The 115343-nt window shown below is 55.9% G+C and carries 87 protein-coding genes and 1 pseudogene (1 of these 88 running past the window's edge); 43 read left to right on the forward strand and 45 right to left on the reverse strand.

Going from position 1 to position 115343, the window contains the following annotated elements:
* The first annotated feature begins 186 nt into the window (after positions 1–186).
* Both A3850_RS17070 and A3850_RS17075 read left to right on the forward strand, forming a co-directional pair.
* The gene (locus tag A3850_RS17070; protein WP_068219941.1) at positions 187–636 is read left to right on the forward strand and encodes a hypothetical protein; all 450 of its coding nucleotides are present in this window, start codon (positions 187–189) and stop codon (positions 634–636) included.
* Between the two features lie 56 nt (positions 637–692).
* Positions 693–3785 (forward strand): M4 family metallopeptidase, encoded by a 3093-nt coding sequence (locus A3850_RS17075; RefSeq protein ID WP_068219944.1) that lies wholly within the window; start codon positions 693–695, stop codon positions 3783–3785.
* 277 nt (positions 3786–4062) lie between these two features.
* On the opposite strand, the gene aspS is transcribed toward A3850_RS17075, so the two are convergent.
* The 3 genes from aspS to A3850_RS17090 all read right to left on the reverse strand — a co-directional run bounded on the left by aspS (position 4063) and on the right by A3850_RS17090 (position 8548).
* Positions 4063–5829: an aspartate--tRNA ligase gene (gene aspS, locus A3850_RS17080; protein WP_068219947.1), complete on the reverse strand. Its 1767-nt coding sequence runs from the start codon at positions 5827–5829 to the stop codon at positions 4063–4065.
* Positions 5830–6254: 425 nt separating this feature from the next.
* Complete coding sequence (locus A3850_RS17085; RefSeq protein ID WP_068219950.1) at positions 6255–6872, reverse strand: hypothetical protein; 618 nt, start codon at positions 6870–6872, stop codon at positions 6255–6257.
* An 803-nt stretch (positions 6873–7675) separates the two neighbouring features.
* On the reverse strand, positions 7676–8548 hold the full coding sequence (locus A3850_RS17090) for a carboxypeptidase-like regulatory domain-containing protein (protein WP_068219952.1): 873 nt from the start codon (positions 8546–8548) through the stop codon (positions 7676–7678).
* Positions 8549–9129: 581 nt separating this feature from the next.
* Here A3850_RS17090 and A3850_RS17095 point away from each other — a divergent pair.
* Together A3850_RS17095 and A3850_RS17100 are read left to right on the forward strand one after the other, a co-directional pair.
* Positions 9130–12618, forward strand: coding sequence for a hypothetical protein (locus A3850_RS17095; RefSeq protein ID WP_068219955.1), 3489 nt, complete (start codon positions 9130–9132; stop codon positions 12616–12618).
* A gap of 549 nt (positions 12619–13167) precedes the next feature.
* Positions 13168–13665, forward strand: a complete 498-nt coding sequence (locus A3850_RS17100) for an O-methyltransferase (RefSeq protein ID WP_082921935.1) — start codon at positions 13168–13170, stop codon at positions 13663–13665.
* Positions 13666–14033: 368 nt separating this feature from the next.
* Here the strand turns inward: A3850_RS17100 and A3850_RS17105 are convergent, their stop codons facing one another.
* The 5 genes from A3850_RS17105 to A3850_RS17125 form a co-directional block, all read right to left on the reverse strand.
* Positions 14034–14789, reverse strand: a complete 756-nt coding sequence (locus A3850_RS17105) for a LytTR family DNA-binding domain-containing protein (protein WP_068219958.1) — start codon at positions 14787–14789, stop codon at positions 14034–14036.
* Complete coding sequence (locus A3850_RS17110) at positions 14786–15976, reverse strand: sensor histidine kinase (RefSeq protein WP_068219961.1); 1191 nt, start codon at positions 15974–15976, stop codon at positions 14786–14788. The genes A3850_RS17105 and A3850_RS17110 overlap by 4 nt, the downstream gene beginning before the upstream one ends.
* 5 nt (positions 15977–15981) lie before the next feature.
* Complete coding sequence (locus A3850_RS17115; RefSeq protein ID WP_068219964.1) at positions 15982–18402, reverse strand: TonB-dependent receptor; 2421 nt, start codon at positions 18400–18402, stop codon at positions 15982–15984.
* Positions 18403–18961: 559 nt separating this feature from the next.
* On the reverse strand, positions 18962–20800 hold the full coding sequence (locus A3850_RS17120) for a bifunctional isocitrate dehydrogenase kinase/phosphatase (protein ID WP_068219968.1): 1839 nt from the start codon (positions 20798–20800) through the stop codon (positions 18962–18964).
* 105 nt (positions 20801–20905) lie between these two features.
* Entirely contained in the window at positions 20906–21715 is an 810-nt protein-coding gene (locus tag A3850_RS17125) for a mechanosensitive ion channel family protein (protein ID WP_068219971.1), read from the reverse strand.
* Positions 21716–22022: 307 nt separating this feature from the next.
* On the opposite strand from A3850_RS17125, the gene A3850_RS17130 reads away from it, so the two are divergent.
* Positions 22023–22517, forward strand: a complete 495-nt coding sequence (locus tag A3850_RS17130; protein WP_068219975.1) for a regulatory protein RecX — start codon at positions 22023–22025, stop codon at positions 22515–22517.
* 74 nt (positions 22518–22591) lie between these two features.
* Here the strand turns inward: A3850_RS17130 and A3850_RS17135 are convergent, their stop codons facing one another.
* Positions 22592–23635 (reverse strand): isoaspartyl peptidase/L-asparaginase family protein, encoded by a 1044-nt coding sequence (locus A3850_RS17135; RefSeq protein WP_068219978.1) that lies wholly within the window; start codon positions 23633–23635, stop codon positions 22592–22594.
* 187 nt (positions 23636–23822) lie between these two features.
* Here A3850_RS17135 and A3850_RS20635 point away from each other — a divergent pair.
* The 3 genes and pseudogenes from A3850_RS20635 (at position 23823) to A3850_RS17150 (ending at position 25923) form a co-directional block, all read left to right on the forward strand.
* Positions 23823–24761: pseudogene (locus A3850_RS20635) on the forward strand (DnaJ C-terminal domain-containing protein).
* A gap of 5 nt (positions 24762–24766) precedes the next feature.
* Entirely contained in the window at positions 24767–25036 is a 270-nt protein-coding gene (locus tag A3850_RS17145) for a chaperone modulator CbpM (protein WP_068219982.1), read from the forward strand.
* Between the two features lie 71 nt (positions 25037–25107).
* Entirely contained in the window at positions 25108–25923 is an 816-nt protein-coding gene (locus A3850_RS17150; RefSeq protein ID WP_068219984.1) for a DUF3667 domain-containing protein, read from the forward strand.
* Here A3850_RS17150 and A3850_RS17155 read toward each other — a convergent pair whose 3' ends face one another.
* A complete protein-coding gene (locus A3850_RS17155) occupies positions 25924–26733 on the reverse strand; it encodes a PIG-L deacetylase family protein (RefSeq protein ID WP_068219987.1) in 810 nt (269 codons plus the stop codon).
* A 670-nt stretch (positions 26734–27403) separates the two neighbouring features.
* On the opposite strand from A3850_RS17155, the gene A3850_RS17160 reads away from it, so the two are divergent.
* Genes A3850_RS17160 through A3850_RS17175 form a run of 4 tightly spaced genes read left to right on the forward strand, consistent with a single transcriptional unit; the run spans position 27404 to position 32389 of the window.
* Positions 27404–28594, forward strand: coding sequence for an efflux RND transporter periplasmic adaptor subunit (locus tag A3850_RS17160; protein WP_068219990.1), 1191 nt, complete (start codon positions 27404–27406; stop codon positions 28592–28594).
* Between the two features lie 5 nt (positions 28595–28599).
* A complete protein-coding gene (locus A3850_RS17165) occupies positions 28600–29301 on the forward strand; it encodes an ABC transporter ATP-binding protein (RefSeq protein WP_068219992.1) in 702 nt (233 codons plus the stop codon).
* Positions 29302–29358: 57 nt separating this feature from the next.
* The gene (locus A3850_RS17170) at positions 29359–29709 is read left to right on the forward strand and encodes a PadR family transcriptional regulator (protein WP_068219995.1); all 351 of its coding nucleotides are present in this window, start codon (positions 29359–29361) and stop codon (positions 29707–29709) included.
* Between the two features lie 10 nt (positions 29710–29719).
* Positions 29720–32389, forward strand: a complete 2670-nt coding sequence (locus tag A3850_RS17175) for an ABC transporter permease (protein WP_068219998.1) — start codon at positions 29720–29722, stop codon at positions 32387–32389.
* A 448-nt stretch (positions 32390–32837) separates the two neighbouring features.
* Here A3850_RS17175 and A3850_RS17180 read toward each other — a convergent pair whose 3' ends face one another.
* The 3 genes from A3850_RS17180 to A3850_RS17190 all read right to left on the reverse strand — a co-directional run bounded on the left by A3850_RS17180 (position 32838) and on the right by A3850_RS17190 (position 37194).
* Positions 32838–33575 carry an STAS/SEC14 domain-containing protein gene (locus A3850_RS17180; RefSeq protein ID WP_068220002.1) on the reverse strand — a complete coding sequence of 246 codons (738 nt, stop codon included), beginning with the start codon at positions 33573–33575 and terminating at the stop codon, positions 32838–32840.
* 137 nt (positions 33576–33712) lie between these two features.
* Positions 33713–35062, reverse strand: coding sequence for an NAD(P)/FAD-dependent oxidoreductase (locus tag A3850_RS17185; RefSeq protein ID WP_068220005.1), 1350 nt, complete (start codon positions 35060–35062; stop codon positions 33713–33715).
* Between the two features lie 251 nt (positions 35063–35313).
* Complete coding sequence (locus A3850_RS17190; RefSeq protein WP_157501412.1) at positions 35314–37194, reverse strand: PPC domain-containing protein; 1881 nt, start codon at positions 37192–37194, stop codon at positions 35314–35316.
* A 532-nt stretch (positions 37195–37726) separates the two neighbouring features.
* Between A3850_RS17190 and A3850_RS17195 the strand changes: the two genes are divergently transcribed.
* Complete coding sequence (locus tag A3850_RS17195; RefSeq protein WP_068220010.1) at positions 37727–39178, forward strand: Gfo/Idh/MocA family protein; 1452 nt, start codon at positions 37727–37729, stop codon at positions 39176–39178.
* Positions 39179–39341: 163 nt separating this feature from the next.
* Positions 39342–41606: a TonB-dependent receptor domain-containing protein gene (locus A3850_RS17200; RefSeq protein ID WP_197494103.1), complete on the forward strand. Its 2265-nt coding sequence runs from the start codon at positions 39342–39344 to the stop codon at positions 41604–41606.
* Between the two features lie 54 nt (positions 41607–41660).
* Here the strand turns inward: A3850_RS17200 and A3850_RS17205 are convergent, their stop codons facing one another.
* The gene (locus A3850_RS17205; RefSeq protein ID WP_068220016.1) at positions 41661–42248 is read right to left on the reverse strand and encodes a hypothetical protein; all 588 of its coding nucleotides are present in this window, start codon (positions 42246–42248) and stop codon (positions 41661–41663) included.
* Positions 42249–42398: 150 nt separating this feature from the next.
* On the opposite strand from A3850_RS17205, the gene A3850_RS17210 reads away from it, so the two are divergent.
* Complete coding sequence (locus A3850_RS17210) at positions 42399–43154, forward strand: hypothetical protein (RefSeq protein WP_068220018.1); 756 nt, start codon at positions 42399–42401, stop codon at positions 43152–43154.
* A 6-nt stretch (positions 43155–43160) separates the two neighbouring features.
* Here the strand turns inward: A3850_RS17210 and A3850_RS17215 are convergent, their stop codons facing one another.
* The 5 genes from A3850_RS17215 to A3850_RS17235 form a co-directional block, all read right to left on the reverse strand.
* Positions 43161–43685, reverse strand: a complete 525-nt coding sequence (locus tag A3850_RS17215) for a TlpA disulfide reductase family protein (protein ID WP_068220025.1) — start codon at positions 43683–43685, stop codon at positions 43161–43163.
* 164 nt (positions 43686–43849) lie between these two features.
* Positions 43850–46282 carry a discoidin domain-containing protein gene (locus A3850_RS17220; protein WP_082921938.1) on the reverse strand — a complete coding sequence of 811 codons (2433 nt, stop codon included), beginning with the start codon at positions 46280–46282 and terminating at the stop codon, positions 43850–43852.
* A 95-nt stretch (positions 46283–46377) separates the two neighbouring features.
* Positions 46378–46947 carry a Crp/Fnr family transcriptional regulator gene (locus A3850_RS17225; RefSeq protein ID WP_068220032.1) on the reverse strand — a complete coding sequence of 190 codons (570 nt, stop codon included), beginning with the start codon at positions 46945–46947 and terminating at the stop codon, positions 46378–46380.
* Between the two features lie 244 nt (positions 46948–47191).
* Positions 47192–47977 carry an O-methyltransferase gene (locus A3850_RS17230; protein WP_197494104.1) on the reverse strand — a complete coding sequence of 262 codons (786 nt, stop codon included), beginning with the start codon at positions 47975–47977 and terminating at the stop codon, positions 47192–47194.
* Positions 47978–48124: 147 nt separating this feature from the next.
* Entirely contained in the window at positions 48125–49705 is a 1581-nt protein-coding gene (locus tag A3850_RS17235) for a cryptochrome/deoxyribodipyrimidine photo-lyase family protein (protein WP_068220040.1), read from the reverse strand.
* 264 nt (positions 49706–49969) lie between these two features.
* On the opposite strand from A3850_RS17235, the gene dnaE reads away from it, so the two are divergent.
* The gene (gene dnaE, locus A3850_RS17240; protein WP_068220045.1) at positions 49970–53551 is read left to right on the forward strand and encodes a DNA polymerase III subunit alpha; all 3582 of its coding nucleotides are present in this window, start codon (positions 49970–49972) and stop codon (positions 53549–53551) included.
* Positions 53552–53874: 323 nt separating this feature from the next.
* Here dnaE and A3850_RS17245 read toward each other — a convergent pair whose 3' ends face one another.
* The 4 genes from A3850_RS17245 to A3850_RS17260 all read right to left on the reverse strand — a co-directional run bounded on the left by A3850_RS17245 (position 53875) and on the right by A3850_RS17260 (position 57682).
* Positions 53875–54249, reverse strand: coding sequence for a hypothetical protein (locus A3850_RS17245; RefSeq protein WP_157501418.1), 375 nt, complete (start codon positions 54247–54249; stop codon positions 53875–53877).
* 228 nt (positions 54250–54477) lie between these two features.
* Entirely contained in the window at positions 54478–55563 is a 1086-nt protein-coding gene (locus A3850_RS17250; RefSeq protein WP_068220050.1) for a DUF4837 family protein, read from the reverse strand.
* Positions 55564–55689: 126 nt separating this feature from the next.
* Positions 55690–56661: a MoxR family ATPase gene (locus A3850_RS17255; protein ID WP_068220054.1), complete on the reverse strand. Its 972-nt coding sequence runs from the start codon at positions 56659–56661 to the stop codon at positions 55690–55692.
* A gap of 361 nt (positions 56662–57022) precedes the next feature.
* Positions 57023–57682, reverse strand: a complete 660-nt coding sequence (locus tag A3850_RS17260) for a hypothetical protein (protein WP_068220058.1) — start codon at positions 57680–57682, stop codon at positions 57023–57025.
* A 100-nt stretch (positions 57683–57782) separates the two neighbouring features.
* Between A3850_RS17260 and porQ the strand changes: the two genes are divergently transcribed.
* Positions 57783–58838: a type IX secretion system protein PorQ gene (gene porQ / locus A3850_RS17265; RefSeq protein ID WP_068220061.1), complete on the forward strand. Its 1056-nt coding sequence runs from the start codon at positions 57783–57785 to the stop codon at positions 58836–58838.
* Between the two features lie 242 nt (positions 58839–59080).
* On the opposite strand, the gene A3850_RS17270 is transcribed toward porQ, so the two are convergent.
* On the reverse strand, positions 59081–62083 hold the full coding sequence (locus A3850_RS17270; RefSeq protein WP_231915358.1) for an FAD-binding and (Fe-S)-binding domain-containing protein: 3003 nt from the start codon (positions 62081–62083) through the stop codon (positions 59081–59083).
* A gap of 99 nt (positions 62084–62182) precedes the next feature.
* Between A3850_RS17270 and A3850_RS17275 the strand changes: the two genes are divergently transcribed.
* Positions 62183–62761: a DUF3109 family protein gene (locus tag A3850_RS17275; protein ID WP_068220067.1), complete on the forward strand. Its 579-nt coding sequence runs from the start codon at positions 62183–62185 to the stop codon at positions 62759–62761.
* Between the two features lie 35 nt (positions 62762–62796).
* On the opposite strand, the gene A3850_RS17280 is transcribed toward A3850_RS17275, so the two are convergent.
* On the reverse strand, positions 62797–63333 hold the full coding sequence (locus tag A3850_RS17280; protein ID WP_068220069.1) for a hypothetical protein: 537 nt from the start codon (positions 63331–63333) through the stop codon (positions 62797–62799).
* 101 nt (positions 63334–63434) lie between these two features.
* Complete coding sequence (gene hppD, locus A3850_RS17285; protein ID WP_068220072.1) at positions 63435–64574, reverse strand: 4-hydroxyphenylpyruvate dioxygenase; 1140 nt, start codon at positions 64572–64574, stop codon at positions 63435–63437.
* A gap of 145 nt (positions 64575–64719) precedes the next feature.
* On the opposite strand from hppD, the gene A3850_RS17290 reads away from it, so the two are divergent.
* On the forward strand, positions 64720–65757 hold the full coding sequence (locus A3850_RS17290; protein WP_068220075.1) for a Gfo/Idh/MocA family protein: 1038 nt from the start codon (positions 64720–64722) through the stop codon (positions 65755–65757).
* A gap of 1 nt (position 65758) precedes the next feature.
* On the opposite strand, the gene A3850_RS17295 is transcribed toward A3850_RS17290, so the two are convergent.
* The 3 genes from A3850_RS17295 to A3850_RS17305 are packed head-to-tail and all read right to left on the reverse strand — an operon-like array spanning position 65759 to position 67549.
* Entirely contained in the window at positions 65759–66214 is a 456-nt protein-coding gene (locus A3850_RS17295; RefSeq protein ID WP_068220077.1) for a DUF3368 domain-containing protein, read from the reverse strand.
* A complete protein-coding gene (locus A3850_RS17300) occupies positions 66215–66439 on the reverse strand; it encodes a UPF0175 family protein (RefSeq protein WP_068220081.1) in 225 nt (74 codons plus the stop codon).
* 42 nt (positions 66440–66481) lie between these two features.
* Positions 66482–67549: a branched-chain amino acid aminotransferase gene (locus tag A3850_RS17305; protein ID WP_068220085.1), complete on the reverse strand. Its 1068-nt coding sequence runs from the start codon at positions 67547–67549 to the stop codon at positions 66482–66484.
* Between the two features lie 131 nt (positions 67550–67680).
* Between A3850_RS17305 and A3850_RS17310 the strand changes: the two genes are divergently transcribed.
* From A3850_RS17310 to A3850_RS17325, 4 genes are all read left to right on the forward strand, one after another.
* Positions 67681–68127 (forward strand): hypothetical protein, encoded by a 447-nt coding sequence (locus A3850_RS17310; RefSeq protein ID WP_068220087.1) that lies wholly within the window; start codon positions 67681–67683, stop codon positions 68125–68127.
* An 80-nt stretch (positions 68128–68207) separates the two neighbouring features.
* Complete coding sequence (locus A3850_RS17315; RefSeq protein WP_068220090.1) at positions 68208–68945, forward strand: SDR family NAD(P)-dependent oxidoreductase; 738 nt, start codon at positions 68208–68210, stop codon at positions 68943–68945.
* Between the two features lie 202 nt (positions 68946–69147).
* Positions 69148–69549, forward strand: coding sequence for a transposase (locus tag A3850_RS17320; protein WP_068214175.1), 402 nt, complete (start codon positions 69148–69150; stop codon positions 69547–69549).
* Entirely contained in the window at positions 69546–70532 is a 987-nt protein-coding gene (locus A3850_RS17325; protein ID WP_068220093.1) for an IS3 family transposase, read from the forward strand. Before A3850_RS17320 ends, A3850_RS17325 begins: the two co-directional genes overlap by 4 nt.
* Before the next feature lie 90 nt (positions 70533–70622).
* On the opposite strand, the gene A3850_RS17330 is transcribed toward A3850_RS17325, so the two are convergent.
* Positions 70623–71090, reverse strand: coding sequence for an Lrp/AsnC family transcriptional regulator (locus tag A3850_RS17330; protein ID WP_068220096.1), 468 nt, complete (start codon positions 71088–71090; stop codon positions 70623–70625).
* A 175-nt stretch (positions 71091–71265) separates the two neighbouring features.
* On the opposite strand from A3850_RS17330, the gene A3850_RS17335 reads away from it, so the two are divergent.
* From A3850_RS17335 to A3850_RS17355, 5 genes are all read left to right on the forward strand, one after another.
* Entirely contained in the window at positions 71266–72264 is a 999-nt protein-coding gene (locus A3850_RS17335; RefSeq protein ID WP_068220099.1) for an NAD-dependent epimerase/dehydratase family protein, read from the forward strand.
* Between the two features lie 23 nt (positions 72265–72287).
* Entirely contained in the window at positions 72288–73475 is a 1188-nt protein-coding gene (kbl, locus tag A3850_RS17340) for a glycine C-acetyltransferase (RefSeq protein WP_068220102.1), read from the forward strand.
* 440 nt (positions 73476–73915) lie between these two features.
* On the forward strand, positions 73916–74488 hold the full coding sequence (gene rdgB, locus A3850_RS17345) for an RdgB/HAM1 family non-canonical purine NTP pyrophosphatase (RefSeq protein ID WP_068220105.1): 573 nt from the start codon (positions 73916–73918) through the stop codon (positions 74486–74488).
* Positions 74489–74543: 55 nt separating this feature from the next.
* Positions 74544–75359, forward strand: a complete 816-nt coding sequence (locus A3850_RS17350) for a hypothetical protein (RefSeq protein ID WP_068220108.1) — start codon at positions 74544–74546, stop codon at positions 75357–75359.
* Positions 75360–75405: 46 nt separating this feature from the next.
* Positions 75406–76635: a metallophosphoesterase gene (locus A3850_RS17355; RefSeq protein WP_068220112.1), complete on the forward strand. Its 1230-nt coding sequence runs from the start codon at positions 75406–75408 to the stop codon at positions 76633–76635.
* Positions 76636–76823: 188 nt separating this feature from the next.
* On the opposite strand, the gene A3850_RS17360 is transcribed toward A3850_RS17355, so the two are convergent.
* Complete coding sequence (locus A3850_RS17360; protein ID WP_068220115.1) at positions 76824–77372, reverse strand: TraR/DksA C4-type zinc finger protein; 549 nt, start codon at positions 77370–77372, stop codon at positions 76824–76826.
* Between the two features lie 445 nt (positions 77373–77817).
* Between A3850_RS17360 and A3850_RS20525 the strand changes: the two genes are divergently transcribed.
* Entirely contained in the window at positions 77818–78165 is a 348-nt protein-coding gene (locus A3850_RS20525; RefSeq protein ID WP_068220118.1) for a 4Fe-4S dicluster domain-containing protein, read from the forward strand.
* A 33-nt stretch (positions 78166–78198) separates the two neighbouring features.
* Here the strand turns inward: A3850_RS20525 and A3850_RS17370 are convergent, their stop codons facing one another.
* The gene (locus tag A3850_RS17370) at positions 78199–78903 is read right to left on the reverse strand and encodes an outer membrane beta-barrel protein (protein WP_068220121.1); all 705 of its coding nucleotides are present in this window, start codon (positions 78901–78903) and stop codon (positions 78199–78201) included.
* A gap of 142 nt (positions 78904–79045) precedes the next feature.
* On the opposite strand from A3850_RS17370, the gene A3850_RS17375 reads away from it, so the two are divergent.
* Complete coding sequence (locus A3850_RS17375) at positions 79046–80824, forward strand: hypothetical protein (protein ID WP_068220124.1); 1779 nt, start codon at positions 79046–79048, stop codon at positions 80822–80824.
* An 8-nt stretch (positions 80825–80832) separates the two neighbouring features.
* Here A3850_RS17375 and A3850_RS17380 read toward each other — a convergent pair whose 3' ends face one another.
* The 4 genes from A3850_RS17380 to A3850_RS17395 form a co-directional block, all read right to left on the reverse strand.
* Entirely contained in the window at positions 80833–81759 is a 927-nt protein-coding gene (locus tag A3850_RS17380; RefSeq protein WP_068220127.1) for a lysophospholipid acyltransferase family protein, read from the reverse strand.
* Between the two features lie 116 nt (positions 81760–81875).
* On the reverse strand, positions 81876–82208 hold the full coding sequence (locus tag A3850_RS17385; protein WP_068220129.1) for a MerR family transcriptional regulator: 333 nt from the start codon (positions 82206–82208) through the stop codon (positions 81876–81878).
* A 44-nt stretch (positions 82209–82252) separates the two neighbouring features.
* Positions 82253–83188, reverse strand: coding sequence for a hypothetical protein (locus A3850_RS17390; protein ID WP_068220132.1), 936 nt, complete (start codon positions 83186–83188; stop codon positions 82253–82255).
* Between the two features lie 32 nt (positions 83189–83220).
* Entirely contained in the window at positions 83221–83766 is a 546-nt protein-coding gene (locus tag A3850_RS17395) for a hypothetical protein (protein ID WP_068220135.1), read from the reverse strand.
* A 267-nt stretch (positions 83767–84033) separates the two neighbouring features.
* Between A3850_RS17395 and A3850_RS17400 the strand changes: the two genes are divergently transcribed.
* Both A3850_RS17400 and A3850_RS17405 read left to right on the forward strand, forming a co-directional pair.
* On the forward strand, positions 84034–84870 hold the full coding sequence (locus A3850_RS17400; RefSeq protein ID WP_076639978.1) for a phosphatidate cytidylyltransferase: 837 nt from the start codon (positions 84034–84036) through the stop codon (positions 84868–84870).
* 53 nt (positions 84871–84923) lie between these two features.
* Entirely contained in the window at positions 84924–86204 is a 1281-nt protein-coding gene (locus A3850_RS17405; protein ID WP_068220141.1) for a hypothetical protein, read from the forward strand.
* A gap of 15 nt (positions 86205–86219) precedes the next feature.
* Here A3850_RS17405 and A3850_RS17410 read toward each other — a convergent pair whose 3' ends face one another.
* Positions 86220–86597, reverse strand: a complete 378-nt coding sequence (locus tag A3850_RS17410) for a VOC family protein (RefSeq protein WP_068220144.1) — start codon at positions 86595–86597, stop codon at positions 86220–86222.
* Positions 86598–86666: 69 nt separating this feature from the next.
* Positions 86667–89141: an Ig-like domain-containing protein gene (locus A3850_RS17415; protein WP_068220147.1), complete on the reverse strand. Its 2475-nt coding sequence runs from the start codon at positions 89139–89141 to the stop codon at positions 86667–86669.
* A gap of 229 nt (positions 89142–89370) precedes the next feature.
* Between A3850_RS17415 and A3850_RS17420 the strand changes: the two genes are divergently transcribed.
* Together A3850_RS17420 and A3850_RS17425 are read left to right on the forward strand one after the other, a co-directional pair.
* Positions 89371–90825, forward strand: a complete 1455-nt coding sequence (locus tag A3850_RS17420; protein WP_068220149.1) for a hypothetical protein — start codon at positions 89371–89373, stop codon at positions 90823–90825.
* 342 nt (positions 90826–91167) lie between these two features.
* Positions 91168–93078 carry a DNA topoisomerase IV subunit B gene (locus A3850_RS17425; protein WP_068220152.1) on the forward strand — a complete coding sequence of 637 codons (1911 nt, stop codon included), beginning with the start codon at positions 91168–91170 and terminating at the stop codon, positions 93076–93078.
* A 253-nt stretch (positions 93079–93331) separates the two neighbouring features.
* Here the strand turns inward: A3850_RS17425 and A3850_RS17430 are convergent, their stop codons facing one another.
* Positions 93332–94153: a universal stress protein gene (locus A3850_RS17430; RefSeq protein ID WP_068220155.1), complete on the reverse strand. Its 822-nt coding sequence runs from the start codon at positions 94151–94153 to the stop codon at positions 93332–93334.
* A 245-nt stretch (positions 94154–94398) separates the two neighbouring features.
* Here A3850_RS17430 and A3850_RS17435 point away from each other — a divergent pair, with 245 nt between their 5' ends.
* From A3850_RS17435 to rpsT, 5 genes are all read left to right on the forward strand, one after another.
* Positions 94399–95640, forward strand: coding sequence for a GNAT family N-acetyltransferase (locus A3850_RS17435; RefSeq protein WP_082921940.1), 1242 nt, complete (start codon positions 94399–94401; stop codon positions 95638–95640).
* Positions 95641–96028: 388 nt separating this feature from the next.
* Positions 96029–96310, forward strand: a complete 282-nt coding sequence (locus A3850_RS17440; protein WP_068220161.1) for a hypothetical protein — start codon at positions 96029–96031, stop codon at positions 96308–96310.
* A 220-nt stretch (positions 96311–96530) separates the two neighbouring features.
* Positions 96531–97274, forward strand: a complete 744-nt coding sequence (locus A3850_RS17445; protein ID WP_068220165.1) for an electron transfer flavoprotein subunit beta/FixA family protein — start codon at positions 96531–96533, stop codon at positions 97272–97274.
* Positions 97275–97336: 62 nt separating this feature from the next.
* Entirely contained in the window at positions 97337–98287 is a 951-nt protein-coding gene (locus A3850_RS17450; protein WP_068220168.1) for an electron transfer flavoprotein subunit alpha/FixB family protein, read from the forward strand.
* A gap of 140 nt (positions 98288–98427) precedes the next feature.
* A complete protein-coding gene (gene rpsT / locus A3850_RS17455; protein WP_068220171.1) occupies positions 98428–98682 on the forward strand; it encodes a 30S ribosomal protein S20 in 255 nt (84 codons plus the stop codon).
* Positions 98683–98848: 166 nt separating this feature from the next.
* Here the strand turns inward: rpsT and A3850_RS17460 are convergent, their stop codons facing one another.
* Positions 98849–99832, reverse strand: coding sequence for a YpdA family putative bacillithiol disulfide reductase (locus A3850_RS17460; protein ID WP_068220174.1), 984 nt, complete (start codon positions 99830–99832; stop codon positions 98849–98851).
* 134 nt (positions 99833–99966) lie between these two features.
* Here A3850_RS17460 and A3850_RS17465 point away from each other — a divergent pair, with 134 nt between their 5' ends.
* Positions 99967–100962 carry a polyprenyl synthetase family protein gene (locus A3850_RS17465; RefSeq protein ID WP_068220177.1) on the forward strand — a complete coding sequence of 332 codons (996 nt, stop codon included), beginning with the start codon at positions 99967–99969 and terminating at the stop codon, positions 100960–100962.
* Between the two features lie 80 nt (positions 100963–101042).
* Here the strand turns inward: A3850_RS17465 and A3850_RS17470 are convergent, their stop codons facing one another.
* Positions 101043–102200, reverse strand: coding sequence for a PQQ-dependent sugar dehydrogenase (locus A3850_RS17470; protein ID WP_068220181.1), 1158 nt, complete (start codon positions 102198–102200; stop codon positions 101043–101045).
* A 290-nt stretch (positions 102201–102490) separates the two neighbouring features.
* Positions 102491–103246 (reverse strand): T9SS type A sorting domain-containing protein, encoded by a 756-nt coding sequence (locus A3850_RS17475; protein WP_082921941.1) that lies wholly within the window; start codon positions 103244–103246, stop codon positions 102491–102493.
* Positions 103247–103490: 244 nt separating this feature from the next.
* Here A3850_RS17475 and A3850_RS17480 point away from each other — a divergent pair, with 244 nt between their 5' ends.
* The gene (locus A3850_RS17480) at positions 103491–104129 is read left to right on the forward strand and encodes a porin family protein (RefSeq protein ID WP_068220187.1); all 639 of its coding nucleotides are present in this window, start codon (positions 103491–103493) and stop codon (positions 104127–104129) included.
* A gap of 8 nt (positions 104130–104137) precedes the next feature.
* Here the strand turns inward: A3850_RS17480 and A3850_RS17485 are convergent, their stop codons facing one another.
* On the reverse strand, positions 104138–106507 hold the full coding sequence (locus tag A3850_RS17485; protein ID WP_068220190.1) for an amino acid permease: 2370 nt from the start codon (positions 106505–106507) through the stop codon (positions 104138–104140).
* A gap of 179 nt (positions 106508–106686) precedes the next feature.
* Here A3850_RS17485 and A3850_RS17490 point away from each other — a divergent pair, with 179 nt between their 5' ends.
* Together A3850_RS17490 and A3850_RS17495 are read left to right on the forward strand one after the other, a co-directional pair.
* Positions 106687–107922: an acyl-CoA dehydrogenase family protein gene (locus A3850_RS17490; protein ID WP_197494105.1), complete on the forward strand. Its 1236-nt coding sequence runs from the start codon at positions 106687–106689 to the stop codon at positions 107920–107922.
* Positions 107923–107969: 47 nt separating this feature from the next.
* Entirely contained in the window at positions 107970–108830 is an 861-nt protein-coding gene (locus A3850_RS17495; protein WP_068220193.1) for a bifunctional 2-polyprenyl-6-hydroxyphenol methylase/3-demethylubiquinol 3-O-methyltransferase UbiG, read from the forward strand.
* A gap of 56 nt (positions 108831–108886) precedes the next feature.
* Here A3850_RS17495 and A3850_RS17500 read toward each other — a convergent pair whose 3' ends face one another.
* Together A3850_RS17500 and A3850_RS17505 are read right to left on the reverse strand one after the other, a co-directional pair.
* Positions 108887–114514: a gliding motility-associated C-terminal domain-containing protein gene (locus A3850_RS17500; RefSeq protein ID WP_068220196.1), complete on the reverse strand. Its 5628-nt coding sequence runs from the start codon at positions 114512–114514 to the stop codon at positions 108887–108889.
* An 80-nt stretch (positions 114515–114594) separates the two neighbouring features.
* On the reverse strand, positions 114595–115343 hold the 3' end of the coding sequence (locus tag A3850_RS17505; protein WP_068220199.1) for a gliding motility-associated C-terminal domain-containing protein. 5107 nt of this gene lie beyond the right edge of the window; only the last 749 of its 5856 coding nucleotides appear in the window; the start codon falls outside the window, past its right edge — the gene reads right to left on this strand; it ends in the stop codon at positions 114595–114597.

Below are 115343 nucleotides of genomic sequence, written 5' to 3' on the forward strand. Positions count from 1 at the left end.
GCCCTCCTCAAAATCTTTGACGCGGGCTCGTTTGAAGCACTCGCCGTAGCGCTTGGTGGGACGGATCTTCCGATTTTTTGTTGACATTTCGATGCATTGGTGTCAACGTATTTGGTTTAGGACAGGCGCGCTCTAAAATCCAACTTCTAAAATCTAACGTCCCCGTCAAGAAGTAACTTTACCAACATGAAGCTCACGTCCCTAGCAAAGTACCCTTTGCTCCTTCTTGCCCTCTGGCTTTGCACCTGCGGCAGCGCCAAATCGTACACCAAGGCCTCGTTGCCCGCTGACTACCTGAGTTTCGGGAGCCAGGGTGGATTTACTGGTGGGGGGAAGACCTACCTGCTGCTACCCAACGAGGGTGGCCGGATTCTTTTCGACGACCCGGCCAGTGGTGAATTGCAGCCCCTCGGCAAATTGAAGGGGAAAGAACTGCGGGTCGTGCGCGCTGCGCTGGAGGAATTGGATTTCAGCAAGACCGGAGAACCGGGCAACCTGACGGCCAGCCTGACCCGCCACCGCAACGGTACCGCGGAGACCATCCAGTGGGCCGCCGGCGCCGACGGTGAGGCCAACCCGGCCCGGCAACTTTACCAGGAATTGATGGCGGCCGTACGCCGCTTGCGGGCCTCCTAAACCCTCTCCTACTCGCTTACTTCGCCGGAAATCGCCGGCAACAAAATTTTACTACCGTGTCCTTTCGTCTCTCCCACACCCTGACTTTTTGCTTACTCATCGTTTCCTTCGGACTGAGCGCCCAAACCGACGGCGACATCTTCAAAGAGCTCGGCGCCGCCAGCCATAATGGGCCAGTGCCGAGTCGCCTTGAACTCCGGGACGGAGAATGGCTACAACGACTCCGCGCTCAAACCGGGCAGGCCAAGTTCCGGTTCCAGACGGATCGTCTTCGGGCCGGCCAACTCCCCAAAACACCCGGACTGACCTTACTGACCGACCACGAAACCGGACGGGTGATCCGCGCCACCGGCCGACCACGTGCCCTGGCACCGAAAGCGCCGACGCGCAAGGATGCCCTCGACTACCTCGAACTGCTGGCCGAGGACCTCCAGCTCCGCGCCGGTGATGACGAGATCCGGCCGGGCGAACTACTCACCGACGAGCTCGGACAAACCCACGTGCGCCTGCAACAATTCTACCGCGGACTGCCCGTCAAACCCGCCGACGCCTACCTCCACGCTACGGATAGCCAAGGTTTTGACCTGTTTATGGGCCGCCTGCAACCCGCGCCGGAAGGCCTCCAGATAACACCCGGATTGTCCGTAGAAACCGTAATCACCGAAGCTAAGATCAGCTTCGGCAGTACGTGGCACCAGCTCAGTAGCCAGCAACTGGAATGGGTGGGCGAACCTCAAATCGAGGCGGAACTCGTGGTCTACTATCACGACGATATTGCAAGGCTTGCTTACGAACTGGAACTCCATCCCAACCTGGGTATCCACCTCACCCGCTATGTGGATGCGCACGACGGAACGACGATTCACGAACACTCCCACATTTGTGGGACGGCCGGACTGCACGCCGTGCTCCCGCCCACAACTGCCACCGCCCAGAACCTGTACGGACAAACGGTGACGCTAAACACCTTCAGCCAGGACGGTGGTTTCTTTCTTTTCGATCTGGCCCGCCCGATGGCCCGCACGGACGCCAATGGGGACGCCCAGGGCGTCATCCAAACCTTTGATGCCGCCGGCCAGAGCCCCCTGAACGACGGCTTTAACCCGGCCACCGGTTCGTCGGCGAACAACCGGGATTGGACGCGCAACGCCACCTCCGTGCACAGCAACGCCGGGATTGCCTATGAGTACTACCGGACGAATTTCAACCGTAACTCTATCGACGGCCAGGGAGGCTCCATTTACTCCTTTTACAATGTCAATGACGAGGACGGCGCCCAGCTCGACAACGCCTTTTGGGGTGGCCGGGCGATGTTCTACGGCAACGGCGACCAGGGTTTCCGCGACCTACCGAAGGCCCTCGACGTAGCCGGTCACGAGATGACGCACGGCGTGATCTCCGCTACGGCCAACCTCGTTTACGAGCTACAGCCGGGCGCCATCAACGAATCGCTCGCCGACGTTTTCGGTTACCTCATCGAGAACCGGACCAATGACTTCCGGCTCGGGGACGACGTCATCAACCCCGCCGTTTTCCCGTCCGGCGCCCTGCGTAACCTGCAGGACCCGAACAACGGTGGCAACCGATTTGGCGACCGGGGTTGGCAGCCGGCCCACACCGACGAGTACGTCAACCTGCCCAACGACCGGGATAATGACAACGGAGGTGTTCACGTCAACAGCGGCATTCCCAACCGGGCCTTTTACAACTTCGCTACTACGGCGGGCATCGGCGACGATCGCGCCGGCCAGGTCTACTACCGCGCCATGACGACCTACCTGACGCGGAGCAGCCGCTTCATAGATCTCCGCCTCGCCGTAGCCCGCGCCGCCCTCGACCTCTACGGGGCCGACGCGGAACTGGCCGCCAACACCGCCTTCGCCAACGTTGGCATCGGTGGGCCGGTAGATACCGGCGGCGGTGGCGGCACCACGCCGGAACAGGGTGGCGACTACGAAAATGACCTCAGCGTCAACCCCGGCGACCGCTTCATTTTACTGACGGATACGGACCGCAGCGCGCTCTACCTCGCCGACGAGGGCGGTAACATTCTGGCGAATCCACTCGCTACCGTCGCGCCCGGCAGCCGACCCAGTGTGACCGACGATGGTACGCTCGCGCTATTCATTGACGATGAGAACCAGATCCGTGGCTACGACTTCGTCAACGACGAGCTCTTCTTCCTGGAGGGCACCCCGGCTACCATTTGGCGCAATGTAGCCATCAGCAAGGACGGTCGTCTGATTGCGCTGACGACTACCGACCAGGACAACATCATTTACGTCGGCGCCCTCGCCAATGGCGATCTCGCTCCCATGGTGCTTACCAACCCCACCTTCGGGCAGGGCATCAGTACCGACAACGTGCTTTACCCCGACGCGATGGAGTGGGAGCCCGGCGGGGAGTTCCTCATGTACGACGCCCTCAGCCAACTCGACGACGGTCTGACCTTTTGGGACATCAACTTCCTCCGCGCCTGGGACGGAGATGCGGACACTTTTGGCGATGGTGACATCGTCAAACTCTACGACCAATTGGAGGAGGGGACGAGTATTGGCAACCCTACGTTCGCCAAGAATTCTCCTTACGTAATTGCTTTTGATCGCGTGAACGTCCCAGGCTCGAGTACGACCTACGCCGTCCTCGCCGCCAACATTGAGCAGGGAGAGACCGCGCTGGTCTGGAACAACGATGCCATCGGTTACCCCAACTACGGCGTTGCGGACGACTTCCTCCTCTTTGACGGTGAGACTGGCGACGGCACCGAGGTTCTGGCCGTCCAGCCCCTGATGGCCAATAAAATCACGGTGGACGGCAACCCCGGCGCCATCATCAACGGTGGCAGTTGGGGCACCAACTTCGCGACGGGCCAACGCGAACTCTCCGTTGCCCTTGATGCGCCCGTGGTGGAAAACACCGCGGTACGGCTGTACCCCACCGCTACTTCGGGGGCGGTTACGGTGGAGTTTCCGTTGCTCACGGGGCCCCGTCCCTTGCGGGTGTTGGATCTGAGCGGCCGCACGGTAACGACCTTCAACGTTGCGCATGACCGGGCCCAGCTCGACCTTTCCAACTTACCTGCGGGCCAGTATTATTTGGCGGTACCGGTGGTTGATGGGGTGGTGGTTAGAGCCGTTGTTAGACGGTGATTGAAGGGACTTTAGACGTTAGATTTTAGATCTTAGACGGGGGGCGGTCTAGGATCTTTCTTCAATATCTAAGGTGTGAAACGGCGCTAGATTTAGGGATTTTAGACGTTAGATTTTGGATCTTAGATGGGGGGCGGTCTAGGATCTTTCTTCTAAAATCTAAAGTCTCATACGGCGCTGTCGCGGGTACAGAGTAATTGGAGGAGGAACGGATTTTAGACGTTAGATTTTAGAGCGGTCGCGTCTAAAATCTAATTTCTAAAATCTAACGTCTGTCCTACTTCTCCTGAAGATTCAGCGCCAAACTCAACTCCTTCAATTGCTCCTCATCTACCCGCGCGGGGGCGTCGATCATCACGTCGCGGCCTTGGTTGTTTTTAGGGAAGGCGATGAAGTCGCGGATGGAGGCTTGACCGTTCATGACGGCGCAGAGGCGATCGAAACCGAAGGCGATGCCGGCGTGGGGAGGGGCACCGTACTCGAAGGCGCCCATGAGGAAGCCGAACTGCTCTTCCGCTTCTTCGGGGGTGAAGCCGAGGAGTTGGAAGTTCTTTTCCTGGAGGGCCCGATCGTAGATCCGGACGGAACCACCACCGATCTCGGCACCGTTAATGACGAGGTCGTAGGCATCCGCCTTAAGGGCCTTCATGGTCTCGTGGTCGCCGTTGAGCATCCGTTCTACTTCTTCCTTTTTGGGGCTGGTGAAGGGGTGGTGCATGGCGTGGAAGCGCTCGCTGTCCTCGTCCCATTCGAGGAGGGGGAAGTCGACGACCCAAAGGGGCTTGAATGTATCGGCGGGGATCATGTCGAACTCACCGGCAACGTGGAGGCGCAGGTTACCCATCTGGATGCGGCTCTTCTCGTCCTCACCGGAGATGACGAGCATGAGGTCACCCGACTGCGCGCCCGTGGCGGCGGCCCAGGCGGCGAGTTTCTCCTGGTCGAAGAATTTGTCTACGCTGGACTTGTAAGTACCATCCTCGTTACACTTTACGTAGACGAGGCCTTTGGCACCAATCTGGGGGCGCTTGACCCAGTCGGTCAGCTTGTCAAGTTGCTTGCGAGTGAGGCCAGCCTTACCGGGTACGCGGATACCGACGACGAGCTCGGCGGCGTCGAACACCTTGAAGCCCTGGTTCTGGGCGACGTCGTTGAGTTCCACCAATTCCATCCCGAACCGAAGGTCGGGCTTATCGGAGCCGTAGAGACGGATCGCGTCGTCGTACTGCATCCGGGGGAAGTCAGGCAGGTTGATGCCCTTCATTTCCAGGAACAGGTGGCGGGTGAGGCCCTCGAAGGTATTGAGGACGTCCTCTTGCTCCACGAATGCCATTTCGCAGTCGATCTGGGTGAATTCCGGCTGGCGGTCGGCCCGGAGGTCTTCGTCGCGGAAACACTTGACGATCTGGAAGTAGCGGTCGTAACCCGCCACCATCAGCAACTGCTTAAAAGTCTGGGGGCTTTGCGGTAGCGCGTAGAACTGACCTTCGTTGAGGCGGCTGGGCACCACGAAATCCCGTGCTCCCTCCGGGGTAGACTTGATGAGGAAGGGCGTTTCAACTTCCACGAAATCCTTCCGGCCGAGGTAGGCCCGTACGGCCAGGGCCAGTTTGGAACGGAAGATGATGTTGTCCTGCAGGGGTCGGCGCCGCAGGTCCAGATACCGGTACTGCATGCGGAGCTCGTCGCCGCCGTCGGTATCGTCCTCGATGGTGAAGGGCGGCGTTTTGGCCTTGTTGAGGATCGTCATTTCGCTGGCGATGATCTCGATGTTGCCGGTGGCCCGGTTGGGGTTTTTGTTGGTCCGTTCCCGTACGATCCCCTTCACCTGGATGACGAATTCCCGGCCGAGTTTCCGGGCGCGGTCGGCGAGTTCAGCGTTGTCGTCCTGGTCAAAAACGATCTGGGTGATGCCGTAGCGGTCGCGCAGGTCCACAAAGGTGAGGCCACCGAAGTCGCGCCCGATCTGTACCCACCCGGAGAGGGTGACGGATTTGCCGGCGTCGGCGAGTCGTAGTTGGCCGTTGTTGTGGGTGCGGAACATCAGGTAGTATTTTATAATGGTAGTCGGGTAGTCCGGTAGTGGTTTGATTGGGGGCGCGAAGGTACGGATTTGGCGGTATTGGTGGTAGCGGCGTTTGGAGGCGCGACCTCTGGTCGGGCTATTGCCTTGGGTTTACCTCTTTGCCCTAATTTTCGCAGGAGCTGGAGAGGTTGGGGAGGCCTGCGGCGCTGCGTTACAACCCGTCCCGAAGGGCCGGCTTGAGTAGCGATGGCACACCGTTAGGTGGCCCATTCTACTACAATGGGGGCCTGCCTAAATTCCTACAAGACTTATTTCGCAGGAGAGGTAGAGTATAGGAGAAAGAGAGGCCTGCGGCGCGCAACACCCCGTCCCGAAGGGCCGGCTTGAGTAGCGATGGCACACCGTTAGGTGGCCCATTCTAAAAACCGCCAAGTGGCCCATCGCTACCGCCGCACCGCCAACCCGTCCTCATCAATCAACAGGCGGCCGAGGCCCACGTCAAGTAAGACGTTGCCTGGATCTCCGTCATCGTCGAGAATGATGATGGCGTATTGGGGATTTTGGAGACCATCGGGGGTAAGCGTACCGGAGATCGCGTACAATTGGGTAGGGTTAGCGCTGCCCAACGTATATGTGAGGCGGGCAACGACGGTAAAATCGTCACCACTGGTCGTGTAGTAGGTGTCGGTTGTCTCCGCGTCCTCATTCGTGGAGCGAAAGCGTAAAGAGCGACTCGCCGGCTCTAAGTCAGAAAACGTAAAGAGGGCGGTATTGAAGCCATCCCCATCCCGCGTGTCTCCGGGGATATTGCTGGTCTCCTGTACGAGCAGATCCATCAGAAAGGTGCCGGTAAAATCTAGCGGGTCGGTGCCCTCATTAAAGTCAAAGCCGAAAGATTCCAGGGTTGCAAACGACGTTTCCCCCACAAACGCGCAAACCGCTTCGGTGCTACCGGGGAGCAGGTTTTTCCCACCGGGCGTAGCATCATCGTCGTCATCAGCACAGGCGATGGCGAGAAAAGGAAGGAGAAGGAATAGCAGAAGATAGTGCGGACGTACCATGGCAAGGGTTTTATTGGTACTGTCCGGTGTTCCTAAAAGGTCATCACCGGAACCGATTTATTTACAGCTGAGCACCTCGATTGCATGCGGGACTTACTACGAGGCGCTGCCGCAGGTGCGAGGAGATGGGGAACGCGCTCCCGGCCGGGCTGTTGCGAGGGGATTGGAGGCGCGACCTCTGGACGGGCATTTGCCGAGGGTTGACCTCACCGACGCACAATTTCGCAGGAGCAGGAGAGGCTGGAGAGGCCTGCGGCGCTGCGTTACAATCCGTCCCGAAGGGCCGGCATAAGTAGCGATGGCACACCGTTAGGTGGCCAATTCTACAGAAGTTGAAGCCTGCTTGCATTCCTACGAGACCTATTTCGCAGGAGAAGTAGAGTATAGGAGAATGAGAGGCCTGCGGCGCTGCGGCACACCCCGTCCCGAAGGGCCGGCCTGCGTAGCGATGGCACACCGTCAGGTGGCCCATTCTACTACCATGGTTGAAGCCTGCCTAAATTCCTTTGGAACCTATTTCGCAGGAGCAGGAGAGGTTGGGGAGGCCTGCGGCGCTGCGGCACACCCCGTCCCGAAGGGCCGGCCTGCGTAGCGATGGCACACCGTCAGGTGGCCCATTCTACAGAAGTTGAAGCCTGCTTACATTCCTACGAGATCTATTTCGCAGGAGAAGTAGAGTATAGGAGAATGAGAGGCCTGCGGCGCTGCGGCACACCCCGTCCCGAAGGGCCGGCCTGCGTAGCGATGGCACACCGTTAGGTGGCCCATTCTATCAGTTGACGATGAGCATATCAACTCAAAAACTACTCAACCACCCGCTCAACCACCACCTTCGTGAGTACCCTGGCATTCTTAGCATTTTTAACCAGCGTCCAATCCCCGTCACCGACTTTGCCCAATAATTGGTCTTCGGAACGGAATGGGATCATCCCAATACTGAAGTCCAGCTTATTAGGGTCCTCGCTGTATTGATGGAGCCACTCGAAGACTACGTAAAAGCCTTGGTCAGAGATGGGTACTTGGTAGTCACGCAGGTCGACTTTATTCTTGCCTTTCTTGAGCTTGACCACCACATCCTGAGTATTCAGTAATTGGCCCGGACAGTTACAGTCCTCGTCTACTGCCTGAAATTTGAGTCTAATGGGCGTCTCCAGTCTGGATACACGCCCTACGGTGAATTCTAGTTTTGCCAAGGTCCCCACTACCCCATCCTTATTCTCGATTCGTGACGCCAGCTCGTAGTTGGTCTGGATGTCTTTCTGGTAGTAGAAATAGGGCTTCTTAATCTTGTATTTAAATTCGTAATCTTCAAAGCCCACCTGCTCGTTGGCAACGACCTCCACCATACCGAGGCTGAACGATTGCGGGCTCAAGGCATAATTCTGACCCGCTAAGTACGCAGACAAAGGCACCCCCGCAGTTTGGTATCCGACAAAGGAGATCAGTAAGGAGTCCGTACCGGCAAAGTCATCCGCACATTTGAATCTGAACCGACCGTCCCCGTCAGTGTGGGTACCACAGGTGGAGGATTTTACGTAGACGGTGGCGTAGGCCAACGGCTCCCCTGATTCGTCAGTTACGGTTCCGGCGAATTCCGTCTGCGCGGCGAGGGTGTTGAGGCAAAGGGCTACGATAAACAGCAAGTAGGTGGCTGATCGGTGGTGTTTATTATGCATTGCAAGGGTTTGTTTCGTTATCGGTGTTCAAGGAAAATCTACTGAATGATAGTGATTATTTGGGAGATGGGATTGGAGGCGCGAACTCCAGTTGGTCTTTCGCGTAGGCTTGAACTCACCAACGCAAACTTTCGCAGGAGCTGGTGAGGTTGGGGAGGCCTGCCGCGCTGCGTTACACCCCGTCCCGGAGGGCCGGCTTGGGTAGCGATGGCACACCGTTAGGTGGCCCATTCTACAATGGTTGAGACCAGCTTAAGTCTCCTACGAAACTTATTTCGCAGGAGAAGTAGAGTATAGGAGAAGAAGAGGCCTGCGGCGCTCCGCAACACCCCGTCCCGAAGGGCCGGCCTGCGTAGCGATGGCACACCGTTAGGTGGCCCATTCTACTATGCGAGAAAGGGAGACCGACAGCACACCCTTAAACAAACGAAGATTCAACGTCACGTCGTCCGGACCAGAGGTCCGAAACCGGGGCTCCCCAACCCGACCAGAGGTCGGGTCTCCAAAACTACCCAACTGGGTAGGAACCCGCTCACCGTCGCTATCGAAATTTGTCCTTTCAACAGCTTCAACCACTTCACATGCGGTACTTCTACTTCAGCTTCCTCCTTTTGCTCTGCACCCGCGTCAGCGCCCAGTGCCCACCGGATTTTACTATCGTACTGGAAAATCAGGATGCCGTGGATCTGCACGTTGCGCTCTACCCGAACTGTACGGAGTTAGGTAACCTCACGCTCGGCGGCGCCGCGAATGACATCACTGATATCAGCGGATTCAGCGCCCTGGAGGAGATAGATTTTACGCTAAGGATCGAAGGCACCTTACTGACGGACCTCAGCGGGTTGGAAGGAATTAATTCACTCCGTACCCTACAAATTGAGGACAATTCCGCACTGACGAACCTGAATCAATTCGGGGATGACCAGACGATTATTTTTAATACACTGATTATTCAGGATAATTCGGTGTTGACGGACTGCGCGGTCACCGCGGTCTGCAATCAACTGAGTAGCAACGGATCGACGACCATCAGCAATAACACGGGCGATTGCGCGAGTACGCAACTGGTGCAGGATGCCTGTCTGGATGATTGCCCGGCGCAAACCCAATTTTTATTGGACCTCTACGCGGCGTTGGACGGGCCAAACTGGAGTAACCAGACCGGCTGGGGCAACCCCACCTGCGACCCGTGCGGTTGGGCGGGTCTTGATTGTGACGGGGATGGCAACGTCACCGAAATTTTCCTCGAAGGCAGAACCATCGGTGGTGTTTTGCCAGCTACTGGTTGGACGGCGTTGCCCGAGCTGCAACTCTTCCGGCTGTCCGTTACGAATACGGAAGGGGCGGTGCCGGACGAAATTTATGAATTACCGAAATTGCGGGAGATCAACCTGGCCTTTACCCGGTTAACGAGTTTGCCCGACCTCCCCCTGCCCGATTCCCTGCGCGTCCTCCGATTAAATGAAACGCGTGACCTGATCGGCGGATTTCCCGACCCGGCGGAAGCGGATAGTCTGGAAAGCTACACCGTCAGGAATAGTGGACTTACGGGGGAACTACCCTCAAGCCTCGCCACCCGGACTAAGTTGAGCCTGTTTGCACATACGCCTGCTTTATTTGGCGCCGGAGCGAGTGGCACGATGTTTGACCTATCTGGGCTCCCCAACATAGAATCGGTAACGATTAGCGCACCGAACATCACCGCCTGGGACAACTATCCCGCCACGCTCAGTAATCTTCCCAATCTAAAGTCAATATCAATTAACATTGGAATGACTACGCCAGGAATTCCGGCAGAACTTACTGGCTTACCCGAATTAATTACCTTCCAATACCGAAGCAACCAGGATGGATCACCGCCATTTCTAGCGGATGCCACGAAATTGAGACGTTACCTCATGGACCGTCACAACGGAACGCTCACCCTACCCGATACGCTGAAGATTTACGGTGGTACTGGTTTGGAAGAATTGGATATGTCCAGAGCAGGCATATCGGGTTGCTTCCCGGTATTCCCGCCTTCACTGGATAATCTCGAAGAGGTTTATTTTAATGATAATAATATCCGCGACACCCTGGGCGAACAATTCAATTTGAGCGAGCTGGACGAAGTAGATATTTCCAATAACCGCTTTACCGGCTTCCTGCCCGAATACGTCGGTAACCTCAACGTATTCTTTTCGAACTCGATCAGGTTTAACGACAATGAATTTGTCGGTTGCTACCCCGATTCTTACACCAATTTGGCGAGCGGATCACGGCGCCTGGCTGACTTTAGCGGCAACCCGGCCCTGAGAGATTTTAATAGCTTCATCAGCAACCCGAATAACGCGTGTAAATGTACTAACCCGGATTACGAAACGCTGCTCCGGATATATTACTCGACTGGTTTTAAAGACTGGACGACGGCCACGGGTTTCAGCTCCGCGGGCACGGTTGTGACCTGCAATTTTGATAATTGGCACGGCGTAACTACGGACGGCAACGGACTGGTCACCGGGCTTGATCTATCCAACAATAACTTGAGTGGGGAATTGCCCGTGGCCGTTGCTGAATTCACCCAACTGACCACGCTCGACCTGAGCGGTAACGCGCTAATGGGCTGTTATCCAGTCGGCTACGCGGACCTCTGCGCCATTAATCCTGATTTTAGCAATAACTCCGGGCTGCCAGAGGGCGGATCAACCACCTTTTTCGCGGACCGCTTTTGCCCCGACGCCTCGGATCGTTGCGGGGGTGACTGCCCAACGGGAGATATACTATTCAGCTCCGACGCGGAAATTCAGGACTTTCTGGACTTCTGGCCCAACTGCACTGAGATCGAGGGCAACCTGACGGTCAGCGGTGTGGACGTTGCGACGGGTGCCGGCCTCGATCGCTTCACCGACTTGCCACTGGACCTGACCATCAGTGGCACCACCCTCAGTAATCTCTCCAGCATCGGCGATCTGCAAACGCTCGGGGGTACGCTACTGATCTCCGGCAACGAGCAATTGACCGACGTCGGTTTTACCCAAATTTCTGCGGTAGCGGGAAGTGTGGTATTCGTCGATAACGAGCAATTAAATTCATTACAAATGCCGGTGCTCGACTCCGTGGGTGGCGACTTGATTTTACGCGACTTACCCTTACTCGTGAGCGATTATAATTTCGACAACCTGTTCACCATTGAGGGTGACCTAACGATCGACAACCTGGGCGTGACGCGTCTGGCGGGATTCCAAAACCTCTCCACCCTTGGTGGTCAACTCGGAATAAACGATAATGACGAACTGACGGAATTAGCCCTGTTTACGTCCACTACGGCAAGAGGTTCGGCGGCCGTTGGCCCCACGAGCGTGGGAGAACTCAGGGTCTTCGGCAACGCGATTCTACCGAGCCTGGAAGGTATCGGCACCTTCGACATCACCGGCGACGTATTAATCGGTATTAATGCCGCCCTGGAAAATTGCGCCGCGGAACCGGTGTGTAACCGTCTCGGCGTAAGTACGAACGACGTGACGATCGTCAGTAACGCCGCCGGGTGTAACGATGTGCCCGAGGTAGAATCCGCCTGTATGGCGCTGCCCGTTTCCTGGGTGGCCTTTACGGCCCGGGCGGCATCGAAATCCGTAAGCCTAAAGTGGATCACCGAAGATGAGTTCGACAACCTGGGTTTCCACATCGAGCGCCGCGACGACCAGAGCAATTGGACGGATATCGGCTTCGTACCCAGCGAAGGCGACCCAGCCCGCGCCGAATACGCATTTACGGATGCAGCCCCACTGGTCGGCACCGCCTACTACCGCCTCCGGCAAATCGATGCGGACGGTAGTTTCTCCCACAGCCCCGTGGAAACGGTCCGGCTGGCGGCGGCGACGCGCCTCTTCCCCAACCCTACGTATGGTCGGGTCACCGTAGCCGCCGAAGCCCCACAGACCCTCGTTTTGCTGGACGGCCTCGGCAGAGAAATGGCCCGCTACGTTCACCCCGGCGGCGGCGCCCAAGCGTTTGATTTGGCGGTGCCGGCGGGGGTTTATACGCTATCGTTTATGGGTAGCGGGGTGGTTGAGCGGGTGGTGGTTCGGTAGGGATAGGTGTAACAAAACGCTATTCCTGATTTGGGCGCTGCCGCGGGTGCGAGGGAATAGGAGGCGCGACCTCCGGTCGGGCTATTGCCTGGGATTGGCTTCAACGACATAAAATTTCGCAGGAGGAGGTGAGGTTGGGGAGGCCTGCGGCGCTGCGGCACATTCCGCCCCGGAGGGCCGGCTTGGGTTAGCGATGGCACACCGTCAGGTGGCCCATTCTACAGTGGTTGAGGCTCGCTGAAATTTCTACGAGACATATTTCGCAAGAGAGGTAGAGAATAGGAGAAGATGAGGCCTGCGGCGCTAAACACAACCCGCCCCGAAGGGCCGGCTTGCGTAGCGATGGCACACCGCGGCAGGTAGCCTATTCTACTACGGGTGGCGGGAGGCTGCGGTCCTAACATTCAACCCTTTAACCATCGGACAACTCAATCAAGTTATCGAGCTACCATAGGCGCGAGATTTGTACCTATACTAAATGCAACCCTCCCCCCCCCCCCACCCCACTACAACCGCCTGGCCACTCTTTGCGTAGTAAATGGCTTTACCATGCCCTCCGCTCTACCCGAAGGACAACTCCTCCGGACGCTGGTCGCCTCCAAGCCTGGTGGTAACATCCTGGAGTTAGGGACCGGTATGGGCCTATCCCTTGCCTGGATGGTCGACGGCCTACGTGGTGGCGCGTCCATCCTCAGCCTGGATAACGATACTCAGCTGGTGGACATCGTCTCCGCTGAGATACAAAACCCAGACGTCACCATTTTGACCGTTGATGGGGATGCGTGGATCCAACAGTACGACGGCCCCAAATTCGACCTCATCTTTGCCGACACCTGGCCGGGTAAATACCGGTTTTTGGAGGAAACCATCGACCTCCTGGCACCCGGCGGACTCTACGTTGCCGACGATATGAACGAACAAGCTAACTGGCCCGAGGGGCACGCGGAAAAGGCGGCAAAGTTGATTGAAACTTTAATTGATCACCCTAAGCTGGATTGTACCTACCTCGATTGGTCTACTGGGGTGATTTTGGGTACGCGGCTTTGAGGCAGTGGGTAAAATCTATCTGTAGTAAACTGTAGGGAGGGTATTTCGCAGGAGTTGGCGAGGTTGGGGAGGCCTGCGGCGCTAACCACAAACCGCCCCGAAGGGCCGGCTTGCGTAGCGATGGCACACCGTCAGGTGGCCCATTCTACTACAGTCAGGTGGCCCATAGCCCCCTAAAACAAAAGACCCAACCTCATGTCATCCGGACCAGAGGTCCGAAACCGGGGCCTATCAACCCGACCAGAGGTCGGGTCTCCAATATAACTGCGGCTAAAACCCCAAACGCCCCCACTCTAAAATCTAAAATCTAACGTCTAAAGTCCCTCACCTCCCCAACCCGACCAGAGGTCGGGTCTCCAATATTCCGATCACCCCCCAAGCCACCCCCGAAATCCCTTCACCCGCTGCCGACTCACCAAATTCTCCCCCTCCCCCGCAGGGCTCAGCCGCAGGCTCAACCTATGATTAAAGTAAGGCGCCGCCTGCTCCACGCTATCGATGTGGATGATCTGGCTGCGGTTAATGCGGTACCACTTGGCGGGGTCCAGTTCTTCGGCGAGGCGGTCGAGGGCATCGGTTAGTAGGTAGCGGGTGCCGGCCGTGCTGAGGGCGAAGGTGGAGCCATCCTTGGAGTACAGTTGCCGGAGATCCTCCACCCGGACGGGCACCCAATTCGGGCCCTTCTGCACGAGGAAGCGTTCGCGGTAGACGGGTTCTTTGTTTTGGACGAGTCTGGCCAATTGCTGCCAATCCGGGGCGGCGAGTTGGGCCTGGCGGGATTCCAGGGCGGAGAGGCTCCGTTCCAACTCCGTTTCGCTGATGGGTTTGAGGAGGTAATCGATACTATTGACTCGGAAGGCACGGAGGGCGTACTGGTCGTAGGCCGTCGTGAAGATGATGTTGCCGGCGTACTCCCCCGTTTCCCAGATGGAGAAGGCGAGGCCGTCCGCCAAGTGGATGTCGCTGAAGATGACGTCCGGATGTGGGAGGGTGGCCAGGGCGTGACGGGTGGCCTCAATCGTATCGGCCGTATGGGTGATGGCCCAGCCGGGGCGGGCGGCGGCGATCAGTTTCTGGAGGCGGCGGAGCGCGGGGGGCTCGTCCTCAATCAGCCAGCAGGTCATGCGGAAAAGGTTTTGAGGTTGTTGGGGGCGTCCCGCTCCAATTCCACGGTGGTGAGGAGAGGGATCTCAACGCTGTAGTTGCCGCCCTCCGTTGCGATGTTGATTGGCCGGTTGGTGATGGCGGCGTAGCGTTGGCGGAGGTTCTCCTGCCCCCAGCCGGTACTGTTCAGCAGTCCGTCGGCCCGTTTGTTGATGCGGTTCGTCACCCGTAGGTATTCGGGGCGGATCGTGATGCGGATCGTCAGGGGAGAAGCGGTGGATACGGTGTTGTGCTTAACGGCGTTCTCCACCAACAATTGGGCGGCCAGCGGTACGATCCGCTGCTTTCCTAATTTCGTGGGTAACCCATCCGCTTGGCTCCCTTGTCCATCCCCCGGCACCTGCGGCAGCGCCCTGTTTATCTCGCTCTGGATCGGTGGTGATGTCAGTACGTCCCACTCTACACGGAGTTTGTCTTCGAAGCGGACCTGCAGGAGGAAAATGTAGTCGCGCAGGGCCTCGAGCTCTTCGGAGAGGGGGATGGTTTCGTGGCGGCGGTAATCCAAAATGCGGCGGTAAACGGAGGAGAGGCGCTGGGTAAAACGGGTGGCTTTCTCGCTGTCTTCGGGGATGATGTTGACGAGCGTGTTGAGGGAATTGAAGAGGAAATGGGGGTTCATTTGCTGCTTCAGGACGCTGAGTTGGGCTTGCATATTCTCACGCGCCAGCCGCTCGCGCTCCAGCAAACTCTGGCGGTAGCGGACGAAGAAGTAGGCGCTTTCGTAGATGGACCCGACGAATAATACAATGATGTAACAGACCAAAACCTTGAAGAACAAGGGCTTTTCGACGGGCTGCCCCTTGAGTTCCATGGCATCCGTAACGAAGTCGACGTTGATGGAAATGACGATGACGATGGCCAGTAGTACGCCCATGATTGCGGCCAGGCGTTTGGCGATGTCGCTATCCCGGGGCAGCCGGCGCCGAAAATAGTAGAACACGTAGCGGCTGATGAACCAGTAGAGTACCGTGAGCGTGACCGAAATGCCGTAGCAAACGAGCATTTCGCCACCGCTTAGGGCTTCATCCCAACCGTCGAACAACAGGTTCGAGATCGCCGCGATGGGGAGGATGCCAAGTGCCATCGCGTACCGATCGTCGAAGCCAAAGTAGCGGAGGCGGTCTTCCGGAGAGATGAAGAAATTCATGGTGCTTAGAATTGGACGCGGTACTGAATATCGGGGAAGAAACCGGACTGCAGCACGGTATTGACCTCGCCCGTAACGGCGTTGAATCTACGCTGAAAAACGTTGTCGTTATCCGTAAGATTCTGGAAATCGATGAAAAAACTCTGGCTGAACTTCTTGCCATCAGAGTTAAGCAAGACGCCCAGTTTCAGGTCTGCCCGAAAGTAATTCCCGTAGCGTTCGGTGAAGGGCACCGAGTCGTCGCGGATGTCAACCCCCGCCATCCGGCTGGCTTCCAGATCGACCGGCGTGTACGGCCGGCCACCACTCGTCGTCACCTTGGCGTTGACGGTGAATCGGTGCTGTTTGGCCTTGCCGAAGGCCCACTCCCGACCCGCCAGGGCATTCAGGACGTAATCGTTGGCGAAGGCACCCGCACGATCGATGCCGTCGCTGCCGGCGTACTCGCTTTCGAAAAGGGAGCCGGTGAAGAGCAGGTACCAATTGTTGGCGAAGTAGTGCTCGAGCGTCAGTTCCACCCCGTAGTTGGCGCCCGTGCCGTCGTTGACGAGGTTGCCCCGCTCGGGAAAGACGAAGTCGGCGCCGGCGTTAAGGATGGAGAAGCTGCTGGGGAAAGCATCCACCGGCACGTCGAACAGGCTCTGGTAGTAGACCTCACCCTTTAAGCGCCAGTTGGGCGCGAAGGCGTAGTCGGCCCCGGCGACGAAGTGGTCGGCCTTGAGGAAACCGAGGTCCTGGTTGGCATCAGCGTTGCCCGTGGTGGGGTCGCGGAAGAAGTAAACGGGTAGGGCCGGCGTCTGGCTGTGGCGACCGTAAGCGGCCGTCAGCCCCAGTTTGCTGGTGGCCTGGTAGCGAAGGCCGAGGCGGGGCTCCAGTGCGGTGGCCTCGGCGAGGGAGAAGTACTGGCCGTGGAGACCGGCGTTGACCGTCAGCCGCTCCCCCACCCGGTAGCGGGCCTGGCCGAAGAGTTGGTAGAGGCCGAAGTTGCCGTCAAAATCGCGGATGGCGATCAGGTCGCGTTGGCCGTCACCGTCGAGGTCGGGGGAGCCGTTGCGGTCCTGGAACTGGGTATTGAGGTGGCTGGATTCCGCCTGGAGCCCGGCCCGCACCGTCAGCCGTTTGTTGATCTTGGAATTGAGGTAGGACTTGAGGCTGTAGCGGGTCGTCCGGTCGTCCACGTCGGTGAGCAACAGGCCGTCACCGCCCTCTTCGTTGAGGTCGTATTCCACGTAAGTGTTGCCCTGGACGTTGGAGGAAAGGATCGTCCGCAGATAGGTATTGTCCCCCGTGATGAGGTTGTGGCGGACGCCCAGCACCCCAAAAAGGCTCTCCACGTAGGAGTTACGCGTTGCGTCGGCGAAGAGGTCGTTCTCGTCAATCTCGTTGCCGAGGAAGTCGATGTTGCTCGTTCCACCGATCCCGAAGATGGAGAACTTCCCGGCCTTGCCGTTGCCAAAATCGACGTTGAAGGTCAGGTCTCGGTAGTCCGGCGTAGCGGCCGTCCCGACGGGGATGCCCAGTTCGGTAGCCAGCCCGACGAAGCTGTTGCGGAAGCTCGCCACGAAGCTGCCCTTCTTGTTATTTAGCGGCCCTTCGGCCATGGCTTCGAGGCCGGAAAAGGTACCGAGTTGGGCCATGAATTCGTAGCGGTCGCGGTTGCCCCGCCGTAGGGACAGGTCAAAGACGCCTCCGATGGCGTTCCCGTACTCGGCGGCGAAGGCGGAGGTGGCGAATTCGGAATTGGCCAGGAGGTTGGGGTTGAGCGCGGAGACCGGTCCACCCGTCGTCCCCAGCGTAGAGAAGTGGTTGGGGTTGGGGATCGGGATGCCTTCGAGTTGCCACAGCAGGCCCATGGGGGAGTTGCCGCGGATGACGATATCGTTCCGGCTATCGTCGGAGGTCGCCACGCCGGCCAGGTTGGAGGCCATCCGCGATACGTCGGCCCGCCCCCCGGCGAAGCGGTTGACGCTCTCGGCGGTAAAGGTCTGGCTGGAAACGGTGGCCATTTCGTTGAGGGATTCACCGTTGCGCGTCCCCGCCGTCACCGTCACGGTTTCCAGCTCGGAGACGCTCTCGGCGAGCCCGAGGTTCAGGATGACGTCCTTGCCCGCCGTCACCAGGATGTTGGGTACGCCCTGGGTTTCGTAGCCAAGGTAGCTGAGGCGCAGCGCGTGCCGCCCGGGTGGTACGTCGCCGATGGAGAAGTAGCCGTCCAGATCGGTCGTCACCCCCCGATTGGGTTCGAGGGAGGTCAGTTCCACCGTAGCGCCAATGAGTGGCATTTCGGACTGGGCGTCGAGTACCTGCCCTTTAATGGTCTGAGCGGCGAGCCCGTGGCCGAGGGCGATGGAAAAGAAAAGGATCAGGATAATGATGGCGGTGCTGGTGCGGTCCGCCTGGGAAAAAGGTGAGTGTAAATTCTTCATGGTGTTGTTTTGATTTGCCACGAAGTACGGTGGGCGGCTGAGGTGGTGGAATTGGTTTTTGGGTGAATCGTCGTATTGGTGGGGTGAATGGTTATGGGGATTTGGTTTCACTTACCTCTTGTGGGTGCCTCCGGCGGTTGCGCAGGAGAGGTAGAGAATTAGAGAACCAGAGAAATTTAAAACGACCATTTTCTCCCGGAGGGAGAAGCCAGTTAGCCTAGGGTCAAGGAGGCCGCAGGCTGAACGACCCTAGGTATTCGTTAATTCCGGGGTGGTAATGATGCCTCCGGCGGTTTCACAGGAGAGGTAGAGAATTAGAGAACCAGAGAAATTTAAAACGGCCATTTTCTCCCGGAGGGAGAAGCCAGTTAGCCTAGGGTCAAGGAGGCCGCAGGCTGAACGACCCTAGGTTTTCGTTACGATTTCCGGGATTTCGTTACAACCTCCAGATTCCAACGCCTAACCCCGGAGGGGTTCACCTCGTAGCCCGGGGTTAACGGCGTAGCCGTCTCGCCCCGGGTTTTCGATCGTTGGGTGTACGTATTTACCAAATTCAAAATCACCCCACCCCAAACCGAAAATCCGTCCTATAAGGGAACACATCCATGATCTCCCCCGCCAGCAGACGGGATTTAATGTCGTTCCAGAAATCGGCGTCAAAGATCTCGCCGTGGCGGCCCCGGAGGTAGGTCAGGTTGGGGCCGGAGCGCATGAGGAAACCGGGAAACTCTTCGGGGAAAATATCCTTCGGCCCCACGTAGTACCAGGGGTGGCTGGCCATTTCTTCTTCGTACGTCCGCGCTTCGGGGATGTGGCGGAAGTTGCAGTCCGTCACCAATTCGATCTCATCGTAGTCGTAGAAAACAACGCGGTTCACGCGCGTAACGCCGAAGTTCTTCAGCAGCAGGTCGCCGGGGAAGATGTTGGCGCAGGCAAGTTGTTTGATGGCGCGGCCGTAGTCGCGCAGGGCCTTTTTGGCCATTTTTTCGTCCGCCGTTTCCAGGTAGATGTTCAGTGGCGTCATCTTCTTCTCCACGTAGACGTGGCTGATCAGGACGGCATCCCCATCAATTTTCACCTTACTCGGGGCGGTGCTTTGGAGTTCGGCGAGGCACTCCATTTCGAAGCGCTCCAACGGCAAACTGAGTTGCTGGAAGAGGTAGCTATCGGCCATCCGCCCCACCCGGTCGTGGCGTTTTACGAGGTCGTATTTTTCCTTCACCGTCGCCTCCGTTACCTGCTTGGGGGGCGCAAATTTGTCGCGGATGATCTTGAATACCATATTCATCCGGGGCATCGTAAATACGTACATGACCATTCCGGCGATGCCGGGTGCCGTCCCAAAGTTCTCCGCTGGCCCCATCCCATTTGTTGGCACCTGCGGCAGCGCCCTTTGTTCCTGAACTGGCGCTGTTCCCGATTCAATGCGAGACGAATTGGGCGCTGTCGCGGGTGCGATGGAAGTGGGTTTGGCCGTGCGCCGAAAGTGGCGGCGGAGCTCCCGGTAAAAGACCGTCTTGCCGTGCTTTTCGAAGCCGATGGCGTTGTAGAGCTCGCTGATCGCCTTGGTCGGCATGAAGGTTTGCAGGAAATCCACCATGTCGCTGGGGACCGTGATGTCCGCCAGAAAGTAGGAGCGGTGATAGGAAAAAATGGAGGTGACCTGGTCCGCCTCGAGCAGCAGTGCGTCCACGAAAATTCCCCGCTCCGCCGTGTGCAGTAAGGGTAAAATGAAGGGGTATAGCCGCCCCTCCCGCCGGTACCGCCCGACGATGTAGGCGGATTTATTGCGGTAAAAAACGGAGCTGAGGATCTCCAATGTATCGTACGGCGTGAGGTGGCCAAAGTCCGCCGCCAACTCCGCCCAGCGCTCGGCTACCCGACGGGCGTCGCGCTCCTTATCCTCCCAGGGTGCATTGAACTGCGTGGTTTCCAGTACCTGCGTGACGACCTCGAGCGCCGTGTGGTCCCCCAACTTGAACTCGCGGCTGATGCGGGACATCCCCTTAAACTCCCGGTAATCACTCGTCCGGGAAACAAACATCAACGCCGGGTCCGCCCCCACCGAATGGAAGTGGCGGTAGACGCTGTTATAAAAGGTCTCCGCAATATTGCGGGTGTTGAAGTGGGCAATGTCCTCCCCGTAAGCTTCCTTGACGAGCGCCCAAAAATCGGGTGCCGCCCAGGTATCCCCGAGCAGGTCGGAGATCTTCCGCGTCGTCTCGCCAACGATGTCGCGGTAGAGGTTGATCCGCGTCCGCGCGTCCGCCTGAATACCGTGCCAATCCCGTTCCTCAAAACGAATGCGCGCGCCCTTCGTGATGATCTTGAACCGGTAGTAGTAATCGAGGTAACCCATCAGGAATTGGTGGGAGACTTCGTAGTGGCGGAGGTGCATTATTAGTCTGTAGTCTGTAGTCTGTAGTCTTTAGTCTGTAGTCTTTAGTCTTTAGTCTGTAGTCTGTAGTCGACCGTCTGCAGACTACAGACTATAGACTATAGACTATTTACTAATGTGTACATCCATTTGCGGATAAGGAATCCCAATGTTCGCTGCATCGAACGACTTCTTGATCTGCTCCGTGATGTGGAAATAGGCGGGCCAGTAGTTGTCATTGGTCGTCCAGACGCGGACGGCGAAATCTACGCTGGAATCGTTGAGGGTTTTGACGAAGATGTCGGCGGGGCGGGTTTGGTCCACCATCTCCGCGCCGGCGATGACTTGCTTGATGACGGAGCGGGCCTGATCAATATCGTCGTCGTAGCCGATGCCGAAGGTCATGTCCACGCGGCGGATGCCCTGGGCGGTCATGTTCTGGATGGCGTTGCCCATCACGTTACCGTTGGGGATGATGACGAGCCGGTTATCCAAGGTCGTGAGAATCGTGTTAAACACTTGAATTTCCTTTACGGTACCGGTGTAGCCGTCCGCCGTCACGAAATCACCCACCCGGAAGGGGCGGAAGGTGAGCAGGAGGATACCGCTCGCGAAGTGCCCCAGGTTCCCCTGCAAAGCCAGGCCAACCGCCAGCGAAAGCGCGGAGAGGATAGCGATGAAGGACGTCGTTTCCACCCCGAACATCCCCGCCACGGAGAGGATGAGTAGGATCTTCATGCCAATCCCCAAAAAGCTGGTGATGAAGCCGGAAACGCTGTAGTCAAAATTCTTGGTGACGAGGATCGATTTCAACTTATCGATGGCCCAGTTGATCAACTTAAAACCAATAATGAGGATCGCCAGGCCGGCGAATACCTTGAAGCCGATTTCGAGAAATACGGGCTCGTAATCGTCCCACATTTTTTGTAAGTCCATGGTGTTTTTCTTTTGCTTACGAAGGTATTAAAGTTGGCAACAAAAGACTTACGGTTTGGGAATTTAGCTTCGGAGGTGATTTTTTGGTGCTTTAGCTTCGGTGCTACTTCGTAGCGGTGCTCTTTTTCGCAAAGAAGAATAAGGCGGAAGAGAGGATTAAGAGGAGAAGAATAGTGGCCTGCCCTTGCCCGTGTTTGTGTGTTTCACACGCTGAGCCCGCCACAAGCAGTATAAATCTCTGTGTGTCTAAAGCAACATTTTAACTACTTTTTGTTTTACCTTTGCCAGGCTCATTCAAACAAAACCCGTGTACTACAAGCCGAAGCAGGCCCCGAAAGTCGTTTATACCCGCGAGCAAGCCCTGGAGGCGTTGCAGCACTACTGCGCGTATCAGGATCGCTGCCACCAGGAGGCCCGGCAAAAGCTTCGCGAACTCCGCTGTTTCGGCCACGAAGCCGAGGAGGTGATCTGTGACCTGATCGCAGAAAAGTACCTCGACGACGAACGCTTCGCCCGCTCTTTCGCCCGCGGCAAATTCAAGATCAAACGCTGGGGCCGCATGAAAATCACCCGCGAGCTCAAGCAACGCGACATCTCCGCCTACTGCATTAAAAAAGGACTCTCGGAGATCGAAGAAGAAGACTACCTCAAAACCCTCGAAGACGAACTACTACGCCGCGACCGCGCCGAAAAACCCGGCCTCCACCCCTACCTCAAACGCCGGAAATTGGCGGATTATATGTTCCAGCGGGGGTATGAGAGTTACTTGACTTGGGAGTGTATTAATCGGTTGGAGCTTTAGTAGCGTAGTCGGGTAGTCGGGTAGTGCACTACGCTACTACCCGACTACCCGACTACGATACTAAAGACTGCAGACTACAGACTAAAAAACTCCACCTCTCTAACTCCCCCACTCTTCAAATACCCCCGGTACATCCCCGGCGTATTAAAGGGCATGGCCACGTTACCGTTCTTATCCAGCGCGATCAGGCCACCGGTGCCCCCTTTTTCTACCAGCGTTTTGTGGATCACTGCGTTGGCGGCTTCTTCGACCGTCGCGCCGCCGTAGGCCATGCGCGCGTGTACGTCGTAGGCCACGGCGTAGCGGATGAAGTACTCGCCCCAGCCGGTGCAACTCACGCCGCAGGTGGCGTTGTCCGCGTAAGTGCCGGCGCCGATGATGGGGCTGTCGCCGAGTCGGTTGAAGCGTTTGTTGGTCATTCCTCCGGTGGAGGTGCCGGCGGCAAGATTCCCAGATTTATCGAGGGCGACGCAGCCGACGGTGCCGTGTTTCTTGTCCACGTCGATTGGCTTGTCTTCGTTTTCTTGTTCGGTCTTCTCCCCTTCGAGGGCGCGCTGCAAGCTCTGGTAGCGGCCTTCGGTGTAGAAGTACTTGGGGTCCACGCTTTCCAGGCCGGCGGCGATGGCGAAGTCGTTCGCGCCCTTCCCGGAGAGCAGTACGTGTTCCGATTTTTCCAGCACGGCCCGGGCGGCGGAGATGGGGTGTTTGATGGTCGTCACGCCCCCGACGGCGCCGGCGTTCTGGTCGTGGCCGGTCATAAAACTGGCGTCCATTTCGTTGATTCCGGCGTTGGTAAATACAGCGCCTTTTCCGGCGTTGAAGTACTCGCTGTCTTCCATGATCCAGATCGTGGCTTCCACGGCGTCGGCTGCGGTCCCTCCGGCGGCGAGGATCTTTTCGCCGGCGTCCATCGCCGCATTCATCGCTGCTTTGATGGCTTTTTCTTTCTCCGGCGTCATGTTTTCTGGCAAGATTGTGCCGGCTCCGCCGTGGATGACGAGGGCGTATTCGGGGCGGTCTGCGTCCGTAGTAGCAGTCATTTCAGCTGACGTGGTTGGGGCGCTGTCGCAGGTGCAAAGGAGGAGGGCGAGCAGGGTGAGGATGGGGAGGGAGCGCATGTTGGGAGGATTTGGGGGAAGATAGGGAGCGTTTGGTTTAGGACGGCTGCGCCTTTAAAACGCTGCGCTTTAGAACGGCTTCGCCTTTGGGACGCTTCGCTTTGGTTGAATTCCAATTATGGAGAGGTGAAGTGGCCGATAAAATTGAACCAAACTTTCCGCCGGCCCATCCCGTAATAAAATGACTATGGCAGCATTTATCGATTACTACCAGACCCTGGGCGTTCCGAAAGACGCCGACCAGAAGGCCATCAAAAAAGCGTTCCGCAAACTGGCGCGGAAATACCACCCGGACCTCAACGAAGGCAACGCGGAGGCGGAGCAGAAATTCAAGGCCGTCAACGAAGCCAATGCGGTACTCTCCGACCCGGAAAAGCGGAAGAAGTACGATAAGTACGGCAAGGATTAGGAACACGCCGAGCAATTCGAAAAAGCTGGCTACGGTGGTGGCGCCGGCGGCGGCAACCCCTTTGGTAGCGGAAATCCCTTTGGCGGCGGTGGCCAACGCTACACCTATTCCACCGGCGGTGGTGGCGACGAAGACTTCTCCGAATTCTTCAGCCAAATGTTTGGCGGTGGCGGTGGAGCGGGCTTTGGCGGTGGCCGTCGCCGCACCTCTTTCAAGGGGCAGGACCTTGAGGCGACCCTCCGCGTCCGTATGGAGGATATCCTCAAGAGTGAAAAGCAAGTCCTGACGGTTAACGGCAAGCAACTACGGATCACTATTCCCGCCGGGGTCGAGGACGGGCAGCGTATCCGCCTTCGCGGCCAGGGTGGCCCTGGCCCGGAAGGCGGCACGGCCGGCGATCTCTACATCACCTTCGAAGTCATTACTCCTCCGGAGTACCGACGTGAAGGAGCGGACCTGTACAAGACCGTCGCCGTCCCCGTAGCAACGATGGTCCTTGGCGGCAAGTTGGAGGTGACTACCCCCACGGGTAAAGTGATGATCCCAGTTGCCGAATTGACGCAAAACGGAAAGCGGGTCCGCCTCAAAGGCAAGGGCCTCCCCGTCTACAAAAAGGAGGCTTCCGGCGACCTCTACGTCGACCTCGAAGCCCAGCTCCCCACTAGCCTGACCGATGAGCAACGGAAGGCGTACCAACAACTCAATGACCTAAATTAATCGCCATGCAAGACGGTGTCAGCTACATCACGGTGCAGCAATTTTGCGCCTTCCACCAGTGCGAAGTCATCATCCTCAACGAATTTGTGGACCATGGCATTTTCGAACTCCAGACTCAGGGTGAGGCTCAGGTCATTCCCGAACCCCAACTACCCCGTATCGAGCGCGCGCTGCGTTTGTACCGAGATCTCGGAGTTAATGCGGCGGGGATTGATATTATTTTGGGCTTGTTGGATCGGTTGGAGGGGCGTGGTCCCCTGGTAGAAGATTTTTAGGAGGCGATTGCTAATGCGAAACGTTCTTAAGGCGAAGCAATCCTAACGGCGAAGCTTATATTTATCCAACCATGCGCCCCGCCCCACCCCCAAACCATACCCTCCCGCCGGATACCCACTGCCTCAATTGCCGGAGGGAACTCACCGGTAAGTTCTGCGCCAATTGCGGGCAACGCGCCACCACCAAGCGCTTCAGCCTGAAGACGCTTTGGGACGGGCAATTCATCGAGGATGTCCTTCAACTCAACCGGGGGCTCGGGCGCACCGTGGTCGATCTCTTCTACCGCCCGGGTTACCTGGCGCTGGACTACATCGGCGGCCACCGCAAGAAATACTTCAACTTCCTGGCGCTCTTGCTCCTCACTTTGGGGATAGACTTGCTGCTACGCTCCTACGCAACGGTTCCGCTCGACTTTATCCTGGCCAAACGTTTCGCCATCCAGATGCCCATCCCGGAAGAGTCGGAGGCCCTCGATGCGGTACTCCGGCGCAGTTATCGGGTGGTGATTTTCGCCATTTTGGCCTTCGTCACTTTTCTGCAATGGCTCATTTATTGGCGCAAGCCTTTCAATTTCTGGGAGCACTTCGTGGGCATTTGTTTCCTGTTTGCCATGCAGAACGTCTTCAGTATTTTGGGTGGCATCCTGCCTTTGTTCCCACTTTCCCGTGAGGTATTGGCCTTTAACTACCAAGCGAATTCAGCACTGATCACGGCGATGACCTTCGTTTACTTCTGGCAGTTCAGTACCCGGCTCTACCGCTCCTTCTTCGGCCGCTTGTGGCGCGTCTACCTACTGTGGATGTTCACCGTTACGCTTGCGGCGCTCATCCTGGCCGGCGTGGTCAACTTCGCCATTGGCATTTACGATCCGGCAGGTCTGAACTAATCAAAACCCCTCCCGAATTTCCCCCGATAGCACCACCCGCCGCAAAAATATCCGCTTATCGGTATTGGCGCGTTCCACCGCAATCCAATTTTCCATGGCCTGCGGGGAAAACTGACTAACGTGGCAACGGATGGAATTGTAATACGCCTCCGCGTCATCCTCCCCAAAAGTGATCCGCGTATCCAGGTACCGCTCGTCCGTGTAATTTAAATTCCAATCGCCGTAGCGTTCGGCCTGCTTCGGGGTATAGCTGAAGTAGTAGAGTTCGGGCAGAAACCCCAGTTTACCACTCAGCAGAAGTTCGGTAGTCACGTCACCGGTCAGCCGATGGTCGGGGTGCCCGCTGTCCCCCTCCGGCCCGAAGGTGATGACCACGTCCGGCCGCAGGGAATCCAACACGCGCTCGAGACTATTCTCCATCTTGATCAACTCAACGAAGTAGGCGTCCATACTCTCGTTATTCCCCAACATATCCTTCCCATCCAGCTGGATCACCGGTTCCAATCCCAACGCTTCGGCGGAGCAGATCAATTCCTCGTGCCGCACCGCCACCAAACTATCTCCGGCGGGAATTTTCGCGTGGTCGGTCACCCCGTACCGCCCGTCCGTGGTAGTGATCAGGTGCACTTTCGTCCCCATCGCCGCGTACTTGGCCAGTATGGGCGCCACGGTAGTTTCGTCGTCCGGGTGGGCAAAAACAGCCGCAATCACCTCCGGTCCCTCAGTCATCTCAACGGCCGGTTTATCCGCCTCCGAGCATCCACACACTCCAATTAACAACCATCCAATCAGGTATAAATACCGCTGCATACGCCAAGTCATTTACTCCGGAAGATAATAGGAATCTGGGCGCTGCCGCAGGTGCCAGGTAAATGGGCAAGCAAACAAGACCAACTCTCCGGAACGACCGTAGGTTTTCATAAATCCCCAGAGATGCCTCCGGCGGTTGCCAGGGAGAAAGAAGAGCAGGTAGAGGAACCGAGTACCCATCCCCAACCCCGGAGGGGTTCACCTAGTAGCCCGGGGTTAACGGCCCAGCCGTTTCGCCTCGGGATGGATGACCAAGTCTCCCGGAGGGAGACGCCAGTTAGCCTAGGGTCAAGGAGGCCGTAGGCCGAACGACCCTAGGTTTTCGTTAATCCCTCCCAACCCCGGAGGGGTTCACCTAGTAGCCCGGGGTTAACGGCCCAGCCGTCTCGCCCCAGGATATTGTTAAACCCCAAAGGCGAAGCCGTCCAAAAGGCGAAGCCGTTCTAAAGCGAAGCGTCCCAAAGGCGAAGCCGTCCCAAAGCGCAGCGTTCTAAAGCGAAGCGTTCCGAAGGCGAAGCCGTCCCAAAGCGAAGTGTCCCAAAGCGAAGCGTCCCAAAAAAAATACCCCACCCACAAAACTTTCCCTACCTAACACCGTTAGGCATACTACCTAACAACAACAGGTATGGACACCCCAGTACAATCAACCCAGCACAGGCTACCCTACATCATGATCATCGTAATCATGGTAGCCATTGCGATTGGTTACTACCTCAGTCGCCCGGCCACCCTACGCATCGACGGTAACCAATTGCGGGTACACACCGTCGAGAAAAACGCCTTCTACGAGTACATCAACCTCGACGGCCGCATCGAACCCGCCACCACTTACGTGATCGATAGCAAGATCGCCGGAAACGTCGAGCAAGTCTACGCCAGCTCTGGGCAAACCGTGCAGCGGGGAGACACCCTACTGCGCATCGGTAATGCCGACCTAGAGTTGGAGGTCATGCAACGCGAAAGCCAGTTAATCGAACAACTCAATGCCCAACGGCAAACGCGGCTACTCCTCAATCAGAACGACTTCAACCGCCGCGAACAGCTCGTCGAGGTCAACTATCAATTAGCACTCCAAACCAAACAGTACAACCGCGATCGTGGCCTCCTTGCCGACGGCCTCATCGCGATGGCTGACTACGAACCCAGCGCCAATCGCTACGCCTACTTTCAGCGACGACGGGAACTCCTCACTGCGTCCCTACGCGCCGACAGTACCGCTCGCGAACGCCAACTCCGCCAAATAAATTCCTTTGAAGACCGCATCCTGACCAACCTGATTGCCGTACGGGCCATCCTCGACCGCCTCTACCTGCGCGCCGCTGTGGACGGTCGCTTGAGCAACTTCGACGTCAACACGGGCCAAGCGATCACGAGCGGGCAACGATTAGGGGAGATATACGGTCTCGAAAACCCAAATCTCACCGCCGAAGTCGATGAATATTATCTGGATAAAATCACCGCGGGGCAACCAGGCGTCATTGCCGGGCGCAACGACAGTCTGAAAATCGAGGTCACCAAGATCTACCCCGACGTAAATGGCGGCCGTTTTCGTATCGACGCCCGGTTCACTAATGGGGCCGTATCGCCTGGCCAATTCGTGAAGGGGCAGACCCTTCGTTTCCGTCTCCTCTTCGGCGAGGAACGCGCCTCCGTCTTACTCGCCAGCGGCCCATTCTACGGTGATACCGGGGGGCACTGGGTGTATCGGCTGGCAAAGGATGGGGCGGACCGAATTCCCATCCGGCTCGGGCGCTCCAACCCCAATTACTATGAAGTCCTTGAAGGCCTTTCACCCGGCGATCGGGTAATCGTATCCACTTACGATGGCTTCGCGGAATACGACCACATCACCATCAACTAATACCAATGTCCAATCCCAAAAGCCACCCGGTAGCCGAGCTTCGTGGCATCTTCAAATACCACTACACCCGCGATCTGAAAACGGCCGCCCTCAATGGTATTGATCTCCGCATCGATGAGGGTGAATTCGTCGCCATCACGGGCCCTTCCGGCAGTGGTAAGTCAACTCTGCTGAATGTATTGGGCTTGATCGATGACGCATCAAAGGGCACTTATCTATTCCGTGGGCAGGATGTCACTAAGCTTTCCCGCAACGGGCGGGGCCGCCTGCGCAAGGAAGGTATGGGCTTCATTTTTCAGAGTTTTAACCTCATCGATTCCCTCACGGCTGCCGAAAACGTTGAGCTTCCGTTGATCTATCAAAAAGTCGCTCCGGCTGAACGTGAACGCCGTGTCAATGACGCCTTGGCTGAATTGGAGATCAACCACCGCGCCAACCACTATCCCAACCAACTTTCCGGTGGCCAGCAGCAACGCGTCGCCATTGCCCGGGCAATCGTCACCCGGCCAGACATCATTCTGGCCGACGAGCCCACGGGCAACCTCGACTCCGAAAACTCCCGTGTCGTCATGCAAAAATTGACTGCCTTTCACCGGGCGGGCGCCACCATCGTCATGGTCACCCACTCACCCGAGGATGCCGCCTACGCAAGCCGGACGGTCAAGCTATTTGATGGCATGGAACTGATAGCTGAGAAACAGCGCTGAGCAGCAACTGCCCAATCTCCTTATCAATCCTGACTACACCCTTTTAAAACACATACCATGGCCAATAAACAACTCGTCGCCGCCTCCACTAAACCACTCGTCCTCTCCATCCTCTCCCACGGGCGCAACTACGGCTACCGCATCATTAAAGAAATCGAGCGTCTCTCCGATGGCGAACTGCAGTGGACGGATGCCATGCTCTACCCAGTTATGAAACGAATGCAAAACGACGGCCTCATCACCGCCCAGTGGGTGGAGACCGAGAACGGCCGCAAACGCAAGTACTACGAGATCACGGAGGCCGGCAAGGAATGGCTTCAACAAGAGCGGTCCGCCTGGTTAAAAGTCAACCGTGCCCTCGCCCGCCTTTGGGCCGGTGGCCAGGATCTCGAACTAACCGTCGGATAAATCAATTTTCATGGACTTTAATTTAGAGCAGGCCCTACGGGAGTGGCGCCGCCAGATCGTGGCAACCCAAGCTCCGGAAGTGGAAGATTTAATGGAGCTTGAGTCGGGCCTATTGGACCGTTACGACGAAAACCTCATCAACGGTTTAACCCCCGCAGATGCTTTCGCTGCGGCCGCCGGTCGCGTCAGTCAATTTGATGCGGAGGCTACACCGCAACTGGTGCACGGCGGACCTAATTGGTCCTTATTCGGCAATTTCTTCAAGGTAGCCAGCCGTAACCTCCGTCGACGCTGGTGGTACAACCTGACGAACTATTTTGTCCTCACGGTCGGGATCATTACCGCTGTAGTTGCGGTACTTTATCTGAATTACGAGACCAGCTACGACACCCACCTGCCGGAGGGTGACCGCAAGTATCGAGTGGGAATGAATCTCCGGGCGCAAGGCTACAGCATGATCGGCTTTGCCAGCTATAACGGAACGGATGCCGCCGGGCAGCTACGGCAAGTAGATGGGCTCAGAAATATCGCTGGCGTGGATGCCGTTGCGCAATTCATAACATTTCCCGACGCACAGTTGGCTACGCTAGCAGACCGGAAGCTACCCCTCGAAAACCTACTTCAAACCAATACTCCAGCCGACTTTCTCACCTACTTCAACGTGCCCGTCATCGCCGGAGCGGTTGGTGAATTTACCAATCATATCAACACTGTGCTATTAACGGAATCCACCGCTAAGCGCTACTACGGCTCATCTTATGCCACTACGGATTTTACGAAAGAGGTGTTGCGCATCGATACCATCAATTACGCTGTGGCGGGCATCATAGCCGATCCAGCACCACGGCTACATTTTTCATACTCCGCCATCATCCACCAGCCAAAATTGGACTACTGGGGTGGACGGCCCTACGTAGAACTGGCTCCAGGTACTGACGCCAAGGAAGTCCGCAAGCGCATCGATGCAAACTTTGCCAGCATCAATACCCGTCTGGCGGAAGATGAATTGTTTGGCGGGGTCATCCTGCAGCCCATCACCTCCATCCACCTTGGTTCCGATCTTCTCTACGAGCTCAAGCCACCGGGTGACGTGCGCTACCTCTATATCATCGGCATTATTGCGGTGATCATTCTCCTCCTCACCGTCAGCAACTACACTAATCTGTCGATCATCATGAACGCCGGGCGGGCGCGGGAGATTGGAATGCGCAAAGTATTCGGTGCTTCCGGCGGCCAGGTAGCAGGGCAATTTCTACTGGAAGCTACCCTCCTCAGCACCCTCACGCTACCGGTAGTGCTGCTCGGTTTGTGGTACCTGATCCCACGTTTCAATCTGCTGATGGGTGTAGAACTCTCGCGGGATTTTGTTAGCTCCCCCGCGCTTATCATCACATTGCTGGGCCTTACCCTTACTATTGGTCTGTTAGCCGGCGCTTACCCGGCGTTCAATTTGGCGCGGACGCAGGTGCAAGGGTTGTTTGGACGTGGAAGCGCGGGTGAAGCCCGGGGCCGCCTAACGAGCCGGAAGGTGATCGTTACCCTTCAATTCGCCCTCCTGATCGGATTAGGTAGTTTGACGCTCTTCGTCAACCGCCAGCTCACCTACATTCAGGACAAGGATTTAGGGTACCGAAAAGAAAATGTGATGTACGTGAGCCTCAACGCGGATAGCAGCCGCTTCGCCACCTTCCGCAACGAAGTGCTCCGTATCCCCGGCGTCACCGAAGTTGGTAGCGGCACGCCGATGGGCCTGGAGCCCTTCAATCAGACCACCTACAAACTCAGCGGCACCGACCAGGTGTACGATGACGCGCACAACGTATACATGGATTATCGGGGCTTAGGCCAGATGAACATCCGGACCTCTATCCCAGAATATATTTCCGATCCGGACCAGGCCCCAAACCGCCTGGTCCTCATTAATCGGACGATGGCCGACCGGCTCAAAAATCGTTTCGGCCTCACCGATGCAGAACTCGTGGGCCAAACCATCATTCAGGAACCCGAATACATTAACGAAGAAACGGGTGAAGTAGGCTTCCCCTACGTCGTCGGTGGCACCTTTGAGGACCTCCACCTTTTCAGTCTCCGCGAATCAATCGACCCAATGTTTCTATCGGTATATCGCGAGCCCCGCTACGTCTACACGGCCTTCATTGGCTATGAGGGGTCTGCCAGAGAAGCAGTAGCATCCGCCGTGAAAGATAGGTATGATGAACTTGGTCTGAACCGGTATTTCACCGCTTCCTTCCTGGAAGATGACCTCATGAAACTTTACCAGGATGAACGCCGTATTTCCACCCTTTGCAATTACTTCAGCCTGCTCGCCATCATCATGGCCATTATCGGCCTGGTAGCGATGACGGCCTACCTCACCACGCTCCGGCAGAAGGAAATTGGCGTCAGAAAAATACTGGGCGCCAGCAACTGGCACATCCTCGGAAAATTCAACTTAGAATACCTTCCCCTCCTACTAGTCGCCCTCGTCCTCGCCGTTCCCCTGACGTGGTGGGGCGTCACCCGCTGGCTAGAAGGCTTCGCCTACCGGATTTCGGTGAATCCTGCAATTTTCATCGCCGCTGCTATCCTGGTAGCTTTGGTAAGTGCCCTGGCCATCAGCCTCGTAGCTTACCGGGCCGCCGTAGCCGTCCCCGCCCGCGTACTCAGCCACGGCGAATAAATCTAAAACTCGTCTCTTCTTATCTCAAAAGATGCCTCCGGCGGTTGCCAGGGAGAAAGAAGAGCAGGTAGAGGAACCGAGTACCCATCCCCAACCCCGGAGGGGTTCACCTAGTAGCCCGGGGTTAACGGCCCAGCCGTTTCGCCTCGGGATGGATGACCATGTCTCCCGGAGGGAGACGCCAGTTAGCCTAGGGTCAAGGAGGCCGTAGGCCGAACGACCCTAGGTTTTCGTTAATCCCACCTAACCCCGAAGGGGTTCACCTTGTAGCCCGGGGTTAACGGCGCAGCCGTCTCGCCTCGGGATGGATGACCAAGTCTCCCGGAGGGAGACGCCAGTTAGCCTAGGGTCAAGAAGGCCGCAGGCCGAACGACCCTAGGTTTTCGTTATTTCTCCAAAGGCGCAGCCGTCCCACAAAACCCCGCACCCGCGTCAGCGCCAAAAACCCCTACCCCAACCAAGCCACCGCCCGCTTCCGCTCCGCCGTAGAAAACGCCGACAACTCAAGCCCGGGCGTAAGCAAATCCCCCAATTTCACGGTTGTCTTCAGCCAGGATTGGTTCCCAATCAGCGCAATCCGCTCCACGTTCTTGTAATTCTTGATGCCGCTTTTGATATCCTCAATCAACTGCTGACCGGAGAAGCCGGCGTCGACGACCTCCAGTAAAATGCGGGCCTGACCGTACATGCGCGCCTGGGCTTCGATGAGGAGATTGATGCGGTCATAATCCTGCGGCGTCATCTTGCCGATGATGGCGAGGCCGAGCACCTGGGGCTCACCGAGGTCGATCTCTTTGAGGCCCTGGGAAGGATCTTCCACCGGGTCCAGCCGCAACCAATCGTGGGCCAGTTCGCCTTCGGACAGGCGGAAAGTCTTCACGTCGATCCCCGGCGTCAACCACTCGAGGCCACCGGTAAGGGACGCCAGCCAGCCGTGGTCCGTAAGGATGGCGTACTTCTCGATCTTATCCCAAAGGTCCTTTTTCGTCTTGAGGGTGCTCCAGAAAGCCTGCAGGCTCTGGAATCCACCGACGGATTTGATGTTGCCGAGCAAGCGGATCTTCTGGTGGGTCAGCACCTTCGCCTCTACGGCCATGAGGAACTTTTCCATGCCGGCTTCGTCCACCTCACCGTCGAGGGTAAAACCAAGCATATTGGGCTGCGAGAGGGGGAAAACGGAGATCATAAGTTGTGCTTTAGCTACGGTGCAAGTAACGTTAATCGTCGCAGATTGGATGAATGCAGCTCCCAGCAATCGATGAACGTACGGATTGGTTGGACCAATACCACGGAAGAGCTAATCTTGGCGGGAAGTCCGCGAGTTTATGCTTGCCCCTGGGTTGTTTTCGCAAAGATTTTGTTGTCCTCCCCCTTTGGCGGCAAGTGCGGCTTAATAATGAGGCGCAGCGACTGGTTGTAGTTAATGTAATTCGTCACCCAATTCAGGAAAACGAAGACTTTATTCCGCGTCCCCAAAATCGCAAAGAGGTGGACGACCAGCCAGAGGAACCAGGCCACAAAACCGCCCAGGTGCAGCTCCGGTTTAGGGATGTCCACCACCGCTTTGGCCCGGCCGATGGTGGCCATGCTGCCCTTATCGTTGTAGGAAAACGGCTGTGGTTCCTTCCCCTCCCGCAAACGCAATTTGAAATTCTTGGCCAGGTTCGTCCCCATCTGGATGGCTACCTGGGCGACCTGAGGGTGGCCCTTCGGGAAGTCCTCCTCCTCCATGTAAGCGACGTCGCCAATGGCGTAGATATCCTCCGTACCCTGAACGCGGTGGAAGCGGTCGACGGCCAAGCGATTCCCGTAAGTCACGGCTCCTTCCGGGAGACCGGGGATGGGGTTCCCCTTGATGCCCGCCGCCCAGATCATCTTTTGGGCGGGGATGGTAGAACCATCCTTGAGGTGCACGAGCTTACCGTCAAAATCCGTCACCCGGCTGTTGAGAAGGACCTTGACGCCAAGATCCCGTAAATTCTTGAGGGCCCGGGCACTGCTCTCGTCGCTGAACCCCTTTAGAACGACGTCACCGGATTGGATGAGGTAGATATCCACCTCCGCTTCGACGTCCAATTCGGGATAATCCTTGGGTAGGACGTGGGTTTTCATCTCCGCCAGCGAACCGGCCAGCTCCACCCCGGTCGGGCCACCACCGACGATGACGATGTCGACGAGTTCCTGGCGTAGGTCGTACCCTGGCGTGGTGAGCGCGTCTTCGTAATCATCCAGGATGTGGTTGCGGATGTACAGGGCTTCCGAAACCGACTTCATCGGAATGGCGTGGCGGCGGATGTTCTCGTTGCCGAAGAAGTTTGTATCCGCCCCCGTAGCAATGATAAGGTGGTCGTAATTGCAGTGGCCGAGGGGCGTTTGCAGCATCTTTTTCTCCGCGTCGAGAGAGGTCACTTCGGTCACCCGGATGAAGATATTCTTCTGCCGTTGGAACAGTTTTCGGAAGGGAAAAACGATGCTACTCGGCTCTAAACCCGCCATGGCCACCTGGTAAAAAAGGGGCTGAAACTGGTGGTAATTGTTCTTGTCAATCAAAACCACCTGGTAATCCTGCCGGCTCAATTTGCGCGCCATTTGCAGTCCACCAAAGCCGCCACCAATGATGACGATGCGTTCCCGGTGGGATTCAGGGATGTTGATTTTGGTGGTTGGGTCCATACCTGAAGATAGGTCTTGGCCTGGCAAAAGGTTTAGGTAGGAACACTCATTTATCCGCGTAATTCAAGTAGGCGAAATAGCCGTTGAATCAAGTATCTATAAAACGTAGGGTAATTGTACGCCCAACCTGAATTGTGTGTTGCGTTTCAATGAGTTAGAGGGATGGCCCCGTTTTAGTCAGAAAAAAGGGTACTACCCAAATAAATGTGTAGTACCCTTCAATATCATAATTGCTAAAGCCTGTAGAGACACTAGTTACCCGCGGGCGGGCTTGCTTCTACAATCTTTAATTGAATGAGCTTCGTACCAAAGTTAACCGTTTCCGGGTAGGTACCGCTTTCTACAATGATGGTACGCGCCACGCCTTCCGGCACTGCAGCAACGGCTGCACTGATGGTAGAGTAGTAGCGCCCAGTTTCCATTACCAAGACGGGCCCGGAAGTAGTATTTGGCAGGGTCTGTGGTTGGTTACGGTCGATGGGTTCTCCTAGGTAAAGTTGGTAGTTGCCAAATTCGTCATCATCCTCACCGTGCACGACAATGTAGTAGGTGGTGCCCTCAGTAAAATCAAAACTGAGCTCAGAAAACTCTACGATTGAAAACACCTCCTCTACTCCGGCAATGCACGTCAAACTATTACAATCCGTACCCTCGTAAACGGTGAGTGCGGTGTAGTAATCCGTGAATTGATCGACCAGACTGGCAACGGCCGTCCCCGAGGTAGTTGGCTGAAAACGGTACCAGGCATCAGGGGCATCGTTATCGTCCGCGTCTTCACAATCGGTAAGGGCTGCGCTGGCCGTGGCTCCAAAGGTGCTACCCCTCACCGTTGAATTATAGGTAATGTCCGAGGCAGATGCGCAGTCATCATTCATGGGTACTTCTGCCCGATTTAGCGTCAGCTCGTAGTTTCCGCTTACATCCTCATCAAAGGGAATCACTACAAAGTAGTAAGTCACTCCCTGAGTCGCCGTGAAGTCGATTCTCGAGTAGTAGTTGTTACCGTAGTCGTCATTATCATCCTCGCAGGTTGGATTAGCGCAATCCCCGGAAAGCAAGATCAACTGAGTGTCGAAGGTAGTGTAGAGGCTATTGGTAGTGATGTTGTATTCCGCATTATCGGGCGCGGTAAAGGCGTACCAGTGGTCGTTACCCTCCCCCAGGTCATCACAGTCAATGTTCTCGGTTGGTGTAGCGGTAGCCGTACTGCCCCGGTAGCTTCCGGGGGTAATGACCGTAGCGCTAGCGCAGTCGTCATTCGTGGTGGGCGGATTTTGCTCCAGGGTAAAGACGAAGTTCCCGTAGCCGTCGGCAGCATCTGCGTGCAGGAGAATGGTGTATTTCGTTCCAGCAGTGGCATCCCATTCCGCGGTTGCGTCGTAATACTGCCCCCCATTGTAACTTCCACCATTGATGCAGGTGAGGTTTTCACAATCTCCGGAATAAACCGTTACCAGTTTTTCCAGTTGCCCAAATACCGACACGACTGTAGCTGAATAGCTGCCGCTTTCCGTAGGCGTAAATGTGTAGTAAATATCTGGCGAGTCACTCTCGTAAGCACTTCCGCAGGAGTCATAATCATCGGTGTGGGTACTCCCCTTCAGGGTGACGGAATAACTCCCTTCAGTAACTGCAATGGCACCCGAACAGTCATCATTCACTTGGTAGTCGAGGATCTCTACGCGGAGTTCAAATTCGTTCGGGGCGCTACCTCCGGCGACTTGGGCTACGTGGAGGTAGTAGTCATTACCCGCGGTCGCGTCCCACGCCAACAAGGTGTTATTGATGTAGTTAGGATCAAAACCAGAGTAGTCGAGTTCACAAGTCAGATTATCGCAATCAGGACCGGAAAAGAGGGAAAGTTGGTAGTCGTCCTCCTGCAAGTCCGTACCGATGAGGAAAATTAGCTGCTTGTCTGACGTAGGAGAAATCTTGTACCAAACTCCATCCTCATTGGGTAGCGAGACGCAATCCTGCAAAGCCTGATCAGAAGTGGCTCCAGTCAGGTCGCCCGTAATGACGGAGGTTTCGGTTAACACGATGGCCGCTGAGCAAGCGTCATTTGCCGGCGCTTGCGCTACGGCAAAAGCGGAAACGAGTAACCAGGTTACTCCCAATAATAAATATCTCATTGCAATTGATTTTTGACAGTAATTCAACCTAGAACTATGGGTGAGTTGAAGAACAAGTGTGTAGAAGCAAATACAAGGTACAACAAACTATCCTCCTCCAAAAAGTATCTCAGTTTTACCCATCTCATCTCATATCACTGTCCAGTATTGTGACTAGGACCAGCCAGCCGTCTCTATCTTCTCTGTCGCCTTAATCTCCTTTGCGCAACCAGCACGCAGTGCTATAAATGTAACGCCCCTTTTCCTTCTTTTCCTCCCTTGCCTTCTTGTCGAAAACGACCCACGTAGCGCCCCCCGCAAGTAATTATCGCAAAAAAGTTTAAGCAGATTAAGACGAATGAAATGTCTGGCCTGCCGCCTCTATCTTCTCTACCGCCTTAGTCTTCTCTGCGCAACCAGCGCGAAGCGCTATAAATGCAACACTCCTTTCCCCTCTTTTCCTCCTTTACCCCCTTGTCGAAAACACCCCCCAACACCCAACACCCACCATCCAAAAATTTCCGTAATTTGATTCCCCAATCAGCCAAGCATCATGCCAAAGAAATCCAACCAACGTTCCAGAAGAACCTTCCTGAAAACCGCCACCACCACCGCCGCCGCCTTCATGATCGTCCCCCGCCACGTCCTCGGCGGAAAGGGCTACGTAGCGCCGAGTGATACGGTCAACATTGCCGCCATCGGCTCCGGAGGAAAAGGAAAGGGTACCATCAACAACCTCCGCACCAAGGGGACAAACGTCAACTTTGTCGCTCTCTGTGACGTCGACGATCGCATGGCCGCCGACGCCCGGGAATGGTACCCCAACGCCAGCTACCACCGCGACTTCCGCAAGATGCTCGACGAGCGGGGGAAGGACATCGACGCCGTCATCATCTCTACGCCGGACCACACCCACGCCATCGCCGGCTTGGCCGCCATGGCGTTGGGGAAACACGTCTACATTGAAAAGCCGCTCGCCCACTCCATCGCCGAGGCCCGCGCCCTGACGGAAATGGCGCTCGCCAACCCCCAGCTCGTTACGCAAATGGGTAACCAGGGCGCCAGCGGGGAAGGCATCCGCCGCACCCAGGAAATGTACGAGGCCGGGTTGATCGGCGACGTCCACACTATTCGCGCCTTCACCAACCGGCCGGTTTGGCCCCAGGGTGGGAAATTACCCGTCGGCTCCACGCCCATCCCCAAGGAAATGGACTGGAACCTTTGGCTTGGCCCCGCCGCCATGCGGCCCCACCACGAGGATTACTATCCCTTCGCCTGGCGGGGATACTGGGACTTCGGCACCGGCGCCCTCGGCGATATGGGTTGCCACATCATCGATACGCCCTTCTACATCCTGGAGCTCGGGTACCCGGACTCCGCCGAAGCCAGCGTCGCCCAGTACTACTCCCAGAACTGGACGCCCGACTACAACCCCCACACCGCCCCGATGGCGGAAAAGATCATCATGAAGTTCCCCGCCCGCGGGAAATCCATCGAAGGCAACGGGCCAAAACCTCCCGTCAAACTGATCTGGACGGACGGCGGCATCCTCCCCGAACGGCCCGAAGAACTGGCCTCCGACGAAGCCATGGGCAGCGGCGGTGGCGGCATCATCCTCGAAGGCACCAAGGGTAAATTGATGACGGATACCTACGGCGATAACTCCCGCCTACTGCCCCTATCGCTCAACGAAGACCTCGAGGTAGCCAAAACCCTCCCCCGCGTGGAAACCTTCCACGAGCAGGACTGGATCAACGGCATCCTCCAGGGTTACCAACCGAGCTCCCACCTCGGCAAGGCGGGGCCGCTCACGGAAACCATTCTCATGGGCAACCTGGCGGTCCGGGGCTACAACCACCGCTTCCCCGATCCCAAATCAACGAAGGAGGACGCCTACACCGTCCCCGGCCGCACCCGTTTAGAATGGGATGGCCCGAACATGAAGGTCACGAACGTGGATGAGATGAATTACTTCGTCCAGAACCAGAAGGTGAGGGAGTTTTAGTCATTTACGGACCGAAACCAACATTGCGGGTGATTTTAACGTAACGGCTGAACTTGGCCGGGCATCAAACTGTACTTTTGCCCTAATGCAACTCGATTGCAAATTTCAGTGCTTGGGGCTATCCCGGTTTACTGCCTTCACCAATCCGTTTTCGCGAATCCCGATGCGCTCCGTTCTGTCCCTTTTACTCGCCCTCTTCCTGTGCACCTGCGGCAGCGCCCAGGTCACTTTGAGCGGCTACTTGCTGAGTGAGCACGACGCGGAACCACTGAGTTTCGGGACCGTCTACGCCCAGAATAATGGTACGGGCGTCACCGCCGATTCCGCGGGATTTTTCACCTTGCCGGGCCTGACTGCGGGGCCGGACGTCCTGCGCTTCACCCACATCGGTTGTGACGGGGAAACGCGGGCGATCAACCTCGGGCGGGATACCCAAATTACCGTGTACCTACACCACCACGACAACTACGTGGAGACCGTGACCGTCGCCGCCAAGGCCTTTCAGAAGTATGGCGCAGAGCAGGACGAGCGGGCCACGGAGGACCTCGCAGACGGCCTCGAAGAGCTCACCGGCGTCTCTACCCTCCGGACCGGGACGGCCGCCGCGAAACCAATCTACGACGGGCTTTCCGGTAACCGCCTCAGCATTCAGAACAACGGAATCGCCCAGAGCGGACAGCAGTGGGGCAACGACCATAGCCCCGAAATCGACCCCTGGGTGGCCGCCTACGTGCGCGTCGTGGAGGGTGTTGAAGCTTTGAAATACGCCGGGCCGACCGCCGGAGCCACGGTACTTATCGAGCCCGCTCCGCTACGGGAAACGGAAGGATTTTCCGGCAAAACCGCCTACACTTTTCAGAGCAACGGCCGGGGGAGCGTCCTCAACGCCCGCCTCTCCAACGGAGGCCGGACGGCCTACCGCATCAGCGCTACCGGCAAGTGGCGGGGTGACCGGCGGGCACCAGATTACTTCCTGCGCAACACCGGCCGGCGGGAGGCCAACGCCGCCCTCCAACTTGCCCGCTTCCACTCCGAAAAACTGACGAGCCGCTTCTACCTGTCCACTTTCAACGCGGACATTGGCGTGCTCCGCGGCTCCCACATCGGCAACCTGACGGACCTGAATACCGCCATCGGCCGCGACGTGCCCTTCTTCACCGAAGAGACCTTTCGGAGCGATATTGAAAGCCCCAGCCAGCGCGTCCACCACCACTTACTGAAGGCGGAAACGGAGTACCGGCCCAACGAGGATAACCGCTTCACGCTACGCTACGGCGGGCAGTTGAACGACCGCAAGGAATTCGACGTGCGCCGGGGTGGCCGGAGCGACCGGCCCGCGCTTTCTCTGCTGCAAACCAGCCATCTCGTCGAGGGCGTTTGGCACCGTGAACTTGGTACCGGACAGCACTTCGAAGCCAACGTGCAGTACGACAATATTCGCAACGATAACCAACCCGAAACGGGGGTGCTGCCGCTCATCCCTGACTACAACAGCAACCGCCTGAGTGCCTACCTGGCTTTACACCACGAGCGCGATCGCTTCCAGGTACACGGCGGTTTTCGGTTGGACCGCCAGGTGTTCGAAGCCATCACGATCTCCCGCGATTTGCCCCGTCGGATTGAGCGGTTCGACCACGATTATTTGTTGGTCGGCAGCAGCGCCGAGGCCCGTTGGCAGGTGACGGATGACATCAGTCTACGGGGCGGTTTCACCTTCCGGCAACGGGCGCCGCAGATCAACGAGTTGTACAGCAATGGCTTGCACCAGGGCGTAAGCGGCATCGAGGAGGGCACGGCGAATCTCGACGTGGAAAGCGCCCTGAAAACCTCCCTTAGCACCCTCATCGGCAACGCGCGCATGGGCATCAATGCCACAATTTTCATCCAGCCCATCGACAACTTCATTTTCCTGGAGCCGCAGGATGAGTTGCGCGTCACCATCCGCGGCGCCTTCCCCGTATTCCAGTATCAATCGGTCGATGCGTTACTGCACGGTTTCAATCTGCAGGCGTACTGGCAGGTCAGATCTGATCTCAAGGTAACCGGGGCGCTGTCGCAGGTGCGGGGTAAGGAATCGGATACGGACCGGGCGCTGGTCTACATCCCCCCCACCAACCTGAGGGCCGGCGTCAACTACCAACCAACCGGCGGCCTGGAGGGGCTGACGCTGGGCGCCAACGTCTACCGCTCCTTCCAACAGAACGACGTGGACCCGGAGGTCGATTTCCTCCCTCCCCCACCCGGCTACACGCTGGTGGGCGTTAATGCTGGATATACTTACGCCCTACCGAAAGGACGTACCCTCAACCTCCGGCTGGACGTACAGAACCTCCTCAACGTCAGCTACCGGGATTACCTGGACCGGCAACGCTACTTCACCGACGCTACTGGCCGGGACGTGGAGTTGGGGGTATCGTTTGGCTTCTAGAAAGAGAACGAAGCGGGATTAAAATTGCACTTGATGTCAGCTTCAACTGGCAGTCTATAAACGCCGCCGCTTCCGCCCCGCGGTCGTCACGTTGTACTCGGCGACGATGTTGTGCAAGTCGCGGTACCGGTACCCCTTTTTGCCAATTCGCTTGGCGAGGCCGGGGTTGGTCTCGGTGAAGAAAGTCCGCAAAGTTTTCTTGTACCCGACCCGGTTGATGGGCATGAGGTTGCCCTTACCGTACTCGAACCAAAAGGGCGCCGGCGGATTGGTGAAAAGCCGGAGCATCGTGTCGTCCACGTACCGATCGTTGCCATTGGGCATACTGAACAGGCTCAGGACGCGGCCCGGCACCACTTCCCGCAGGAAAAACCACTGCCCCTCGTGGTAACGGCTGATGAAACGAACCGTCTGGTCACCTTCAGAAAAGCCAAAGCCTTTGACGAGCTGCGGCGAGATGGCGTACACGTCACCAAAGTCGTTCGTAAACGTGATGTAGTTACCCGTCGGGCTGTACTCGATGAGGTTGAAATAACCGGTCAGATGATAATCGTCCTTGGTCAGCAGGAAGCCGCGGTAAGCCTCGGCGCTTACCGTAATTGAGAGAGACAGAACGAGTAGAAGGGAGTAGCAGTACCGCATGCGCTAGAATTTATCGTCTGTTTCCAAAATACGGAAAATCAGCAAGTTGTTGAGTCAAAACGGAATTTTTGTCGTGCTAGGGCCACATCCAGATTGCCTCCAATTGGTCACTGGCCGGTGTGCCTTAATTTGTGACCAGTCCAGTAATCTATGCACGACGCCACTTCGCCCTTCCTCCTGCTACCTTGCCTGCTGATTATGCTTTGCCTCAATTCCTGTAGCCGCAGTGTAATGGAGTTAAGCGCGGATTTTCAGGACCCACTTGCTCACCATAAATTTAGTTGTGTTCCCTTCGATTCGCTGGAGGTTCGCCGAGCATTGCCCATTCTTGAAGCAGAGTACGGCCGCTGGCTGGATTGCCCGAAGGTGTACCGCGCGGAAGTATTAGCAGCGCTTTCCTTCTATCCCGACTTAAAGGGGGTGCGTATCAAGATCGTCCAGCGCCCCCTGAAAACGAGTATGGCGGCCCGGCCGGGCAACTACGCCGTCGTGAGGTCTAAACGCCGCTACCGGATTTTCGTGGATGACGTTACGGATAAGGTCACCGACTTCCGCCGCTACCCCTATTCCGCCCGGATCGGTTGCTTCATTCACGAACTGGGCCACGTGGCCTACTACGAAACCCGCTCCAACGCCCGCCTCACTTACGACGGCGTTAACTACGTGTCCCGCCAGAAATTCCGTACCCGTTACGAACAGTACGCGGACCACAACGCTATCGCCCGGGGCGGCGGCTTTTACGGCCACATGTTCCGCCACCACACCCTCAACGAAGCGGATATTTCGCCGGAGTACCGGGAGTTTAAACGGGACAATTACTACACGGGGAAGACCTTGCTCGATCTCCATAATGCCGCCCGTCGAGAACAAGGTTTGCCGGCCTGCGACCGCTCGGCGGTGGAGTAAATCTGGTTATTTCATCAGTGGTTCTACGGCCCTTTGGAGGTCGGCGTAGGTGTTAAATGCCCGCCGGTAAACATACCTAAGTTGCCCCCGGTAGATGATGGTGGTGGGCAGCGATCCGGTCCAGACGCGGTCGATTTCTTTACCCCACACCTCATCGTCGGCATCCGTGAGCACTACGGAACTCAGGCTGGGTGCCAGGTCCGTCAGCGTAGCGGAGATGCTGGCGATGGCGGCTGGTTTATCGTCCAGGCTCACCAGCACGATTTTGAGGGGTTTGGGGTGGTCCTCCGCGGCCAGTTTTTCCAATAAGGGCAGTTCCTCGCGGCAAGGCGCGCACCAAGTTGCCCAAAAATTAATGATGTAGGCCGTGTCCGAGGTCTGTTCGAATAAACCACTGAGCTCCGCAAAATCAGTGTAGGTAACGGGCGTTTCGGCGTTGCCAAGAATCGGTAGTTCAGCCTGCGTTTTTTGGGCGCGGTCGCAGGTGCTGAGGAAGAGGGCAAGCAGCGAAGTAAGGAGGATCAGGCGCATATACTGGAGTAAACACTAGCGGGAAAAATCGTTCAGTGCACCGAGTGATCGCCGGGCCCATGTGACGGGAGATGCTAGTTGATAGCCCTCCTTTTTGGAAACTGAATTATCACTCTTTACCACCTCTGTTGACCGGAAGATTACCAACCCGATGCCCGTATCCATTAATGGATAATCACCCGCTTAACCAGGGTTGCGTCCCCTACCTGAACTTTCAATAGATAGATCCCACTTTCATAGCCCCGAAGATCCAGTGTGGCCTCAGTCTCAATATCTCGGCGCAGTAGCCGGCCTTGGTTATCCCACACCTCAATGGACTGAATTTGACCCTCAGCCGAGATTTGAAATAGCCCGTTACTCGGGTTCGGATATACCCGAAATTCAATATCACTATCCATCAGTCGCGTGGTTGATGTCGGCGGCTCCGATGGGCATTCGCAGTCATTATCGTAGACCTCGAACTCGGCGAGGCTCGACCAGGTACTGCTAACCTTTTTGGTGATCAGCCGCACGTAACGGGCCGGCTGCCGGTCGAAATTGCGGTAGATTTTGACACCACCGGACGTCTCCTCATAATCCCCTAAAATCCTCCAGTTGGAGCCGTCCACGGAAGCTTCGAGAATATATTCGGTTCCAAAGAAGAAGGGGTTCCACAGCAGGCGGATGGCGGAAATTCCCCGCAGGGTATCCAGCGTCAGCGTGACGGTGTCTTCCGGGCTGCCGAAGGCATTACTCCAGGTGGTGTTGATGTCTCCATCAATCGCCTTGTCCGCCGAGTTATCCGCATCGAGTTGGGATGTGGCCACCACTGAGCCCAGTACGGAAAACGCAGGGCCAGCCTCGTAACGCTCGTCCAGCCAGACGGGAACGTCTGCCATTCTGAGCCCGCCTCCCAGGGCCTCAAATTCCGTAACCGGCATCGTATGGTAGCGGGGGAGATAACAACTCATGTGCCCTTCCCACCAGTTGGTCCCGATCAGCTTGGGGTCGTAGGCAGAACCGGCCCAGTCACCTACGGACCAGTCCACGACGTCCTCGCTTGGTGCCAAGCTAGTGTACCAATCTTCGGCCGAGCCATCCGTATCGGATTTGTCCCGCACTGAAACCCAACGCAACATTAAGCCGTGGTTGGATTGGGTACCGGCATTCACCCAGTTGATGCCATTTGCCGCGGTGGCATTTGCGGGTCGGTCCTCCGGCCGGGAGTACACGATGATGTACTTGCGGTCCGCATCGATGATGACCTCCTCGTCGGCAATGGAATGGATCGTCGTAGCTGGTAAGGGAGAAAGGGGGTCGGGGTCAATCCCACCAATGCTCCAAAAGCGGACCTGGCCACTTTCCATGGTAGCCGCACCTGGACCTGTATCAGGAAAGGTCGGTAGCTTACCCGTCAGGACGACCACCTGACCGGGTAACAGATCGATGTTCCGGCCGAGGTAATTACAGTAATTATTCGTCGTAGCGTGCGGCTCGTAATTAGCGGGCGCAGCCTGGAATTCCCCCCGGCCCGTCCAGCCGAGGTGGACGTCGGCCACCCGTCGGGCGCTGTCCCGATCGTTCCAGCCATTCGCCACGGCAACTCCGGAGAGAATGCTGCGGCTGATGCCCCACGATTTGTAGAATCCTTCGTTGGGCCCGTAGTTCGGGTTGGCCGCTGTCACCTTATTTTGATTAGGGACGGTTGTATCCGCACGAGCCTGCAAGGTGGAAAAATCGGAACCAATGAAGAAGCGTTCCCCGGTAGCCAACTCGTAGCTCACCCGGGGCATCTCCACCCCACCGAGAGGTCCCGTTCCGTCGTCCGGTCGGTAGATCCGGACCCAGAGGGCACCCAAATTCCAGGGTGCTGGTTCCGCCCGGGGCTGCTGGAGGATGTCCTTGTAGCCCAGCACGCCCTGATGCACGAGGAGGGCTCCGGCCAATCGGTTCCCTTCAATGCGGTAGGGATAGACGAATTGATTATCGTTTTGCGCTACCGGATCTCCGGTTACCAGATCAATCTCGAACCGGTAGCTACGGTTCTCCGCAGTACGGTCCGCCCCCAGTCGGAAGGGATTGACGTGGCCCGGAAGAGGTTCAATGTCGGCATCTACCAGCGATACCTCCGCCTGGCCGAATTGGCGTTCCGCGTAGTACTCCCTCCCGTTGAAAGGTGCGGTTATTTGAAAGGAGAAAAAGCGGGCCCGTGGGAACTCACCCTCAATGATCATCTTACTTCCGAATGGGGCCAGTGCCGTACCTAAAAACAAATAGGTCGCTTTGGGTTCCGGGATCCCGCCCCGCAAACTATCTAAATCGACCGGCCGGGCGAAACGCGTTGCCCAGGTCTCTCCGGGTTCCACGTCTTCGGGCCGCTTTAGGTAGAAATCCTTACTATCGGTAATACCCGCCGGAATCAAGTTAGCGGGAATGCGTGCGTCGGCGTCGCCCCGGTGCCAGGCACGGATGTACTCCGTCAGGCCCTCCGAAATCGCTTCGGCTTCCATGACCAGATCGTCGGGTTCCGCGAAAGGGTAAGGGTCGGAAGGCGGAAGACAGGCCACGAGACCAGTTAGAATAAGTAGAAGGACGAGACTCCTGATCAGTACGCGCATACAAAAGCAGAATTGAAGCGGGGGCTTAGTTTACCTTCCCAAAGCTACCGGCACGTCGCGGCTCGCTGATTGATCTTTATCAATTTAGCCTTTCCTTAAATCGGCTTGCGAATGCGGCTCAGCGTCTCTTGCGTGATGCCCAGGAAAGATGCGATGTACTTCAGGTAACTCCGCTGCAGGAGTTGGGGGTGGCGGGCCACCAGGGTTTCGTATTTCTCCAGGGCGCTTCCCTTACGCAGGATCTCGTTGATCATCCCCGCTGCCAAAAATGCTTCCTCCATCAGGATGCGGCCGAGGCGGTTGAAATCCGGATACTTGTCGTACAGGTGTTGCAAGTTGGCGTAACTCAGCCGGTACAGCACCGCCGGTTCCAACAGTTCCACGTTTTCCCGTGTCGGTGTTTGCCGGAGAAAAGACTCTAGCGAAACCAGGATCTCTCCTTCCGACCAAAACCAGGAGGTGGACTCCTTCCCTTCGGCATCGTGGTAATAGCCACGGGCAAATCCTTTTTCCACGAAGTAGAGGTAACGGCAGGTATCTCCTGCTCGCAAGAGGACGGCCCCCTTTTCCAGCTCCATGCGGCGAATGCAACTCAGTACCTCCGTAATGGCTTCCGCCGGCAGGTCCTCGAAACCGGAGAGTGCGTTGAGAAAGGGAGACTCCATACTACGTAAGGTAGGTGCTGGTGCGCGATTCATTCAATTTGCAAGAAACTGTTTTATTCAATTGGTATTGATAAATAAAAAATATCCTCTAGTTCAAGAAAAAGTCTAACGCAACTTAGCTAATTTCATGAGAAATTTTGACCTAGCAATTAATATGGTCCTAAGAAGATAAAGGCAGCCTGAATTACTTGTATTCTTTGGTAATTTGAAGAGATGCAATTAAATCGAATGGGAATCCGAGCTTTTAGTACGCAAGGTGTAGCGCAAAATGCTTCGGCACGCTAACCGATGGATCCACTACCACTAAGCCTGTTTTATACAAATCGATGGAGTAAGAGGTTTCAGGATTTTGGCGGATGATATCCCATGCTTCTTTCATACCGTTCGTCCAGTAAATATCGTCAAAAATCCATACCGAAGGCCGAGTGGAAACCTTTAGCAGTTTTTCATAATACTCTAGCGTCGGACCTTTTTGATGATTGCCATCGATAAATAAAAGATCAAAGTCTTGATGGCGGTCGATCATGTCATCGAACGTATCTTCATATTTGCCTTCAATCACCTCGAAACGGTCTTCATTAGTAATTGCCTTAAATTGATTCCTACTAATTTCAACGTAGCGTGGCATCCCCTCCATCGTTACTAATTGGCTATCTGAATTGTGGCGAAGTGCTTCCAATAAATACGATCCGGACACCCCTAAATTGGTGCCAATCTCTAACACTTTCTTGGCTTCAAATTCACTCGCTAAAGCATAAATTAGTCGTGCCCATATTTTTGGCGAGGTTGCTGCTTTACATACGTTACTAATGGTTTCAGTATCGTCGGAGCCAAACACTTTAAAATCTACAATTTCGGTGCTCCCCAGCAACTGATTTCGGTAGCTTTCTACCCGATCAAAGGCAGCCTGATCCTCAGGTGAAAAATCATTCGCCTCCGCTTTCAGTAAACAATCCACTACTTTGAGCAAGGTTGAGTTGCCCGTCGCTCGCATATCTTCAAGCCTTTGCTTGTGATTTATACGACGCATAGTGATATTAAGGTGCTTCTTTACTCGGCTAAGAATCATGAGTACTTTATAATTTTTGGAAAGGTACAAAAGCACCGTGGTTATTGGCCGAAGGAAATCTCAGGGCTTGAAATCAGGTGTTACTACTGCCCACAAACGTAGCTAGCCTCACACATCCCGCCGCGGGCTAGGTTGCTCCCCCGCCATATAGACTTCCATACTCTCGGGCATAACATGCTTCGCCCAGATCTCGGGTAGCAAGTTTTGCGCTTCCGCCGACCGGCGCACGGCCCAGTAACGATCCATATTTTCGGAAGTCGCCTCAGCAAAGTCCACAATCGGCGCGGGATAATCGGTGGTGGAGAAATCGTACAGTTGCCGTTCGAGTTCCGTTAGCCGGTGGGGATAATGGCACCACGGTGCGGGGATCCGCCGCAACTCGGGGAGCCAGCGGTGGACGAACTCTCCCTTCTTATCGTACCGCTCTCCCTGCAAATATGGATTATAGTTGCGAGGCGGGTGGTAGCCCGTCGTCCCCGCCTGCATCTGGAATTGCCCGTAGTGAATCCCCGGATCGTAATCCAGGAACAGCGAGCCGAGGAAGGTGGCCACGGGCCGGAAGTCCAACCACAACACGAAGGTGGCAAACGTAACGAGCATCGCCCGGCTGCGGAAGTTGATCCAGCCCGTAGCCCGTAGGCAGCGGATGTTGGCGTCGATCATCGGGAAACCGGTAGCGGCACTGCGAAAGGCGTCGAGATCCGGGCCCGAGGTGTGGCGTCCCAGTTTCAGGAAGGCCCGGTTGATGGGTTTGAATTCGATCTGCCACTCCGCCTCCAACTTCTGAAAGTAATGAGCTCGCCACCAGAGTCGTTCGCGGAACATCTTCATGTCCTTCCGGAAGGCCGGTTTGATGTCGGCTGACTTCGCCCACTGAAACACCTCCCGTAGCGAAACGCATCCGTGAGCTAGGTAGGTACTCATCCGGCTACAACTACGGCGGCTGAGGGAAGGGTTACCGATTTGCCGGATGTAGCCCCTCCCCCGCTCGGTCGTAAAGCTTTTGAGGTAACGCCAGGCAGTGGTCTCCCCTCCTGGTTGAAAGCGTGGGTCGGGTGGCCCGGGGTCGGGTACGTAGCGTCCGGGTTGGCTTGGGTGGAGGGCCGTCTGCCCCTTTGCCTGGGTAAAGTCCTTGGCAAACCCGTCAGCCAACTTCGCAATGGGTAGTCCAGATTCACCCGGCGGTAGGATCTGGGCAGCTTGCCAATTACAGTGCACCGGCGGCAGCGCCAAAAAATCGTCCAGCTTTTCGGCGAACCCCAGACGGTGTTTACGTCCGCGGATGACGCCGTCCTGCACGAATTCTTGCCATTCGACTCCGTGCTGCCGCGTCCAATCCCGGACGCGTCGATCGCGGTCGAAACTCAACTTGTGGCTGGTCTCCTGATGGCTAAAAATCGTGGCGATGTTTGCGGCCGCACGTAGGCCATCCAGCGCCTCCTCCACCTCGCCCCAGTAGATCGTCACCGGTAGTCCGCGCGTCTTCAAATCCACCAAACTTTGAGCCACGAAGTGCCAGTGCCGGGGGCTGTGCTTCGGGCTGGCCATGATGGACGGCTCGAAACAGTACAAAACCACGAAGGGCACTCCGGCCGCCACCGCCGCCGCCAGGGGAGCGTGGTCACGCGTGCGCAAATCGCGTTTGAGCCAGAGAATATTTCGCGTTTCGATAAGCTGATTGTTTAGCACTTACTGGCAGTTGAACGGAAGAACGAGCACCTAGTTGCGCCAACACCGAGCAACCGGGGGTATCATATATTGAAGCAGTAGGCGCTGCCGCGGGTGCGGAGAAAATGGGCGAGCAATACGATGGAATTGTCCGCTGAAGACCCAACTTTATCCACACCGATGTGCATAAAAACTTGTCTCAAGATTGTTCTTTCTGCGTACCTTGTAAAGCCCCGCCGCCGGCTTTTCCCGGACCGACTCCTAGTAACTATCTGACCAACGACTATGCCTGAATTCTGCCACCTCCACTGCCACACCCAGTACTCTTTGCTCGACGGCGCCTCGGAGATCGGACAGATGATGGACAAGGCCGCCGCCGACGGACAAAAGGGCGTGGCGATGACCGACCACGGCAATATGTTCGGGGCCTTCAAGTTCGTCAACGAAGCCACGAAGCGGAACATCAAACCGATGATCGGCTGCGAATTTTACCTCGTCGAAGACCGCCACAAGAAAGCCTTCTCCCGCGCGGCCGGCGAAAAGGACAAGCGCTACCACCAGCTGATGCTGGCCAAGAACAAAAAGGGCTACCAGAACCTCTGTAAGCTCTGCTCCATCGGCTACATCGAGGGACTTTACGGGAAGTACCCACGGATCGATAAGGAACTCATCGAAAAGTACCACGAAGGACTGATCGTGACGAGTTGCTGCATCGGTGCGGAAATCCCCCAACTACTCATCGCGGGAAAGGACGAGGAAGCCGAGCAAGCCCTCAAGTGGTGGCTCAACATTTTCGAGGACGACTATTACATCGAGATCCAGCGCCACCGGGGTATCGAGGATATTGACCTCGGTAAGGACCGCGAAGGCCGCACCATCTACTCCGGTAAAAGCCAGGAAGACATCAACGTCAAGCTCCTCGCCTTGGCGATGAAGCACAACGTAAAGGTGATCTGTACCAACGATAGCCACTACGTCGAGGAGGAGGATTACCTGCCCCACGACCTGCTGCTGTGCGTTAATACCGGCAGCTTGAAGGAAGACCCCAAGCGCTTCAGTTTCCCCAGCTCCGATTTTTACTTCAAGAAGCAGGTGGAGATGGCCACCCTCTTCCACGACCACCCGGAATCGGTGGCCAACACGATGGAGGTTTACGATAAGATCGAGGTCCTGACCCTGGCCCAGGACGTACTCCTGCCAAACTTCCCCATGCCGGCGGAGTTTGCGACCCAGGATGAGTACCTCCGCCACCTCACCTACGAGGGCGCCCGCAAACGCTACGGAGAGATCAACGAAGTGACGCGGGAACGGCTCGATTTCGAGCTCGACGTCATCAAGGCCTCCGGTTACCCCGGCTACTTCCTCATTGTGCAGGACTTCACCACCGCCGCCCGGGAAATGGGCGTGAGCGTAGGTCCCGGCCGGGGTTCCGCTGCCGGATCCGCCGTGGCCTACTGCGTCGGAATCACCAACGTGGACCCGATCAAGTACGATCTCCTGTTTGAGAGATTCCTGAACCCAGAGCGGGTATCGATGCCCGATATTGATATTGACTTCGACGACGTCGGCCGCCAGAAGGTGATCGATTACGTGATCGACAAGTACGGCCAGGAGCAGGTGGCCCAGATCATCACCTACGGTACGATGGCCGCTAAATCCTCTCTCCGCGACGTTGGTCGGGTAATGGATATTCCACTCAGTGAAGTTGACCGCGTAGCCAAATCCTTCCCCCTCCAACTCGGGGCCAGCCTGAACCAGGTATTGGCCGACGGCGACATCCACCCCAAGCTTAAGGGCAAACTCAACTCCGAGGACGCCGAGCGCGCCTACGCCTTCCGCGACCTCGCCGCCGGGAACGACGACATCGGGGAGATGATCCGTATGGCGAAGAAACTGGAAGGCTCCATCCGCAACACCGGCATCCACGCCTGTGGCGTCGTCATCACCCCGGACGACGTGACCGACTACGTACCCGTCACCGCCGATAAGGATACGGGGATGTACGTCAGCCAGTTCGATAACTCCGTAGCCGAAGACGCCGGCCTGCTGAAGATGGACTTCCTGGGCCTTAAGACCCTGACCATCATCAAGGATGCCCTGCGGATGATAAAAGAAAACCACGGGGTAGACATCGACGTCGATGAGCTTCCGCTCGATGACCTGAAGACCTACGAACTCTTCCAGCGGGGAGAAACCAACGGCATCTTCCAGTACGAATCCGGCGGGATGCAGAAGCATATGAAGAACCTCAAACCAACCACGTTTGACGACCTCATTGCCATGAACGCCCTCTACCGCCCTGGCCCGCTGGAGTACATTCCCGAGTTCATCGAGCGGAAGCACGGCCGCAAGCCGATCGTGTACACCCTGGATGCCGAGGAACAATACCTGAAGGAGACCTTCGGTATCTACGTCTACCAGGAGCAGATCATGTTGCTCTCCCAGTCCATCGCCAACTTCTCTAAGGGGGAGGCCGACGTGCTCCGGAAGGCAATGGGTAAAAAGAAAAAGGACGTCCTGGACAAGATGTACCCCAAGTTCCTCGAAGGCGGAAAGGTCAACGGCCACGCTGAAGACAAACTCGGTAAGATCTGGAAGGACTGGGAAGCTTTCGCCTCCTACGCCTTCAATAAATCTCACTCCACCTGTTACGCCCTGGTGGCCTACCACACGGCCTACCTCAAGGCCCACTACCCGGCGGAGTACATGGCGTCCGTCCTGACCCACAATAAGTCGGACCAGACCAAGATGACCTTCTTCCTCCGCGAGTGTAAGCGAATGGAGGTACCCGTACTGAGCCCGGACATCAACGAAAGCCAGTCGGAGTTTGCCGTCAACAAGGACGGCGCCATCCGCATTGGGATGACGGCCCTGAAGGGCGTGGGTGAAGGCCCTGTGGAGTCCATCCTGAAAGCCCGGGAGGACGGCCCGTTCGAAAGCCTCTTCAACCTCATGCAGCGGGTGGAGCCCGGAACCGTCAACAAGCGGGTACTGGAAGCCCTCGTCTACGCGGGTGGTTTTGATTGCTTCGAAAGTATGCACCGGGCCCAATACTTCGCCCCGAGTGAGAAGTACGATAGCTACCTGGAGCACGTGACGAAGTTCGCGAATGCCTACCAGGCGCAACTGGCGTCCGCGGCCAATAGCCTGTTCGGCGCCATCCAGGAAGAAGTATTACCGGTGGAGCCCTCCGCCCCCGAAGCCGCGGAGTGGTTACTGCCCATCAAGCTGGCTCACGAGAAGGAGGTTACCGGTGTTTACGTCTCCGGCCACCCCCTGGATGGCTACAAGCTGGAGATCGATAACTTCGTCACCTGTGGTCTTAACGAACTCAACCCGGAACGCTACGGCCGGCAAACCGTCAAACTGGCGGGCATGATCGTCTCGGCCCAGCACCGGGTAAGTAAGAACGGTAATGGTTGGGGCATCTTCGTTTTGGGAGATTACGACGGCAGCATCGAATTCACCCTCTTCGGCGAGGACTATCAGAAGTTCCGCCACATCCTCCAGCAGGGGACGGCGCTCTTCGTTACGGCCTTCTACAAAAAATCCTGGCGCAACGACGACCTGGAGCTCAACATCAAAGACGTGAAGCTACTCGAGGGTATCGGCCGCGATCTGACGGAAGCCATCATCCTGAAATTCCAGGTGGGCAGCGTGACCGGTAAGATGGTCCGCGACCTCGACGAACTCTGCCAGCGCTTCCCCGGCCAGCAAAAGCTACGGATGGTTTTCATTGACAACCAGGAGCAAATGAAGCTCAAGATGTTCTCCCTCAAACGTACCGTGGATGCGGATACCGACTTTATAAAGGGTGTGGAACGATTGGGGGTGCAGTATGATTTGGCGCGAGGGCGGGCGAATTAGGAGAGGACTTTAGATTTTAGAAGTTAGATTTTAGACCGCGACCAGCCAAAATCCGACGTCTCATCGTTGGGGGTCTGCCGACCTTTATCCTCTTGTCGCCCTCCCTCACAGCTGTCCTAGAAGTAAGTTTCTCAAAGAAGTTTAAGGAGTTAGAGACGAATAAGAAGCAACGCCAAAACATCTTAAACCTCTCTGCCGCCTTAATCTCCTTTGCGCAACCAGCGCGCAGCGCCCCAAATAATAAACCTCAGTTTACCTCCGGATGGGGTGTGGACCGGCTAGATATGTAGTATGGTTTAGCTAGAAGTTGAGCAAATTAGTGGCTACTTCTTCGCTTTAGTCTCCACGCCATATTGGTCAACCGATGCTTTCATATTCTTGCCGAGGGTAAAGGATAATTCTTTCCAGGCGGTACCCCGCAAACTTTTCAGTACTACCTCATTACCGTTCCTGGTAAATGAAAAGAGGTATTTTCTGGTATTCCCTTCGGGGTCCGTCATACCATTAGCGTCGACGTGCGTATCCAAGTTGAAAGATAAATTTTTCCAGTAGCAACCGCGATGGCAGGTAAGCTCAACACTCTCCCCACTTTGCTGCACGTCGATTTTGAAGGAGGCAACTTCTGCGTCCTGTGCTTTTGCGGTAATGGTGAAAAAGCAACAGCAGATTAGCAAGAGAAGACGGGCAACGAATTTCATTTTAGCGCAGGTATTTTTTTGGGTAATTAGCGGAAAATCAATCGTTTCCACTCACTTTCCTTTAATACGCGAATAAAGAAAATTTGTGCGCGTCATATTCACCTTTTGGCGCTGCCGCAGGTGCGAGGTAAAGTGGATAGGAGCCAAGGACGTTAGAATTTAGAAGTCAGATCTTAAACCGATACCGTCTAAAATCTAATTTCTAACGTCTAAAATCTATACAGCACATTAATTCACCTTTGTAGTAGCCAGTATCTGCTCCAACTCCCCCATCAAGTCCCGCTTCTTCTCACCGGGGGCCAGGATGAAGCCGTCGACGAGTACCAATTGGCGGTTCGCTTCGTCGTTGATGAGATAAGAAATGAAGGGGCCACCCTGAAAGTCGTTCTCCATTTCCCAAATGCCGCGCCCTTCGATGGCGAAGGCACCGTTCAGGTCGGTCGTCTCGGTGAAGAGGGGAAGATCCTTATCGTTGACGCGCATGTAGGTATCCGCGAGGGAGGAACTGACGTAGCGCTTGCCAATCTGATCGCGGATGGTCTTGAGCCCCTCTTTACTGAGCTGCTCCTGGTTTTCGTAGGGCACTTTCGTGACCATAATGTTCATGCTGCCCTTGCGCGTGCCACGCTTGAACCAGACGAAGTCATCGGACCGAACCGGGACCAACTCGTAGCCGTATGGGACGCGGATACGGGCGCCCGTTCGCTGGCTGATGGTATCCATCAGAGCTTTGTCTACACCCTGGAAGAAAGCGGTTTCCTTCATGCGGAGGTTTTCGCTGTCAGCAATGCGCTTCACTACGGCGGCGCGGGTGGAGGACATGCCCCGGAGCAGTTCCTCCCGGTTCTTGCCCATCAGGTAGATGAGTTGCTGGCCGGTGGCCCACTTGTTGCGGGCGACGACGGTGCTGAAGCCTTCCTCCTTAACCTGTTGGATCTTGGCATCACTGAGGTCCTTGACGACCATCTTGGTAGTGGGGCTATTCTTATCGCTGATGTCCGCCAGGACGACGTAGTTACGCAGCTCCCGGAACGTAGGTACGGCCGATAGCTTTTCGGGCTCGATGAAGCGAACATCAAAAATGGGCTCCGGCTGCGGCAAGATGATGTAGGGCGCCTCCAAAAAATAGGCGATCGAATCCGACGCTCCGTTCAGCCAGAGGGAGGAATCCGCTACGACCGTCACCGAATTGATGGAGCCAAAGGCGCCGGGGATCGGGTTGAGCCGGGAAGTGAAAGCATTATCTCCCGCGCAGGAACTCACCCCGAGGGCAAGGCCAAAAAGCAGGAGCAGGGATAAAAAGCGGTTGGTCATGTATGGTTCTGATCTGTACTTGACCTAACAGATGATTTTTAGTGGGGTTGTGGCGTGTCTGAGTTGCGAGTATTTAGTAGCGAGTTTCGAGTGCAGTACTTGCAACTCGAAACTCGCTACTCGCAACTAAAACAGGCTTTCAATCACGTGCTCCTCCGTAATCCCCTCCGCTTCTGCTTTGTAGTTGCGGACGATCCGGTGGCGGAGTACGTACTTGGCGATCGCCTGGACGTCTTCAATATCGGGGCTGTACTTGCCGGAAATGGCGGCGTGGCACTTGGCGCCGAGCACGAGGTACTGCGAAGCGCGCGGGCCGGCTCCCCAGCTGATGTATTTGTTGACGTTGTCCGTCGCCCGGTCGGTGCCGGGGCGGGTCTTGGTGGTGAGGCTCACGGCGTATTCCAACACGTTATCGCTGATGGGGATCTTGCGGACGAGTTGCTGGAAGTACAAAATTTCTTCTCCGGAAATAATGTGGCTCAGGTCGCTCACCTTCGTGCCCGTGGTGCCTTTCACGACGGCAATTTCCTGCTCGTAGGTCGGGTAATCGAGGGGGATGTTGAACATGAAGCGGTCCAACTGAGCTTCGGGCAGCGGGTAGGTTCCCTCCTGCTCGATGGGGTTTTGCGTAGCGAGTACGAAGAAGGGCGAAGGCAACACGTGGCGCTCACCCGACACCGTCACGCTGCGTTCCTGCATGGCCTCCAGCAGGGCCGCCTGCGTCTTGGGCGGGGTACGGTTGATCTCATCCGCCAGGACGATATTGGCAAACAAGGGGCCCTCGTTGAACTCAAACTTGCGGTCATCCCCCAGGATCTCCGAACCGGTAATGTCGGTCGGCATCAAATCCGGCGTAAACTGCACGCGCTTGAAGTCCAGGTCCAACACCTCGGAAATGGTCGATACCAACAGGGTTTTCGCCAGCCCGGGCACTCCGACCAACAGGCTGTGGCCATTAGCAAACATGGAGATGAGGACGGTCTTCACGACCTCTTCCTGGCCGACGATAACCTTCCCGATTTCAGCGGTCAGGGCGCGGTAAGTTTTGGCTAATGCATCGACGGCTTCGACGTCGCTCTTGAAATTCGGTACAGGCATATTATTCTTTGGGGATGGGGCTTCAAAGGTGGTTAAAATGATTGACAATTAGTAATTGTTGCCCTCCGGTTCATGAATTACCTACGGGCAACCAAATAAGGGTGTATTTCAAGATGAATCGTTAAAAATTCGAAGCATCATCCATCGTCCGAAGTGATCATTCCACATCACCGTTCCCGTCTGATTCTAGGCGCCCCGACTAAGTACGGGACTTACTACGTGTCGCTGCCGCGGGTGCCAGGTAAATCGGCAAGTAACAAGGACTGATCACGAGCTGCGGCGATGGCACCTTAAGCTGTAGGATTAAGCGAAAGTGAAAAACCGCCGCCGCACTAAAGGCAAACCGGTCGACATCCCCAACCTACACGATCAAATTCTCATCCCGCAACAACTCCTTCAACTGAAGATCGAGCGTAGTCCCTCGAGATTGCAGGCTGGAGGGGTTGGACCGATAAGGCTCTTCCAGGACGAAAAACTTGGTGCGAACGGTAGTACCGTGCATATCCATATTATAAAGTTGTTGCACGATCCCTTCCTTCTCAAAGTGCGCCATCTCCCGCTTGACGACTTCCAACGGTAGCCGCGTAGCGAGGATGATTTCCTGCATCGTCAACTGCCCGTCCGTATCCGTAGCGTAGAGTTGGAGGAGGTCATCAACCGTCAGGAATGGTTCTTGAGAAAGATTGACTTCGGGTGGCTCCGCGTAGGGTTCCGCCAGGGAGTAGAAGTACCGGGCCTTCTTATTGTAGCTCACCGAGAGTAGACCGACGGTGTGAAAGGAGGTCAGCCGCATCCGGGCTTGGGGGACGGTCATTCCCGTGATCTCCGCTAAACGGTGCGGTGAAAGCAAACCGTCCGGTTGCTCCGCAAATAGCTTGATGAGGTCAACGTCAGTGATCGTCCGCTGCGTGGTCTCGATCTGTGACTTCTGGTAATAAAAGAGCAACCAGCCAAACACAATCAACAGTGCAGCTACGGCAAATGATCCAAGGATGATGGCGACGTCACTAGCTAAGAACATGGCCCAAAGATAGTCGCAGCAGCTACCTTTCTTTTAATTATTGATGCGGAAAGCAACGGAAGTCGTCCGCTTGCCGTCCTACCTACCGTAACTTGCCCCCATGCGGAATATCAGCGCTTTGTTTCTTGCCCTCTTCCTCTGCACCGGCGCCAGCGCCCAGGTTGGTGGCATTAGTACCTATGAGTTTCTGAACCTGCCGAACTCCGCGACCGTCGCCGCCATGGGTGGCCACCACATCGCGTTGCGGGATGATGACCTGAGCCTCGCGCTCCGCAACCCCGCTCTGCTGAACGACGCGATGCACCAGCGGGGCGCCCTGAGCCACGGTTTCCACCCGGCGGGGATATCGAATAGCTCACTGGCCTACGGCTATTTCCACGACAAGACGAAGGTGACCTTCCAGGCCGGCCTGCAGTACACCGGCTACGGTAGCGACCTCGTGCGCCGCGATAATACGGGGCAGGATCTGGGAACGTTTTCCGCCAATGATTTCGCCCTCACCGTCGGTGGCGGCCGGACCTTCGACGAACGACTCAGCGTGGGTGCCAACCTGAAATTGATCTCTTCCCAACTGGCCGGCTACGGCAGTTTCGGTCTTGCTACGGACCTCGCCGTGCACTACCAGGATAGCTCCAGCCTTTGGGGCGTGAGCCTACTGGCGCGAAATATCGGTTTGCAAATCGGCAAGTACGACGGGGCTTCCGACCGGGAACCCCTACCCTACGAACTACAGATCGGGATCAATCGCCAGCTCCGCTACCTCCCCTTCCGCTTCAGCGTGATCTATCGCTACCTCGACCGCTGGAACGTCCTCTTCGAAGACCCGAACGCGGAAATCGAAACGAGTATCCTCACCGTCGAAGAGGAAACGACTGGCCGCGGCGCCGGCGCCGTCTTCCTAGACAACCTGGCCCGCCACTTCGTCCTGAACGGCGAACTGATGATTGGAAAGCAGAAAAATCTGCGGCTGCGCTTTGGCTACAACCACGGTCTCCGCCGCGAGCTCCGGCTGACGGATTTTCGCTCGCTGGCGGGCTATTCTTTTGGTTTTGCCTTCCGTACCAAGCGCTTCTCCCTGGCTTACGGGCGGACGACTTACCACCTGGGCGGGGGGATCAACCAGTTGGGGATTGATGTGGGTTTGGGGAAACGGTAGAGGACTGTAGCAACTGCCTTTAGGGATGCCCGACTTTCCCGGAGACCCGACCTCTGGTCGGGTTGTGTTTAGGACAGTAAGCCTGCTATTAGATGAACGCCTTCAACAAGAGAATACCCGCGCTAAGACGGCAAACCTGAGAAGGGCAACACTGTCATCCAATTCTTCAGATAATTGAGCATCCAACTTACCCCGACCAGAGGTCGGGGCTCCAGGTCGGGGCTCCAGGTCGGGGATCCAATTCAATCGGGAACCGACCAACTCCGCAACAACGCCTCCGCCGAAGAAATCGCCCGCCGCCCCGGCAACAAGTCCTTGACCTGGTGGCGGCAGCTCGTCCCATTCGCGACGATCAGCGTATCCTCCGGCAGCCCGCGTAAGTGGCGCAGCAACGACTGTTCCGCAATGGTCTTACTCAACTCGTAGTGCTCCGCTTCGTAGCCAAAGCTGCCCGCCATCCCGCAACAGCCACTATCTAATAACTTCACCGTAAAGTTCTCCGGCAAACTCAGCGCGGCGGCGCACTTGCCCGCATCCCCCAGTGCTTTTTCGTGGCAGTGGACGTGCAGGACAAGGTTGACGGCCTCGTCACCGAAGTCGTCGACGGTGATGTAACCGGTACTAAATTGCTCGAAGAGGAACTCATCAAATGTGTAGGTGAGGGCGGCGATGGCTTCCGCTTTTTCTTTCAATTCTCCGCGCAAAAGTTTGGGGTATTCATCCCGAAAACTGAGGATGGCGCTCGGCTCCAGACCGATCAGCGGGCGTTGGTACGGGAGCAACAGCTCACTTAGGTAACGGACGTTATACTCCGCCAGATCGCGGGCGTTATTCAATAGTCCCTTGCTCATTTGCGCGCGGCCGCTGGGTTTGTTTTTCTCAGTAAGCGCCGGGCTGTAGCCCAACTTCTGCAGCACTTGGAACGCAGCGATCCCCACGTGTGGCTCCTGTAGATTGATGAATTCGTCACAGAAGAGGTAGGCGGAGTTTTTGGGCCGCACCGCTTCCCCTTTCTGCTTCGCCCAGGCCCGCAGCGTTTGGTGGGCGATCGGTGGTAAACTGCGTTCCGGTGCGATGCGCAGCAGGCGTTTCATCAACGGGCCGGTGGCTTTCAGCATGAAATTAGCTAGCCCCGGCACTTTGGACCCCAAGCGGTAGAGGGGTTCATTCGCGGCTACCACCATCGAGCGCAAGCGCATATCGTCCCGTTGAAAGAGGTATTCCGCCTTCAGATTGGTCATGTCAACCGAGCTGGGGCATTCGCTGGTGCAGGCTTTGCAACTCAGGCAGAGGTCCATGGCTTCCTCCAGCATCGGATGTTGGAAAGGGTCGTCGTGCTGGTTGCGGGTGAGCACTTCGCGGAGGGCATTGGCGCGGCCGCGGGTGCTGTGTTTTTCGGCAAGCGTGGCGCGGTAGGACGGGCACATGGCGCCGCCTTCCATTTTCCGGCAATCACCCGAGCCATTACACTTTTCGGCGGCGCGGAGCAGCCCCTGATCGGAAGACCAATCGAGGATGGTGGAGTACTTCGGAGTAGCCACGTCGGCTTCGTAGCGCAGGCCCTCATTCATCGGAGGGGCCTCCACGATCTTGCCGGGGTTTAAGAGATTGTCGGGATCAAACTTTCGTTTCAGGCCAACCAGCAGATCGTAGACCTCCGGCCCCAGCATATCGGGGAGGAAGGCAGCCCTTACGCGTCCGTCCCCGTGCTCCCCGCTGAGGGAACCCCGGTACTTTTTGACGAGCTTGGCTACGTCCCGCGTAATGTGGTAGAAAGCTTCCCGGTCCGCACTCTTTTTGAGGTTCAGGACGGGCCGCAGGTGGATCTCCCCCGCCCCGGCGTGGGCGTAATAGACGGTATCCTGTTCGTAGGTCCGCATGAGGGTTTCGACCTCGGCGATGTAGTCGGCCAGGTCTTCAATGGCGACGGCGGTGTCTTCGATGCAGGCCACGGCTTTGGCATCGCCGACCATGTTCCCCAGGATGCCGAGACCGGCGGCGCGGAGATTCCAGGCCCTGGCAACGTCGGCTGCGCTACTGAGGAAGGTGGTAGCCGTCATCGTCTTGCCCACGTACTCGTCTGCCGTCAATTCATCGTCCATCAGTTCGGCTAGCTCCTGAGCGGCAGCATCCGTCTCAGCCCGAAACTCGACCAGGAGGATGGCACGCGGATCTTCCCAGACGAAGTCGGCGTTCTTCGCCTGGGCCGGGTTCGTACGCGCGAGGCGGAGGATGGTGTCATCCATCAACTCACACATGAAGGGTTGGTGGCGCATCACGAGTTGGGTAGCCCGCATGGCGCCATCGATACTCTTGAAGTGGACAGCGGCCAATGCGGTGCCCTTCGGCGGGAGGGGCAAAATATTCACTTTGAGCAGCGTCGTAAACGCCAGCGTCCCTTCCGAACCCGCCAGCAGGGTACACAGGTTGAGGTGCTCTCCGTAAGGATTGAAGGGTGCCTGATCCATCAGCAGATCCAGGGCGTAACCGGTATTACGGCGGGTGACGGAAGCTTTGGGGAAGGCCTCGGTAATCGCCTCGCGGTTAGCCTCCCGATCGAAAATTTCGTGGAAATGTCCGATTAGGTGATCCGGTACTACGTCGATGGGTGGGTATCCCCCCATCCCCTGCACCCGCGACCGCGCCAGATCCGCCCGCGCTACGTGCGCCTGTTGCCCGCTGGCCAGAACGACCCGCGCCGCCAGCACGTGGTCCCGCGTAGAACCGACCGTGATGCTCGTACTACCGCAAGAATTATTACCAAACATGCCACCGATGGTGCAACGATTGGCCGTGGAAGTGTTGGGGCCAAACCAGAAACCAAGGGGCTGCAGCGCCGCGTTGAGTTGGTCGCGAATGACGCCGGGCTGCACGATGGCGTACCCCTCTTCCACGTTGATTTCGACGATCTCCCGCAGGTATTTGCTCACATCGATGATCAACCCCGCCCCCACGGCCTGCCCAGCCAGGCTAGTACCACCCGCCCGCGGCGTGATGGGCACCCGAAAAACCTTGGCAAAGCGGACGCACTTTACGATGTCTTCTTCCGTCTTCGGTAACACGACGGCAAGGGGTTTCTCCCGGTATACACTGGCGTCGGTGGCGTAGAGAATACGGTGGATTTCGTCAACGTGTAGTTCCCCCGCCAGACCTGCCGCAAGGTGTTCCAAACCAGTCCGTAACTCCGCGTCCATCGTCATGTCCACAAGGTACGGTGGGCCGGGGAAGTGTACCTTTGCGGCCATTCAAGGCCCTTCCGATTTTGGCGGGGAATACCAGTAAAGCGGTGAGTCAGGACGAGCTAATTGTTACGACCAGTTTTCCGCTTCGAATAAGGAAAGACCATGTACCTCATCCAGGATATTTTCGTGAGCGACGAAGTGACCGACGAGCAATTTGCCTGCAACCTCAACGCCTGCAAGGGAGCCTGCTGCTGGGAAGGCGACTTCGGCGCACCCCTCGAAAAAGCGGAACTGGCGGAACTGGAAAACGCCTACGAGCAAGTAAAACCCAACCTGACGCCGGAGGGCATCGCCGCCATCGAAGCCCAGGGCCTCTACACGAACAGCCCGGAAACCAAGGGTTGGGATACGACGCTCGTCAACGGCGGCGCCTGCGCCTATATGGGCAAGACCGAAGGTGGGATGGCCTATTGCGCCATCGAAAAAACCTACAACGAAGGCAAGATCGGTTGGAAAAAACCCATCAGTTGCCACCTCTACCCCATTCGCGTGAAGAGCAAGCCCGAGGCCAATTTTGAAGCCCTCAATTACGACCGGTGGGACATCTGCTCCGCCGCCTGCACCAAGGGCCAACGGGAAAAGATCCGCGTTTTTGAGTTCGCCAAACCTGCCCTCATCCGCAAGTACGGCGAAGACTGGTACGCGGAACTGGAAGCGGCCGTGAACCGGAAGGAAGAGTAAAAATGATTGGGTTCATGCCCAATACTCAGCAAGCACTAGAGCGCCGCTTCGGCGAATTTCTGCAGGAAACCGCGGACTTCCTCCGGCTTCCACACCTGCGTCGTCGCGTTGCGACTTACGGCGGTGTATTTGATCATGAGTGGCTTCGCACCGGCTACGTAAATGGTGTTATCGTCAACGATGCGTGCAGAGTTGCCCTTAATGGTGAGCTCCTCTCCCGCTTTGGCGCCCGCGACCTTGTCGATCACCGTCTGGCGGCCATTTGGCTTCTTGGGAAACTCAATAATAAGCTGGCTGGACCAATTGCTTCCATCAATATCGTACTGGCAAGAATAGAAAGAGGTAACGGATCGCTGTCCGGGCAAGGGGAAGGTCACGTCCACCGGCAGAATGGCCTGTACTTCTTCCTGCGTCAGCGCACCACATTCGGGGGGTGGCGGGGCCATCATGGCCAGTTTTTCCTCGTTCGTCAGTTTCTTCTTACCGTTGGGCAGCAGTTCTTCCGCGGCCGGAGCGTCATTCTTACAGCCGCAAAAAGTCAGGGCGAGGAGGAGTAGCAGGCAGTATCTCATCGGAGTTGATTTGAGCCGCGAAGGTAAAGATTAGTCTGTAGTCTGTAGTCTACAGTCTGTAGTCACCAGACTATAGACTATAGACTGCAGACTATAGACTATTAAAGCGTTCCCCGCAAAGCCTGCTCCCGCTCAATCGCTTCGAAGAGCGCCTTGAAGTTCCCCTTGCCGAAACTCGTCGCACCCTTGCGTTGGATGATTTCGAAAAAGACCGTCGGCCGAGGCTGGACGGGTTTGGTAAAGATCTGGAGGAGGTAGCCTTCGTCGTCGCGGTCCACGAGGATACCAAGTTTGCGGAGGGGTTCGAGGTCCTCGTCGATATCGCCGACGCGTTCGAGGAGGGTATCGTAGTAGCTATCCGGTACGCGAAGGAATTCGATACCGCGGTCGCGCAGGGCGGTTACGGTGCTGATTACGTCGTCGGTCGCCACGGCGATATGTTGGATGCCGGGGCCGTTGTGGAACTCGAGGTACTCCTCGATCTGGCTCTTTTTCAGGCCCGGTGCCGGCTCGTTGATGGGGAACTTGACGCGGCCGTTGCCGTTGCTCATCACCTTGCTCATCAGGGCGGTGTACTTGGTGGAGATGTCCTTATCGTCGAAACAGATCAGTTGCTTGAAATCCATCACGTCGGCGTACCAATTTACCCAGGTGTTCATCTCGCCGAGGCCCACGTTGCTCACCATGTGGTCAATAAATTTCAGGCCGACGGGTTCGGCGCGGTAGGCGGGTTCCCAGGCTTCGTAGCCGGGCAGGAAGGTGCCGTTGTAGTTCTTCCGTTCTACGAATTCGTGGATGGTGTCGCCGAAGGTTTGAATTTGGGCGCGGACGCAGGTGCCGTGTTCGTCGGAGCTGACGCTGGGCTCGGAGACGGGTACTGCCCCTCGTTCAACGGCAGTCTCGAACGACCATTTCGCGTCCTCCACCCAAAGGGCTACGCACCGGACGGTATCCCCGTGGAGATCGTGCAAGCGCCCAACCTCCGTACCGGGCTGGAGGGGGGAGGTGAGAATGAGGCGGATCTTATCCTGGACCACCACGTAACTCTCCGTATCCTTCGCCCCGGAGCTCAGCCCGCGGTAAGCCAGGGGTTGGAAGCCCATCGCCGAGATGTAGAAGTGAGCCGCCTGGCGGGAATTTCCAACGTAGAGGTGGACGTAATCCGTACCGAGCAGGGGGAAGTTGTCGGTAGCAATCACGTCGGTAGAATGGGCGTCAGTAGCGGGGATGGTAGGGTTCATGGAAGGAAATACTTGTCAGGTCAACAATTAGTGGCGCAAAGGTAGGCTTATTCTCTTAACGTAGTTCCGGATGGATGAGGTATTTATCTTTTGGCGGGACTCAATCGTAAAGGTTTCGTTGCGCCCGGCGTTCTATCTTTCCGCTATGGATAAATTCAATTGGGCCATCCTGGGTTTGGGCAACATCGCGGGAAAGTTTGCCGAAGACCTTCCCCTCATCGAAGGAGCTCACCTCGCCGCGGTCGGCAGCCGTTCACTGGAACGGGCGCAGGCCTTTGCGGATAACCACGGAGCGGAGTACGCCGCCGGCACCTACGCGGGCATCTTCGAAGGGCCTCGGATTGATGCGGTCTACATCGCCACCCCACACGTCCAACACCTAGAGTTAACGCTGATGTGTTTGGAGCGGGGCGTCCCAGTCCTGTGCGAGAAACCTCTTGGCCTCAACCTTTCCGAGGTAGAGGAGATGGTGGCGAAGGCCCGGTCCACCGGCACCTATTTGATGGAGGCTTTGTGGACGCGTTTTCTCCCCTCCACGCTGAAGGTGCAGGAACTCATTGCTTCCGGAGCGATTGGGGAAGTGCTGTCGGTCCGGTCCGATTTTGGCTTTCGGGCGAATGATTTGGAGGTGGCCCTCTCCCCCACTTCCTTAGCACCCGCGGCAGCGCCCAATTTGGCCCGCAACAGAATTTTAAACCCCGATTTAGGTGGCGGCGCGCTGCTGGATATTGGCATTTACCCGCAATTCCTCTCCCAATTTTTGTTGGGTGAACCGACGGAAATTAACGCCGTGGCCCGCCTCTCGCCCCAGGGCGTGGATTTGGATACGTCCGTAACCTGTCACCACGCCGGCGGGCAACTGAGCCATAATTATAGTACGGTACTGGGCCGCACGAAAACGGAAGCCCTGATCTTAGGGACGACCGGCAGCATCCACTGGCACCCGCGCTGGCACGAGCCGAGTAGCTTCAGTATCCTCCGTGGCAAAAATGACCCGCCGGAGAATTTCTATTTCGACTACGGTGGCGCGAATGGGTATAAGTACGAAGCGGAGGCGGTGATGGCGGATGTACGGGCCGGGCGTTCGGAGAATGCGCTTTGGGGCTTGGAGGATTCTTTGGCTTTGCATCGGACGCTGACCGCAATCAGGACTATTATTGGCTTGCGTTATCCTCAGGGATAGCTTAGGCAGATTCGCCCATCGCCAGCAAAGCTTTTTCGAATAAGGTATCAGAAAGCCAGAACCCATCATCGACCAAATCCTGAAGAACGTCTTTACCGTTCTTGATCAGGCCCCGCTGCTTAGCGAGAATTACTAAGCCGATGGTGCCAATGAAGGAGATCGATAAACTGGCCGCCTGCTTGCGACCTTTGATTTCATCTATGATTAGCCGCGCGTCATCTATATCACTCGCTATCGCAAGAGCGCTTGCTTCACCTGCATCGAGACGCTCACGAAACGATTCGTAAAGAGTTTTGGAATAGTTAGTCTCTACCTGAATCCAATCTGGCAGACTATGATAAATTTCACCTCTCACTACATCTGTAATGATGACCGTATCAAATAAATCTCGCAGTAAATCCAGTCTCTGTATGCCGATTAGCGCGATGATCGGGCTACTATCTGCAATAATTATCATTTAGAATTCCGATAGATTATCTAACTCCTCTTGTACTTCATATTGTACAAAAGACACGCCCTGATCTCCGAGGCCACGCATAAATTCCTCCTTGGTGATCCCAACGATTTCGGCACCCTGCGCTAAAGAGATCCTCTGGTCGCCGTACAACTTTGCGGCGAGCGACATCTTGATCTCCTTTTCGGAAAGATGGACGTTATCCGGCACGTGAATATTTATGCTCATATCACAAGAACTGAAAATCTACCAGTAGAGTTGCCGAAGCAGCTACAGCTTCACAATCCACCCAAACTTATCCGCCACCTTACCCGTCCGCAGTCCGTCGATGTATTTCTTCAGCATTGGGCCAATCTTGCGGTCTTCAACGGCCGGCAACGTCATCAATTTATCGCCGTACTGTAACTCCGCTACGTGGCTGACCACGGCGGCAGTACCCGCACCGAACATCTCCTGTAGCGTACCGGCTTCGTGCGCGGCTACGATCTCGTCAATCTCGATGACGCGCTCCGTAACGGTGTATCCCTTATCGCGGAGAATGGTAATGAAATTCTTCTTGGTAATCCCCTTCAGGATCGCACCGTCTTCAGCCGGAGTGATGACCTCGCCGTCGATGACGAAGAAGATATTCATAGTGCCGACTTCCTGGATCTGGGTCATGTTGGGGCCACCCATCCAGACGACCTGGTCAAATCCCTTCTTCTGGGCTAGGTGAGCGGGTAAGAGGCTCGCCGCGTAGTTACCAGCCGCCTTCGCTTCACCCGTGCCACCAGGGACGGCGCGGACAAAATCCTGCTCCACCACCAAACGAACCGGTTTGGCGTAGTACGGACCAACCGGCGCCGTAAAGATGCAGAACCGGTAAGTCTCACTCGGGCGCACGCCGATGAATTCATCCGTCGCAAACATGTAGGGACGGAGGTAAAGGGCGCTTCCTTCCGCCGGTGGGATCCAATCACGATCGAGGGACACCAATTGGCTGACGGCCTCGACGAACCGGTCCTCGGGGAACTCCGCCATCATGAGGCGGCGGGCGCTGGCGTTGATGCGCTTGGCGTGGTCGCCGGGGCTGAGGAGCGCGGGTGTGCCGTCGTCCAGTTTGCTGGCCTTCATCCCTTCAAAAATGGCCTGCCCGTAGTGCAGCACCATGCTCGCTGGGTGGATGGTGAAATGACCGAAGGGAACGATGCGGTCGTTCGTCCACTCGCCGTCCTTATAGTCACTGACGAACATGTGGTCCGAGAAAATCTTGCCGAAGGGGAGGTTGTCCCAATCCACGGTGGACACGCGGCTCTGCTGTACTTTTTCTACGTGGATCGATGGCGTGGTGACGGTCATGACGGATCTATTTAAAGGTTATGGGAGCCTAAAGGTAGGGCATTAACTGGAGTTTCATCACCATCCATACGTTGCCGTACCACCAGAATATCTGACACTTTCAGCCCACCCTTTCGCCGTAATTTTGCGGTATGGACCTCTTCCCCCGCATTGACCTCATCACCCTGCCCACCATCGAAAACACATCGGTTGGAGACTTGCAAGCAAATCCGGAAAAACGGGTCCTGATTGTCTACGACGAAGGCCTGGATTTTATTCAGCGCGTCCTTGCCGCGGCGGGTTACGACCAACCAGGGGAGCAAATTCACTTTTTGCAGGCTGCTAAGGATGATGAAGATGGCCTTGACTTAAGCGGCCTTATCCACCGGCTGGAGGTCAACAAAATTTGTCTCTTTGGCCAGGATTTGCCGAAACTGGGACTTCACTTTTCCGTGTCGCCCTACTTTCCCCTCAAGCTAGCAGGTAGGACGTACATGACCTGCCCTTCGGCGGCGACTATTGCGGCGGATAAGGAGCGGGGCGACAACAAATCCAGCCGGGCGCTCTGGGGTGGGATCAAACAGGCATTTGCCCGGTAGTAGGTCCAGCATCACTCAACTTTTGGGGTAGCTCGCGCTTTCATGCGGTAGCCTTCTACCACACCACAAAAGCCAGATTCATGTCCAGTTTAGCCAATAAAGTTGCCCTTGTCACCGGTGCTTCCCGCGGGATCGGTGCCGCCACCGCCGAGCACTTAGCCGCCGAGGGCGCGGCCGTTGCCATCACTTACAACCGGAGCGCGGAGGAGGCCGAGCAGGTCGTCGCCAGGATCAAAGCAGCGGGTGGAACGGCCAAAGCTTTCCAATCGGACGCCGGTAACCCGGAGGACAACGCGGCCCTCATCGAAGCCGTGATCGCGGCCTTCGGCCAGTTGGACATCCTCGTCAACAACGCAGGCGTATTTGTCGGCGGATCCATCGAGCGCGGCGATCTCGACGTGCTTACCAAAAACTACACAGTCAACGTTCAGGGCGTTTACGCCACTACACTTGCGGCGATTCCCCACCTGAAGTCGGGTGGCCGCATCATCAATATTGGCTCGGTGACGGGCATGAAGGGTACGGCGCTCTTCAGCGCTTACGGTGCCACGAAGGCCGCCGTCGCTTCCCTCACCCAGTGTTGGGCCAAGGAGTTGGGGCCGCGCAACATCACCGTCAACACCATCCATCCCGGCAGCGTGGACACCTACATGAACCCCGCCGACGGTGAGTACGCCGACGCGCAACGGGCCAGCAACGTCTTCAACCGCTACGGCAAACCCTCCGAGATCGCCACGGTCGTCACTTTCCTGGCCGGCCCCGGCGCCTCCTTCATCACCGGCGCTAGTATCCCGGTGGATGGTGGTTATACAGCGTAAGTTGTTTTCGGCGCTGCCGCAGGGTAAAGATTTTAGAAGTTGGACGTTAGATTTTGGATCGGGACCATCTAAAATCTAGCTTCTAATTTCTAACGTCTCAAAAGGGCGCTGCCGCAGGTGCGGGGTAAGGATGTTAGACGTTAGAAGTTAGATTTTAGAGCGGGTTGTCCTAAACCAAATACGTTGACACCAATGCATCGAAATGTCAACAAAAAATCGGAAGATCCGTCCCACCAAGCGCTACGGCGAGTGCTTCAAACGAGCCCGCGTCAAAGATTTTGAGGAGGGCACCTTTAGTGTCAAGCAAATGGTCCAGCTTTACGGCGTATCTTATCAAACGATCTACAACTGGATCGCTAAATACAGTAGCATGGCCAAGAAGAATGCCGTTATCGTCGAAGTCCCCAATAGTCAAACTGCTAAGCTTGCAGAACTGCAACGTCAGCTCGCCGAACAGCAAGCCCTCCTCGGTCGGATGGCCATTCAACTTGACCACAAAACGAGAATGCTGGCCATTTACGAAGAGGAGATGCCGGAGTTCAAAAAAAAAGCTGCTTCCACACTGCGCTCAGCCGACTCTTCGAGCAAAAAGAAGAGCCAATGACGAAGCAAACGATCTATTTAGCCTTGGGCGTTAGTCGACAAGCTCACGCTGCTTTTGGGAAGCGCCGAGCTAAGCACGAGGATGCCATGAACGGAGCTGAGTCTCAGTTAAAACTGTTGCGCAGAGAACACCCCGGCCTGGGCCTACAGAAAGCCTGGAGTATGCTACGGCCGCGGCATATCTCGCGCAACGCATTCTGCCGTGAGATGACCCGGCGTGGCTATGCCCTAGTCCGTAAACGCAACTACGTGCGGGTAACCCGATCGGGGTCCTATCGCTATCCTAATTTAATTAAAGAACTGATTATCAATGGGGTTAACCAAGTATGGCAGAGCGATACGACGTACTATCGCATCAACAATAGCTTTTACTACATCACCTTCATCATTGACGTTTATAGCCGTCAGATTGTAGGTGTCCATACGAGTAAACACCTACTGGCAACGGCAAACATCGCTGCCTTGGAAAGCGCTTTTCGCCAGTGTGGTCAGTCAGATCTACAGGGTCTCATCTTCCACAGCGATGGTGGTTCGCAGTATCGTAGTCGTCAGTTCGTCGAACGACTGCGTAGCAGAGGCATCTCAAGTAGTATGTGCGACGTAGCGCTGGACAATGCTTACGCTGAACGCCTCAACGGTGTGATCAAACAAGAGTACCTCGACCACTGGCAACCCAAAGACTTTGACCAGCTAAAGCGCCTGGTAAACAGAGCCGTGAAGCACTATAACACCAAACGGATCCACGGAAGGTTGCCGTTGCGAAGCAGTCCCAAAGCCTTTGTGGCCGGCTGGCGATCGGATCAGCCAGGCTACCGCTATGCGCTCTTGATCAAGGACGGCCAGGGAGTGAATGAAGACCTGTGCCCAACCGTCGTGAAGTATTTACCCACGCCCGGCAAGTATGCCCGTGAGGGGCGTGGGCAAATACTCCCCGCCGGTGTCAAGTACCTAACTGAGGAAAAATTTAAAAACCGTCGTGCGTAATGGCGCGACTTCATTATTAATCTGTCAACGCTATTTGGTTAGGCACAGGTGTGTCTAAAATCTAGCTTCTACAATCTAACGTCTTACACCTCAGATATTGATCTCCGAAGTATGCTTGATATCCTTCAGCACAAAGGAAGAATTGATCTCCCCAATGTTCTCAATCAGGGTGAGTTTGTAGCGGATGAAGTCGTGGTAATCATCCAGGCTTTTGCTGTTGACTTTTAGAATGAAGTCCACCCGCCCCGCCATGTGGTAGCACTCCTGCACTTCGGGCAACTCCCGAATTTGGGCCTCAAACTTTTCAATGAAGGATTTCTCATGGTACCGCATCGATACCTGGCAGAAAGCGGTGACCGGCAGGTCAAACTTCCTTTTGTTCAGAATGGCCACGTACCGCTCGATGTAGCCCTGCCGTTCCAATCGTTTGATCCGTTCGTAAACCGGGGACGGGGTCAGGTGCAACTGCGCGGCGATCTCCTTGGCCGTCTTCTTGGCGTTTTCCTGTAGGAGTTTCAGGATGGTGAGATCGGTTTCGTCGATTGAATTAGTTGTCATGGCAATAAAATTTACGGTAGCGACCGGACGCCAGCCCGTGTTCACCGTTAAATTTAGCGATATTCTTTTAGCGTACGGGGATAATTACGGAATTCAGCCCCATTCCTGCACCACCTTCCGGTAGAACTTAACTTTGTCAGGTATTCACCCTCCAGCAAAAGTAAACCGGCAGCAGATGAAAGATTGCAGCATTCTCGTCACTGGCGCCTGCGGCCAATTGGGCAGTGTACTCGTACCGGCTCTGCGGAAACGCTACGGTATACGAAACGTGGTGGCCTCCGATTTACGCCTCTGCCCCCAGATTACCGGACCATTTGAGTTGCTGGATGCTACCGACTTGGATGCGATGACCACCATTGTGAGGAAGTACCGAATCAAGCGGATCTTCCACCTGGCCGCCATCCTTTCGGCGAGTGGGGAAGCGAAGCCGGTCCGGACCTACCAGACTAACATGAATGCCTGGTTGAACGTCCTCGAAGTCGCCCGCCACGAAGGTGTGGAGCGGGTCTTCTACCCCAGCTCTATTGCCGTATTCGGCCCCGCCGCTCCGTTAGATAAAACCCCAAACGATGTTTGCCTCGATCCACTCACGGCTTACGGGATCAGCAAAGCTTCCGGGGAAAATTGGGGGCAGTACTACTTTAAGCGCTACGGGCTCGACGTGCGGTCTCTCCGCTACCCCGGCGTCATCGGCCACCAATCAGATCCGGGTGGCGGGACTACGGATTATGCGGTCGATATCTTCCACGCCGCCGCGCAGGGTAAACGCTTCACCTGTTTTCTGGAGGCCGACGAAGCGCTCCCGATGATCTACATTGACGACGCCATCCGTTCCACCCTCGAAATAATGGAAGCTCCGGCTGACCGGATTCGGTCCCGCACCTCCTACAATCTCTCCGGTGCATCCTTCACCCCCGCTCAGTTAGCGGAAGCCATTAGGAAGGTTCGCCCCGATTTCACGATCGATTACCGGCCGGATTACCGCCAGGCCATCGCCGCCGGTTGGCCCAATTCCATAAATGACCGTCCAGCGCGGGAGGATTGGGGCTGGCAACCGGATTTTGACCTGGAGCGAATCGTTCAAACCATGATCGAAGCGCTCGACGTTCGGTACAACGGCAGCTTAAACCTGCAGCCCGGCACCAACCTTACCTCTCTACTCCCTACCGGCTAATTCCCGCCCCAAATATTCAGACCATGTTTACTTTCAAAGAAGACCTCCAGCAAGAACTCAACGAGATGCGGGAAGCCGGCGTCTACAAGGCCGAACGGGTGATCACCACCCCACAGGGGCCAGAGATTGATACGACCAGTACTCACGACGTCCTCAACTTTTGCGCCAATAATTACCTGGGCCTTTCCTCCCACCCCGCCCTGCTGGAAGCCAGTAAGGCGACAATAGACACCCACGGATTCGGTCTCTCGTCGGTACGTTTCATCTGCGGTACGCAAGACATCCACAAGGAGCTGGAGCGTAAAACGGCCGCCTTTTTGGGAATGGAAGATTGCATCCTCTACGCCGCCGCCTTCGACGCTAACGGTGGCCTCTTCGAACCCATCCTGACCAAGGAGGACGCCATCATCTCCGACGCACTGAACCACGCCTCCATCATCGACGGCATCCGTCTCTGCAAGGCTGCCCGCTACCGCTACGACCATAACGATATGGCTTCGCTGGAAGAGCAGCTGAAAGCCGCCAGTGGTGCTCGCCGCAAGCTCATCGTTACGGACGGTTCCTTCTCCATGGACGGCACCATCGCCCAACTCGATAAGATTTGTGACCTGGCCGATAATTACGGTGCCCTCGTCATGGTAGACGAATGCCACTCCACCGGTTTCATCGGGAAGACTGGCCGCGGCGTCCACGAATACTGCGACGTGATGGGCCGGGTGGACATCATCACCGGCACCTACGGCAAGGCGCTTGGCGGAGCTTCCGGTGGATTCACGGCGGCCCGAAAGGAAATTGTGGATATCCTTCGCCAACGGTCGCGCCCCTACCTCTTCTCCAACACCCTTGCTCCCAGCATCGTCGGTGCATCCATCAAAGCCATTGATATGCTCAGTGAGTCAACGGCGTTACGGGATAAACTGGCGGCCAACACCAAATACTTCCGCGAAGGCATGACAAAAGCCGGCTTCGACATCATTCCCGGCGACCACCCCATCGTCCCCGTCATGCTCTACGATGCGCCCCTCGCCCAGCAGTACGCCAGCCGGCTGCTGGAAGAAGGCATCTACGTGATCGGCTTTTTCTATCCAGTCGTACCGAAGGGGAAGGCCCGCATCCGCGTCCAACTCTCCGCCGCCCACGAGCAGGCGCATTTGGACCGGGCCATCGCGGCGTTCGTGAAGGTTGGGCAGGAGTTGTCGGTGTTGGCTTGATGGAATTGTACGAGTGCTCAGGTTTAACGAAGATCGAACGATTGCTTCGTTCACCGGACGCTTGAAGGACGTTGCGCGACGCTCCAAGGACCTAGAGGTAGGCAACAACCTCTATCAACTAGTAAAATCCAAGGTCCTCGTGGCGTCCGACGCAGGAGGTCCCGCGAGCGTCCGGCTGAACAGGAGGTTTGCAGGTGGACGGACGCTCGCGGGAGCTCAATTTGTAAAGCAGGTTTGCAACTGGACGGACGCTCGGAGGAGCTCAACTCTTGCTGCGCGCGAGTTGACCACGCCACGAGGACCTAGAGGGATGTAACATTCTCAATCAACTTCTAAAATCCCAGGTCCTCGTGGCGTCCGACGCAGGAGGTCCCGCGAGCGTCCGGGTGGGGCAAAAAGTTTATAAACCCACCCTACCTTGCGCAAAAATCCCCACCACCATGCCCCTGGTCTTCGCCACCAACAACCCCAACAAGATCGCCGAAATCCAAAACCAATTGTCGGAGGGCTACGATTTCAAATCGCTCAAGGAGATCGGCTGCCTCGAGGAGATTCCAGAAACCAGTGGCACCATCGAGGGGAATGCCCGCCAGAAGGCCCGCTACGTTAAGGACAACTACGGCTACGATTGTTTCTCCGAAGATACCGGCCTCCTCATCGATGCCCTGGACGATGCACCCGGCGTTGATACCGCCCACTACGCCGGTCCCCAGCGAGACGCTACGGACAACAACCAAAAAGTGCTGCAAAACCTGGAGGATAAAGCGCAGCGAACCGCCCGCTTCAAAACGGTGATCTGCCTCGTTCGGGGAGACGAAGAACACTTTTTTGAGGGTATTTGCGAAGGCCACATCGCCGCAATCCCTACCGGAGAGGACGGTTTTGGCTACGACCCGATCTTCATCCCCACGGAAGGCGACGGCCGCACCTTCGCCCAAATGAACAAGACGGAAAAGCAAGCCATCAGCCACCGAGGAAGAGCCGTAAGAAAGCTGGTAGAATTCCTGAAGTGAGGAGCGCCACTGATTGCCAATATCCACGCATGCAGATAGTAACTTAGCGGGCGCAATGAGCAGACTGATCTCCCTCCTGTTTTTCGTCGCCGTCGCCTACGGTGCCTGGTTCTATCTAAAGGACTATTCCCGGGGGCCCGTAGAAGTCCGGCTCGTGCAGGCGGATTTGGACGACATTAGTCGCATCAGCCTTTTGCCAAAGGACGGGCGTTCGGAGTTATTTCGTCTCCAACGCGGTGAAGGGAACCAGTGGATGGCCACCCGCAAACAGCGCTTGCTATTGGACCGGGACGGAAAGATCGCCCGCTTCGTTGACATGCTAGCTAGTGTCACCTCGGACTCTACGATTCGGAAGCTGCCCAAGGGTGAGGATTACCGCACGGTGGAAATTCGCATCCGGGCTCAGGGGGAGGAAGAAGGCTTTTCGCTGCACTTTACGCGGTCCGCCCAGCTCCCGGTTTACGCATCCTGGGCCGAAGCGGAAGAAGTATTGGCACTGCCCCCCTCCCTCAATGCCTGGCGGGAGGAGTATTTGCACTTCGATGCCTACCGGGAGCGGAGGCTCCTCAACCTACTGGCTACTGAAGTGGACAGTATCTCCGTCCTCAAGCAAGATTCCTTACTCTGGGGGATCAACATCGGTGATCTCTCGGCGACGGCCCAACGATTCATCGCACCTGCGGCAGCGCCCCATGCGGATTATTTTGATGAGATCGCCCACCGCGACCGGGAGTTTGCGAAGATCAAACTCTACCACGGCGCAGCGTACAAGACCATTACGGTGTACCGGGATTCGCTGTGGCCCAGCCCCTTCGTGCTGAATGGAGAAGACTACCCCCGAAGATTTCTGGGATATGACGCGCTGCGGTGAAACTTATGCCCCGCCCGGCGTTGTGTGGGGGTAGTTACCTCGCCAAATGATCGGACGCCTTTTAGTTTTACTCGCCACCCTCCTTGCCCTTGACGTTTACGCCTACCAGGCCGTAAGAAGTTGGGTTTCCCCGTACAGTCAGGGGCGGCGCCGGCTCATCAAAGGGGTATACCTCGGGATCACCCTGATCGCCTACCTCCTACTGGCGCTCAACATCGTGGAGGTAACGGATAGCTGGGGGAAGGAAGCAAAAACGCTGGTGCGGGTCTTTCTTTTCCTGAGTTGGTTGTGTAAACTCCCCATCGTGCTCGTGCTGCTAATCGATGATCTGCGACGGGGCGCTAAATGGGTGGGCAACAAGGTCAGCCCCGTAACGAAGCGTGATACGAGCCGCAGCCGCTTCCTCGCCAAAGCCGCCCTGATTGCCGGTGGCGTTCCCCTCGCAACGCTTACCTACGGGATCGTCCGCAACGCCTACCGCTACCGCCGCTTTGCCGTGGACGTGCCGATTGAAGGCTTGCCCGCTGGGCTCGATGGCGTGAAAATCGTCCAAATCAGCGATATGCATTCGGGCTCCTGGACGAAGTCCGAACCTTTGAAAGACGCCGTACGCCTCATCAATGAAGAAGAAGCGGACATCGTCTGTTTTACCGGCGATCTCGTGAACGAGCAAGCCGTAGAGATGGCGCCCTTCGTGGATATCTTCAAGGAGGTCAAAGGAAAGCACGGCGTCTATTCCGTCTTGGGCAACCACGATTACGGCGATTACCACCAGTGGCCCAGCGATGCTGCGAAGGTGGAGAACATGGAAACGCTCTACGCAACCCACGAGAAATTAGGCTGGGATCTCCTGCGTGACGAGCACCGAAAGGTGGAAATTAACGGCCACAAGATTGCCATCATGGGCGTAGAAAACTGGGGCTCTGCTTTCCGCTTCCCTCGCAAAGCCGACCTGCCAAAAGCTACCGCCGGCACGAATGACTGTGATTGTAAGATCCTCATGAGCCACGACCCTACCCACTGGGACGCCAAGATCCGCCCCGGCTATCCGGACATTGATCTCACCCTCAGCGGCCACACCCACGGCTTTCAATTTGGCGTAGAAATCCCCGGCTTCCGCTGGAGTCCCGCTCAGTACCTGTACAAACAGTGGGCCGGCCTTTACCGGGAAGGCAAGCAGTACCTCTACGTGAATAGAGGTTTAGGCTTTTTGGGGTACCCCGGGCGGGTGGGGATTTTACCGGAGGTGACGGTGCTTACGCTGCGCTCCGCTTAGGATTCTCGATTCTCGATAAGTGAGGACTGATTTGCTACCGCTGTTTCACTCGCTGCGCTCGGCTACCAACAATCAGTACTCACCTATAAATAGCACGAATTTCTGCGCCGCAAATCGGAAGCACGCAGTGCGACAAAGCCGTGCGGCAGCCAATCAAGAATCGCCAATCGAGAATCGAGAATCGCCAATCAAATAATATCGTCTTCTTCCTCAACCGGACGCCGCGGCTTCCGCCCGGGCTTCTTCCGCTTCGGCTTGGAGGGTTTCTTCGGCGGTGGCGGCGGAATCTTGACGCGCGAGACGATCTTATTCGGCCCTTCGCGGCGTTCGGCGGCGCGGCGAGCAACGTCGGCGGCGGTGATGTCGAGTTCGCCGCTGGCCTGCATGCGCATGCCTTCGAGGCTTTTGGTGGTGGTCGGCACGGCGGCGAGGCGCTCTTTGTCGATCAGTTTACCGGTTACGGCGCAGCTGCCGTAGACTTTATTTTGGATTCGAAGCATGGCGTTCTGCAGCGCGGTGATGTGGTCGCGTTTACGGAGCACTTGCTCGTTAAGGAGCTCCATAGCGCTCACGGAGCCGCTGTCTTCACCCATATCGGCCCCAAAGTTTTGGGACATGGTTTCGCTGAGTTCCTTTACCTGATCCTGCAGGATCTGGAGTTCGTTCTTCGCTTCTTTATAATCTGCCTTGATGCGCTCGCCAAAAATTGCGAGGTCTTCGTCACTGTATCTTTCCATGGGTAGCTTGATAGCTTCGGTTGGGCGTGGTTAAACGTATTGCCCGCTTGTAAGTATACATATTTTTCCCGGCCGCACAAATTATTCCGCAGCATTTAGCTGTGGGTATGAATTTATCCGTACCGATGAGTATACCGTTGGGCAGTATAGAAGGTCTGGCTTAGATTAAAGTTTAAACCAACCAGTGCTCTAACGTTCTGGCAACACCATTCGCGCCTTCGCTTACCAACTCTTTTCGCACGTAGCAAGGGGCGCTGCCGCGGGTGCGTAGAATGGATAAAAATAATAAGTTGGGGTGTTGGGGGACCGGGCCGTTCCGTAGTTTTGCACTTCCAACGGAGAACCAATTGGTACACTTACGTTGTTTGCCAAACAAACCCCACGGCGACGGGCCGACAAATACTCACGCCCGCCGCCCTTTACCGACGAAGAAAACTCTGACGCCATGGCCATCATGATCACCGACGACTGCATCAATTGCGGAGCCTGCGAACCGGAATGCCCCAACACCGCGATCTACGAAGGCGGCGTAGAATGGACGATGGCCGAAGGAACGACCATCACCGAGCCCTATAAGATCGAGACGGGCGAAGTGGTAGAACCCAACGAGGATAAGGAACCGGTGAGTGATGAGTTTTACTACATCGTCCCCGACAAATGTACCGAGTGCGTTGGTTTCCACGAAGAACCCCAGTGTGCCGCCGTCTGCCCGGTAGACTGTTGCGTCCCCGACCCCGAACGGGAAGAAGAGGAAAGTGTACTGGCCGCCCGCCAAGCGACACTGCACGCTTAAGCGCGCCCGTGAGTTAGCTCACCACTTTACAAGTCAGAAAAACCTGCGCACGAGTACCCGGCTACCGACCTGGAAGTAGTTCCGGTTGGTCTGGTTAAAGTTGCTTTTGAGGTTCCCCTGCAGGAAAAACTGGAAGAAGGGTTCCACCCGAAAACTCAGTCGTTCTGATAGTTTACGATCGTACCCAATGGAGGTATTCAGGGAGATCGTAGCCGGGCGGAAGCTCGTTTCGGGGTCTTCTTCCAGGATGATGGTTCCCTGCTCTTCCCCTTCGATGAAGTCCGTTTGTTCCGTCTCTGTTTTCAAATGGAAATGACCAGCTACGCCCAGGGAGAAGTAGACTCGGTCTTCCGGCTTGATGTCCTGATAGAAGTTTAGCTCGAAGGGAATGCTCAAATACTGAGCGGTTACTTCCTGGCTGAAGGTGCGGTTGGAGCCGGCGCGTCGGTCCGATTGCTCCGCGACGCTGTAGCCGGTTTGTAGGTAGCGTACGCCGGTGGTAAATCCAATCTTGTTGACGCGGCTCGTGTAGATCAAACCTACTCCGTAACCGCCCCGGCCGGATTCGAGGCTATCCTGTCTTTCCAGTTCCGTAAACACTACGCCGCTGCCGGCGGAGATCCGGCGGTTCCCGAAATGGGGCGCTACCTCGATCCCGTAGGCTTGCTCCACCACATCCTGGCCAAAGCAGGTAAGGGAGAACATCAGCAGGAATAGGGTGCAAAAGGCTAAACGCATGTGGAATTACATCTGGGAGTGGCAAGATAGGGGCTGCCAGACCATCCCCTAATTAACCGGTAAATCTGTGTCGATATTTTGCGGCAGTTACGTTTGGGCTTTTCTTAATACATCCAGCAAGCCGGCTACGTACCTTGCGGGTATGTTTGCCCGACCTTACCTCCTGTTCCTTTTATTGCTGATAAGTTCTTTACCGCTCTTAGGTCAAGGTAGCCCGTTACCGACGGGGGATGAGAACTACGACCTCATCCGCCGGCTGATCGTTCGGTACGGAAACGAAGGCTTTGCCCAGCCGGCTACGGACCTTAGTCTGGAGCCCATCAACCGGGCCACGTTGGTACAACTCGCCAAGACTTACGACAAGCTCTACGGAGAATCCATGTCGCGAGTAGATCGGTACCGGCTCCAGGGTTTTTACGATGATACTAATGAATGGCTTTCCGTTCCGGACTTGACCCTGGGGGAAGACAGCGACCGAGCCGCCTTTTTCCTGGCGGATGACTTCGCCCTCAGCTCCGCGGATAGCCCACTCCACCGCAAACAGTCGCCTTTACTGAACTTTCTCTACCCTACCCCGGCCAATTTAATGGAGGTCCATAAAAAGGACTTTTACCTGCGCCTGAACCCCATCATCGATTTCAGGTACGGAAAGCAACAAGACGATCAGGAAGATTACTTTTTTAACCGCCGTGGTTTGAGCCTCCGGGCCGGGGTGGACGATCGCATCTTTTTGCACTTTGACATTCTTGAAACCCAGATTGGTCTCCCCAATTACGTCCGCCAGTTTAGGGACCAATTCGAGGCCTTGCCGGGGGCCGGGTTTCTGAAGGGGTATTCTCTGGACGTTGCCAATATCAACGACGGGAACGACTACCTCAATGGCCAAGGCTTCGTTTCTGCGGACATTACCAAGCACGTGGGGGCTAGGCTAGGGTACGGCACCCATTTTATTGGCGATGGCGAACGTAGCATGTTGCTCTCCAACTTCAGTAATAATTACCCTTACCTGGAACTAAACTGGCGAATCTGGAAATTCCACTACCGCAACATCTTTGCGGAGCTGACGGACGGCCCCGCCGACCAAACGTCGACCGGGATGCCCCTAGCCAAGAAATACCTGGCCAGCCACCATCTATCCATTAATGTTGGCAAGCGACTCAACTTTGGTTTGTTTGAAGCCGTCGTCATGACGCGCGAGGATGGGTTCGACCTGGCCTACCTCAACCCGGTCATCCTCTACCGGACCATCGAGCAAAGTGTCGGCAGCCCCGACAACGCGATGGTAGGGTTAATGGGCCGGTACCGCAGCCCGTGGCGGGTAGAGGTTTACGGCCAGTTTATCCTGGATGAGTTCAAATTTGATGAGCTCTTCATCGAACGCCGCGGGTGGTGGGCCAACAAGTGGGCTTACCAATTGGGGGCGCGCTACGTGGATGCCTTTGGTTTGGACCAACTGGACATCGTCGCCGAACGAAATGTCGCCCGTCCCTACATCTTTAGCCACCGTGGCAACTCCAGCTATACCCACTTCGCCATGCCGTTAGCCCATCCGCTGGGTGCCAATTTTACGGAGAACCTGATTGGTCTTGACTACCGTCCCCTACCCCGTTTGCACCTGCGGCAGCGCCTTTACCTGATTGAGCAGGGGGAGAGTACGGATGACGTAGTGGTGGGTGAAAACCTGAACGTGCCTTCCGGGCAGCGCTCCTCCCAATTTGGGAATGAAATCGGCCAGGGAATCGGCTACACCAATACCCTGCTGAGTCTGCGAGCCAGTTACGAACTGTTCCCCAACCTCTGGCTGGAAGGGACCTACCTCACCAGGAGTAAGGACTCTGAAGTAGATGCCCGGGACCTCAGCACCACGGTCGTCAATCTTGGCGTGCGCTGGAATATTGCGCGGCAGGAGTATGCATTCTGACCAGGTTGCTAGCGCTCGTATTCCGGTGGCAGGTAAGCCTGGTGCTGGAGTTGTTCGGCTACCTCGGGCGGCACCTCCCGCTTCCACCGGCGGTGCGTCCAGAGCCAGGGGGTTGGGTCGCGTTGGATCTCTTCCTCTAAGATTCTGACGTAAGCTTCGGTGATTTCCCCCGGGGTGGTACTGGTGGGATCATCCGAGATTCGCTGTAATTCGCCTAGATAGTGACCACGTTTTACCATCCGTAATTTCATGTAATAGATGGGAGTATCGTGGCGCACTGCGAACCGCTCCGGGCCAGCCAAAAAACCAGTGGGCTGATTGAGAAAGGTCGTCCAGTGAATCTTCTGCCAAATGACGTTGCTCGGGCTCTGGTCAGCGACGAAGAACTCCAGTGCAGGCTGTTGCCGTGGCCGTTCAAAGTAGGCTTTGATGACCCTGCGGCTGACGAGCCGGGTACCGTTACGTTGCCGATTAGCGCGCGCAATCTGATCGGCCGCATCATTCTTAAGCGGGCTGTAGACAGCCATAACCTGTAACCGAGGGAAGATGGCCGGAAAGGAAATACCCGCGATCTCCCAATTGGAATAATGCGCCCCGACGGCGATGATGCTTTTGCCCGCATTCACCAGAGGGTCTAATAGCTCCGGGTTGGATACGTTACAGCGCGCCACTGCCTCGGCCTCACTCATACTGAAGAGCTTGATGGATTCGGCGAGGGTGTCGAAAAAGTAGCGGTAGAATTTCTCGACCTGCTCGTCAACCCGTTCCTCGCCCCAATCGGGAAAAGACCGTTGGATGTTATCCCGAACAATGGCCACCCGGTAGCCAACCAAACGAAAAGAAAGCCAGTATAAGCCACTACTGATTCCGTACAGAACCGCCATCGGCAGGTAGCTGAGTGGGAGGAGTAAGCAATAATAAAGGACCTTGGCCATGCGGGGCGAAGATAGCAGTACTGTCAGACCGGCCAGTCTTTTAACGCGTGAATTCGACCATTATGGCAAAGGACAATCGCTGAGAAATTATGCGGTGTACCACGATAAGGTAGACCCTACAGCATTCCTTCCAGGCGTCGGCGCACGCGGAGGAGACGGCTGACCACGGCGTCTTTATCCTCACTACCGCCCTTCTTTTGCGCCGCAATCTCCTGCCGGGCGCCTTCGATGGTGAATTTCCGGTGGTTCAGTAAGTTGTCGATCTGGCGAAGCTGCTTGATGTTTTCTTTGGTGAAACGGCGGTCTCCCCTGCTATTTTTATTTGGTTTAAGGTGAGTAAATTCCTTATCCCAGTAGCGGATTTTAGTTGCGTTGATACCCAACAGTTCTGACACCTCACCGATAGAGTAGTAAAGTTTCAGGTCATCCTTCGTCAGTTCCTTTGCCATTTTTTGATCCGCTGTTTCTCTTGATCGATGGCTTAAGATAAGTCCTATTTCAGAGAATAGCGGACTTCCAAGCCAACGGGCGCTTCGAGAAAGATATTCCAGGCTTCGTTGAAGAAAAGGAAAGCACCGACGGAGACCCGGTTGCTGACTTCCACCTGGGCGCCGGCAGTAAAGGCCAATTCGGTGTACATGGGAAAGATCTCCTTACTGCGGAATCCTCCAATGACGCCACTACTGCGCGAAGCCTCGTCGTAGAATCGGTCCACGGATTCACCGTAGTAATAGAGGTAATTAATGAGGCTCATCCCAACGTAAGGCCGCACGCGGCGGTAGCGGAAAAAGGTATACTGAAAGCCCAGTTCAAAAGTCACGACGTCCTCCTTAGTTACCCTGGCCACCCGGATCCGGTCGGCGGAAATGTTAGAATAAGGGTCACCTTTTGGGGTAACCCGTGAACGGTAATAGCCAAAAGTGCTGTGGAAATAACCACCCCACTTGCTCTGGCGGGCCGCCGCAAACCTCGGAAACGCATGAAATCCACTCATGAAATCATCGTTGTCGTACAGGTATTCCGGATTATTTCCGTAGATGATCTCTCCGGAAGGCAAGATGAAAGAGGTAGATCTAGAAGCATCCTCCGTCCGGAAGTACTCCCTGCGGTTATAGTAATCGACGTAAGGGAACCCCACGCTCATGGAGCCACTAAACTGCCAGTACCCCTTGCGGCGGCGGCGTTGCTCAATGGTCAAAATGCGGTCGTAACGCTGGCGGGTGATGGAGATCGTCCCGGCGGATTCATCTACGCGGGAAGGTCCACCATCCTCCCGGTGAAGCCGCAAGCTGTAGCGGGCAGAATCGGGAGATGTAATCCTCTGCGGTCGCTGCGCATTCAGCACGGTCGGGCAGAGGAACAGGAAGAACAAAGCCAGCAGGGCGGTCATTTTCCCCACTGGCTTCGTAGTGTAGTTGGTAACTAGCATGTTGCTAATTTGGATGGTCCCGTAATGAAGGACTACCGTTCGGTGACGCTCAGTTTTACGTCGATGACACCGGCCTCCAGTTTGGGGTTGCCGTCGCGGCGCTTGCCGGAGGAAAAGGTTCCCTTGAGGGTACCGTCCGCAGCGATTTTTTCAAAGGAGATTTGCCCTTCGTAGGTCATTACGTCGGATGCTTCGACGTGGGGGCAGTAGATGCTACCGCTCATCTCGGTGCTGCGGATGACAATCGTGGCGGGGGTGGTAGTTTGGCCAACGTAATCAAGACCGTTGTCGGTTTTTGCCAGCGGCAGGTTATTTGCCGTAATGTTGATGGTTGTGTTACCGGTTGCATCTGCACGCGCAACGGAGAGGCGGTTAGTAGAGGGCTGATCGCCATCGTACTCAATAGCGCCTGGCCCAGTCTGGGCGTCGGGCAGCGCCTTGAAGGAAACCGACTGGCCATCAACGGTGAAGGAGATCTCCTGATCTTCAATGGTGGGAACTACATTTTCGTACTCGTTCTCACAGGAGAAGAAAGCTGCCGAAAGGCAGAAGGACAGGCAAAAGACTAAAGTGCGCATAGGTCAGGGTTGACAGGGTTAACGGGAAAAAGGGTTTGTAGGTGTAAGACGCCAAGCATCTTCATTACGTGAGTAAAGCTATCGATTTTCCCATTGGTAAGCAAGGTTCCCGCTCAGCCGGATACTTAAAATCCTGTTACCAAAGCCGAAAAAGGACGGGTGAACTTTACCCGATAGCAAGTAAAAGGGGGATTTGCTTGCGCTAGCGAAAGTTCGCACCCCGTAACCTATCTTGGCGTTACTAAAAGAAAAGGAATTATCGGTCGCTTGCAAGGACTCTGGAGAAGGCTCACTACGGCCGTGATATTCGTTTGTATCATGGTGGTTGGCCACTACACCGGGGAGTACACATTTTCGTTGTTGTTTTTGACCATCGCAGCCGGATGTCTGTGGGAATTCTTTGGCATGACACTGGATCTACACACCCGGCGGGATAAAATCCGGAAGGTTTTCGGTCTTCTCCTCGGGCTGATGCCCTTCGTGCTGGTCACCATCCTTTCTTTGATGGACGTGAGTGATCCTGAAAGTTTCATCACGCTTGCCGCTCTCCTCTTCTCTCCTTTCGTATTTACGATTTTCATCTACGAACTGTACAGCCACAGTAAGGAACCCTTCGCCAACATCGCGTACATGATCCTGGGCTTATTCTACATTGGCCTCCCATTTGCCCTAGTGAACTTCATTGCTTTTGACGGAACCGACTTCCGAGCGCGGCTAGTGCTTGGTTTGCTGGTCCTGACCTGGGTTAACGATACGGGCGCTTACGTTACGGGTAGCCTAATAGGGAAGACGCCGCTTTTCCCGCGGATCAGCCCCAATAAGACTTGGGAAGGCAGCACGGGTGGCGTCCTGGTTTGTCTGATCTTCGGCTACCTACTCAGCCTGGTCTACGACGATATCCCCACCATTCAGTGGCTCGGCCTGGCGGCAATCGTAGCCGTATTTGGTGGCCTGGGTGACCTCGTAGAGAGCATGCTCAAACGCAGCGTCAAAGTAAAGGATAGCGGTAACCTCTTACCCGGACACGGCGGACTACTGGACCGGTTCGACGCCTTTATTTTTGTAGTTCCCTTTGCTACCGCATACATCCTTTATTTCCGGTAGCTGCTCCGGCCAGCCATCCTTACAAAAGGCCAGACTAAGATCACGGTATTCCAATGATCACTTCCCCCGACGATCTGCTACACCTTGCGCCCGATGCCAAAACCCTGGAGGCTGGAAGACGACTTTTCTACAGTAAGCGCTGGCGACTAGTCGGCGGAGACGGCGAATGGCTGTGGGGAGAATTTCTGTACGGCAATAGCGGTAAGCATTCCGAAACCGCCGTAGAACTTCGGACCGGCCGCTACTTCTGTAACTGCCGGGCAAGGCAGCGCCCCTGCGCCCACGGCCTGGCCATCGTCCTGATGCTAAAGAATGATCAATCCAGAATCACGGTGAGCCAACCGCCCTCCTGGGTTCGCTCCGTACAATTTCGAGCCGAAAAGCCAGCCGCAACAACTAAAGATATCCCGGCCGCCGAAGATCGCCGCTCGGACCGCATCGATCTGATGACCAGCGGCGTGGAAGAGTTGGAACTACGTTTACTGGATATCGCCCGCCGTGGTATTGCCGATACCCTGGCCCAGGGGCCTGCACCGTTCCTGTCCGCCGCTGCCCGACTGACCGACACCAAGCTCCCGGGCCCCGCGGGTATTCTTCGCCGCTTGGCTTCCCTTGGGCCAGATGGAACCGAACGGGATATTGCCCGGGCGTTAGGGGATTTATACCTTTTCGTGAGGTCCTGGAAAAATCGGGATGGGTTATCCACAAAAAAATACGAGGAACTGCTCGCGTTCGCGGGGGCCAACCCCAAGAAGGAATCCATCCTGGGCCAACCGCCCGTCAACGATCACTGGCTGGTCATGGGCGTCCTGGAGGGTGCTGATGATCGACTACGCCACCGGCGAACGTGGTTACGCGGAGAAAAAACTCGACGTTTCGCCCTCGTACTGGATTACGCATTTGGCAACATGGCGTTTGAGAGATCCTGGCCGCTGGGGGCTTCCTACCAAGGTGCCGTCTACTACTATCCGGGCAGCTACCCCCAGCGGGCGCTGTTCCCTCAACCAGTGCCGGGCAACCGACCTTACGATGGCCTCATTGGATATGAGACACTAGAACACCTCACGAGTAATTACCAGAAGGCACTGGCTCTAAACCCGTGGCTTTATTCCTACCCAGTTTACTTGACCGCTTTTCATCCTCAGTTCACCGGCAGAAGGTTCGAACTTATTAGTGGCAAAGGGGAAGTACTTGCAGTCAGTACAAACTTTGAAAATAAGTACAGCCTACTGGCGGAAAGTGGCGGTGGCCCGATCTCCCTGTTTGGTGAATTCAATGGCTATCACTTCAAGCCAATGGCGTTGGTTAGCCAGGGAGGGTTGATTGCTGTTTGAACGTGACACCTAACGTTAACTAATCCTCCAGGGCGGATTAATGCGGTCTTCCCCACCCCAAAAGAGAATTAATTGGTTGCCATCCGGATCCTTCAAGCGGGCCTCCCGCCAATTCCACCGTTGGTCAACCGGGCCGTGCTCAAAGTGAATCCCTTTCTCCATCAGACGGCTGACGTGGTTGTCCAAGTCCTCACATTCAAAGTAGACGTAAATACCTTCTCCGGCGGGTAAATCTTCTACCTGGTGCAGGGAGAACGTAGCATTACCATCCGGACAATGGAAACGGGCGTAATGAGGTAGTGCCTTCACGATCAGTTCCAGCCCCAGTGTTTCGTAGAAGCCAATGGAGCGTTCAACGTCCCTGGTGGGGACGGTCACCTGATTTAAATTCATAGCCTTTGGATTAGTAGGAAGTTTGACTGCGGGTCCAATGAATCCGACTAGCTCAACCCTTAACGGCCTCTATTGGACCTGAATGAGCCGATTCACAACTCCATCTTTAGTCGTGACCGTTAGGGTATACACGCCACGAGACAGTTGGTGGAGGTCCAGTATCTGATGGTTGGTATCTAGCCCTTTTAGATTAGTAACCGTACGGCCGGTCAGGTCCGTTAGGCGAAGGGCAGTGAAGCGCTGTTGACCGTTTAGGTGTACAGTGATCCGATCCGACGTCGGGTTGGGGAAGGTCAATAATTTGCCGTCGAGGTAAGCATTGGCATCGCTGGCATCGCGCTCACCCAAGTCCTCGCTATTGTTGACGATCCGCACCGTAGTGGGATTGACGCGTACGGCAGCTTCTAAACCGGCTTGATTGGTAACCATTCCAGTGCCACCACCGAAAGACAATTCGATATCATTCCCCGTAGCCCCTGCCCCACCGTCAGTGTCATCGCTGCCGTAGAAACCGTAGATGTCTTCTACCACAACGGAGGAGAATTGCCCGAGAGGGCCCCAGCCGCTTGTCGCTCGTCCATTCGTGCGGGACATACCCATGTTAAGGATTCCAGCTACTTCGTCGTTCGTTGAAAGGCTGATGACCGGGCTTCCGTAGCCCGCCCAGCTGGACTCATCAAAATCCAGGGTAATAGAATTGGGTTCGAGTGCCGCCGGGTCGTACACGAAGGGAAATATGAAGCCGTAAATATCTTCCACCACCACGTTTTCCGTACCGGCGACGATGTCGAGTAGGATCAGGTCGCCCGGCTCAGCTTCCGCCGGGCCGATGATGCTCAATTCAAAGGTGGTAAAGGTCTGGGCTTTTGCCGTCAGCCGGTGTGCCTTCCCTAGGTTAGCAATAACCACTTGAGTATCGAGAGCGCTGATGATTTGGTCGCCGTTGGCGTCAGCATATTTCAAGTCCAGACCTTCCAGGGTTTGGCCCCAGTCTTCCGAGGTTTGGCCGCCCCAGGCGGTAGCGTCTCCACTAAGACGAGGCGTACCGGATTTGCCCATAGCGCGGCCGATGGGGAGAAGATCCCCAACGTTGACGACGCCATCGTTATTAACGTCGCCCGGCCAAATGCATTCGGCCGTATTACAATTCTGAGCCGTGCCCGCAGTGATCTGCACGGCAACCGGGATCACTTTTGAGACGGCGCAATTTCCTCCAGCATCCGCATTCAGGCAGTAGGTAACGTTAAAGTTATCCGTCTGGCCTGCAGCCGTCGCGCGGGCGGTGTAGATGAGCCCACCGTTCTGCGCATCCACGATGAGGGATCCGTAGCTAGGCGATGAGTTGATTGACCAGGAGGCAGCGCCGTTAGGCACATCGTAGGTGATGGGTAGTGAGCTGCCTGCGGGGAGCGTCAACACTTGGAGGCCATCTTCCGGAGCGTAGTCTGAGACAAATACGTAGGCGGTCTGGAGTTCCGGTTCACCGTTGCAGCCCGGTGCTTTCGAGGAGTAAGTAAAACGATCTACACCGGACCAGCCCGTAGGTGGTGTATAGATGACCTCACCACGCAGGTTCGTTTCGGTGATTGTACCGTACCGTGGCGCCCCGTAAACTACGCAGTCGGCAAAGACGGTATACACGTCGTTGTGCAGGACGTTGAAGGTGATGGGCGCATCCACCGGGGTATAGGCGCGATCTTCGGCGGTAAATTGGTCGTCCACCAGATCGAGTACGGTGACTTCAAATACGGTGGTGTTCCCGGCGGCGTCTTGGTATACCAGCGTTTCGTCACCCGTGAAGTCTTCGTTTGGCGCGTAGGCCATCAGGCCGGCCGAATCGATCATGGCGCCGTGGCTAGGTCCCGTTAGCGGTGTGGCTGCAGGGTCAGCAAAAATCAGCTGGGGTTCGTTCTTTTTGGTGAAGACCCGTACCGTGTCCCTTTGCCCGGCACCTGCGGCAGCGCCCGCAACGGAAACCGTAATGGTTCCTAAATCACAGGTTTCACCGTTGGTACAGATGACGTAGTTGATGTCGGCCAGACCGGTAAAATCTGGTTCTGGAGTAAAACGAACTTGGTCCCCTACGATCTCCGCGGTACCGGCGTTGGCCACTGGGACGGCCGTCAGTTCAATGCCACCAACGTTACTGAAATCATTGTCCAACACGGGGATCATGACTGGCTGGCCAGCCGTGGTAACGGCTTGATCGTGAAGGGCCCGGATATCGGCTTTGCGCACTTCCACCCGGTAATTGGTGAACTGCACGTTGAAGCCAAAGGGCTGAGAGATGAGGAGGAATTGATCGAGCCCCACGTAATCTTCGTCCGGCGTGTAGGTGAGCGTGTAGTTGAAAATGGGGTCTTCCACCATCGTGACCTCTCCGTGCTGGGGGGATTGCCCCAGCGAAGGAGCGTACTGCGAAAGAAAGTTGATGCTAACCGGTTCATTCGTAACCGTCACCAGCACCTCGCTTTGTGCGTTCAGGGTGGCGAAAACGCCACCCACAAGCAGGGTAAACAGGACCAGGAAACGACGTAAAAACATACCGGGGGGTAACTTGAGCAATGCCGAACGTAACTTAATTCGTCAGGTTAGCACAATATAAGGTCTTGGAAGGAATGTTTTAGGCTTATTTCTAGGTAGTTGACAAAAAATTGGCGAAAAGAAAAATATCCTGACCGGTAACCTTGCAAACTTGGGAAGCGGAGCCTGCGCTGCCTACTTTAGCAACCTTCACCGGGCCCTAAACTTCTGAGCCTCTAAGCCGTGCATTTTGCTACTCACCGAGAAATCTAACAAACTACTTAGCCTGATCAGCCAGCTGGATAAGCCGCGCATCAAAGCCTGCCGAAAGCTCCTTCGCTCGCCCTGGTTCGGTGGAAATCAAAACCTGGAGGATCTATTCGTGGCCATTGCCAAGTTGGTCAAAGCCGGCAAACCGGTGGATAAGCAGCAGGTTTGGCAGCAGGTTTTCGGACCAGAAAAGGCCTACAATGACGTGCGATTCCGCAAATTTTCCTCGGACCTGTTCAAGCTGGTCCGAGAGTTTTATTTGCAAGAAGCACTGGCGCAGGAACCGCATTTACGCGACTACTTATACCTATCCGCGCTGGAAAAAGACCAGCCCGAAAAGTTGGTGCGCAGCGTTGAGCGCAACTGGGCGCAACTTAAGGAAAGTGGCGAACGCTACGAGGTAGATACCTACCTGTACGACCACCTCCTGGAGAAGCGAAAATATACGCTACTGAATTACCGCCACCGGCCGTTTGATCACACCAATATGGAGGCCATCAGCGGTGCGCTGGATAGCTACTTCATCATCACCAAACTGATGCACGCCGCGTACGCTCAGGTAAGATTGCAAACGGAGCAGACGACCTACGACCTTCAACTCGTGCCGGAGATCATTACGTATCTGGAGGAACACCCCAGGTACCTGCAAGAACCACTAATTGCCCTATACTTCTTCATGTACAAGATGTTGGACGTACAGAACAGCGAGGAGGCCAACGACCACAAGTTGTATGAGCAGTACATCGAGACCATCAAGCTACACGGCGACCACCTGCCACTCGAACGAGGCTATGAATTCATCCAACCCGCACTGAATTACAGCCGGCGTTATATCAACCGGGGCGACGCCAAATTTCTGGGTGAATACCTGCGCTTGTACCAGTACGCACTGGATCGTGAATTCGTCTTTGATCGGGGCGTGCTGGACCCATTGCAGTTCCGCAACACCATCCTTACTGCCCTTCGCCTCGGAGAGTTCGAGTGGGCCGAGCGGTACATTACGGACTACCAACATCGCCTTCCCGCCAAGCAGCGGCAAAATGCGGTCACCTACAATTCCGCAACGCTTTATTTCTACCAGAAGGACTACGACCGTGCGCTTGAATTCCTCCGCGACGTAGAGTACGAAAACACGACCTACAACCTCAATGCCAAATCAATGCTGCTGGCGATCTACTACGAAACGGAGACGTTTGATGCCCTCGATTCTCTCTTTGATGCCATCAACAGCTACCTCCACCGGCATAAAGAGCTGCCGGAGTCGGCCGTAAAAGCCTTTGGCAATCTTGTCAGTTTCACCCTGCGCCTCACTCGTCTCCTGCCGGATGACAAACGCTCACTGGAAGTGCTGAAGGCAGATTTCGCCGGCAAAAAGTACATCGCCTCCCGCCCCTGGCTAGCAGAAAAAATTGCTGCGTTTGAAGAGAAACGGTAGTAGACTTTCTCAACTGCACACCATAGCTATATCCGAAGAAAGACCATCCATTGTCCGTGCAGTTATGACTTCAACATGGCAGAATCAAACCAGGCAGGCCGGGCGCTGCCGCAGGTAAATAGTTTAGGACATAAGCTACGTTTTGGTTAATGATAATAGTTAGGCGCTGGAAGCTTCCTTGGGGAGCTGGACGCAACTTGACAGTTATTGTTTGACGCCCCACGCCACAAACATAAGGGCGGGCTTTCTACAAACAAAACATTTTGAATAAAAACATACAAAATGTTTCATTGGTGATTGTCCGTTGTGTATATTTGCCAACCCTTAAACAGCAGTATACACATGGCGCAGTCGAATTACACCGAAGACAATATTCGTTCTCTGGATTGGAAGGAACACATCCGTATCCGGCCGGGCATGTACATCGGTAAACTGGGTGACGGCGCTAGCCCCGACGATGGTATCTACATCCTACTCAAAGAGGTGATTGATAACTCGATCGATGAGTACGTCATGGGCTTCGGTAAAGAGATCCACATCAAAATTGAAGATGGCGTAGTAAAGGTGCGCGACTTTGGCCGGGGCATCCCCCTCGGTAAAGTGGTCGACGTTGTGTCCAAGATCAATACCGGCGGCAAGTATGATTCGAAGGCCTTTAAAAAATCGGTCGGCCTAAACGGCGTTGGTTTGAAGGCGACGAACGCGCTGTCGGAAGAGTTTACCGTCTACGCCGTGCGGGAAGGCAAGCTGAAACAGGCTGACTTCTCCTTTGGGGAATTGATCAAAGATCACCGGCAGACGAAGACAAAAGAGCAAAACGGCACTTTCATCAGTTTCCGGGCGGATCATGGCATCTTTAAAAAATACAAGTACCGCTCGGACTACATCGAGAACCAGCTCTGGAACTACGCTTACCTGAACGCCGGCTTGAAATTGGTCTTCAACGGCAAAACATTGGTGAGCCGGAATGGTCTCAAGGATTTGCTGGAGCGCAAGATCAACGAAGAGCAGCGGCGCTACCCCGTCATCCACCTGAAAGCCGACGACGTAGAGGTCGCCCTGACCCACGGTAATGCTTACGGAGAGACTTACTTCAGTTTCGTCAATGGCCAGCACACCACGCAGGGGGGGACCCACCTCAATGCCTTTCGCGGCGCCGTGGTGGAAGCCATCCAGAAGCACTTCAATAAGAGCTACGACCGGAAGGACGTCCTGGCGAGCATCGTGGCTTCCGTTGCCATCAAAGTGGAGGAACCCGTCTTTGAAAGCCAGACCAAGACCAAACTAGGATCAACGGATATGGGGCCAGGCTCCCCTACGGTACAGACCTTCATGAAGAATTTCATGTTGGAGCACCTGGACAACTACCTGCACAAAAACCCCGAAGTCGCTCAGGCGATGGAGAAGCGCATCAAGCAGTCCGAGCGCGAACGCAAGGAGATTGCCGGCATTAAGAAACTGGCTAACCAACGCGCTAAGAAAGCTAACCTCCACAACAAAAAATTGCGGGATTGTAGGGTCCACTTCAATTCCTCCAATAAGAAACACAACGAGGAAACGAAGCTAGCTTCCACCATTTTCATCACCGAGGGTGATTCTGCGAGCGGATCCATCACCGTGGCGCGCGACGTGCAGAGCCAGGCGGTCTTTTCCCTACGGGGGAAACCACTGAATTGCTTTAACCAGACTAAAAAGGTGGTTTACGAAAATGAGGAATTCAACCTACTTCAGCATGCCCTCAATATTGAGGATGGGCTGGAATTCCTACGTTACAACCGTATCGTGATTGCTACGGACGCCGACGTGGACGGAATGCACATCCGCCTCTTGCTGCTGACTTTCTTTTTGCAGTTCTTCCCCGACATGGTGGGAGCCGGCCACCTATACATTCTGGAAACGCCTCTATTCCGAGTTCGGGATAAGAAAAAGACCTTTTACTGTTACAGCGAGCAGGAAAAACAGGCGGCCATTCAGGCGTTGCGGGGTAAGCCGGAGATCACCCGCTTTAAAGGTTTGGGAGAAATCAGCCCGAATGAGTTCAAGGACTTCATCGGGGAGGATATCCGCCTGGAGCCCGTGGTACTCGGCGAGGCAACCGATATTGAGCAGTTGCTCAGCTATTACATGGGCAAGAACACGCCGGCCCGCCAGGAATTCATTATCGACAACCTCCGCCTAGAACGCGACGAGGATCTGGATGGCAACGGCATTGCCGACGTCGAAGAACTGGAAGGTGAGGCAGTTGCGGGATAGTTTTATTACCGCGGGGTTCAACTCACGAGTAAATCACTAGAAGTGTTGGCCTTCCTTAAGGGTAAGTGTTTTGCCTGGGCTGACGCTTTGTGAAGAGTGACCTAGTTCTATCGGTTTGGTACATTTCTATAGAGGATGTGGATGCAAAAACGGAGGTGTCCATCCTTCCGGAATACAATTAACGATGCGCCGCCCACTATAGAGACAAGGCAGAGTAGCACCTATCCCACCCACTAAGCCCCCTTAACTTTTATCAACCTTCCACGTGCAGGACCATCACCGGCGTGCGCGGGTGAAGGATCATTTGCTTCGTATCACTTTTGTGGAAGAGTTGGCTCCAAAAGCCACGGCGTTTCGTAACCATTACGGCTAGCTCGATGGGGTGCTTTTCCAGATAGGCAACCAGGCCATCCTGCACGGTTTTGGCTTCGACCTCGCGGATGTCGAAAGAAAAATTTGGGTCGGGCGTCGAAAAGAGTTTGGAGAAGATCGCCTGGCGATCAACTTCACCTTCGTCATCCTCCTCCTTAACGTGTACAAAATGGACCCGGGCGTGAAACAAATCGTTGAACTCCCGGAAGTTCATCACGGCTCTCCGGCTCAGGGAGAGGTTGTTACTGGCGTAGAGGATGTTCTTATAGTTCTGGAAGACTCCGCCCTGGGGCACGAGAATTACCGGGCAGGTAGCTTTGTCGACAACGGTGGAGGCGACGGAGCCGAATACTTCCTCTAGTAAGTCCGTATTCCCGTTCGCCCCCAGGACGACGAGATCGTAATCCTCACTCTCCTTTACGATGCGGTCGGCAGCAAAGCCTAGCATCAATTCTCCCTGGCGGGTGCTGCCCGTAGGGTTAGGCACGGTTGCGAGGAACTGATTCATATTTTCGTCGGCCTCATCCATCAATTCCGCTACGGGAACGGCAGTAATGGCATCCGCACTTGCCGTTTGGGGCGTGAAGACATGGATGATCTTTACCGCTTCGGCACCAATGGAAGCAGCGAGTGCCTCTCCGTACATCAAAGCAGCCTCTGCTCCGGGGCTAAAATCAATGGGGATCAAAATCTTTGTAATCATCTTCACAAGCTTAGTAGGAGCGTGCAAGATAATGGCCGGTTAGCACTCCAAGGTTCCTATTCGAGAGATAGCCTATTACCATTTCTCGCGAACCGATAGTGAGGTGAATTGCCGTACATAGCACCCTATTATTCTGCCTAACACATCCATTGTGGCATCTGCTGCGTTACGGTCTTGGAATGAAAACGGCGAGCAATCCGTTCTCCTTTTCTCTCTGGCTCTGCCATTTTTATTGAATTCTCCCAATGACCTGTATCGCCGGTACACTCTGTCCTCCATCTTCAAGGAATGGTGGTAGTGGTCAGCAATTGCCACTGCTGACTATGCCAGGTTGGTCGTTGCGCCGCGTCGATACGCCCGATGTACTTGCGCGTTGTGATCGGCCAGCACAGCGAGCTGACTCCTTTTGGACTGACCCACGTACGCTATCTCAGTTATCCACGCAACGGACGGGTTTTACGACGGAGGCTTTACTACTTCAGTCCAGCGATTCGGATCGTTCCGTATGGTTGACGTTGCAGGAGTTTGTGTTCAGTGCGGCGGGAAACGTAAAACACTCCGCGGATGGAGATCGCTCCCGGGTAGATCTACGGCGAAAGCTGCTGGCTCCCTTCTCGTTTAAGGTAGCGGCATTGGGCCAGCTGTTGACTTCAGGCCCGTACGCAATCGACGTGAAGGGGGAAGTGCCAGCGAGCGAATTGGCGGATTTGCTCGCAGCCGTATCCGAGGCCTTGCTTGAGTCGGACAGTAGCTACGCAGCCATACTCATCAAAGATTGCTCTACATCCGGAAGCCTCATCTCTACAACACTCAAGAAAAAGGGCTTCTACGCGATGCCGGTGGATCCGGTGATGGAATTGCAAATTGATTCCACCTGGAGTTCAATGGACGATTATTGCCAGGACATTACCAGTAAATACCGGACCAGATACCGTCGGGCACGAAAGAAATTCGTGGGGCTCACGCGCCGCGGGTTAACGGCAACGGAAGTCAATTCCCGAAGCTCCCTCATCTTTGAGCTTTACCGAGAGACAACAGCGGGCGCGGCGTACAACGCGGCGAACTTACAAGCGGATTACTTCGGCTGGCTAGCGAGTCGTAATCAAGAACGGACCGGCCAGTCGGGCTTCACCGGTTACTTCTACGCCAATGAATTGATAGCTTTCACCAGTACCATTCCTAACGGACCAGTTTTACACGCCCATTACCTTGGGATGAAGGAAGCCTATAAGCAGCGGTATCACCTATACCATAACATCCTCTTCGATCTTTTAGAAACGGCGATAACAGGCAAATTCGAAACGTTAGATTACGGTCGGACGGCACTAGAAATTAAAAGCTCGGTCGGAGCGGTGCCGGTGGATTACACTTGTCTTTGTAAGGCCAAAAGCCCAGTACTTAACTGGATGATCCCCTTCTTCACTCCAGCGGTCTACACACAACCTATATGGCAAGCGAGGTCACCCTACAAGAACACGGCCCTCTGAATTGAATCTTTTGTCGAAACGGTACTTCGAGCCTGCTGATTTGCGTTACTACCTCAAACCCCTGAAACTATCCCCTCATCAAACAGATCTGGCGTAGTTCGTGCGGCCACGATGGCTAATATTTCCACCGTTAGATGAGGTAAAACTTTGATAGTAGCGTGTCTCCGTCGCAAAGGTGATCTACCTGACGGTTAATTGACGTTAATCGGCCAACCATCTTCGACTCTAAAAGGTTATAGCATCAGTTGCGACGACATAAAAACAGTCAAATAATTACGCGAATGAGCTATTAGCTTACAATAATTCGTTTTATCTTGTCGTAACACTATTTTATTCTAGACTTCAGTTTTCAGCCTTAACCCACCCTTTCACTATAAAATCCATTGCAATGACTGCTAAACGCCACATCAAATACCGCTATCTGAAGACCAAAATGGCGTTGAGCCAGACCATTCAGTCAATACTGGACATTAACCGCAAGCGGCGTTTTTTTGGTGAGGATGTGCACGCAAAGAAAGAGCTGGATGAAGAGCTAAAAGTGCTGAATGCCGTTGCAGAAAACCACGCCCGTGCGCTCCGTAGCTACGAGCATCAGCTTTCTACTATTGAGACACCTCTACCCGGTGTTGAACCAGCGGTTGTACCTAGTATGGTGCACGCCAGCAAGTAATTCGTTTCATCCAATTCTACCCTAAAGACCAGCACTTCGATTCGCTCCAGCGAAAATTCGCTAACTAGTCTCTCCTCTCTGTATATTTGCCAGCGAAGGTGCTTCCACCGCTATTTAGGTATCAACTAATCGTGCGTGTGATTGTCCTTCGTAGTGAGTGGGCCTTGCCCCTCCCGCCCCGCACCTGCGGCAGCGCCAAATTATAACGTAAAGCCAAGTAATGAAGATGCTCGTTTGCGTCAGCAAGACGCCCGAAACCACCACTAAGATCAAGCTCGCCGGCGATGGCTCCGACCTGGACATGGCCGGCGTCAAGTACATTATGAACCCCTACGATGAGTGGTACGCCCTCGTGCGCGCCCTCGAACTGAAGGAGGCATCTGGCAGTGGCTCTGTTACCCTACTTAACGTAGGCTCCGCCGATAATGACAGCGTGATTCGTAAAGGACTTGCCGTTGGTGCCGACGACGCAATTCGCGTGAACGCCGAAGGCCAGGGCAGCTTATTCATCGCCAAACAAATTGCCGCAGTGGCAAAGGACGGCGGATACGACGTGCTGTTTTTCGGTAAAGAAACCATCGACTACAACGGTTCCGAAGTAGGCGCCATGGTGGCCGAACTGCTCGATATCGCCTACGTCAGTGAAGCTAGCCATATGGAGATGAACGGTTCTACGGCGACCATCACCCGCGATATTGAAGGCGGCGTGGAGATCGTAGAAGTAGAAGCCCCCTTCGCCATCAGCAGTGCCAAAGGCCTGGCCGAGCAACGGATCCCAAACATGCGGGGCATCATGATGGCTAAGCGTAAGCCACTAAAAGTAGTCGAGCCCGTCGCCGCCGAAGTAGCGACGAAGGTGACGCACTACGATCTGCCCGCGGAAAAATCCGCCGTTAAGCTCATCGAGCCGGATAACATGGATGAACTCGTCCGCCTACTGCACGAAGAAGCTAAGGTGATCTAATCCTCACTTCTCCTAACCTTCCCTTAACAATCAGCCCCTCAGGGCCAAAAAATATAACAGCTATGGTTCTCGTATTTGCCGAAGCCGTCAACGGAAATTTCAAGAAAGCCGCTCACGAAGCCGTCACGTACGGTACTAAAACCGCTGCCGCACTCGGAACGGATTGCGTAGCCCTGACCATCGGTTCGGTTAATGACGCCGGTAATCTGGGTCGCTTTGGCGCCACTAAAGTTTACAACGTACCCGGTGTAGATAGCTTTGACAGTGGTGTCTACACCGCCGCAATCGCTGGAACTGCCCAGCAGTTAGGTGCCAAAACGATCATTCTAATGCACTCCAGCACCGGCAAGAGTATTCTCGGTCGACTCGCCGCCCGGCTCGATGCTGGCTCCGCCCCCGGCGTGAATAGTGTGCCTACTGTGGATGGCAGTTTTAAAGTACGCAAGGCCGTTTTCTCCGGAAAAGCCTTCGCCGAAGTGGAAATCACCACCGATTACAAAGTGATCAGCGTTGCGGGTAACTCCATTCCCGTGGAAGAAACGGGTTCCGCCCTCACTGTTGAAACGCTGAACTTGGACCTACCGGCCTCCCGCACTAAAGTCCTGGAGACCAAGCGTGCTTCCGGCCGCACCCCGCTGCCCGAAGCGGAATTGGTGGTATCCGGAGGCCGCGGCCTCAAAGGGCCCGAGAACTGGGGCGTACTGGAAGACCTCGCGGATGCACTTGGTGCTACGACGGCTTGTAGCCGCCCCGTGGCGGACGTCGACTGGCGCCCCCACCACGAGCACGTTGGGCAAACGGGTGTTGCTATTCGCCCAAATCTTTACATCGCTGCCGGCATTAGTGGTGCTATTCAGCACCTCGCCGGCGTCAATAGTTCGAAGACAATTGTGGTGATCAACAAGGACCCCGAAGCGCCTTTCTTCAAGGCGGCCGATTACGGTGTAGTAGGTGACCTTTTCGAAGTACTGCCCAAGCTTACGGAGGCCATCAAGGCACACAAAGCCGGGTAATCCATCCTAAATTTCAAGACTAACCTGAGAAGCTGGGGCAATCGTTCCAGCTTCTTTTTTCTTGAGGGGACCCTTCTTTAATTCGGGCGAAACCATTACCTTTGCCCTCCAATTCAAAACCGACGTAAAAATCAGTACTCATGGCTAACCACGCATCTTCCAAAAAGCGTATTCGTCAGGACGCTAAAAAGCGCCTTCACAACCGTTACTACAAGAAATCCGCGCGTACGGCAATTGCCCGTTTCCGCAACCTCGAAGAGAAGGATGAAGCCCTCAAGCAGCTTCCCGCTCTTTTCAGCATGATTGATGGCCTGGCTAAGCGCCGCCTCTTTCACCCCAACAAAGCCGCTAACCTGAAGTCTGGCCTGAGCGTTTTCGCTCAGAAGCTCGCCTAAATGTTTTAGCTTCGGTTTTGAAGAATTTTTAAGCCTCCTCGCTTCACGGCGGGGAGGCTTTTCTGCGTGTAGCTACTTAAGGTTGGAGAAGACGTCCGATACTTTGGTGTGCGATCTAATCCATTACGCCTTTAGCACAGTGACGTAAGCAATAAGAACCGGCAGCTTATTCTACTTCTACCCGCTGAAGTTTTTTGCTTAGGTCTCCTACGATGATCTCACCGTGGTCGCGAGTATTTTCGATGAAGAGTTTACTCGTTGCTTTCCCCGCGCAGGCTACCCCGGCCATGTAGACGTTGGGGAGATTGGTTTCCAAAGTCTCAGAATTCAGGACGGGCTTGCAAGCATCATCTACGTTGATCTCCAGACCCAAACGCTCGAATAGCTCAAAATTGGGTTCGTAGCCCGTCATGGCCAGTACGAAATCGTTCGGAATGCTTACCACACCATCCGGCGTTTCAATATCCACTTCATTCGGGCGGATGGCCTTAAGGGTGGAACCGAAGTAGGTTTTGATGGAACCCTCTTTTATACGATTTTCAATGTCTGGTTTGATCCAGTACTTCACGCGGCTGTTCACCTCGTGACCACGGATGACCATGGTGACGTCGGCGCCCTTCCGCCAGGTTTCCAGGGCGGCATCGCAAGCAGAGTTAGCGGCGCCGACTACTACTACTTTTTGGCCGATGTATACGTGAGGATCATCGTAGTAGTGGCGCACCTTCGGTAGATCCTCCCCTGGTATATTGAGATAGCGGGGTGTATCGTAAAAGCCCGTCGCTACGCAGACGCCCGCCGTGTGATATTCACCCTTATTGGTCGTCACCAAATAACCACCCTCAGTAGCGGGGTGCATATCCTCGACGGCTTCATACAGGTGAAGGTTGATACCGTGGGTACCGATCAGTCGCCGGTAATATTCGAGGGCCTCCGCCCGGGTCGGTTTGTCGCCGTGGCTAATGAAAGGCGTATTGTGGATTTCCAGTTTCAGCGAAGTACTGAAGAAAGTCATGTTCACCGGGAAGTTATACAGGCTATTCGCCAGAGCACCTTTCTCCAGGACGAGGTGTTTCAGCCCAGCCTTTTGCGCGCTGATGGCTACGTTGATGCCCGAGGGGCCTCCACCGATGATGATCAGATCGTACTGCATAGTTAGCTCGTTCCTGTTAGTTTGGAAGCAGCAGCAATTGATGGCTGCTACCCCCACGATTACAAAAAGCTTGGAGAGCATTGAATGTTTCGGGTGCCGGTCGCACCTCGCGTAGGGCTTTGTACTTTTGCCGCATGTTACAGCCCGGCACCCAGTCCATTCAAGCATTAAGAGAATTATTCATTGCGCAGCTTTCCAGCCACTTTCGGGAGCGGGAGCCGCTGGGGCTGTACGAACCCATCAATTATATCCTGCAAATTGGGGGTAAACGGATTCGCCCCGTCGTCGCTCTCCTGGCCGGTAAGATCTTTGGTGACGAGGACCTGAGCCGCACCATGCCCGTCGCGCTGGCCGTTGAGGTATTCCACAACTTTACGCTGTTGCACGATGATATTATGGACGATAGCCCCATCCGCCGGGGGCAGCCCACCGTGCACGAGAAGTGGGACGTCAATACGGGCATTCTTTCTGGCGACCTCATGCTCATTCAGGCCTATCAGCACCTGGCCAACTGCCCAAACGAGGACGCCTTCCCCGGCATGTTGAAGGCTTTCAACCGAGTCGCCACGGGCGTTTGTGAAGGGCAGCAGTACGACGTTGATTTTGAGGTACGCGACGACGTTACGATCGAAGAGTACCTCAAGATGATTGAACTCAAAACGGCCGTCCTGCTCGGTGGTGCCTTAGAGATCGGTGCCCTCGCAGCCGGCGCATCTCAGACGGACGCAGACCATCTCTACGCCTTCGGCCGCCTGACCGGCTTGGCCTTCCAGTTACAGGATGACCTGCTCGACACCTTCGGCGAAACCAGCAGTACTGGAAAATTGACCGGTAACGACATCATCCGCAACAAAAAAACCTTTCTCTTCCTACACGCCCTCACCCTATTAGGGGAAGATGAGCGCCAAGAAATGGTTGATCTTTTTAATACTTCGCCTGCTGATCCAAGCCCAAAAGTCGCCCGGGTAACGGACCTCATGCAGCAAGCGGGCATTCCGGAAGCCGTCGCCAAATTACGGGATGAATACCAGGCCAAAGCCTACGGCCACCTCGCAGCAGTTCAGGGTAACGAGCAGTGGAAGGCGGTGCTGAAGGGCCTGGCGGAGAGTTTGCTGGGGAGGGTTTCTTAGTCGGGTAGTACTTAGTCGGGTGGTCGGGTAGTACTTAGTCGGGTAGTACTACGCTACTACCCGACTACCGTACTACCCGACTACTCTACTACCAACCGTACAATCCCCTCCCCTTCCACCGAGGCGTAAGCGTAGCCATCCGGGCCCATCCGTAAGTCCCGTACGCGGCCAAAATTATTGAGGACCTTGTCTTCGCCCACGACGGTTTTCCCATCCAGCTGGACGTGTTGGACGCGCATAAATTTCAGGCTACCAACGAGTAGGTCGCCTTCCCAGCCCGGGTACTTATCGCCGGTGATAAAGCACATGCCGCTAGGGGCGATGCTGGGCACCCAGTAGTGGAGCGGTTGCTCCATCCCGGGCGCGCTCACCTCTTCGGTAATTTGGGAGCCGTTGTAGTTGATGCCGTAGGTAACCACTGGCCATCCATAGTTCCTGCCGGGTTCGATGATATTGATTTCGTCACCACCGCGGGGGCCGTGTTCGGTTTCCCAGATCTCTCCGGTCTCCGGGTGCACGGTCATACTCTGGGGGTTGCGGTGACCGTAGGAGTAGATCGCTTGCTTGGCGGCGGGGTAATCCACGAAGGGGTTGTCGGCGGGGATTGAGCCATCCTTGGCAATTCGGTACACTTTGCCTCCGTCGCGGGTGGTATCCTGCGGGTTCTGGTCGCGGTTCCCCCGGTCTCCGATGGTGAAATAGAGGTGGCCATCTTCGGGTCCCCAGACCATCCGGCTGCCGTAGTGGTAGGGCTTATCGGTCCGGTTCTTCATTTCGTAGAGGGTCTGGAAATTCTCCAATTCGCTTTCGTCGTCGGCGAGGCGGCCTACCCCGATGGAGGTGGCGGCGTTGTTCTCATCGTCCGGCTGGGAGTAACTGAGGTACACCAAGCGGTTCGTGGCGAAATCCTGATCCAGGAGCACGTCAAGTAATCCACCTTGCCCTACGTTTTTTACCTCCGGTACACCCACGGTGATACTGTCGTGGTTGGCGCCATCTGCGGCGATAATCAGTAGTTTTCCGGCCTTATCCGTAGCGATCATCCGTCCATCGGGCAGGAAATGGAAGGACCACAGGATGTCTTCGTACTCAAAAACCACTTTGGGTTTGATGGCCGTCGCGCGAAGGGCCATATTGCTGGCCCGGTCGGGTGCTGGCCGGGATGTTTCGGTCGCGGTGGCACTCTGATCACAGCCGGCTAGAAAGAGCAGGAAGGCAAATAAGTAGAAGATCCTCATGGTGGTACATTGGTTACCCACCTACTACAATTACTTCGTGCTGGATGTTGCGCTGCCGCGGGTGCCGGGGAGGTGGGCGAGTAATATGGGACCGAACCCCATCTCTCTAGATTGATCCGAAGATGGATCCCATCCCATAATTATCGGGACAAGACATGCGTTAGCTCACTCATTTTTACTAGCACTTTGCGTTGCACCTGCGGCAGCGCCCAAGCCGTAAATACTGCTAATGGAAAGTAGAGTAAGACTGAAAAAGTGGATCACTCTGCTTCGCCATTTCCGTTCTTCACCTACTGTTTCAAATACCGCAGCGTCTTCTGGTGCCGCCCCTTCCGCAACCGGACGAAGTAGATGCCCTGCGGGCTGGAACCCAGGTTCAGGGGAGATTCGCCAGTAGTGTACGTCTCCCGCAAAATCAAATCACCGGATGCATTGTACACGAACACGTCCGTACTTCCGACCGCATCACCGAACAGATTATCGATCCGGATGGCCCCGCGGCCCGGGTTCGCGGCGATGGTGGCGTGCTTGAGGGGGTTGATGATGTCCTCTCCTCCCTTACCGCCGCAGGTAAAGTCATCCAGGATTCCGTTAAGGTCTTCCCAGCGGGGAGCCGTGGCCTTGCCGTTATCATTGCCGGGGAAGTAGATTTTCTCGGCGTCGTCATCTAACAAGATAAGATTGCCGTAATAGCCACAGGCGGATAACCCCTGCTCGCCATTCGTTAAGCTACGAGGACGGGTGAACAGCAGGTAGCGGTTCCCCACCCGGTCATTATCCCCAAACCAACTGGAGCAGGAACTATTGGTGGGGCCTAGGTCCACCTCCGCACGATCCGTGATGCCTACAACCGCCCGGCGAATCTGAAAGCCGGCATTACCACTTCCGCGGGGTGCGCGCTTCATTTCGATTTCCAGCACCAGCCCGCCGGTAGTATCCGCGCGGCAGAGCATATCCTCGAGAGAAATGTAGGTATTGGCGCAGCTACATGCCGCCAAACAAAAACTCAACGAAGAGAGCAGAATGATGAGCAGTGGTCGAAGCATTAAGTCGGTGTTTGCCGTGAAGACGCAAGCTTGGTCTCCAAGCGTTGGCAGATAACCTGATTTTTTTCGGCCAAGGAAACATCCCACCGTGTCCCCGTGTCCGTAACCCCAATTTAACGCTCCTGTAAGTAACGTTTGCCATCCTTTTAACAATGAACGGGCAATTCCGAACCGAATTTTACCGCTTTACTGGCACCCCGACGGGAGCCTGAATTATACCCACACCCACAAAGATTCCTAGACCATGAAGTACTCAATTGCTGTCCTTACCTTCTTTTTACTCGCCCTTTGCACCGCACCCGCGGCAGCGCAAATCGAAATCGGCCTGAAGGCCGGCGTCGCTACCCAATCGCTACAGGACGAAACTTTTGACCTCACCAACGGCGGCCGCCAGGAGCTCGGTGATGCCATCGCCGAGGCCGAATACGGCTTTCAATTTGGTGCCATGCTACGCATCCCGATGTCCGACCGGTTCGATATTCAGACGGAGGTGACACTGAATAGCGCGAAGACTAACTTCCGTTTTAACGACCCCGACACCAACATGGAGCAAGTGCTGAGCGAGCGCTACAACGATATCAACGTACCGGTGATGGGCTCCTGGAAGATCGCCTTCCTCCGCTTCAATGCAGGCCCGGTGGGCCATTTCTTCCTGAACTCCACCTCAGATCTACGGGATCCGGACGGCCGCGAACGCACTTTTGACTCCTTTAATCTGGGGTATACCCTCGGTGGCGCGGTAGATATCGGCCCCCTTACACTAGACGTGCGCTACGACGGTAATTTCTCCAAGTACGGCGATGAGTTCGTAATCGCGGGCGAGACCCTGGAAGTCGACCAGGCCCCTAAGCGTTGGATCGGCTCCGTAGCCTACCGCTTCTAAGCGCGGGCTTATTTGATCTTCACCTCCTCGGCGGCGTTGACGAACAGGACGTTCCCCACGTCCTCGTACCCATCGAAAGCTTGCACGCCGTTGCGCTTGATCATCTCCGTGCGGAAGCCGGTAATGACGAGGTCCGCCTCGTGCGACCGGCGGTTCATCACGCTCCGGAAGTCGCTATCCTCCCGGCGGCAGAGGATCTCGATGTTATTGCGGCTAATGGGAAGCTGCCCACTTTCGATCCGTTCGTAAAGTGCCTGCTCTTCCGTTTCCATTGTGCTTTCCTCGAAAATGGCGAAGAGCTTGATCTCGGCCCGCTCCCAGTCCGGGTGCCCCGTCAGGACGTAGGCTAGCAGGATCATCAGGTTAGCGCTCTCGTAGTGGGCGCGGGTTATCCAGATGTGGATACTGCGCTTTAAGCCAAAGCCGCGCTCGGAAATGGAGAGAATACCGACGTTGAAGTTGACCGATTTGATCAGCTTGAAGTTGTCGATGATGTTGGTCAAGCCCTCACCGTTGGATTTGGAATACTCCAGCAATAGCAGGTTATTCTCCGTACCCGCGATGCCCGGAAACTGCACAATCTGGGCGATCGCCGACGTGTAGGAGGGCGAAATGATCGTATCCACGTAGATGCGGCTATCGGTTGCCTCCGCCATCCGAATGATGCGCTCCTTGATCTCCGCGGATTCGTCGGAAGATTCGTGGCTCAGGTAACCATCAATAGTATGAATGTAGGTACCAAAACCGTACTTCTGGCTGAGCCAGCGCAGGAGATCAAAGGCTCCCAAACGCGTGAACGTAGAATCGCTCGCGGCAATGATACTGGGCCGCCAAGTGGTCTTTTCTTCCTTATCCGCTTTCTGCAAAAATATCTGTAAGCGCCGGGAGAACTGGAAGATCACGCCCTGGAAAATGAGGGCCATGCTCCGCTTATCCGGGTTCGAATAACTTATGTAGACGTACAAGAACCCTATGAAAACCATCGCGATGGCCGCGTAGGTGGAGTTCATGAATAGCATCAATCCGAAACAAGCTACGGCGCCAAATGCGGACACGTACCACTTGGAGCGGAAGGTAGGCCGGTAGCTTGGGTCGGCGGCAAAGTGGTTCAGAAAGGAGATCAAACAGAGGGAACCGTAAGTCACCATGAAGAACATAGAAATGATCTCGGCTACGCTATCCAACGCCCCCAGCATGATGAAGAACGCCGCCAGCATCACGGTGATCAAGCTGGCGTTGTAGGGCTCATTATTTTCGCCCTTCCCCTTCGAAATCCAGCGGTTGATGGCCGGGGCGGGGAAGATATTATCGGCGGCAATGGCCTGTAGCGTCCGCGGCGCCACCAGGATGGAACCGAGGGCCGAGGAGATCGTCGCGGCGGCCAGCCCGAGGGGGATAATCCACCACCCCTGCCAGGCGATTTCGGCCATAATGAGGCGGTCGGTATCGGCCAGCGCCTCGACGGGTGCAGATACCGACAATTTCCACGCCATGAAAAAGTAGATCACCATGCCGCCAATCGTCGCCATCAGCGTACCGAGGGGGATGGAGCGGCCGGGATCCCGCAGGTCACCGCTCAACCCCACGCCGGCCGTCATACCCGTAAAGGCGGGGAAGATGATCGCAAATACGGTGAAGAAACTGACGCGGGGAAAGCTGGGCGCGGGGTCCTCAACGGGTGGTGGCGCGGCCTGCATGCTGGCGATCGTTCCCGTTCCAAATTCGAATGAATCGGGCGCTGCCGCGGGTGCCGGGTTGGTGGGGACGAGGTCGCCCAAATCACTACCGACGGTATACTTATTGAAGAAATCAATCTCATTCGCCTGGGCGTAATCGGTAGTGCCAATAAAAAAGGCCACCAAGGCCACGGCAAGGGTAGCCACGACTGTATAGAGCACCTTCACCCCCAGGTCCGCTCCCTTGGTAAGGATGAGCAAAGTGAGTAACAGCAGGGCCGGGATGCCGATGGTCTGCGGTTGCTCCAGTAACCTTTCCGCCCAGGGCAAGAGGGGATAGGTATCGATGATCCAGGCAGTCAACGGCTTGAAAGCTTCCGTAAACGCCATAATGTAGAAGGCAACGGAAATGGCCTGGGATAGGTACAGCGCAATCCCGATCGTAGAACCAATGACCAGGCCGAAACTGCGGGAAATAATGTAGTACTCCCCCCCACCCTCTACCTTTTGGTTGGTGGCGATCTCGGCGATGGCCATGGCCGTTGGGATCGTTACCGCGTGGCCGATCAGGATAATGGCGAAAGTGCCCAGGAGGCCCGTCATCCCGACCGCAAAGCCAAAACGCAGAAACATGATCGCGCCAAGTATCGTGGAGATCGCCGTAAAGAATACCGGAGCGGTACCGAATTTTTGTTTAGCCATGGGAGCTGCCCGCGGGGATCAAAGTCCGGGCGGGACGCAAAGGTACTTTGTTCCGGCAACAGACAACGAGTGTTTTCTGATCCGGAAGTGTTGGGGCCGACCGGCATTAGATCATTCCCGGTGGGGCGGCAACGAGGAAGTCCGTAACTTGCGAACACTTTAAAGTCCCCCTACCAACCATGCCAACTACAACCGTCAACAAGAACTTCACGACCAAGGAAGATTTCCACCAGTCTTCCAACTCCGACCGCTTTCAGCACCACGACTACATGAACGTCGATGACCTGCTGGAGGACGACCACCTCATGGCCCGCCAAGCCGTGCGGGATTGGATCAAAGCCGAAGTGAGCCCCATCATTGATGATGCAGCCATGCGCGGCGTTTGCCCCACTCACCTATTCAAAGGCCTCGCCGAAATCGGTGCCTTCGGGCCCAGCCTCCCCGTTGAATACGGTGGCGGCGGAATGGACGAGATCGCCTACGGAATCATTATGCAGGAGTTGGAGCGTTGCGATTCTGGCCTCCGGTCGATGGCTTCCGTCCAGGGCAGCCTGGTGATGTACCCCATCTACAAGTACGCGAACGAGGCCACCAAAAAGAAATACCTGCCTAAACTTGGCGCCGGCGAATTCATCGGCTGCTTCGGTTTGACGGAACCCAATTCCGGTTCGGACCCCGGCAGTATGATCACGAACATCAAAGATGCCGGTGACCACTACGTCCTCAACGGTGCCAAGATGTGGATCACCAACAGCCCGGTGGCGGACGTCGCCGTGGTCTGGGCCAAAGACGAAGACGGAAAGGTCCGCGGCATGGTCGTCGAAAGCCAGTGGGAAGGGTTTTCCGCCCCCGAGATCAAGGGGAAGTGGAGCCTGCGCGCTTCAATCACTGGTGAATTGGTATTTGACAACGTGAAGGTGCCTAAAGAGAACGTCTTTCCGGACATTAAATCCCTCCGCGGGCCCCTTAGCTGTTTGAGCAAGGCCCGTTACGGAATTGCCTGGGGCGCCATTGGTGCCGCCCTGGACTGCTACGACTCCGCCCTCCGCTACAGTAAGGAAAGAACCCAGTTTGGCAAGCCCATCGCCGGCTTCCAGCTCACCCAGAAGAAATTGGCCGAAATGATTACCGAGATCACTAAAGCCCAACTGCTTGCCTGGCGCCTCGGAACCCTGGCTAATCGCGGCGAAGCTACCCCCGCCCAGATTTCCATGGGCAAGCGCAACAACGTCATGATGGCCCTGGAGATCGCCCGAGAAGCTCGGCAGATTCACGGCGGTATGGGTATCACTTCGGAGTACCCGATCATGCGGCACATGGCTAATCTGGAAAGCGTCGTCACCTACGAAGGCACGCACGATATCCACTTGCTAATCACAGGGCACGACGTTACAGGTGAAAACGCATTTGGCTAACACTTCCTCCACCGCTGCTGCGCACCACCTAAGTCAGCCTTTCGCTTATGTCCTTCAGTATTAATGATGTCCTCCTACGCCCCACTGACGGAAAGGACGCAAATGGGCAGGTGATCGACCGACTTCCATCGGCCGGTCACCAAGAAGCGACTAGTGATGCTCACCAAGTGCACAAGTCTGAATTTGACTACTTGGACCACTACGAGCAGGACGCACGAGTCTTTGACTATTTCGAGACTCCGGCAGATGCTGCTACCGTCCACGAAAATCACCGTTTGCACGAGACCATTCTTCGGGAGGTGCCTTCTGGAGTTCAGTCCGTTCTCGACGTGGGTTGCGGCAACGCGTGGGTTGCAGAAGCCCTGACGGCCAGGGGCATTAACGTGGTGAGTTTTGATATCGCCACGGCTAACCTGAAAAAGGCGCTGGAAAAGGTGCCGGCCGAAAATCACTACGCCGTGCGCGGAGATGTACTGGACCTACCTTTTCTGGCCGGTAGCTTCGACGTAGTGATCTCCTCGGAAGTAATTGAGCACGTCCCCCATTTGGCGGGCTACCTGGACAACATTATTCGGGTCCTCAAACCCGGCGGACGGGCTATTCTGACTACGCCCTACGACGAAAAGATTCAGTATTCACTCTGTATTCACTGCAATCGGATGACGCCGCTGCACGCGCACCTACATTCATTCAAGGAGCATTCTTTGGATACGTTACTACAAGCGCATTCCAACGTAAAACTGAATGCCACAACCCTATCCAATAAAGGACTACTTTTTCTAAAAACCCACAAAGTGCTAAGGCATCTTCCGTACTCCGGATGGCGCACGGTGGATCGACTAGCCAATACAATTATCCCTAAGCCTTCCCGATTGGTGTATGTACTGGACAAAAGCACAGCGGAGTAGCAAAAGGCTACTCCCATCAGGATAATCGACAAAGACTGGATACGGGTTCAGACCGCCTACCGCATCAGGATGACTTCGCCTTCAAAGACGACATTCTGGCCGCCAAAAAATTCCACTACGGCGGAGTAAATGTAAACGCCGGAATTAGCTTGCTTGCCCCGGAACAGCCCGTCCCAACCAACCCGGATGTCATTGGGTACGATCTCCGCGGCCTCGTATACGGCATTGCCCCAGCGGTCGTGGACGCGGAAGTCTTTCACGCGCTGCACTAAGTTGCGGTCCGCAAATGGGTGGAACAGGTCATTGCGCCCGTCGTTATTGGGGCTGAAAGCCGTAGGAAAATAGGCCGTCAGGCGCCGGTCTACTTCGACGGTAACCTCAACAATATCAGTACATCCATCTGCGGTACGGACTTCAGCGATGTAGTTCACCGAACGGAAGGGGCGGGCCGTTGGCCGAAGACAATCGGTACAGCTCAATCCTTCGGCGGGTGACCAGATTACGGTATCGATCTCCAGGTCACTGAAGTTCGTCCGGAGGTCCAATCGGGTGCTGTCCCCCAGGTTGATGGTAATGAAGTTCGCAATGTTAGCCTCCAGCAAACGGGCGGAATCAATGCGTACCTCCTGAACGGCTTCGCAACCCCGGGAATCCTGAACACCGAAGGAATAGGTCCCGGGTTCTAACTCAAGGGGAGAGCCACCGGGGCCGAAGGTTTCACCACCGTCCGTGGAAAAGAGGTAGGGGCCGATGCCGCCGTCGACATTCTGAAAAGTCAGGGTGGCCAGCGGATTGACACAATTGGCGGGGACCAGCTGGAAATCAAAGTCCGCCAGGTCGTTACCCGTCACGGTTACGCTTGCGCTCGCCGGGCAGTCGTTGATCAGATTCGTAGCCGTAAGTGAGTACGTACCGGGTAGATCGACCAGTACGTTAGGCGTTCCATTTCCGTTGACGATATTTCCATCGGCGGAAGTCCAGTCGTAGCTAAAGGTGCCGGCGCTCAGCGTTGCCACGAGCGTAGTCGGTTCGTTTTCACAACCGAGATCGGGACTGTCCGGCAATTGGAGGGTGGGGATTTCCCGGTCTTCGTTCACCAACCAACTCGTAGTGGAAGTACAGCCGTTATTGGGGTCCGCCGCCAGGACCGTGTAATTGCCGGGAGCCGCCGCCGCTACGGTCGCTTCGTTGGTAGCGCCGTTAAAGGCCCCGTTGGTAGTCGTCCAATTGAATTGAATATCGGGACGGCCATTCAGTACGGCCACGGTGGTCATTGCTCCGCCTGCGCTACAGGTCAGTAGACCATCGGGCAGCGTGGAAAGAAAGGGTTTGACGGTATCCACGGCAACGGTGGCGGATAGATTCTGGGTACACCCGTTAACGTTATTACTAACGAGCAACTGGTAGGTTCCCGCCTGGTCCGTCGAGATCTCCGGTCCATTATCCGGTCCGGTAAGGGTGCCACCGGCTAGCGTCCACTGGTAAGCGTAGTCGGTGGAGCGGGAGGCTGGGTCAGTCAGCAGGTCCACGCTGGTGAACTGGCAATCCAGACCACCAGCGGTGAGTAATTCAGCGGTTGGCGTGATGGTATCAATGGCCACCGTTACCGTCGTAGAATCTACGCAACCATTATCGGGGTATTCGATGAAGAGTTGGAAGGTACCAGCCTGGCTGGTGTTCAAAGTAGCGGCGGAACCCAGTACGGCCGTGCCGTTTGCGGGTTGCGTCCAACGCAGATTAGCCGGACGAGTAGTGGTAGAAGGGGAACCATCCAACGTGACGGATGGCCGGGTACAAAGAATAGCATCAGCTGGCAGGATGCCGGCAACGGGGTTTTCTCGGTCCGCCGTCACCGTCACCGGGCTAACGGTGGAGCAGCCGCTCCCCGGGTCCAGGGTCGTCAGTTTGTACTCACCGGCGGTCATTACTTCGAGGGTGGAGGTCGTCCCCAGTATGGTTGCCGGATCGGCGTCCTCCGTCCATTCGTAGGTCCAATTGGCGTTGAGGGAACTCGTTGGCTCCAGGCTCACCTCTGCTACCAAACAATTCAGCACCTGCGTCCGCGCCAGATCTAACTGCGGCGCGTTGAAATCGGCAAGTACTTCGACGCTGTCTACGGAAGTACACTGATTGCCATTATTCTGTACCGTAAGGAAATACTTACCGGCGCCCGACACTTCCGGGGCGAGAGTACTTCCGCCAGTAAGGATGGAGGGTCCGGACCACGCGTAGGTAAAGTCGGCTCCCGTTGATGAACCGGCGCCATCGAGCGCACTGCTCGTTGCCCCACAGGAAAGCGTGAAGCCATCACCCGCTTCGGCGGTAGGTTCGGCGACATCACGGGTAACCTCGACGGTAGTGGAGGCACTACAGCCGTTAATTGAATTGGCAACATCAAGGCGGTAGGTGCCGGGCTCCGTTACCGCAGCGGTCAAACCATCCGGGGAGGGGGTCACCGTGCCGGGGCCGGACCACGCGAAGGATACGCCAGCGGCACCGCCAGACGTTTCGGCGAGGGTTACGGTTGTGGCGGCACAGTTGAGTTCATCGGCGGGGGCAATCGCGGCTACCGGAGCGAGTGTATCCACGGTAACCCGTTTAGAATCTTCGGAAGTACAGCCGTTGGCGGGGTTAGTGATCGTCAGCGCGTAGAGGCCCGCACCAGTGGTGGTAAACTCGGGATCGGGGCCGGCAAGTAGTGGCACCCCGTCAATCGTCCAGGAGTAGGTCATTGCCGGGTCCGTAACCGCGGCGCCCCGGAGCGTCACTGCTGGATTAGTACAGGACACAAGACTATCTACCGTGTCGTCAAAACCGGCTTGCTGTACGGCGAAATCCGCCGTGACGGTCAGGTCCGTACGGTCGTCGCAACCGGAGACGGTATTGACGACGAGTAATTCATAACTGCCAGCGGTAGTGACATTGAGGGCACCACTTTCGGTGCCAGGGAAGCGGTTGACCTCTACCCCATCGCGGTTCCACACGTAGGTGATATCTGTACCGGTAGCGGAACCGGTGGTATTCAAAGTAATGGCCGCATTATTGCAATCCAATTGGTTGCCACCATCAATCGCGGCCACGACGGCCGATTGATCCGCGGTAACCACGACGGAAGCGCTGTCCGCACAACCGGTTGCCGGGTTCGCAAAGATGAGGCGGTAAGTCCCGGCCGCATCCACCGTCGGTGTCAGGGTAGTTTCCCCACCGGTGAAGTTGCCATCCGCCGTTGCCCAACGGAGGTTGAAGCCCGTTGGGTTAGTGATGTTACCCGCGAGGCTGACCTCCGGGTTGGCGCAAGTGACTACGGGAGGTGCATCAATACTCACCACTGGAGTGGTTTGATTGGCCGTGATGTTTCTACTTACCGTAGACGTACATCCATTGCGGGTATTCGTCGTCACGACTTCGTACCGTCCGGCTACATCTACGGTAACGCTACTGGCATCGGGGGCAGTGGTGATGCCGCCGGCTGGCCCGGTCCAGGCGTAGCTAAAGTCCGGATCACTCTGGTCGGAGGAGAGTTCCAAGCTCAGCACGTCACAGGTCAGTTCCGTCACGGGTGCCAGAATGGCCGTTGGTGGGTCCGCGTTGTCCAGCGTAATGGTGAAGGAGTCCTCCGTCACGCAGCCATCATCGGTATTGGTGACGAACAGCGTAAAGGTGCCAGCCGTCATTACACTTCCACTAGTGATGACGATTCCGGAAGCGTTCTCCCAGCGGGTTTCGTAGTTAGAGCCAGTGGTAGACCCCGTTGAATTCAGCGGAATACTGGTAGTATTACAGTTAAGGACGCGGTCCTCATTCGCGTTGGCGACGGGTACGCCGATGCCGGGCTCCACCAGGATGGATTCGGATTCCGTACAACCATTCGCCCGATTGGTAAGGGTGAGGGTATAGGTTCCGGGGCGACCGATAATAGGATTGGCCTGGTCAGCGCCGGAAACGATTATGCCATCGTCCGTCGTCCATTCCTGACCGATATCCGAGCCGAAGGGTACGTTCGTGTAATTGGAGTTAAGGGGGATTTGCGTCCGGTCGCACGTAAAGACTTGCGGGGCCGAAAGGGTGATGTTGGGGTTGAACTGGAAGTTCCTGACTCGGACGGTCGCCGAAGCATCGCAGCCATTCTGGGTATTCGTCAGGGTCAGGACGTAGGTGCCGGCCCGGTCCACCACCGGGGCGTATGAGGTAGAACTGCTGATGTTTGTTCCCCCAAAGTTTTGCCACTCCACTTCGATGTTGGGGCCCATGGCAGAGCCTCGTGCGTCGAGGGTAACTTCCGGGGTGGCGCAACCGATGAAGTATTCCGTGGGCAGATCGATGTTGGGTTCCTCAAAATCACCGGGCAGGTTGATGCTTTGGGATGCGATACAGCCCGATCCACCCCCGCCGACAATGGTAAGGGTGTACTTTCCGGGGGTGGTAACGGTGATCTCATCACCGTCGTTATCACTAATGGTCCCACCATCCTCGGCCAACCAGATGAAGGTGCCGCCGCCGGAGCCGTCGCTGTTGATCTCAATCTCGTCGATCAGGCAGTTGAATCCGGGTTCGTCGGCCTCGATCATTACCGTTGGCGCGAAGGGAAAAGGGCGCACGTTGACGGAGCGCTCGCGGGAGCAGACGCCGCTGCCGTCATCGAGGGTGACCTCCAGGAAGTAGTCGCCAGCCTGGTCGATAAATGGCTGAAGGGTGGTTTCTCCCGATACAATGTTACCGTTGGGCGTCCGCCATTGGTAAGAATACTCCGGGCCCTGGGGGGAATTCCGCCCGTCGAGTTGAATTCCCTCATCAGGTACCTGACAGGGCAAAGTGAGCGGTTCACCCGGGTCTACATTGATTACGGGGATCGTGATTCGGAAGGAATCCACCTGTTCACAGATCGGACCGAAGTAGAGGTCGTCAATAATGAGGTCGTTACCGATCGTTTCGGTGTTGCGGTTGACGATGCAGACTTCGGCCGTCGTCGCGGCACCGGATGACCAGCGGCCAGTGTAGGGAGCCCACTCGCAAGTGGTAGCCGGCAGTTCGATGTCGCCAGTGATGCGGGTACGGTTGACGGCAAAAAGGACTACTGGCGGGCTGTCCTCCTTTGCGTTGGCCATCCAGGCGCCGAATGAGTAATCTCGGTTGGGCTCCACCGTTACGGTCTGGCAGACGATGGGCCGGTTCTCCTGGGCGGAGTTATTCACGACCAACAAACGGCTGTTGTTGGCATCGTGGGAACGGATGGGACATAACTGAGCGTGGACGCTCGTTGGGCTATCCGTCACCGTATAAGTACCTGCGTCGGTCAAAATACCGTGCTCTCCGACGGGGCTGCCCGGCATTACACCAGTAAGGAATGGTGACTCCCAGTTGTCGAAGCGGTCTCCGAAACCGGGATTGAGGAAGAGGTTATCCGCGGGGTCCGCCTTTAGCGCGGTGAGGTAGACGGTCGTATCACGGTTACCCCGAAAGCTGGGTTGCAGGGTTTCTCCGTTGCGGAAAATACCTTCCGGGCCCCACTGCACACCAAGCAAGCCTTCTCCTTCTGCCACGACGTTCTCGATGACGAACGGAAGGTCACTGGCACAAATGGTCGTATCGTTCCCCGCAAAGAGAGTCAACCCACACTGGGCGTTCAAAGAAAAGGTGTGGAGTGTTAATAAGGCCAGGGCGATGCCACGTATTACCGGTTGCATGTAGTAAAGATACAACCCTACCCTCCTTAACGATCGGTCGGAGGCCGGACATTGGTCCTACATCACGCCTACCTAACTGGTTATCGGACAACAACTACCTCCCCCTCCACGAGTACCTCACGGCCATTCAGGAATACCACCACGGCCGAATAGACGTACACGGCGGGGTTCACCTCCCGCCCACGGAAAGTACCGTCCCAACCCGACATGGGATCATTCAAGGGCAGTTCTTCGGCTTCAAAGACGGCATTCCCCCACCGATCGTGAATTCGAAAATCACTAACGCTCAATACGCGATCCACGTCACCGAAGGGGTGGAAACGGTCGTTCTGCCCGTCGCCGTTGGGGGAGAAACCCGTAGGGAAGTAGACCCCTAAACGTTCATCCACCTGCACGTTGATGAGTGCCATCGCGGTACAACCGTCCACTGAGCGGACCAGCACGTCATAAGTCGTTGTGCGTGACGGGCTGGCTACCGGATTAAGGCAATCCGTACAGCTTAAATCGCGGGTTGGCGTCCAGATGATGGTATCCAAATCGGACAACACGAAGTTCGTTTGGAGATCGAGGGCAGTGCTATCGCCAATCGCATACGTGACGGAGCGGGGCAGATCGATCTGCAGGTTGCGAAAGGAATCCACGGTGATCGAATCGAAAACCTCACAGCCCCGACTGTCCTGAGCCCGCAACTCATAGGTTCCTGGCTCCAAGCTACGGGGGGAAATTCCCGTCCCGTAGGTCATCCCGCCGTCCGCGGAAAAGAGGTAGGGCCCTACCCCACCGACGGCGTCGTTGAATTGGAGGCGCGCCGTCTCTGTTTCACACGTAA

This window comes from Lewinella sp. 4G2, from assembly GCF_001625015.1.
In the GTDB taxonomy this organism is placed as follows: Bacteria; Bacteroidota; Bacteroidia; order Chitinophagales; family Saprospiraceae; genus Neolewinella.

What these genes read in the sequence shown, in the direction of transcription:
- A3850_RS17335 (WP_068220099.1), top strand. Translation starts at nt 71,266, where the DNA reads ATGAAAGATTGCAGCATTCTCGTCACTGGCGCCTGCGGCCAATTGGGC.
- A3850_RS17415 (WP_068220147.1), bottom strand. Translation starts at nt 89,141, where the DNA reads ATGTTTTTACGTCGTTTCCTGGTCCTGTTTACCCTGCTTGTGGGTGGC.
- A3850_RS17300 (WP_068220081.1), bottom strand. Translation starts at nt 66,439, where the DNA reads ATGAGCATAAATATTCACGTGCCGGATAACGTCCATCTTTCCGAAAAG.
- A3850_RS17160 (WP_068219990.1), top strand. Translation starts at nt 27,404, where the DNA reads ATGATCATCGTAATCATGGTAGCCATTGCGATTGGTTACTACCTCAGT.
- A3850_RS17320 (WP_068214175.1), top strand. Translation starts at nt 69,148, where the DNA reads ATGTCAACAAAAAATCGGAAGATCCGTCCCACCAAGCGCTACGGCGAG.
- A3850_RS17440 (WP_068220161.1), top strand. Translation starts at nt 96,029, where the DNA reads ATGACTGCTAAACGCCACATCAAATACCGCTATCTGAAGACCAAAATG.
- A3850_RS17210 (WP_068220018.1), top strand. Translation starts at nt 42,399, where the DNA reads ATGCACGACGCCACTTCGCCCTTCCTCCTGCTACCTTGCCTGCTGATT.
- A3850_RS17230 (WP_197494104.1), bottom strand. Translation starts at nt 47,977, where the DNA reads ATGCGTCGTATAAATCACAAGCAAAGGCTTGAAGATATGCGAGCGACG.
- A3850_RS17450 (WP_068220168.1), top strand. Translation starts at nt 97,337, where the DNA reads ATGGTTCTCGTATTTGCCGAAGCCGTCAACGGAAATTTCAAGAAAGCC.
- A3850_RS17185 (WP_068220005.1), bottom strand. Translation starts at nt 35,062, where the DNA reads ATGGACCCAACCACCAAAATCAACATCCCTGAATCCCACCGGGAACGC.
- A3850_RS17465 (WP_068220177.1), top strand. Translation starts at nt 99,967, where the DNA reads ATGTTACAGCCCGGCACCCAGTCCATTCAAGCATTAAGAGAATTATTC.
- A3850_RS17150 (WP_068219984.1), top strand. Translation starts at nt 25,108, where the DNA reads ATGCGCCCCGCCCCACCCCCAAACCATACCCTCCCGCCGGATACCCAC.
- A3850_RS17315 (WP_068220090.1), top strand. Translation starts at nt 68,208, where the DNA reads ATGTCCAGTTTAGCCAATAAAGTTGCCCTTGTCACCGGTGCTTCCCGC.
- A3850_RS17435 (WP_082921940.1), top strand. Translation starts at nt 94,399, where the DNA reads ATGACCTGTATCGCCGGTACACTCTGTCCTCCATCTTCAAGGAATGGT.
- A3850_RS17085 (WP_068219950.1), bottom strand. Translation starts at nt 6,872, where the DNA reads ATGGTACGTCCGCACTATCTTCTGCTATTCCTTCTCCTTCCTTTTCTC.
- A3850_RS17355 (WP_068220112.1), top strand. Translation starts at nt 75,406, where the DNA reads ATGATCGGACGCCTTTTAGTTTTACTCGCCACCCTCCTTGCCCTTGAC.
- A3850_RS17380 (WP_068220127.1), bottom strand. Translation starts at nt 81,759, where the DNA reads ATGGCCAAGGTCCTTTATTATTGCTTACTCCTCCCACTCAGCTACCTG.
- A3850_RS17475 (WP_082921941.1), bottom strand. Translation starts at nt 103,246, where the DNA reads ATGCTTCGACCACTGCTCATCATTCTGCTCTCTTCGTTGAGTTTTTGT.
- A3850_RS17375 (WP_068220124.1), top strand. Translation starts at nt 79,046, where the DNA reads ATGTTTGCCCGACCTTACCTCCTGTTCCTTTTATTGCTGATAAGTTCT.
- A3850_RS17470 (WP_068220181.1), bottom strand. Translation starts at nt 102,200, where the DNA reads ATGAGGATCTTCTACTTATTTGCCTTCCTGCTCTTTCTAGCCGGCTGT.
- rdgB (WP_068220105.1), top strand. Translation starts at nt 73,916, where the DNA reads ATGCCCCTGGTCTTCGCCACCAACAACCCCAACAAGATCGCCGAAATC.
- A3850_RS17370 (WP_068220121.1), bottom strand. Translation starts at nt 78,903, where the DNA reads ATGCGTTTAGCCTTTTGCACCCTATTCCTGCTGATGTTCTCCCTTACC.
- A3850_RS17445 (WP_068220165.1), top strand. Translation starts at nt 96,531, where the DNA reads ATGAAGATGCTCGTTTGCGTCAGCAAGACGCCCGAAACCACCACTAAG.
- kbl (WP_068220102.1), top strand. Translation starts at nt 72,288, where the DNA reads ATGTTTACTTTCAAAGAAGACCTCCAGCAAGAACTCAACGAGATGCGG.
- A3850_RS17295 (WP_068220077.1), bottom strand. Translation starts at nt 66,214, where the DNA reads ATGATAATTATTGCAGATAGTAGCCCGATCATCGCGCTAATCGGCATA.
- rpsT (WP_068220171.1), top strand. Translation starts at nt 98,428, where the DNA reads ATGGCTAACCACGCATCTTCCAAAAAGCGTATTCGTCAGGACGCTAAA.
- A3850_RS17225 (WP_068220032.1), bottom strand. Translation starts at nt 46,947, where the DNA reads ATGGAGTCTCCCTTTCTCAACGCACTCTCCGGTTTCGAGGACCTGCCG.
- A3850_RS17430 (WP_068220155.1), bottom strand. Translation starts at nt 94,153, where the DNA reads ATGATTACAAAGATTTTGATCCCCATTGATTTTAGCCCCGGAGCAGAG.
- A3850_RS17390 (WP_068220132.1), bottom strand. Translation starts at nt 83,188, where the DNA reads ATGCTAGTTACCAACTACACTACGAAGCCAGTGGGGAAAATGACCGCC.
- A3850_RS17115 (WP_068219964.1), bottom strand. Translation starts at nt 18,402, where the DNA reads ATGAAGAATTTACACTCACCTTTTTCCCAGGCGGACCGCACCAGCACC.
- A3850_RS17310 (WP_068220087.1), top strand. Translation starts at nt 67,681, where the DNA reads ATGGACCTCTTCCCCCGCATTGACCTCATCACCCTGCCCACCATCGAA.
- A3850_RS17110 (WP_068219961.1), bottom strand. Translation starts at nt 15,976, where the DNA reads ATGAATTTCTTCATCTCTCCGGAAGACCGCCTCCGCTACTTTGGCTTC.
- dnaE (WP_068220045.1), top strand. Translation starts at nt 49,970, where the DNA reads ATGCCTGAATTCTGCCACCTCCACTGCCACACCCAGTACTCTTTGCTC.
- A3850_RS20525 (WP_068220118.1), top strand. Translation starts at nt 77,818, where the DNA reads ATGGCCATCATGATCACCGACGACTGCATCAATTGCGGAGCCTGCGAA.
- A3850_RS17250 (WP_068220050.1), bottom strand. Translation starts at nt 55,563, where the DNA reads ATGACCAACCGCTTTTTATCCCTGCTCCTGCTTTTTGGCCTTGCCCTC.
- A3850_RS17410 (WP_068220144.1), bottom strand. Translation starts at nt 86,597, where the DNA reads ATGAATTTAAATCAGGTGACCGTCCCCACCAGGGACGTTGAACGCTCC.
- A3850_RS17480 (WP_068220187.1), top strand. Translation starts at nt 103,491, where the DNA reads ATGAAGTACTCAATTGCTGTCCTTACCTTCTTTTTACTCGCCCTTTGC.
- A3850_RS17350 (WP_068220108.1), top strand. Translation starts at nt 74,544, where the DNA reads ATGAGCAGACTGATCTCCCTCCTGTTTTTCGTCGCCGTCGCCTACGGT.
- A3850_RS17145 (WP_068219982.1), top strand. Translation starts at nt 24,767, where the DNA reads ATGCAAGACGGTGTCAGCTACATCACGGTGCAGCAATTTTGCGCCTTC.
- A3850_RS17105 (WP_068219958.1), bottom strand. Translation starts at nt 14,789, where the DNA reads ATGACCTGCTGGCTGATTGAGGACGAGCCCCCCGCGCTCCGCCGCCTC.
- A3850_RS17165 (WP_068219992.1), top strand. Translation starts at nt 28,600, where the DNA reads ATGTCCAATCCCAAAAGCCACCCGGTAGCCGAGCTTCGTGGCATCTTC.
- A3850_RS17495 (WP_068220193.1), top strand. Translation starts at nt 107,970, where the DNA reads ATGTCCTTCAGTATTAATGATGTCCTCCTACGCCCCACTGACGGAAAG.
- A3850_RS17290 (WP_068220075.1), top strand. Translation starts at nt 64,720, where the DNA reads ATGGATAAATTCAATTGGGCCATCCTGGGTTTGGGCAACATCGCGGGA.
- A3850_RS17460 (WP_068220174.1), bottom strand. Translation starts at nt 99,832, where the DNA reads ATGCAGTACGATCTGATCATCATCGGTGGAGGCCCCTCGGGCATCAAC.
- A3850_RS17405 (WP_068220141.1), top strand. Translation starts at nt 84,924, where the DNA reads ATGATCACTTCCCCCGACGATCTGCTACACCTTGCGCCCGATGCCAAA.
- porQ (WP_068220061.1), top strand. Translation starts at nt 57,783, where the DNA reads ATGCGGAATATCAGCGCTTTGTTTCTTGCCCTCTTCCTCTGCACCGGC.
- A3850_RS17195 (WP_068220010.1), top strand. Translation starts at nt 37,727, where the DNA reads ATGCCAAAGAAATCCAACCAACGTTCCAGAAGAACCTTCCTGAAAACC.
- A3850_RS17100 (WP_082921935.1), top strand. Translation starts at nt 13,168, where the DNA reads ATGCCCTCCGCTCTACCCGAAGGACAACTCCTCCGGACGCTGGTCGCC.
- A3850_RS17325 (WP_068220093.1), top strand. Translation starts at nt 69,546, where the DNA reads ATGACGAAGCAAACGATCTATTTAGCCTTGGGCGTTAGTCGACAAGCT.
- A3850_RS17485 (WP_068220190.1), bottom strand. Translation starts at nt 106,507, where the DNA reads ATGGCTAAACAAAAATTCGGTACCGCTCCGGTATTCTTTACGGCGATC.
- A3850_RS17155 (WP_068219987.1), bottom strand. Translation starts at nt 26,733, where the DNA reads ATGCAGCGGTATTTATACCTGATTGGATGGTTGTTAATTGGAGTGTGT.
- A3850_RS17245 (WP_157501418.1), bottom strand. Translation starts at nt 54,249, where the DNA reads ATGAAATTCGTTGCCCGTCTTCTCTTGCTAATCTGCTGTTGCTTTTTC.
- A3850_RS17270 (WP_231915358.1), bottom strand. Translation starts at nt 62,083, where the DNA reads ATGGCCGCAAAGGTACACTTCCCCGGCCCACCGTACCTTGTGGACATG.
- A3850_RS17215 (WP_068220025.1), bottom strand. Translation starts at nt 43,685, where the DNA reads ATGCGCCTGATCCTCCTTACTTCGCTGCTTGCCCTCTTCCTCAGCACC.
- A3850_RS17180 (WP_068220002.1), bottom strand. Translation starts at nt 33,575, where the DNA reads ATGATCTCCGTTTTCCCCCTCTCGCAGCCCAATATGCTTGGTTTTACC.
- A3850_RS17330 (WP_068220096.1), bottom strand. Translation starts at nt 71,090, where the DNA reads ATGACAACTAATTCAATCGACGAAACCGATCTCACCATCCTGAAACTC.
- A3850_RS17170 (WP_068219995.1), top strand. Translation starts at nt 29,359, where the DNA reads ATGGCCAATAAACAACTCGTCGCCGCCTCCACTAAACCACTCGTCCTC.
- A3850_RS17095 (WP_068219955.1), top strand. Translation starts at nt 9,130, where the DNA reads ATGCGGTACTTCTACTTCAGCTTCCTCCTTTTGCTCTGCACCCGCGTC.
- A3850_RS17200 (WP_197494103.1), top strand. Translation starts at nt 39,342, where the DNA reads ATGCGCTCCGTTCTGTCCCTTTTACTCGCCCTCTTCCTGTGCACCTGC.
- A3850_RS17360 (WP_068220115.1), bottom strand. Translation starts at nt 77,372, where the DNA reads ATGGAAAGATACAGTGACGAAGACCTCGCAATTTTTGGCGAGCGCATC.
- A3850_RS17190 (WP_157501412.1), bottom strand. Translation starts at nt 37,194, where the DNA reads ATGAGATATTTATTATTGGGAGTAACCTGGTTACTCGTTTCCGCTTTT.
- A3850_RS17220 (WP_082921938.1), bottom strand. Translation starts at nt 46,282, where the DNA reads ATGCGCGTACTGATCAGGAGTCTCGTCCTTCTACTTATTCTAACTGGT.
- A3850_RS17125 (WP_068219971.1), bottom strand. Translation starts at nt 21,715, where the DNA reads ATGGACTTACAAAAAATGTGGGACGATTACGAGCCCGTATTTCTCGAA.
- hppD (WP_068220072.1), bottom strand. Translation starts at nt 64,574, where the DNA reads ATGAACCCTACCATCCCCGCTACTGACGCCCATTCTACCGACGTGATT.
- aspS (WP_068219947.1), bottom strand. Translation starts at nt 5,829, where the DNA reads ATGTTCCGCACCCACAACAACGGCCAACTACGACTCGCCGACGCCGGC.
- A3850_RS17260 (WP_068220058.1), bottom strand. Translation starts at nt 57,682, where the DNA reads ATGTTCTTAGCTAGTGACGTCGCCATCATCCTTGGATCATTTGCCGTA.
- A3850_RS17135 (WP_068219978.1), bottom strand. Translation starts at nt 23,635, where the DNA reads ATGCGCTCCCTCCCCATCCTCACCCTGCTCGCCCTCCTCCTTTGCACC.
- A3850_RS17385 (WP_068220129.1), bottom strand. Translation starts at nt 82,208, where the DNA reads ATGGCAAAGGAACTGACGAAGGATGACCTGAAACTTTACTACTCTATC.
- A3850_RS17255 (WP_068220054.1), bottom strand. Translation starts at nt 56,661, where the DNA reads ATGCCTGTACCGAATTTCAAGAGCGACGTCGAAGCCGTCGATGCATTA.
- A3850_RS17490 (WP_197494105.1), top strand. Translation starts at nt 106,687, where the DNA reads ATGCCAACTACAACCGTCAACAAGAACTTCACGACCAAGGAAGATTTC.
- A3850_RS17175 (WP_068219998.1), top strand. Translation starts at nt 29,720, where the DNA reads ATGGACTTTAATTTAGAGCAGGCCCTACGGGAGTGGCGCCGCCAGATC.
- A3850_RS17205 (WP_068220016.1), bottom strand. Translation starts at nt 42,248, where the DNA reads ATGCGGTACTGCTACTCCCTTCTACTCGTTCTGTCTCTCTCAATTACG.
- A3850_RS17070 (WP_068219941.1), top strand. Translation starts at nt 187, where the DNA reads ATGAAGCTCACGTCCCTAGCAAAGTACCCTTTGCTCCTTCTTGCCCTC.
- A3850_RS17395 (WP_068220135.1), bottom strand. Translation starts at nt 83,766, where the DNA reads ATGCGCACTTTAGTCTTTTGCCTGTCCTTCTGCCTTTCGGCAGCTTTC.
- A3850_RS17305 (WP_068220085.1), bottom strand. Translation starts at nt 67,549, where the DNA reads ATGACCGTCACCACGCCATCGATCCACGTAGAAAAAGTACAGCAGAGC.
- A3850_RS17275 (WP_068220067.1), top strand. Translation starts at nt 62,183, where the DNA reads ATGTACCTCATCCAGGATATTTTCGTGAGCGACGAAGTGACCGACGAG.
- A3850_RS17500 (WP_068220196.1), bottom strand. Translation starts at nt 114,514, where the DNA reads ATGCAACCGGTAATACGTGGCATCGCCCTGGCCTTATTAACACTCCAC.
- A3850_RS17280 (WP_068220069.1), bottom strand. Translation starts at nt 63,333, where the DNA reads ATGAGATACTGCCTGCTACTCCTCCTCGCCCTGACTTTTTGCGGCTGT.
- A3850_RS17425 (WP_068220152.1), top strand. Translation starts at nt 91,168, where the DNA reads ATGGCGCAGTCGAATTACACCGAAGACAATATTCGTTCTCTGGATTGG.
- A3850_RS17120 (WP_068219968.1), bottom strand. Translation starts at nt 20,800, where the DNA reads ATGCACCTCCGCCACTACGAAGTCTCCCACCAATTCCTGATGGGTTAC.
- A3850_RS17090 (WP_068219952.1), bottom strand. Translation starts at nt 8,548, where the DNA reads ATGCATAATAAACACCACCGATCAGCCACCTACTTGCTGTTTATCGTA.